At 71.6% G+C, this 112,962-nt stretch carries 101 protein-coding genes, 7 tRNA genes and 2 pseudogenes (2 of these 110 running past the window's edge); 39 read left to right on the plus strand and 71 right to left on the minus strand.

Annotated features, from left to right (window positions below; translation table 11 throughout):
- The 4 genes from ACTWQI_RS04260 to pgsA all read right to left on the minus strand — a co-directional run.
- Positions 1-479, minus strand: the 5' portion of a protein-coding gene (locus ACTWQI_RS04260; RefSeq protein WP_443267569.1) for a hypothetical protein. The gene continues 64 nt to the left of window position 1, outside the view; only the first 479 of its 543 coding nucleotides appear in the window; the start codon lies at positions 477-479; its stop codon lies off the left edge, out of view.
- Between the two features lie 111 nt (positions 480-590).
- Positions 591-1,751: a glycosyltransferase family 4 protein gene (locus tag ACTWQI_RS04265; RefSeq protein WP_443267571.1), complete on the minus strand. Its 1,161-nt coding sequence runs from the start codon at positions 1,749-1,751 to the stop codon at positions 591-593.
- Positions 1,752-1,766: 15 nt separating this feature from the next.
- The gene (locus ACTWQI_RS04270) at positions 1,767-2,699 is read right to left on the minus strand and encodes a phosphatidylinositol mannoside acyltransferase (RefSeq protein WP_443267910.1); all 933 of its coding nucleotides are present in this window, start codon (positions 2,697-2,699) and stop codon (positions 1,767-1,769) included.
- A complete protein-coding gene (pgsA, locus tag ACTWQI_RS04275) occupies positions 2,699-3,358 on the minus strand; it encodes a phosphatidylinositol phosphate synthase (protein WP_443267913.1) in 660 nt (219 codons plus the stop codon). Before pgsA ends, ACTWQI_RS04270 begins: the two co-directional genes overlap by 1 nt.
- A 188-nt stretch (positions 3,359-3,546) precedes the next feature.
- On the opposite strand from pgsA, the gene ACTWQI_RS04280 reads away from it, so the two are divergent.
- Positions 3,547-5,757, plus strand: a complete 2,211-nt coding sequence (locus tag ACTWQI_RS04280) for an elongation factor G-like protein EF-G2 (RefSeq protein WP_443267573.1) — start codon at positions 3,547-3,549, stop codon at positions 5,755-5,757.
- A 309-nt stretch (positions 5,758-6,066) separates the two neighbouring features.
- Positions 6,067-7,722, plus strand: a complete 1,656-nt coding sequence (locus tag ACTWQI_RS04285; protein ID WP_443267575.1) for a hypothetical protein — start codon at positions 6,067-6,069, stop codon at positions 7,720-7,722.
- 84 nt (positions 7,723-7,806) lie between these two features.
- Here ACTWQI_RS04285 and ACTWQI_RS04290 read toward each other — a convergent pair whose 3' ends face one another.
- From ACTWQI_RS04290 to ACTWQI_RS04305, 4 genes are all read right to left on the minus strand, one after another.
- The gene (locus ACTWQI_RS04290) at positions 7,807-8,364 is read right to left on the minus strand and encodes an HIT family protein (RefSeq protein ID WP_443267576.1); all 558 of its coding nucleotides are present in this window, start codon (positions 8,362-8,364) and stop codon (positions 7,807-7,809) included.
- Between the two features lie 68 nt (positions 8,365-8,432).
- Entirely contained in the window at positions 8,433-10,427 is a 1,995-nt protein-coding gene (gene thrS, locus ACTWQI_RS04295; RefSeq protein WP_443267579.1) for a threonine--tRNA ligase, read from the minus strand.
- A gap of 171 nt (positions 10,428-10,598) precedes the next feature.
- Positions 10,599-11,879: a hypothetical protein gene (locus ACTWQI_RS04300; RefSeq protein WP_443267581.1), complete on the minus strand. Its 1,281-nt coding sequence runs from the start codon at positions 11,877-11,879 to the stop codon at positions 10,599-10,601.
- A complete protein-coding gene (locus ACTWQI_RS04305) occupies positions 11,879-12,457 on the minus strand; it encodes a DUF4365 domain-containing protein (RefSeq protein ID WP_443267583.1) in 579 nt (192 codons plus the stop codon). The genes ACTWQI_RS04300 and ACTWQI_RS04305 overlap by 1 nt, the downstream gene beginning before the upstream one ends.
- A gap of 174 nt (positions 12,458-12,631) precedes the next feature.
- Here ACTWQI_RS04305 and ACTWQI_RS04310 point away from each other — a divergent pair, with 174 nt between their 5' ends.
- Complete coding sequence (locus ACTWQI_RS04310) at positions 12,632-13,357, plus strand: 3'-5' exonuclease (RefSeq protein ID WP_443267584.1); 726 nt, start codon at positions 12,632-12,634, stop codon at positions 13,355-13,357.
- 375 nt (positions 13,358-13,732) lie between these two features.
- Here the strand turns inward: ACTWQI_RS04310 and ACTWQI_RS04315 are convergent.
- Both ACTWQI_RS04315 and ACTWQI_RS04320 read right to left on the minus strand, forming a co-directional pair.
- Positions 13,733-13,804 (minus strand) — tRNA-Val (locus tag ACTWQI_RS04315).
- Between the two features lie 66 nt (positions 13,805-13,870).
- Positions 13,871-14,320 carry an SRPBCC family protein gene (locus ACTWQI_RS04320; protein WP_443267586.1) on the minus strand — a complete coding sequence of 150 codons (450 nt, stop codon included), beginning with the start codon at positions 14,318-14,320 and terminating at the stop codon, positions 13,871-13,873.
- 103 nt (positions 14,321-14,423) lie between these two features.
- Between ACTWQI_RS04320 and ACTWQI_RS04325 the strand changes: the two genes are divergently transcribed.
- Positions 14,424-17,459, plus strand: coding sequence for an SCO7613 C-terminal domain-containing membrane protein (locus ACTWQI_RS04325; RefSeq protein ID WP_443267588.1), 3,036 nt, complete (start codon positions 14,424-14,426; stop codon positions 17,457-17,459).
- A gap of 262 nt (positions 17,460-17,721) precedes the next feature.
- Here the strand turns inward: ACTWQI_RS04325 and ACTWQI_RS04330 are convergent.
- Both ACTWQI_RS04330 and ACTWQI_RS04335 read right to left on the minus strand, forming a co-directional pair.
- Positions 17,722-17,793, minus strand: a tRNA-Val gene (locus ACTWQI_RS04330).
- A 78-nt stretch (positions 17,794-17,871) separates the two neighbouring features.
- Positions 17,872-18,357 (minus strand): TIGR02611 family protein, encoded by a 486-nt coding sequence (locus tag ACTWQI_RS04335; protein WP_443267589.1) that lies wholly within the window; start codon positions 18,355-18,357, stop codon positions 17,872-17,874.
- Between the two features lie 189 nt (positions 18,358-18,546).
- Here ACTWQI_RS04335 and ACTWQI_RS04340 point away from each other — a divergent pair, with 189 nt between their 5' ends.
- Together ACTWQI_RS04340 and ACTWQI_RS04345 are read left to right on the plus strand one after the other, a co-directional pair.
- Positions 18,547-18,960 carry an SsgA family sporulation/cell division regulator gene (locus ACTWQI_RS04340; protein WP_237321832.1) on the plus strand — a complete coding sequence of 138 codons (414 nt, stop codon included), beginning with the start codon at positions 18,547-18,549 and terminating at the stop codon, positions 18,958-18,960.
- 248 nt (positions 18,961-19,208) lie between these two features.
- Entirely contained in the window at positions 19,209-19,790 is a 582-nt protein-coding gene (locus ACTWQI_RS04345) for a CGNR zinc finger domain-containing protein (RefSeq protein WP_443267591.1), read from the plus strand.
- A gap of 4 nt (positions 19,791-19,794) precedes the next feature.
- Here ACTWQI_RS04345 and ACTWQI_RS04350 read toward each other — a convergent pair whose 3' ends face one another.
- Positions 19,795-19,980: a hypothetical protein gene (locus ACTWQI_RS04350; protein WP_443267592.1), complete on the minus strand. Its 186-nt coding sequence runs from the start codon at positions 19,978-19,980 to the stop codon at positions 19,795-19,797.
- A gap of 164 nt (positions 19,981-20,144) precedes the next feature.
- Between ACTWQI_RS04350 and ACTWQI_RS04355 the strand changes: the two genes are divergently transcribed.
- Entirely contained in the window at positions 20,145-20,660 is a 516-nt protein-coding gene (locus ACTWQI_RS04355) for a DsbA family protein (protein WP_443267594.1), read from the plus strand.
- Between the two features lie 46 nt (positions 20,661-20,706).
- Here the strand turns inward: ACTWQI_RS04355 and ACTWQI_RS04360 are convergent, their stop codons facing one another.
- The 3 genes from ACTWQI_RS04360 to ACTWQI_RS04370 form a co-directional block, all read right to left on the minus strand.
- Positions 20,707-21,555, minus strand: a complete 849-nt coding sequence (locus tag ACTWQI_RS04360; protein ID WP_443267596.1) for a GNAT family N-acetyltransferase — start codon at positions 21,553-21,555, stop codon at positions 20,707-20,709.
- 62 nt (positions 21,556-21,617) lie between these two features.
- Positions 21,618-22,442, minus strand: coding sequence for an aminotransferase class IV (locus ACTWQI_RS04365; RefSeq protein WP_443267598.1), 825 nt, complete (start codon positions 22,440-22,442; stop codon positions 21,618-21,620).
- The gene (locus tag ACTWQI_RS04370) at positions 22,439-23,497 is read right to left on the minus strand and encodes a chorismate-binding protein (RefSeq protein ID WP_443267599.1); all 1,059 of its coding nucleotides are present in this window, start codon (positions 23,495-23,497) and stop codon (positions 22,439-22,441) included. The genes ACTWQI_RS04365 and ACTWQI_RS04370 overlap by 4 nt, the downstream gene beginning before the upstream one ends.
- A 181-nt stretch (positions 23,498-23,678) precedes the next feature.
- Between ACTWQI_RS04370 and ACTWQI_RS04375 the strand changes: the two genes are divergently transcribed.
- The 5 genes from ACTWQI_RS04375 to ACTWQI_RS04395 all read left to right on the plus strand — a co-directional run bounded on the left by ACTWQI_RS04375 (position 23,679) and on the right by ACTWQI_RS04395 (position 24,148).
- Positions 23,679-23,751 (plus strand) — tRNA-Gly (locus ACTWQI_RS04375).
- A 32-nt stretch (positions 23,752-23,783) separates the two neighbouring features.
- Positions 23,784-23,857 (plus strand) — tRNA-Cys (locus ACTWQI_RS04380).
- Position 23,858: 1 nt separating this feature from the next.
- Positions 23,859-23,930: transfer RNA gene (locus tag ACTWQI_RS04385), tRNA-Val, on the plus strand.
- Between the two features lie 63 nt (positions 23,931-23,993).
- Positions 23,994-24,065: transfer RNA gene (locus ACTWQI_RS04390), tRNA-Val, on the plus strand.
- Positions 24,066-24,076: 11 nt separating this feature from the next.
- Positions 24,077-24,148 (plus strand) — tRNA-Val (locus ACTWQI_RS04395).
- A gap of 53 nt (positions 24,149-24,201) precedes the next feature.
- On the opposite strand, the gene ACTWQI_RS04400 is transcribed toward ACTWQI_RS04395, so the two are convergent.
- Positions 24,202-24,474, minus strand: coding sequence for a TFIIB-type zinc ribbon-containing protein (locus ACTWQI_RS04400; protein WP_443267601.1), 273 nt, complete (start codon positions 24,472-24,474; stop codon positions 24,202-24,204).
- Between the two features lie 66 nt (positions 24,475-24,540).
- Positions 24,541-25,494 carry a phosphotransferase family protein gene (locus ACTWQI_RS04405; protein ID WP_443267603.1) on the minus strand — a complete coding sequence of 318 codons (954 nt, stop codon included), beginning with the start codon at positions 25,492-25,494 and terminating at the stop codon, positions 24,541-24,543.
- A 1,234-nt stretch (positions 25,495-26,728) separates the two neighbouring features.
- On the opposite strand from ACTWQI_RS04405, the gene ACTWQI_RS04410 reads away from it, so the two are divergent.
- Positions 26,729-27,955, plus strand: a complete 1,227-nt coding sequence (locus ACTWQI_RS04410; protein ID WP_443267605.1) for a protein kinase domain-containing protein — start codon at positions 26,729-26,731, stop codon at positions 27,953-27,955.
- A 15-nt stretch (positions 27,956-27,970) separates the two neighbouring features.
- On the opposite strand, the gene ACTWQI_RS04415 is transcribed toward ACTWQI_RS04410, so the two are convergent.
- The 5 genes and pseudogenes from ACTWQI_RS04415 to ACTWQI_RS04435 form a co-directional block, all read right to left on the minus strand.
- On the minus strand, positions 27,971-28,783 hold the full coding sequence (locus ACTWQI_RS04415) for a TrmH family RNA methyltransferase (protein WP_443267608.1): 813 nt from the start codon (positions 28,781-28,783) through the stop codon (positions 27,971-27,973).
- Positions 28,784-28,837: 54 nt separating this feature from the next.
- The gene (gene cobA / locus ACTWQI_RS04420) at positions 28,838-30,082 is read right to left on the minus strand and encodes a uroporphyrinogen-III C-methyltransferase (RefSeq protein ID WP_443267610.1); all 1,245 of its coding nucleotides are present in this window, start codon (positions 30,080-30,082) and stop codon (positions 28,838-28,840) included.
- Positions 30,083-30,451: 369 nt separating this feature from the next.
- On the minus strand, positions 30,452-34,075 hold the full coding sequence (gene cobT / locus ACTWQI_RS04425; RefSeq protein WP_443267612.1) for a nicotinate-nucleotide--dimethylbenzimidazole phosphoribosyltransferase: 3,624 nt from the start codon (positions 34,073-34,075) through the stop codon (positions 30,452-30,454).
- A gap of 382 nt (positions 34,076-34,457) precedes the next feature.
- Positions 34,458-35,712, minus strand: a pseudogene (gene cbiE / locus ACTWQI_RS04430) (precorrin-6y C5,15-methyltransferase (decarboxylating) subunit CbiE).
- A 253-nt stretch (positions 35,713-35,965) separates the two neighbouring features.
- Complete coding sequence (locus tag ACTWQI_RS04435) at positions 35,966-36,604, minus strand: GNAT family N-acetyltransferase (RefSeq protein ID WP_443267614.1); 639 nt, start codon at positions 36,602-36,604, stop codon at positions 35,966-35,968.
- 198 nt (positions 36,605-36,802) lie between these two features.
- On the opposite strand from ACTWQI_RS04435, the gene ACTWQI_RS04440 reads away from it, so the two are divergent.
- Positions 36,803-37,171, plus strand: a complete 369-nt coding sequence (locus ACTWQI_RS04440) for a hypothetical protein (RefSeq protein ID WP_443267915.1) — start codon at positions 36,803-36,805, stop codon at positions 37,169-37,171.
- Positions 37,164-37,631, plus strand: coding sequence for a hypothetical protein (locus ACTWQI_RS04445; RefSeq protein WP_443267615.1), 468 nt, complete (start codon positions 37,164-37,166; stop codon positions 37,629-37,631). The genes ACTWQI_RS04440 and ACTWQI_RS04445 overlap by 8 nt, the downstream gene beginning before the upstream one ends.
- Positions 37,632-37,746: 115 nt before the next feature.
- On the opposite strand, the gene ACTWQI_RS04450 is transcribed toward ACTWQI_RS04445, so the two are convergent.
- The 3 genes from ACTWQI_RS04450 to ACTWQI_RS04460 all read right to left on the minus strand — a co-directional run bounded on the left by ACTWQI_RS04450 (position 37,747) and on the right by ACTWQI_RS04460 (position 40,262).
- Positions 37,747-38,277, minus strand: coding sequence for a GNAT family N-acetyltransferase (locus ACTWQI_RS04450; protein WP_443267617.1), 531 nt, complete (start codon positions 38,275-38,277; stop codon positions 37,747-37,749).
- Positions 38,278-38,395: 118 nt separating this feature from the next.
- On the minus strand, positions 38,396-38,995 hold the full coding sequence (locus ACTWQI_RS04455; protein WP_443267619.1) for a sigma-70 family RNA polymerase sigma factor: 600 nt from the start codon (positions 38,993-38,995) through the stop codon (positions 38,396-38,398).
- A 121-nt stretch (positions 38,996-39,116) separates the two neighbouring features.
- Positions 39,117-40,262, minus strand: a complete 1,146-nt coding sequence (locus tag ACTWQI_RS04460; RefSeq protein WP_443267620.1) for a glycerophosphodiester phosphodiesterase — start codon at positions 40,260-40,262, stop codon at positions 39,117-39,119.
- Positions 40,263-40,540: 278 nt separating this feature from the next.
- Here ACTWQI_RS04460 and ACTWQI_RS04465 point away from each other — a divergent pair, with 278 nt between their 5' ends.
- Positions 40,541-41,209: a lysophospholipid acyltransferase family protein gene (locus ACTWQI_RS04465; protein WP_443267622.1), complete on the plus strand. Its 669-nt coding sequence runs from the start codon at positions 40,541-40,543 to the stop codon at positions 41,207-41,209.
- Positions 41,210-41,315: 106 nt separating this feature from the next.
- Here ACTWQI_RS04465 and ACTWQI_RS04470 read toward each other — a convergent pair whose 3' ends face one another.
- From ACTWQI_RS04470 to ACTWQI_RS04485, 4 genes are all read right to left on the minus strand, one after another.
- A complete protein-coding gene (locus ACTWQI_RS04470) occupies positions 41,316-42,914 on the minus strand; it encodes an MFS transporter (protein WP_443267917.1) in 1,599 nt (532 codons plus the stop codon).
- Positions 42,915-42,958: 44 nt separating this feature from the next.
- The gene (locus ACTWQI_RS04475) at positions 42,959-43,510 is read right to left on the minus strand and encodes a TetR/AcrR family transcriptional regulator (RefSeq protein WP_443267623.1); all 552 of its coding nucleotides are present in this window, start codon (positions 43,508-43,510) and stop codon (positions 42,959-42,961) included.
- Between the two features lie 103 nt (positions 43,511-43,613).
- Entirely contained in the window at positions 43,614-45,053 is a 1,440-nt protein-coding gene (argH, locus tag ACTWQI_RS04480; protein ID WP_443267625.1) for an argininosuccinate lyase, read from the minus strand.
- A 116-nt stretch (positions 45,054-45,169) separates the two neighbouring features.
- Positions 45,170-46,363, minus strand: coding sequence for an argininosuccinate synthase (locus ACTWQI_RS04485; RefSeq protein WP_443267626.1), 1,194 nt, complete (start codon positions 46,361-46,363; stop codon positions 45,170-45,172).
- 644 nt (positions 46,364-47,007) lie between these two features.
- On the opposite strand from ACTWQI_RS04485, the gene ACTWQI_RS04490 reads away from it, so the two are divergent.
- From ACTWQI_RS04490 to ACTWQI_RS04525, 8 genes are all read left to right on the plus strand, one after another.
- Positions 47,008-47,118 (plus strand): keywimysin-related RiPP, encoded by a 111-nt coding sequence (locus tag ACTWQI_RS04490; protein ID WP_443267628.1) that lies wholly within the window; start codon positions 47,008-47,010, stop codon positions 47,116-47,118.
- A gap of 154 nt (positions 47,119-47,272) precedes the next feature.
- Positions 47,273-49,102, plus strand: a complete 1,830-nt coding sequence (locus ACTWQI_RS04495; RefSeq protein WP_443267630.1) for a lasso peptide isopeptide bond-forming cyclase — start codon at positions 47,273-47,275, stop codon at positions 49,100-49,102.
- Positions 49,103-49,113: 11 nt separating this feature from the next.
- Positions 49,114-49,425 carry a lasso peptide biosynthesis PqqD family chaperone gene (locus tag ACTWQI_RS04500; RefSeq protein ID WP_443267632.1) on the plus strand — a complete coding sequence of 104 codons (312 nt, stop codon included), beginning with the start codon at positions 49,114-49,116 and terminating at the stop codon, positions 49,423-49,425.
- 5 nt (positions 49,426-49,430) lie between these two features.
- Positions 49,431-49,847, plus strand: coding sequence for a lasso peptide biosynthesis B2 protein (locus ACTWQI_RS04505; protein ID WP_443267634.1), 417 nt, complete (start codon positions 49,431-49,433; stop codon positions 49,845-49,847).
- A gap of 23 nt (positions 49,848-49,870) precedes the next feature.
- Complete coding sequence (locus tag ACTWQI_RS04510) at positions 49,871-51,691, plus strand: ABC transporter ATP-binding protein (protein WP_443267637.1); 1,821 nt, start codon at positions 49,871-49,873, stop codon at positions 51,689-51,691.
- A gap of 274 nt (positions 51,692-51,965) precedes the next feature.
- Complete coding sequence (locus tag ACTWQI_RS04515) at positions 51,966-53,294, plus strand: ferredoxin reductase family protein (protein ID WP_443267639.1); 1,329 nt, start codon at positions 51,966-51,968, stop codon at positions 53,292-53,294.
- Positions 53,295-53,305: 11 nt separating this feature from the next.
- Positions 53,306-53,890 (plus strand): FMN-binding protein, encoded by a 585-nt coding sequence (locus tag ACTWQI_RS04520; protein WP_443267641.1) that lies wholly within the window; start codon positions 53,306-53,308, stop codon positions 53,888-53,890.
- A gap of 31 nt (positions 53,891-53,921) precedes the next feature.
- Entirely contained in the window at positions 53,922-54,653 is a 732-nt protein-coding gene (locus ACTWQI_RS04525) for an FAD:protein FMN transferase (RefSeq protein ID WP_443267918.1), read from the plus strand.
- 35 nt (positions 54,654-54,688) lie between these two features.
- Here the strand turns inward: ACTWQI_RS04525 and ACTWQI_RS04530 are convergent, their stop codons facing one another.
- From ACTWQI_RS04530 to argC, 5 genes are read right to left on the minus strand one after another with little or no spacing between them, the layout of a single operon-like run.
- Entirely contained in the window at positions 54,689-55,285 is a 597-nt protein-coding gene (locus ACTWQI_RS04530) for an arginine repressor (RefSeq protein WP_443267920.1), read from the minus strand.
- A gap of 5 nt (positions 55,286-55,290) precedes the next feature.
- Positions 55,291-56,484: an acetylornithine transaminase gene (locus ACTWQI_RS04535; RefSeq protein ID WP_443267642.1), complete on the minus strand. Its 1,194-nt coding sequence runs from the start codon at positions 56,482-56,484 to the stop codon at positions 55,291-55,293.
- Positions 56,481-57,386: an acetylglutamate kinase gene (argB, locus tag ACTWQI_RS04540; RefSeq protein ID WP_443267644.1), complete on the minus strand. Its 906-nt coding sequence runs from the start codon at positions 57,384-57,386 to the stop codon at positions 56,481-56,483. Before argB ends, ACTWQI_RS04535 begins: the two co-directional genes overlap by 4 nt.
- Positions 57,383-58,534 carry a bifunctional glutamate N-acetyltransferase/amino-acid acetyltransferase ArgJ gene (gene argJ, locus ACTWQI_RS04545; RefSeq protein WP_443267646.1) on the minus strand — a complete coding sequence of 384 codons (1,152 nt, stop codon included), beginning with the start codon at positions 58,532-58,534 and terminating at the stop codon, positions 57,383-57,385. The genes argB and argJ overlap by 4 nt, the downstream gene beginning before the upstream one ends.
- Positions 58,531-59,559: an N-acetyl-gamma-glutamyl-phosphate reductase gene (gene argC, locus ACTWQI_RS04550; RefSeq protein WP_443267648.1), complete on the minus strand. Its 1,029-nt coding sequence runs from the start codon at positions 59,557-59,559 to the stop codon at positions 58,531-58,533. The genes argJ and argC overlap by 4 nt, the downstream gene beginning before the upstream one ends.
- 222 nt (positions 59,560-59,781) lie before the next feature.
- Between argC and ACTWQI_RS04555 the strand changes: the two genes are divergently transcribed.
- Positions 59,782-60,495 (plus strand): maleylpyruvate isomerase family mycothiol-dependent enzyme, encoded by a 714-nt coding sequence (locus ACTWQI_RS04555; RefSeq protein ID WP_443267650.1) that lies wholly within the window; start codon positions 59,782-59,784, stop codon positions 60,493-60,495.
- A 51-nt stretch (positions 60,496-60,546) separates the two neighbouring features.
- On the opposite strand, the gene ACTWQI_RS04560 is transcribed toward ACTWQI_RS04555, so the two are convergent.
- The gene (locus ACTWQI_RS04560; protein ID WP_443267651.1) at positions 60,547-60,864 is read right to left on the minus strand and encodes a DUF4326 domain-containing protein; all 318 of its coding nucleotides are present in this window, start codon (positions 60,862-60,864) and stop codon (positions 60,547-60,549) included.
- Positions 60,865-60,963: 99 nt separating this feature from the next.
- Here ACTWQI_RS04560 and ACTWQI_RS04565 point away from each other — a divergent pair, with 99 nt between their 5' ends.
- The 4 genes from ACTWQI_RS04565 to ACTWQI_RS04580 all read left to right on the plus strand — a co-directional run bounded on the left by ACTWQI_RS04565 (position 60,964) and on the right by ACTWQI_RS04580 (position 63,514).
- Positions 60,964-61,302: an ArsR/SmtB family transcription factor gene (locus ACTWQI_RS04565; protein WP_443267653.1), complete on the plus strand. Its 339-nt coding sequence runs from the start codon at positions 60,964-60,966 to the stop codon at positions 61,300-61,302.
- Positions 61,299-62,198 (plus strand): SRPBCC family protein, encoded by a 900-nt coding sequence (locus ACTWQI_RS04570; protein ID WP_443267655.1) that lies wholly within the window; start codon positions 61,299-61,301, stop codon positions 62,196-62,198. Before ACTWQI_RS04565 ends, ACTWQI_RS04570 begins: the two co-directional genes overlap by 4 nt.
- A gap of 139 nt (positions 62,199-62,337) precedes the next feature.
- A complete protein-coding gene (locus tag ACTWQI_RS04575) occupies positions 62,338-63,156 on the plus strand; it encodes an alpha/beta fold hydrolase (protein ID WP_443267657.1) in 819 nt (272 codons plus the stop codon).
- Positions 63,157-63,307: 151 nt separating this feature from the next.
- Positions 63,308-63,514, plus strand: coding sequence for a DUF1918 domain-containing protein (locus ACTWQI_RS04580; RefSeq protein ID WP_443267659.1), 207 nt, complete (start codon positions 63,308-63,310; stop codon positions 63,512-63,514).
- A 12-nt stretch (positions 63,515-63,526) separates the two neighbouring features.
- Here the strand turns inward: ACTWQI_RS04580 and ACTWQI_RS04585 are convergent, their stop codons facing one another.
- Positions 63,527-64,777 (minus strand): glycoside hydrolase family 10 protein, encoded by a 1,251-nt coding sequence (locus ACTWQI_RS04585; protein WP_443267660.1) that lies wholly within the window; start codon positions 64,775-64,777, stop codon positions 63,527-63,529.
- A gap of 181 nt (positions 64,778-64,958) precedes the next feature.
- Between ACTWQI_RS04585 and ACTWQI_RS04590 the strand changes: the two genes are divergently transcribed.
- Positions 64,959-65,831 carry a 3-hydroxybutyryl-CoA dehydrogenase gene (locus ACTWQI_RS04590; RefSeq protein ID WP_443267661.1) on the plus strand — a complete coding sequence of 291 codons (873 nt, stop codon included), beginning with the start codon at positions 64,959-64,961 and terminating at the stop codon, positions 65,829-65,831.
- A 279-nt stretch (positions 65,832-66,110) separates the two neighbouring features.
- On the opposite strand, the gene ACTWQI_RS04595 is transcribed toward ACTWQI_RS04590, so the two are convergent.
- The 10 genes from ACTWQI_RS04595 to infC form a co-directional block, all read right to left on the minus strand.
- Positions 66,111-66,641 carry an NUDIX domain-containing protein gene (locus tag ACTWQI_RS04595; protein ID WP_443267663.1) on the minus strand — a complete coding sequence of 177 codons (531 nt, stop codon included), beginning with the start codon at positions 66,639-66,641 and terminating at the stop codon, positions 66,111-66,113.
- 69 nt (positions 66,642-66,710) lie between these two features.
- On the minus strand, positions 66,711-68,048 hold the full coding sequence (locus ACTWQI_RS04600) for a transcriptional regulator (RefSeq protein WP_443267666.1): 1,338 nt from the start codon (positions 68,046-68,048) through the stop codon (positions 66,711-66,713).
- A 163-nt stretch (positions 68,049-68,211) separates the two neighbouring features.
- Positions 68,212-69,489, minus strand: coding sequence for a PP2C family protein-serine/threonine phosphatase (locus ACTWQI_RS04605; protein ID WP_443267667.1), 1,278 nt, complete (start codon positions 69,487-69,489; stop codon positions 68,212-68,214).
- A gap of 336 nt (positions 69,490-69,825) precedes the next feature.
- Positions 69,826-72,375 (minus strand): phenylalanine--tRNA ligase subunit beta, encoded by a 2,550-nt coding sequence (pheT, locus tag ACTWQI_RS04610; protein ID WP_443267668.1) that lies wholly within the window; start codon positions 72,373-72,375, stop codon positions 69,826-69,828.
- Positions 72,375-73,523 carry a phenylalanine--tRNA ligase subunit alpha gene (pheS, locus tag ACTWQI_RS04615; RefSeq protein ID WP_443267669.1) on the minus strand — a complete coding sequence of 383 codons (1,149 nt, stop codon included), beginning with the start codon at positions 73,521-73,523 and terminating at the stop codon, positions 72,375-72,377. Before pheS ends, pheT begins: the two co-directional genes overlap by 1 nt.
- A 127-nt stretch (positions 73,524-73,650) precedes the next feature.
- Positions 73,651-74,817 (minus strand): sensor histidine kinase, encoded by a 1,167-nt coding sequence (locus ACTWQI_RS04620; RefSeq protein WP_443267671.1) that lies wholly within the window; start codon positions 74,815-74,817, stop codon positions 73,651-73,653.
- A gap of 37 nt (positions 74,818-74,854) precedes the next feature.
- Positions 74,855-75,712, minus strand: a complete 858-nt coding sequence (locus tag ACTWQI_RS04625) for a TrmH family RNA methyltransferase (RefSeq protein WP_443267672.1) — start codon at positions 75,710-75,712, stop codon at positions 74,855-74,857.
- 145 nt (positions 75,713-75,857) lie between these two features.
- The gene (gene rplT / locus ACTWQI_RS04630) at positions 75,858-76,241 is read right to left on the minus strand and encodes a 50S ribosomal protein L20 (RefSeq protein ID WP_443267674.1); all 384 of its coding nucleotides are present in this window, start codon (positions 76,239-76,241) and stop codon (positions 75,858-75,860) included.
- A 98-nt stretch (positions 76,242-76,339) separates the two neighbouring features.
- Positions 76,340-76,534: a 50S ribosomal protein L35 gene (gene rpmI, locus ACTWQI_RS04635; protein WP_443267676.1), complete on the minus strand. Its 195-nt coding sequence runs from the start codon at positions 76,532-76,534 to the stop codon at positions 76,340-76,342.
- 119 nt (positions 76,535-76,653) lie between these two features.
- Positions 76,654-77,298, minus strand: a complete 645-nt coding sequence (gene infC / locus ACTWQI_RS04640; RefSeq protein ID WP_443267922.1) for a translation initiation factor IF-3 — start codon at positions 77,296-77,298, stop codon at positions 76,654-76,656.
- A gap of 382 nt (positions 77,299-77,680) precedes the next feature.
- Here infC and ACTWQI_RS04645 point away from each other — a divergent pair, with 382 nt between their 5' ends.
- Positions 77,681-78,070: a DUF1844 domain-containing protein gene (locus ACTWQI_RS04645; RefSeq protein WP_443267677.1), complete on the plus strand. Its 390-nt coding sequence runs from the start codon at positions 77,681-77,683 to the stop codon at positions 78,068-78,070.
- A gap of 33 nt (positions 78,071-78,103) precedes the next feature.
- Here the strand turns inward: ACTWQI_RS04645 and ACTWQI_RS04650 are convergent, their stop codons facing one another.
- The 4 genes from ACTWQI_RS04650 to ACTWQI_RS04665 form a co-directional block, all read right to left on the minus strand.
- A complete protein-coding gene (locus tag ACTWQI_RS04650; RefSeq protein WP_443267679.1) occupies positions 78,104-78,973 on the minus strand; it encodes an aquaporin in 870 nt (289 codons plus the stop codon).
- Positions 78,974-79,030: 57 nt separating this feature from the next.
- The gene (locus ACTWQI_RS04655; protein WP_443267681.1) at positions 79,031-79,771 is read right to left on the minus strand and encodes an SseB family protein; all 741 of its coding nucleotides are present in this window, start codon (positions 79,769-79,771) and stop codon (positions 79,031-79,033) included.
- A gap of 134 nt (positions 79,772-79,905) precedes the next feature.
- Positions 79,906-81,096, minus strand: coding sequence for a type VII secretion-associated serine protease mycosin (gene mycP / locus ACTWQI_RS04660; protein ID WP_443267682.1), 1,191 nt, complete (start codon positions 81,094-81,096; stop codon positions 79,906-79,908).
- Entirely contained in the window at positions 81,093-81,851 is a 759-nt protein-coding gene (locus ACTWQI_RS04665; RefSeq protein WP_443267684.1) for a hypothetical protein, read from the minus strand. Before ACTWQI_RS04665 ends, mycP begins: the two co-directional genes overlap by 4 nt.
- Before the next feature lie 1,204 nt (positions 81,852-83,055).
- Here ACTWQI_RS04665 and ACTWQI_RS04670 point away from each other — a divergent pair.
- Entirely contained in the window at positions 83,056-84,264 is a 1,209-nt protein-coding gene (locus ACTWQI_RS04670; protein WP_443267685.1) for an amino acid deaminase/aldolase, read from the plus strand.
- Between the two features lie 10 nt (positions 84,265-84,274).
- On the opposite strand, the gene ACTWQI_RS04675 is transcribed toward ACTWQI_RS04670, so the two are convergent.
- The 4 genes from ACTWQI_RS04675 to ACTWQI_RS04690 form a co-directional block, all read right to left on the minus strand.
- Entirely contained in the window at positions 84,275-85,297 is a 1,023-nt protein-coding gene (locus ACTWQI_RS04675; protein WP_443267923.1) for a DUF2510 domain-containing protein, read from the minus strand.
- Positions 85,298-85,435: 138 nt separating this feature from the next.
- Positions 85,436-86,224, minus strand: coding sequence for a 3-oxoacyl-ACP reductase (locus tag ACTWQI_RS04680; protein ID WP_443267687.1), 789 nt, complete (start codon positions 86,222-86,224; stop codon positions 85,436-85,438).
- Positions 86,221-87,591: an aldehyde dehydrogenase family protein gene (locus tag ACTWQI_RS04685; RefSeq protein WP_443267689.1), complete on the minus strand. Its 1,371-nt coding sequence runs from the start codon at positions 87,589-87,591 to the stop codon at positions 86,221-86,223. The genes ACTWQI_RS04680 and ACTWQI_RS04685 overlap by 4 nt, the downstream gene beginning before the upstream one ends.
- 120 nt (positions 87,592-87,711) lie before the next feature.
- Entirely contained in the window at positions 87,712-89,079 is a 1,368-nt protein-coding gene (locus ACTWQI_RS04690) for a glutamine synthetase family protein (RefSeq protein ID WP_443267691.1), read from the minus strand.
- 72 nt (positions 89,080-89,151) lie between these two features.
- Between ACTWQI_RS04690 and ACTWQI_RS04695 the strand changes: the two genes are divergently transcribed.
- The 4 genes from ACTWQI_RS04695 to ACTWQI_RS04710 all read left to right on the plus strand — a co-directional run bounded on the left by ACTWQI_RS04695 (position 89,152) and on the right by ACTWQI_RS04710 (position 94,392).
- Positions 89,152-89,916 carry a FadR/GntR family transcriptional regulator gene (locus tag ACTWQI_RS04695; protein WP_443267692.1) on the plus strand — a complete coding sequence of 255 codons (765 nt, stop codon included), beginning with the start codon at positions 89,152-89,154 and terminating at the stop codon, positions 89,914-89,916.
- 138 nt (positions 89,917-90,054) lie between these two features.
- Positions 90,055-91,530: an ethanolamine permease gene (gene eat / locus ACTWQI_RS04700; protein ID WP_443267694.1), complete on the plus strand. Its 1,476-nt coding sequence runs from the start codon at positions 90,055-90,057 to the stop codon at positions 91,528-91,530.
- A gap of 28 nt (positions 91,531-91,558) precedes the next feature.
- On the plus strand, positions 91,559-92,266 hold the full coding sequence (locus ACTWQI_RS04705; RefSeq protein WP_443267695.1) for a gamma-glutamyl-gamma-aminobutyrate hydrolase family protein: 708 nt from the start codon (positions 91,559-91,561) through the stop codon (positions 92,264-92,266).
- Positions 92,267-92,454: 188 nt separating this feature from the next.
- On the plus strand, positions 92,455-94,392 hold the full coding sequence (locus ACTWQI_RS04710) for a glycoside hydrolase family 5 protein (protein ID WP_443267697.1): 1,938 nt from the start codon (positions 92,455-92,457) through the stop codon (positions 94,390-94,392).
- A gap of 65 nt (positions 94,393-94,457) precedes the next feature.
- On the opposite strand, the pseudogene ACTWQI_RS04715 reads toward ACTWQI_RS04710, so the two are convergent.
- Positions 94,458-95,168: pseudogene (locus tag ACTWQI_RS04715) on the minus strand (helical backbone metal receptor); the annotation flags it as partial.
- Between the two features lie 105 nt (positions 95,169-95,273).
- On the opposite strand from ACTWQI_RS04715, the gene ACTWQI_RS04720 reads away from it, so the two are divergent.
- Both ACTWQI_RS04720 and ACTWQI_RS04725 read left to right on the plus strand, forming a co-directional pair.
- Entirely contained in the window at positions 95,274-96,179 is a 906-nt protein-coding gene (locus ACTWQI_RS04720; protein ID WP_443267924.1) for a 5'-3' exonuclease, read from the plus strand.
- Positions 96,180-96,249: 70 nt separating this feature from the next.
- Positions 96,250-97,116 carry a siderophore-interacting protein gene (locus ACTWQI_RS04725; protein WP_443267700.1) on the plus strand — a complete coding sequence of 289 codons (867 nt, stop codon included), beginning with the start codon at positions 96,250-96,252 and terminating at the stop codon, positions 97,114-97,116.
- A 124-nt stretch (positions 97,117-97,240) separates the two neighbouring features.
- On the opposite strand, the gene ACTWQI_RS04730 is transcribed toward ACTWQI_RS04725, so the two are convergent.
- From ACTWQI_RS04730 to ACTWQI_RS04780, 11 genes are all read right to left on the minus strand, one after another.
- On the minus strand, positions 97,241-100,066 hold the full coding sequence (locus tag ACTWQI_RS04730) for a DEAD/DEAH box helicase (RefSeq protein ID WP_443267701.1): 2,826 nt from the start codon (positions 100,064-100,066) through the stop codon (positions 97,241-97,243).
- A gap of 230 nt (positions 100,067-100,296) precedes the next feature.
- Positions 100,297-101,253 (minus strand): twin-arginine translocase subunit TatC, encoded by a 957-nt coding sequence (tatC, locus tag ACTWQI_RS04735; protein WP_443267703.1) that lies wholly within the window; start codon positions 101,251-101,253, stop codon positions 100,297-100,299.
- Between the two features lie 41 nt (positions 101,254-101,294).
- The gene (gene tatA, locus ACTWQI_RS04740; protein WP_443267704.1) at positions 101,295-101,585 is read right to left on the minus strand and encodes a Sec-independent protein translocase subunit TatA; all 291 of its coding nucleotides are present in this window, start codon (positions 101,583-101,585) and stop codon (positions 101,295-101,297) included.
- Positions 101,586-101,828: 243 nt separating this feature from the next.
- Complete coding sequence (locus ACTWQI_RS04745; RefSeq protein ID WP_443267706.1) at positions 101,829-102,032, minus strand: hypothetical protein; 204 nt, start codon at positions 102,030-102,032, stop codon at positions 101,829-101,831.
- A 43-nt stretch (positions 102,033-102,075) separates the two neighbouring features.
- A complete protein-coding gene (locus ACTWQI_RS04750; protein ID WP_443267707.1) occupies positions 102,076-102,312 on the minus strand; it encodes a hypothetical protein in 237 nt (78 codons plus the stop codon).
- A 14-nt stretch (positions 102,313-102,326) separates the two neighbouring features.
- Entirely contained in the window at positions 102,327-103,289 is a 963-nt protein-coding gene (locus ACTWQI_RS04755; protein WP_443267709.1) for a helix-turn-helix transcriptional regulator, read from the minus strand.
- A 16-nt stretch (positions 103,290-103,305) separates the two neighbouring features.
- The gene (locus tag ACTWQI_RS04760) at positions 103,306-104,286 is read right to left on the minus strand and encodes a helix-turn-helix transcriptional regulator (RefSeq protein ID WP_443267711.1); all 981 of its coding nucleotides are present in this window, start codon (positions 104,284-104,286) and stop codon (positions 103,306-103,308) included.
- A 120-nt stretch (positions 104,287-104,406) separates the two neighbouring features.
- Positions 104,407-104,778, minus strand: coding sequence for an FKBP-type peptidyl-prolyl cis-trans isomerase (locus ACTWQI_RS04765; protein WP_443267713.1), 372 nt, complete (start codon positions 104,776-104,778; stop codon positions 104,407-104,409).
- Positions 104,779-104,844: 66 nt separating this feature from the next.
- On the minus strand, positions 104,845-105,861 hold the full coding sequence (locus ACTWQI_RS04770; RefSeq protein WP_443267714.1) for an FKBP-type peptidyl-prolyl cis-trans isomerase: 1,017 nt from the start codon (positions 105,859-105,861) through the stop codon (positions 104,845-104,847).
- 151 nt (positions 105,862-106,012) lie between these two features.
- On the minus strand, positions 106,013-107,374 hold the full coding sequence (pafA, locus tag ACTWQI_RS04775) for a Pup--protein ligase (protein WP_443267715.1): 1,362 nt from the start codon (positions 107,372-107,374) through the stop codon (positions 106,013-106,015).
- 9 nt (positions 107,375-107,383) lie between these two features.
- Positions 107,384-108,643, minus strand: coding sequence for an MFS transporter (locus ACTWQI_RS04780; RefSeq protein WP_443267717.1), 1,260 nt, complete (start codon positions 108,641-108,643; stop codon positions 107,384-107,386).
- A 795-nt stretch (positions 108,644-109,438) separates the two neighbouring features.
- Between ACTWQI_RS04780 and ACTWQI_RS04785 the strand changes: the two genes are divergently transcribed.
- The gene (locus tag ACTWQI_RS04785; protein ID WP_443267926.1) at positions 109,439-110,452 is read left to right on the plus strand and encodes a LacI family DNA-binding transcriptional regulator; all 1,014 of its coding nucleotides are present in this window, start codon (positions 109,439-109,441) and stop codon (positions 110,450-110,452) included.
- A gap of 93 nt (positions 110,453-110,545) precedes the next feature.
- Here ACTWQI_RS04785 and prcA read toward each other — a convergent pair whose 3' ends face one another.
- From prcA to dop, 4 genes are all read right to left on the minus strand, one after another.
- Positions 110,546-111,337, minus strand: coding sequence for a proteasome subunit alpha (gene prcA, locus ACTWQI_RS04790; protein WP_443267719.1), 792 nt, complete (start codon positions 111,335-111,337; stop codon positions 110,546-110,548).
- A gap of 41 nt (positions 111,338-111,378) precedes the next feature.
- Positions 111,379-112,224 (minus strand): proteasome subunit beta, encoded by an 846-nt coding sequence (gene prcB / locus ACTWQI_RS04795; protein ID WP_443267721.1) that lies wholly within the window; start codon positions 112,222-112,224, stop codon positions 111,379-111,381.
- 110 nt (positions 112,225-112,334) lie between these two features.
- The gene (locus ACTWQI_RS04800; protein ID WP_443267723.1) at positions 112,335-112,553 is read right to left on the minus strand and encodes a ubiquitin-like protein Pup; all 219 of its coding nucleotides are present in this window, start codon (positions 112,551-112,553) and stop codon (positions 112,335-112,337) included.
- 131 nt (positions 112,554-112,684) lie between these two features.
- Positions 112,685-112,962: the final stretch of a depupylase/deamidase Dop gene (dop, locus tag ACTWQI_RS04805; RefSeq protein ID WP_443267725.1), read on the minus strand. The gene runs 1,234 nt beyond the window's last position; 278 of the gene's 1,512 nt are visible here — the last part of the coding sequence; its start codon lies off the right edge, out of view — the gene reads right to left on this strand; its stop codon occupies positions 112,685-112,687.

Below are 112,962 nucleotides of genomic sequence, written 5' to 3' on the forward strand. Positions count from 1 at the left end.
GGCGCGTGTCCGGCGAGCCGGAACCAGCGCACCTTCCGGTGGCGCCGCAAGGCCCGCGCCGCCCGCACCGTGTCGTTGTGGAACCGCCGCGCCATCGGAACGCGGCGTACGGCCGCCCCCAGCTCCGCCACCGCGTCCTCGCCGCCCGGCGCCTCCCGCACCGCCTCGACCTGAGGAGCTTCGGCGAACACGGCCCTCAGCGCCTGGCTGAGCTCGCTCTCCGCGACCTCCCGTTGCTCCTCCTCCGCCTGGCGCGCTGCGTGCGCCGCCTCGTACAGCACGATGGACGCGGCCGGGTCGAGAACACCGGAGGTGGCCAGCTCCTGGGCGACCGAGGCGCGCCGCAGCAGCTGCGCGTCGAGCGCGGCCCGGGCGGCGTCGATACGAGCGTGCAGCCGGTCGAGGCGCCCGGCCGTCCAGCTCAGGTACAGGGCGATCGCGACGAGGGCCACCGCGATCCAGATGAGTGTCGAGGTCACGGGCGGCAAGGCTACCGTCGCTTGCCGTGGATACCGCCCGGGGCCCTCGCACGCCGTGCAGGTTGCGGACGGTTCGGCACCAGCCCAGTCGGCGAACCGGTCCGGAAGGCCTCAGTCCCGGACCAGACCGAGGCGGGCCAGCACGCCGGTGCGCTCGTCGGCGGCCACCGAGGCCGCACCGTCGGTCACGGTCTCGTAGACGGCGAGGATGTCCGCCCCGACCGTCGACCAGTCGAAGCGCCGTACATGCCGGTTGCCCCGCTGACGCAGTTCCGCTCGCCGGTCCGGGTCGCCGAGCAACCGCACCACGGCCGCCGCCAACGCATTGGCGTCCCCGCAGCCGAACAGCTCCCCGGCCTCTCCCCCGTCCAGCACCTGGGCGAAGGCGTCCAGGTCGCTGGCGACCACCGGGGCCCCCGCCGACATCGCCTCGACCAGGATGATGCCGAAGGACTCACCCCCGGTGTTGGGCGCCACGTAGACGTCCACACTGCGCAGCAGCCGGGCCTTGTCCTCGTCGCTGACCATGCCGAGGAACTCGACGCGCTCGCGCATCTCGGCCGGCAGTCCGGCGACGGCCTCCTTCTCGTCGCCGCGCCCGGCGACCAGCAGCCGGGCCTCCGGGTGTTTCGCGAGGATCGCGGGGAGCGCCTTCATCAGCACGGGCAGCCCCTTGCGCGGTTCGTCGATGCGCCCGATGAAGCCGATGGTGCTGCCCTGCCACTCCGGCTTGGGCTCCGCCACGGCGAAGAAGCCGACGTCCACGCCGTTGGGGATGACCACCGCGTCACCGCCGAGGTGTTCCACCAGAGTGCGCCGCGCGTATTCGCTGACCGCGATCCGCGCACTGAGCTTCTCCAGCGCGGCCTGCAGAATCGCGTACGCGGCGATCATCGCGCGGGAGCGCGGGTTGGAGGTGTGGAACGTCGCGACGATCGGGCCCTGAGCGGCCCAGCAGGAGAGCAGGGCGAGGGACGGTGAGGTCGGCTCGTGGATGTGCAGCACGTCGAAGTCGCCGTCATGCAGCCAGCGCCATACCCGGGTGGCGGACAGGAAGCCGAAGTTGAGCCGGGCGACCGAGCCGTTGTACGGCACCGGCACGGCCCTGCCCGCCGAGACGACATACGGCGGCAGCGGCGTGTCGTCGTCCGCCGGGGCCAGTACGGACACCTGGTGGCCTCGCCGGATCAGATGCTCGGCCAGGTCCCGGATGTGGAACTGGACGCCTCCGGGGACGTCCCACGAGTACGGGCAGACGATCCCGATCCGCACGGCTTCTCCGTTCCTTCAGCTCTCGGCCGAACCGCCGTCGAGGTCGTCGGGGCGCGGCTCGAGGTCCTTCAGCCACAGCCGCTGCAGCATGTGCCAGTCCTGCGGGTGGTCCGCGATGCCCGCCCCGAAGACGTCCGCGAGCGTCTGGGTCATCGCTGCGGTCTTCTCGGCCCGGGTGCCGGTCCGAGGGACCTCGATCGGCGGATGGATCCGCCCCCGCATGACCGGCGAATCGTCGTACCAGAGGGTGACCGGGAGCAGCAGAGCGCCGGTCTGCTGGGCGAGCAGGGACGGGCCTGCGGGCATCCGCGCGGTTTCGCCGAAGAAGGACACCTCGACGCCGGAGGCCGACAGATCGCGGTCGGCGACCAGGCAGACCAGGCCGCCGTCACGCAGTCGGCGCGCCAGCGTGGCGAAGGCGGTGCCGCCGGTGTGCGGGAGGACCTCCATGCCCAGGCCCTCGCGGTAGGCGACGAACCGGTCGTAGAGCGTTTCGGGCTTGAGCCGCTGGGCGACCGTGGTGAACGGCACGCCGAGCTTGGTGGTGACCCAGGCCCCGGCGAGATCCCAGTTCGCGAGGTGAGGGAGGGCGAGTATCACTCCACTGCCCTGCGCCAGGCCCTTCTCCAGCAGGTGGATGTCCTTGATGTCGCAGCCGCCCGCGATCCGCTCCGCGCTCCACGCCGGCAACCGGAAGGACTCCATCCAGTAGCGCAGGTAGGACCGCATGCCCGCGCGGGACAGCTCCCGCAGGCGCTCCGGCGAGGCGTCGGGCACCACCCGTGCCAGATTGGCCTCCAGCTGCAGCACGCCCTTGCCGCGCTGTCGCCACGTGATGTCGGCGATCTGCTGCCCGAGCCGTACCGCGAGAGGCTCGGGCAGGTGCTTGACCGTGCTCCAGCCGAGCCCGTACAGCCCGTCGCTGATCTGGTGCGCGATCCGGTGCATCATGTCGCCTCGCTCCCCTGCGCCGTGGCGGCATCCGCATCGGCCGCCTCCCGGCGTACGGTGACCATACGCTGGCCGAGCGTCACCAGACTCCCGACGGCGACGATCCACAGGGCGATCGGCAGGAGGATGTCGATGTGCGGAACGCCGAACTTGTGCAGCCCGGCGAGGCCCGCCGCGACCAACGAAATGACCAGCCGCTCGGCCCGTTCCACCAGTCCGTTCACCTTCACCGGCAGTCCGATGCTCTCACCCCGGGCCTTGGTGTACGACACCACCTGGCCGCTGGCCAGGCAGAAGATGGTGACCGCACAGAGCACCACGCTGTCGCCGCCGCCCGCGTACCAGAGGGCCAGACCGCCGAAGATCGCCGCGTCCGCCACCCGGTCGAGCGTGGAGTCGAGGAACGCGCCCCACCGGCTCGACCGGCCCAACTGCCGGGCCATGTTCCCGTCCACCAGGTCCGAGAACACGAACAGGGTGATCACCACGGTGCCCCAGAACAGCTCGCCCTGGGGGAAGAAGATCAGCGCACCCGCCGTGACACCGGCGGTCCCGGCCAGGGTGACCGCGTCGGGACTCACCCCGAGGCGCAGCAGCAGAGCGGCGAACGGTGTGAGGACACGCGTGAAGAACGCACGCGCGTACTTGTTCAGCATGGCCTTCCCGGAGTCTGTGGCGGTGCCGGGCGGCCCTTGCAGCCGCCGGCGCCGACCCATCGTAGTCAGGACAGAGTCGCCCGCGGGGCGGGCACCCGTGGCGTCGCGGAGTACGACGTATGGACGCAGTGTGACAGGGGTGGAAAGCTCGAAGGACCGCAACAGGTGCAGACCGGGAGGCGAGGCACATGGGCGACAGGAATAATGCACACCCCGGGGCCGCCGGCAGGGCAGCGACGGCCGACCGGCCCTCATCCCTGCGGAACGTGGTGCTGGTCGGCCACACCGGATCGGGAAAGACCACCCTGGTAGAAGCGCTCGCTCTCGCGGCGGGTGCAGTGAACCGGGCCGGCCGGGTCGAGGACGGGACGGCCCTCTCCGACTACGACGAGATCGAACACCGGCAGCAACGCTCGGTACAGCTCTCCCTCGTTCCGGTGGAATGGGGCGGAGTCAAAGTGAATCTCCTGGACACCCCCGGATACGCCGACTTCGTCGGGGAGTTGAGGGCCGGTCTGCGAGCAGCGGATGCGGCCCTCTTCGTCGTCTCGGCGGCGGACGGCGTGGACGGCTCGACGCGGATGGTCTGGGAGGAGTGCGCCGCGGTGGGCATGCCGCGCGCGATCGTGGTGACGCATCTGGAGTCCGCGCGCGCCTCCTTCGAGGAGATGACGGCGATCTGCCAGCGGGTCTTCGGGGGCGACGACCCGGACGCGGTACTTCCGCTCTATCTGCCGCTGCACGGCGACGAAGGCCCGGACGGGCACGCTCCGGTCGCCGGTCTCATCGGGCTGCTCTCCCAGCGGATCTTCGACTACTCCTCGGGGGCACGGGTGGAGAGGGAGCCCGAGGGCGAGCACCTTCCGCTGATCGAGGAGGCCCGTAACCGGCTCATCGAGGGAATCATCGCCGAGAGCGAGGACGAGACCCTCATGGACCGCTACCTCGGCGGCGAGGACGTCGACATCAAGACCCTGATCGAGGACCTGGAACGGGCCGTCGCGCGGGGCACGTTCCACCCGGTGCTGGCCGCCGCACCCGCGGCCGAGGGCAGCAAACAGGGTCTCGGCACCGTGGAGTTGCTGGATCTGATCAGCGGCGGCTTCCCGACCCCGCTCGAGCGGGAGATGCCGACGGTCACCACCCCGAAGGGGGCGCCACGACCACCGTTGACCTGCGACCCCGACGGGCCGCTGGCCGCCGAGGTGGTCAAGACCTCCTCGGACCCGTATGTCGGCCGGATCAGCCTGGTGCGGGTGTTCTCCGGGACACTGCACCCCGACGAGACGGTGCACGTCTCGGGACACGGGCTGGAGGACCGGGGCCACGAGGACCACGACGTCGACGAGCGGATCGGCGCGCTGTCCGCTCCGTTCGGCAAGCAGCAGCGGGTGCTGCCCAAGGCCATCGCGGGCGACCTGGCCTGTGTGGCCAAGCTGACCCGCGCGGAGACCGGCGACACGCTGTCCGCCAAGGACGATCCGCTGCTGATGGAGCCGTGGGTGATGCCCGACCCGCTACTGCCGATGGCGATCCAGGCGCACAGCAAGGCGGACGAGGACAAGCTCTCGCAGGGCCTGTCCCGGCTGGTGGCCGAGGACCCGACGATGCGGCTCGAGCAGAACCAGGACACCCATCAGGTGGTGCTGTGGTGTCTGGGCGAGGCGCATGTGGACGTGGTGCTGGAGCGGCTCCGCAGCCGTTACGGCGTGCAGGTCGACGCCGTACCGCACAAGGTGTCGCTGCGCGAGACCTTCGGTGAGAAGGCCGCGGCGCGCGGACGGCATGTGAAACAGTCCGGCGGGCACGGGCAGTTCGCGATCTGCGACATCGAGGTGGAGCCGCTGCCCGGCGGCTCCGGGATCGAGTTCGTCGACAAGGTCGTCGGCGGGGCGGTGCCCCGGCAGTTCATCCCCTCGGTCGAGAAGGGGGTCCGGGCGCAGGCCGCCAAGGGCGTCTCCACCGGGAATCCACTGGTCGACGTGCGGGTGACGCTGCTCGACGGCAAGGCACACTCGGTGGACTCCTCCGACGCCGCGTTCCAGACGGCGGGCGCGCTGGCCCTGCGCGAGGCGGCGGCCAAGTGCCTGATCCATCTGCTGGAGCCGTACGCAGAGGTGCAGGTGCTGGTCTCGGACGAGTACGTCGGGCCGGTCATGAGCGATCTGTCCGGGCGGCGCGGCAGGGTCGTCGGCACCGAACAGGCCGGGCCGGGGCGCACGCTCGTACGAGCCGAGGTCCCGGAAATCGAGATCGGCCGGTACGCGGTGGACCTGCGGTCTCTGTCGCACGGCACGGGGCGGTTCAACCGCCACTATGTCCGGCACGAGCCCATGCCCCCGCAGATCGCGGCAAAGGTCCGCGAACAGGCCCAGTCTGGGGGCACGCCCCCTCGCTAGCGCTGGGGGACCCCCACCCTGGGGGCACCTCCCAGCGGTAGCTGGGGGAGGTAGTCCCCCTGAGCCCCAAGGGCCCGGGGGTGCCCCCAGGGGGAGCGTAGTTCCGCCACCGCCCGCCGCAACTGCCGTGCGGCGGGCGGTTCTACGCCGATACGCTGAGATGCACGTCGGAAGGTGTGCCCTTCGCCGGTTGCCGAGAGCGATGATCGGGAAGGGGTGGATGGGGTACGCCGCAGCTAGCGCTGGGGGTACCCGCACCCAGCGGTGGCTGGGGGGACAGCGGATGCTTCAGCGGGGTTGGGGGCGGTAGTGACACACGGCGGTTTCGACTTCAGTCCTGGGGCGCAGGTACCGCTCTCCGGCTCGGCCGGCCAGACTGCGGCGACCAACGCCCTCGCCTCGGCCGCGTACCGTGACAGCCCCGTCGCCGACCTGCTCAAGGCGAACAGCGAGTGGCACACCTCGAAGGTCACGGCACCGAAGCTGTCACTGTTCGAGCCCAATCTCGGCGAGGCCTTCGCCCGTGCCGTACAGGAGCGGATGCTGGGCGGCGCCCGTATGCCGCTGATCCAGTCCTTCGGCACGGAACCCCAGGCCGTGGTCGAACACTGCCTGGCCGCCAGCCGCATCCGCAAGGAGCGCGATGTCCGGCTGACCGTGGTGACGGTGCTCTTCGGGCTGCTGTTCCTGCCCGGACTGCTGCTCTGGCTGGCCGGCTTCCAGCTGCGGCGTACGCTCGCGGGCGCCGCGAACCGGCGGGCGGGCGCGCTCGGTACGGCCGTGCTCGTCGCGCTGGGCGGCCTGGCAGTGCTGTTCCTCGTCAAGCTGCCATTCGACGGGTTCTGGGGGATCTATCTGCGCGCCATGGTGGTCGCCCCGGTCGTCGGCTGGCTGCTGGCGAAGCGGATCTGCGAGCGGACGGCGAAGGACCTCCGGGACCGCTGGGAGGGGTTGCTCTCGGGCGGCGGCATCGGCGCGAAGATCCCCGAGGCGGTGCCGCAGAACCCGAACGAGACCAGCGCCGAGCGGCTGCGGCAGGGCCTGGCCCGGCTCACCGCCGAGCAGCACAGCAACCTCGTCTTCTACGCCGGGCCCAAGGGAATCCTGGGCATGGGCACCCGCTGGGGCAGCTGGCATCTGGCGGAGGAGCTGGTTCCCGCGGACCCCGACAAGGAGATCAACCCCTTCCGCAGCTGGGACATCATCCGGGCGGTGCACGACCAGTTGCGGATGCTGGAGCGCGGCCCGCTGCACACCGGAGGTTTCCCCACCCCGTCGGTACGGCACTGGGTGGTATCGCCCATCGGTGAGGGCGCGGACGCCGTGTCCAGGCCGCAGGGCACCGATACGGAGGCCTTCCAGATCAGGCCGCACGAGATCCAGCGGATCTGCAACGAGCAGCAGTTCGGCAGCGGAAACCGGCACTATCTGGGCGTGCAGTTCGTCCTGTGGGACGGCCAGCTGGTGATCACGCTGCTGGTCACGGTCACGGTGCTGCACCACACGCTGCGCATCGAGGTGACCGGCCACGCGCTCGGCCCCGTCCACTCGTTGTTCACCAGCAAGCCCGTCGCCAAGACCAAGGTGGTCTCCAAGAGCGTGAAGTTCTGGGAGACCAAGGAGGTGCACCTCCCGCTCGTCGACGCCAAGGAGGTGGTGCGGCTCGCGGCGCGCGCTCCCTTCACCTGGTTCCCGCCGATCCTGGACTACCTCGGCGGACGGCTGATCCTGCCCGAGCCGTTCGGCCTCCGGCACGCCTGGGCGGCGCAGCCCTGGCGCCACCGCTTCATGGCGGACGATGCGCTGCGCGCGGCCACGCCGGTCCTCCGGGTGGTGCACACGGCCGCGCTCCGCGTACTGGAGGAGAACGGCGTGGACATCGACCAGTTCAACGTCCGCTCCACCTTCCTCAGCAGCACCGTCCAGGGCGCCGAGCCGCGTACGGCGGACGTGTATCTCGCGTAGCGCCCGGCTCCCTGCCGTCAGGGGGCGCCGTCGGCTGGGGGTCGCCCTGGGGTAGGAGCCCCCCGGCCCGGCGAGCGAGCCTGATCAGGAGGGCCAGGCGTCGGCCAGCATGCGGCGGGTGTCCGCGAGAAGCTGCGGCAGCACCTTGGTGTGGCCGACGACCGGCATGAAGTTGGTGTCGCCGCCCCAGCGTGGCACGACGTGCTGGTGCAGGTGGGCGGCGATACCGGCACCCGCCGCCGCGCCCTGGTTCACACCGATGTTGAAGCCGTGCGCCCCGGCCGCCGTGCGCAGCGCGGTCATCGCCCGTTTGGTGAACTCGGCGAGCTCCGCCGTCTCCGGCCCGTTCAGGTCGGTGTAGTCCGCGACGTGCCGGAAGGGGACGATCATCAAGTGCCCGCCGTTGTACGGGTAGAGATTCAGCACCGCGTACACGCGTTCACCGCGCGCGACGATGAGCCCGTCCTCGTCGGACTTGGCCGGTATGGCGCAGAACGGGCAGCCGTCTCCGGCCCCGGGACCCGTGGGCTTGTTCTCACCCTGGATGTAGGCCATCCGGTGCGGGGTCCACAGGCGCTGGAACGCATCCGGCGTCCCCACTCCGATCTGCTGCTCCGGCTCACTGGTCATGCAGTGCAGCATATGACTTCGCCCGTGCGCAGCGTGTCGCCGGGGCGGCCGACAGCCGACCACCCCGGCCCCGGCCCGCGTCAGACCTGGATCCGCTCCTCCACCGCCTTGACGATCTCGGCCACAGCCTCGTCGACCGGCACGCCGTTCTTCTGCTCCCCGCTGCGGTACCGGAAGGAGACCGCGCCCTTGGAGACGTCGTCGTCGCCCGCGATCAGCATGTACGGGATCTTCGCCTTCTGAGCGTTGCGGATCTTCTTCTGCATCCGGTCGGCGGAGGCGTCGACCTCGACGCGGATGCCGTGGACCTTCAACTTGGCGGCGACCTCCTGCAGGTACGGCACATGGTCGTCGCCGATCGGGATGCCGACCGCCTGGACGGGGGCGAGCCAGGCCGGGAAGGCACCGGCGTAGTGCTCCAGCAGCACCGCGAAGAACCGCTCGATGCTCCCGAACAGCGCGCGGTGGATCATGACCGGGCGCTGCCGGGAGCCGTCCGCCGCGGTGTACTCCAGGTCGAAGCGCTCCGGCAGGTTGAAGTCCACCTGGATGGTCGACATCTGCCAGGTACGGCCGATCGCGTCCTTCGCCTGCACCGAGATCTTCGGGCCGTAGAACGCCGCGCCGCCCGGGTCCATGACCAGGTCGAGGCCCTGCTTCTCAGCCGCCTGGCGCAGGATCTCGGTGGCCTCCGCCCACACCTCGTCCGAGCCGATGAACTTCTCCGGGTCCTTGGTGGACAGCTCCAGGTAGAAGTCGTGCAGCCCGTAGTCGCGCAGCAGGTTCAGCACGAAGGTGAGCAGCGAGTCGAGCTCGTCCGCCATCTGTTCGCGGGTGCAGTAAATGTGCGCGTCGTCCTGGGTGAAGCCGCGGGCCCGGGTCAGGCCGTGCACCACACCTGACTTCTCGTAGCGGTAGACCGTCCCGAACTCGAAGAGGCGCAGCGGCAGTTCACGGTACGAGCGGCCCCGCGCATCGAAGATCAGGTTGTGCATGGGGCAGTTCATGGGCTTCAGGTAGTAGTCGGTGCCCTCGTCGAGCTGCATGGGCGGGTACATGCCCTCGGAGTACCAGTCCAGGTGGCCCGACTTCTCGAACAGCTTCCCCTTGGTGGCGTGCGGGGTGTAGACGAACTCGTAGCCCGACTCCTCGTGCCGCTTGCGCGAGTAGTCCTCCATGACCCGGCGGACGATGCCGCCCTTGGGGTGGAAGACGGCGAGGCCGGAGCCGATGTCCTCCGGGATGGAGAACAGGTCGAGCTCGGAGCCGAGCTTGCGGTGGTCGCGCTTCTCGGCCTCGGCCAGGAAGTCCAGATACGCCTTGAGCTCGTCCTTGGACGGCCAGGCGGTGCCGTAGATCCGCTGCAGCTGCTTGTTCTTCTCGCTGCCGCGCCAGTAGGCGGCGGCCGAGCGCATCAGCTTGAAGGCGGGGATGTTCCGGGTGGTGGGCAGGTGGGGACCGCGGCAGAGGTCCTTCCAGCACAGGTCGCCGGTCTTGGCGTCCACGTTGTCGTAGATGGTCAGCTCACCCGCGCCGACCTCGGCGGACGCGCCCTCGGCGGCGTCCGCGGCCGAGCCCTTGAGGCCGATCAGCTCCAGCTTGTACGGCTCGCCGACCAGCTCCTCCCGCGCGGCGTCGTCCGACACCGCGCGCCGCGAGAAGCGCTGACCACGCTTGACGATCTCCTGCATCTTCTTCTCGATGCGCTTGAGGTCGTCCGGGGTGAACGGGTTCTCGACGTCGAAGTCGTAGTAGAAGCCGTCCTTGATGGGCGGGCCGATGCCGAGTTTTGCCTCGGGGAAGATCTCCTGCACGGCCTGGGCCATCACATGCGCGGTCGAGTGGCGCAGGATGTTGAGCCCGTCGTCCGAGGTGATCGGGACGGGCTCGAGGAGATCGCCGTCGGCGACCTCGTACGCCAGGTCCTTGAGCGCTTCGACACCGCCTGCGGGCCGCACGCGCGCGGCGACGACGCTGCGGTCGCCGCCCAGCAGGTCCACCGCCGTAGTGCCCGTGGTCACCACGCGCTCTTCCCGCTCGGAATCGCGTTGGATGATCACACGGACGTCTGGCACCGGTCTCTCCTGACTCATGGGGTCGTGCGACAGCGGGCGCTGCGCGCCTGAATCGTACCGAGGTGGACGGGCCCACCGCGAAACAGTTGCCCGCGCGGGGGCGGCCGCCGCCCGGAAGCGCCGGTCCCGCCGTCGCGGGCCCGGGCTGGTCCTCTCCCGGCTCAGGCCGACCTAGACCTCGTCGTCCGTTCCACAGGCCTCCTCGAAGAAGTCGAGGTTCTCCTGCAGCGACTTCATCAGCCGGTCCCGCTCGGCCTCGTCCACCTGCACCGGGACGACCCCCGAGGCGCCGGTGAGGCGGCGGAAGCCGCCGCGGCTCTCCAGCCTGCCGCTGACCCGGATCGGCAGGCCGACCAGGTGGGCATGCCCGGCGATGCGGTAGGCGTCCTCGTCGAGCGCGATCCGCACCTGCGGCACGTCCGCGCCGGCCAGCACCCGCAGCCGTACAGTGCCGGGGCCGCCGGGGGCCGAGCGGCGCATGCGGACCACCGCACCCGTGACCCGTACCGGCACGGACGGTTCGTCGCGCACATATCGCGCGCCCGCCTCCCGTAACGCCGGGAGATCCCCGGGCGAGAACTCCACCGGCTCGGGCCGGGTCGCGAAGCCGTCCGGAGCACCGGCAGCGGGCGACCACTCCAGGGCAACCCGGATCCCCTCCGAGCCCCGTACCAGCGCCACGAGCGCCTCGGTCAGCTCCTGGCACACCCCCAGCTCGACGGCCGCGTCGAAGGCCTCCATGCCGCCGGTGGCGCGCTGGAAGTCGGCGGCGTCGCGGGCGGCGTGCAGGGCCCGCAGCAGGGTGGTGACGGCCGGGCGGCCGCTGTCGACCGGGACGAACACGGTCAACTGGCCGCCGCCCGGCTCGGGACCGACGAGCACCTGCTCCAGCGCGGCCTCGGCATGCTTCCGGTGCCGGTTGCCGTAGTAGCCGGCGCGGCCTCGCGCGGCGAGGGCACCGGCCAGCAGCATCGCCCGCGCCCCGGCCCGCAGCCGCTCCCGGGCCGGCCAGGAAGCCGCGCCGGTCTCGGTCACCGGCACGTCCCGCCACCAGCGGATCTCGTCGCTGGGAACGGCGAGACCGACGAGCACGTCACGGGCCGAGGGCGCTGCGCTGCGGGTCAGTGCGGTGAGGGCCTCGGCCAGCAGGTCTCCGCTGTCGGGGAAGGCGCGGCTCTGCGGCACGAGAAGGCTGGTGCCGGCGGTGCGGCCGGGCGGGGTCCAGCGCGCGTAGCGCTCCGCGGCTCCCCCGCGCCGCTGCCAGCCATGCCGGGCCAGCAGAGCGCCCAGGACGGCGGGATCGACGCTCTCGGGGTCGAGACGGGCGGGTGCGAGGGCACCCGGCTCGAATGCACCGGCGGCCTCGAGGCCGCCGGTGCAGGAGTCCGTCCCCGGCGGTCTCCCGGACTCGCCCGGGTGCGGCCGTACGGTCTTGTCGAAGGGCCGGTTCATCACGGTCTCCCTCCCACCCCGACACGGGTCATGATCTCGCTGAGGGCTCGGTCGTCGAAGATCCGCGTGGTCGGGATCCGCACGGTGGTCCTGTGCCTGCCGGTTACGGGGTGGCCGGCCAGGTTGGTCCAGTAACAGCAGTGCCGCAGTTCGAGGCGGTCGTGGGCGGCGCGCAGCCAGTCCTCGCGGTCCCGCGGAACCAGCATCACGACAAGGATCTTGTGCACCGATACCGGAGTGCGTGCGAGCTTCACCAGGTGCTCGTTGTCGAGCGTGAACGAGAACGCCGGTCCCCGTGGGTGAGGGGCTATCTGATAGGTGCACTTGAGCTGCACCTTGATCGTCACCTCGTCGTCGACCGCGTGGCCAGGGGCACTGTGACTGACGTGCCAGTCGATGCCGTTGTCCGGGAAGGGCTGGGCGAGTGAGCAGCCGGCAGCCGCCGCGACCGCATGGAGATAGCCCACCTGGAGGGTTTCCATACAGGCGGTGATGGCGAGTCCGCCGCGCAGCGGTGCGATCCGCTCCGGCAGCAGGCCCTGCCCGGGCGTGGCCGGGTCGGGCTGGGCGAGCGCCATGTCCGAAGTGCCTTTCAGGCCTTGCGAATATGTCCCCGTGACCGTGGCCCTTGAAAATGCGACGGCCCGTCATCTGTGTTGTCTCCGCCCTGCGTACGGGGCAAACGGCCCGGGTATCACCAGGTCGGGCAGAGGGCGGTATCCATCTGCCGGTCTCGCGCGAGGAGTTGTGACATGCCGTGCTGGTTCGAGGGGCCGCTCGCCGCATTCGACACCGAGACCACGGGAGTCGATGTCGAGCAGGACCGCATCGTTTCCGCCGCCCTGGTGGTGCAGAGTGCTCCGGAGGCGGCGCCGCGCGTCACCCGCTGGCTGGTCAATCCGGGTGTGCCGGTGCCGGAGGCGGCCACCGTCATACACGGACTGACAGAGGATCACCTACAGCGGAACGGCCGCTGGCCGTCACCGGTCATGGAGGAGGTGGCGCGGGCTCTCACGGCGCAGTCCGTGGCGGGCACGCCGCTCGTCGTGATGAACGCGCCCTTCGATCTGACCTTGCTCGACCGGGAGTTGCGGCGGCACCGTGCGAAGTCCCTTGCGGACTACTTCGGTTGCTCATCGCTGTGCGTGCTCGATCCGCACGTCCTGGACCGGCACCTGGACCGCTACCGGAAGGGCCGGCGCACGCTCTCCGACCTGTGCACACACTACGGGGTGCTGCTGGCGGAGGCGCACGACGCCGCGGCGGACGCCATGGCCGCCCTCGACGTCGTACGGAAACTGGGCCGCCGGTTCGCCGCTCGCCTGGAGTCGATGAGCGCCGCCGAGCTGCACACCCGTCAGGCCGTGTGGCACGCGGCCCAGGCCCGGGGGCTCCAGGCGTGGTTCGCCCGCAACGGTTCGACCGAGGCGGTCGACCCTGCCTGGCCCCTGCGTCCCGAATTGCCGGCCGCTGCCTGACCCGGGGTGTCACGCGAGGCGAGGCCGAGCAAACACGACGAGGGCGACCCAGTCCGTGCTCTTCACGAACACAGGTCACGGGGGTGCGGGTGGCGAAGCCCCCGCAACGCGAGGCGAAGCCGAGCAAACACGACGAGGGCGACCCAGTCCGTGCTCTTCACGAACACAGGTCACGGGGGTGCGGGTGGCGAAGCCCCCGCAACGCGAGGCGAAGCCGAGCAAACACGACGAGGGCGACCCGGTCCGTGCTCTTCACGGACACAGGTCACGGGGGTGCGGGTGGCGAAGCCCCCGCAACGCGAGGCGAAGCCGAGCAAACACGACGAGGGCGACCCGGTCCGTGCTCTTCACGGACACAGGTCGCCCTTGCACTCGTGGGCGATACTGGGATCGAACCAGTGACCTCTTCGGTGTGAACGAAGCGCTCTCCCGCTGAGCTAATCGCCCCCGGTGCGCCGGGGGCAGGCCCCGTGGCGGCACGGGCTGAACAATACCGTGCCCTGAAGAGTTCGTTCAAACGACATCCGCGAGCCGACGACGCAGGCCCCGGTGGCCCGCTCGCATCATCAGCGCATGATTGGCCACGAAGAGGGGACGGCCGGGCAGGGCGAGGGCCCGCATCAGGCTCCTTCGGACCTCCACCTCCTGCTCGAAGAGGGCGCGCGCGCCGCCGTTGTGGGCCCCTACGGTCCACCGGGCCCAGCCCTCCAGGTCGCCGGTCATCCCGATCTCCAGCACCCCGGCCGCAGGGTCGCGCAGGGTCGCGCGTGCGGTGATCACCATGTCGTACGGCAGGAGGGAACGGAATCGGGCGGTGCCGGTCGTGTCGTCGATCGGGTGAGCCTCCCGGACCTGTGGCCACCAGTGCGGGTACTCCTCGGCGTGCTCCAGGACCTCGTACACGGCGGCGGGCGCGGCGTCGAGGGTCCAGACGCTGCGGAAGCGGTAGCGATGCCAGTCCATCGGCCCAGTGTCGGGCCTGTGGGCGCTCCGTCGCCGTACTCAACAGAAACTTGAGTACGGCTACTCATGTCCTCGTGCTGTGCCGCGGGCCACACTCCGGGGCATGGACAAGGTGCCACCGGTTGAGGAACTGCGGCAGATCGACTGGGCACTCGGCCGGGTCGAGGCCGAACGTACCCGGCTCCTCGCACGCCGGGCCCAACTGCTCGCCGAGATGCGGCAGACCGCCCCTGGCCCGGCACCAACGACGGGGGCCCCGCACGCCGCGCTTCATACCGCCCCGGCCCGTTCGGGCCGGGAGACGAGCCCGCCGACCGTGCAGAACGTGCTGCTGGCCCTCGGTGGCATCCTGCTGGCGGTCGCGGCGACCGCCTTCACCGTCGTCAGCTGGGGGCACTTGGGCATCGGCGGCCGGGCGGCCGTCCTGGGCGCGCTCACGCTCACCGCCCTGTCGGTGCCTGCGCTGCTGCTGCGCCGCTCGCTGGCCGCGACCGCGGAGGTCGTGGCGTGCCTGGGTCTCGTCCTGCTGGCGCTGGACGCGTATGCGATCCACCGGGTGGCGGTTCCGGAGGCGGACGGCGCGGGCTATGCAGGGGTGGCGAGCGCGGTCATGGCGGCGATCTGGACGGCGTACGGGCGGTGGCTGCGCGCTCCCGGAGGTGGTGGCGGTTCGCGCTCCGCCTCGCGGTCCTCCGACACGGCAACGGTGGGCATCGGTGCGCCCATGACCGGGTTGCGGCTGCCGCTGCCCATCGCGGTGTCGCTGGCCCAACTGCCCCTGTTTCTCTGGGCCGTGTCGGTCGGGGCGGGCCCCTTCGGCTTCGGCTGCGTACTCTTCGGCACGGCGGCTGCCGACCTGGCACTGGCGCTGCGGCGGCCGTACGCCACGGGTGTCCGCAGCACGGCGGCCGTGAGCGCGGCGGTCACGGGCGCCTCGAGCCTGCTGCTCGCAGCCACGCTGTCGGTCACCGCGGACGCGCCGGGCGATGCGGCCCGCGCGGCCGCCCTGCTGCTGGCTGCCGCGGCCGTTGGGGTCACCGCCTCCTGGCGGATGCCGGTCCCGGCCACACCGGCGGGTCCTGGCCGAGCGGGCGAAGCAGCGGCGCCGGGCACCACCGGCGTCCTCAGTGGCGGCTCGGATGCCCACCGCCCAGACGGCGAACCGGGCTGGGTGGGCGCTACCTCCCGGGTGGACCGAAGCGCCGGTGTACCCACCGAGCCGGGCACTGATCACCTCGGCCGCCCGGGCCGCGCCATGTCGCCGGGGGCGCCTTCGTCCGCCGCGCACCATGATCCTGCTCCGCAGGCCGCAGCACGACGATGGCCGGGGCACGGTCTCGTCAGCGCGGCGTGGCCCGCCGCGGCGGCGGGACTTGCAGTGGTCGCGGCGCTCGGCGGAGTGCTGCGGACGGGGCTGTCCGGGCAGTGGACGGTCGTCGGCTATCTGCTGTGCGGCTCGCTCGTCCTGGCGGCCGCCCGCGCCACGGCGGGTCGGACTGCGGTGGCCGCAGGGCTGGCTGCCGCAGCAGGCGTGGTGCATGCGGGTGCGGTGCTCTGGAGCCTGCCCGCCGTGGCCGCCGCTCTGCTCGGCCCGGTGGGCTGGGCGAGTGCCGTGTGGTCGGGTGCGCCGCAAGGGTCACGCGACGCTCTGGGCCCGGGCCTCTCCTGGCCGGGTACCTCCGCCGCCCCCGTGGTCCTGGCGGTCGTCGCCACAGCCGTGCTGGCTGTGCACCGTCACGCTACGGGCCGGCCGTGGCGGTCGGCGCTGTCCGCGGGTTCGGTCGCCGTCTGCTGCGCCCTGGGCGTTGTCCTGCCCGTGGCCCTCGGCCTCCCGTACCCGGTCGCCGTAGCGCTGCTCGTGGCACAGGCCGGAGTCCTGCTCGTGGCCTCGGCGACGCTGACGTCCATCCCGGGCGCTCATGGCACCGCTGATACGCCCGCCGCCGCGACCTCCCGCACGTCGGCCCATGTCCCGGGCAGGCCGAGCACCGACGCGGCGCGCCCCGACCCCGGGAGCACAGATGGGCCCGGCACGCGGCGTCCGGACTCGGCGTCACCCGACGCGTCGGTGCTCTCCCCGGAGGACGGCTCCGGACCCGCCTCGCTCACGGCGCTGGTCTGCGCCGTCGCCTTGGCCCTCACGGCCGCCTTCTGGGGCCTGGCCGAGCAGGCCGTGACGCTCGGGGTGCTCGGCGCCCTGCTCGTCGCCTTCACCGCGGCTGCGGTGACCCGGGAGCGCATACGGCAGTCGGTGACAGCCGGCACAGCCGGAGTGACCGCCGTCGCCCTCACCGTCGCGCTGTGCGCCGCCGCCGGGCTCGCCGCCCATCTCACGTCGTTCGCCGTCCTCGCCGTCGCGGCCGCCGCGGCACTCCTCGCCGCCCGGCTGCGAGCCCTCCCGGCGGGTCTCCCCGTCGAGTGCACCGGCTACGCCGCCACGGCCCTCGCCGTCGGCCTGTCCCTCGGCAACGGGCCCGCGCTCGCCTCGGTCCTGGCCCTGGCCGGAGTCCTCGCGACGGGCACGGCGCTGCGTCGGGACCGCCGGGCCGCCGCTCGTGCGGCCGTGGCGCTGTTCGTGCTCGCGACGTGGGTCCGCCTGGCCGCATCGGGCGTCAGCGTGCCGGAGGCGTACACCCTGCCGGTCAGTGCGGCGGCGCTGTTCATCGGTCTGCGCAGGCGCCGTCAGGCCCCTCCCCCTGGGGGCACCGCCCGGGCCGCTAGGCCCAGGGGGACTACCTCCCCCAGCTACCGCTGGGAGGGGGCCCCAGGGGGTGGCCCCACTGCGTCGTCCTGGGCGGCGTACGGCCCGGGCCTCTCCGTGACGCTGCTGCCGAGCCTGCTGGCCGCCTGGGGCGACACGCACTGGCTGCGCCCGCTGCTGCTCGGGACCGGCACCCTGGCGCTCACCCTGCTCGGCGCACGGCTCAGGCTGAAGGCCCCCCTGCTGCTCGGTGGAGCGGTGCTGACGCTGGTCACTCTGCACGAGCTGGCTCCGTACATCGCCCAGGTCGTGGACGCGCTCCCCCGATGGCTGCCGCCGGCCCTCGCAGGCCTGATGCTGCTCGGCGTCGGCGCGACGTACGAGCAGCGGCTGCGGGACGCCCGAAGGCTTCGCGATGCCCTCGGCCGAATGGGCTGACCTGCCGCCGGAACCGGCGGAGAACCAGTCGCTCGGCGGCGGCTGTGGCAACCCGGCGATCGGGGGTGCGGGTGGCGAAGCCCCCGCAACGCGAGGCGAAGCCGAGCAAACACGACGAGGGCGACCCGGTCCGTGCTCTTCACGGACACAGGTCACGGGGGTGCGGGTGGCGAAGCCCCCGTAACGCGAGGCGAAGCCGAGCAAACACGACGAGGGCGACCCGGTCCGTGCTCTTCACGGGCACAGGTCGCCCTCGCACTCGTGGGCGATACTGGGATCGAACCAGTGACCTCTTCGGTGTGAACGAAGCGCTCTCCCGCTGAGCTAATCGCCCGGGAGCAGGGCACACATTACCGCATGTCAGCGCGTGCCCCCGACCACCCGCTCGCGCCTTCCACGGGCCAACCGCCCGTCATCGGCCGACCTCCCACGGCATCACGAAGCCGTACTTCCAGAGATAGACGGCCAGCCCTCCGGCGATGATCGTCAGGCCGATCGAGACCAGGATGATGTTCCGCCGCCGCACGCGCGGATCGAGGGCCCTGTGCGCCGCCTCGGTCACTTTCCGTTTCGTCCAGAGCAGCACCAGCTGCGCCCAGACGAACTCGGTCGCCCAGATCGCCATGCCACCGAAGATCACCAGCCAGCCCGGGCCGGGCAACGGCAGCAGGACCACGCCCGTCGCCACGACGGCCAGTCCGATCAGGAAAATCCCCACCTGCCAGCCCGCATGCAGCGGCTTGGACGCCTGGATGAACTCCGGCGCCCGGGAACCGAGCAGCCCGCCGACAGCAGTCGCACCGCTCCCTTGCGCCCCCGCCCCAGCCCTGCCGTCCCCCGCAGCGCCGGCGGCTGCCCCGGCGGCGGCCTTCCGTCGCTCGTCACTCTCCGCATTCATACGGCCAAAGTACCCGACCGTGAAGCGTCACCGGAATGCGCGCCACGGATGACTGTCATCTCCGCCGTACGGGGTACCTGAAGGGCCTCAAAACGGTCAGAGGGGTTTACAACGACACCGTAGGTGGCATGTCGATTTCGCCGACGTGCGAATCCCCGAGCGCACACTGAGCGAAAGGCCTTGGCGCTTATGAACACCACGGTCAGCTGCGAGCTGCACCTGCGCCTCGTTGTGTCGAGCGAATCTTCCCTGCCTGTCCCCGCAGGCCTGCGGTATGACACGGCCGATCCCTACGCCGTTCACGCCACCTTCCACACCGGAGCCGAGGAGACCGTCGAGTGGGTGTTCGCCCGCGACCTCCTCGCCGAGGGACTGCACCGCCCCACCGGCACCGGAGACGTCCGGGTATGGCCGTCCCGCAGTCACGGCCAGGGCGTCGTGTGCATCGCCCTGAGCTCCCCTGAGGGCGAGGCACTGCTGGAGGCGCCGGCGCGGGCACTGGAATCGTTTCTCAAGCGGACGGACGCGGCGGTGCCGCCCGGCACCGAACACCGCCACTTCGATCTCGACAGAGAGCTCTCCCACATCCTGGCCGAGAGCTGAGCCACCCGACACGAGAGGCAGCGCAGGGACAGACCACCCACCACCGCTCACAGACCGTAGCCGTCCGACTCGGGGAGACGGCACGAGCCCTGACCATCGCACAGCGCAGACACCGGCGCCCTTGCCGCGGACGGCACCGCGACGAAGGCGCCGGTGCGTTGTGAGCGCTAGAGTCGGCCAGCATCCACCGGATCCCGCTTCGGCGGCATCCGGTGCCAGCCGCCCGACCACAGGCCAGGGAGCGAGTCGTGCTGATCAACCACGACACCCGGTTTGCGCTCGACACCGTCGTCGACCTGGTGAACACCGCGCCGGAGGGCGACCCGGAATCCCCGGGGCCGGGAGCAGCGCCGGACGCCCTTCCCGATGTCACGGCTCTGCAGGCCTTCGTCAAGCGTCACAACATCAGCGACGTGGGGGTGCTCGACGAGCGGGACCTGGCGGCCGTGCGGTCCGTACGCGACCGCTTCGCGGAGGTCTTCGCCGCACGCGACCCGCGCGGAACCGCCGAGCTGATCAATGCGATGGTCGCGGCGGCCGGCACCACGCCGCGGCTGACGGACCACGACGGCTACGACTGGCATGTGCACTACTTCGCGCCCGGAGCCTCCCTCGCCGACCACCTCGCGGCAGACGGTGGCATGGCCCTCGCCTTTCTCGTCGTCGCCGGAGAGCAGGAGCGGCTGCGGCGCTGCGAGGCGCCGGACTGTCGGCGCGCGTTCGTCGATCTCTCGCGGAACCGCTCGCGCCGCTACTGCGACAGCCGTACGTGCGGCAACCGGCTCCATGTCGCGGCATACCGCGCCCGGCGACGCGAAGCCGCGGGGTGACGTCTCACCACCGGTAGAGGTCGTAGAGCGCCGCGAACAGCAGCACGGTGCCGATCACGGCGAGGAACAGCATCAGCGGCGGCTGCGAGAGCGCGAACAGACAGCCGCGCGATTCGGCGCCGGGGTTCCCCGCCGGAGCGGAGGCGGACGGGGGGGTGTCGTCGCCCGGGGACATGCGGTCGTCGTTCATCTCGCGTCGATCATGACGCAGCCGCCCCCCGCCCCACCCTCAACACGCCAGTATTGAGAGGGAGTTCGTCATATTCCCACGGATCGAGGATCGCCTGGAGGGACTGCGAGTCCTTCAAGGGTCCCGGTTCGGGCGCGGGCCGCGGGGCTGGAAGACTGGTCACCATGAGCAACACCACCCCCGGCCGCCCCGTCCTCGACGTCTGGTGCGAGCTGCAGTGCCCCGACTGCCGCGCCGCCCTGCGGGACCTCCGCACCCTGCGCTCCCGTTACGGGGACGCGCTTGAGCTGCGCTTGCGGCACTTCCCGCTGGAGAAGCACCGGCACGCGTACGCCGCGGCCCAGGCTGCCGAGGAGGCGGCCGAGCAGGGCAAGGGCTGGCCGTACGTCGAGGCGGTCCTGGACCGTACGGAGGAGCTGGCCGAGCGGGGTGAACCGCTGCTCGTCGAGGTGGCCGGGGAACTCGGCCTGGACGCCGAGGAGATGGACACCGCGCTCATCGACGGCCGGCACATGCTGGTCGTGGACGCGGACCAGGCCGAGGGCAAGGCGATCGGGGTGACGGGCACGCCCACCTATGTGATCGGCGGCGAGCGGCTGGACGGCGGGAAGAGCCAGGAGGGGCTCCTGGCGCGGATCGAGGAGATCGCCGACCGCCTGCTGGCGGACCAAGCGGACTGATCGGTCCGAGCGCACTGGTCGGACGGACTTGCCTCGCCGCCGCGGCTCAGATCAGCGGCTTGGACAGGTGGTACCGGATGGTCTGGTACCCCAACGACTCGTAGAGCCGCAGGGCGGGCGTGTTGCCCGCGAAGACATTGAGGCCGAGCCGGTCGCCCCCGGCAGCCCGGCATTCGCGCTCGGCGACGAGCATCAGCGAGCGGCCGTGTCCACGCCCGCGGTGCTCCTCCCTGACCTCGACGTCGAGGACGAAGCCGTCGAGGGCGCCGAGACCGTCGGGCAGGCTCTTGGCCAGGGATATCCAGACCGTGCCCACATCGACGCCGTCGTGGGACAGGACGCGCAGGATGGCGCCCGGGGTGCGGAGGCCGTCCGGCAACAGTGCCGCGTGGTCGGCCTCGGACGTGGCCCAGGCCTGGTCCTCGGGGACACCCCGGTCGATCCAGTCCTGCGCGTAGGCCTTCTTGCCGGCGTCGTGCCAGGCCGTGAACTCCTGCTCGCTCATGGGCCGGACCTCGCTGCCGTCGGGCAGCGAGGGCGGCTGCTCCGGCACCCACTTGATCATGTTCCGGTTGCGCTCGGTGTAACCCAGCGCTGCCGCAAGCTGCAGAGCGGCGACCGCGGCCGCCGGAATGGACACGTCGATGCGACGGCAGCCCCAGCCGCGCAGCACTTCCTCGGCGGCGAGAGCTGCGACGGTCCCGCGGCCGCGCCGCCGGTCCGGCTCGTCGATCCGCACGTCCCGGATCCGGCCCACGGCCGGGCCGAACTGGGCGTCCGTACCGATCAGGACCGTGCCCACCGGGCGGCTGTTGACGCACACCTCGTAGTGGCGGGAGCGTTGTCCGTCCGCACCGCGCTGTTCCGGCCCTGTGGGCCGCAGAGTCGTCGTCACCAGAGGTGTTGTACCGGTTTCGGCCGCCCGGCGTCATCTGTTTTCGCAGGGTGTACGGGTGCTCAGCTCGGATCGAAGTCGGCGGCCGAGCGCTCGTCGAAGATCCGCATGGCCTTGGCGGTGACCGGCCCGGGCGCGCCCGGCAGCTCGCGCTCGTCGACCCGGTGCACGGCCTGGACATCGCGGAGCGAGGAGGTCAGAAAGACCTCCTCGGCCTGCTCCAGCACGTCCAGTGGCAGGTCGGCCTCCTGTGCCCCCGCCCAGTCCACCACCAGGGCGCGGGTGATCCCGGCGAGGCAGCCCGACGAGAGAGGCGGGGTGTAGAGCTTGCCGTCGAGGACGACGAAGACATTGGACCCGGTGCCCTCACACAGCTGCCCGACCGTATTGGCGAGCACGGCCTCGGAGGCACCGTGCTCGCGTGCGCGGGCGAGTGCGATGACGTTCTCCCCGTACGAGGTGGTCTTGAGGCCGGCGAGCGCGCCGCGCTCGTTGCGGGTCCACGGCACCGTCACGATCGCCGTGCTGTCGGCGCGACGGGTGGACTCGCCGAGCGCCACCACCAGCGTGGGCCGCTCGGTTCCCCGGTCGGAGCCGAGCGGAGAGAGCCCGCCGGTGTAGGTGATGCGCAGCCGGCCGTACGGCATCGGGTTGGCCTCCAGCACCGCGTCGCAGGCCCGGCGCACCTCGTCGAGGTCGGGCTCCGGCAGACCGAGTCCGCGCGCGGAGCGCGCCAGCCGCTCGAGGTGCCGGGTGACGGCGAAGCCCCGGCCGTCGACCGCCTTGATCGTCTCGAAGACGCCGTCGCCGACCGTCAATCCGTGGTCGAACACCGAGACCCGCGCCGCGTCGGCGTCGCGCAGCGCGCCATTGAGCCAGATTGTCACCGCAGGGTCCTTCCCGTCGCCGCGTATGCCCCCGACGCTACCCCGAGCAGCCGGGACGCCTTGAGCTCTGTCTCGTCCCACTCGCGCTCCGGATCGGAGCCCCAGGTGATACCGGCGCCGGTGCCGAAGCGCAGTACGGGTCCGCCGGCCACGCCGCGGTCGACCCAGAACGTACGGATGCCCACCGCCAGCTCGCCGATGCCGCGGTCCGCGTCGACCCAGCCGACGCCCCCGCAGTACGGCCCGCGCGGCGCGGTCTCCAACGCCTCGATGATGCGCAGCGCGCTCGACTTGGGGGCACCGGTGACCGAGCCGGGAGGGAACGTTCCGGCGAGCAGCTCCGCCCAGCCCGCGCCCTCGGCCAGCTCTCCGCGCACGGTGGAGACGAGGTGCACAAGACCGGGGTGCTGTTCGACCGCGCAAAGCGACGGCACGCTCACCGACCCGGCGGCACAGACCCGCCCGAGGTCGTTGCGGACCAGGTCGACGATCATCACGTTCTCGGCCCGGTCCTTCTCCAGAAGGTCCGCTGCCGTCCGCCCGGTGCCCTTGATCGGCCCGGACTCGACGATCCGTCCGTCGCGGCGCAGGAACAGCTCGGGTGAGGCGGTGGCGATCTCGACGCCGTGCGCGGGCAGCCGGACCGTGCCGGCGTACGGGGCCGGGTTGCCGCGGGCGAGCAGCGCGGTCAGCGCGTCGACGTCCGCGCGGCCGGGGTCGGGCAGGGGCGCCGACAGAATCCGGCAGAGATTCGCCTGGTACACCTCGCCGGCGGCGATGTGCTCGCGTATCCGCCGGACACCCGCCGTGTACGCGGCGCGGTCCAGCGATGACGTCCAGTGGTCCGGGGCGGGGCCGCGCCAGGCCCCCGGCTCGGGAGCGGGGACGGGCGCGCGCCGTACCTCCGCGAACCGCGCGCAGACCAGCCGGCCTTCGAAGTCGGCGACGACCGCCCAGAAGCCCGCGGAGTCCAGGGCGGCCGGGTCGCTGGTGACATCGCGCAGGTCAGCGGCGAGGCGTCTGCCGAAGCGGGCGAGCGGGACGAGGTCGTGCACGGCTGCGAGTCTATGGCGGGCGCGGCACGGAGCCGCCCCGGGACGGGCGTGCACCGCAGCACGCTGGGGAAACGGAATTTGAGCTGGCTCAGGAATCCGCTAGAGTTCAACTCGTCGCCGGGACGTAGCAGCGCCCCGGAGGCGCAAGGCAGCACCCCGGCGGAGTCCGGGGGAGGCACCTGCGGACGTGGCTCAGTTGGTAGAGCATCACCTTGCCAAGGTGAGGGTCGCGAGTTCGAATCTCGTCGTCCGCTCGACGTGGGGGATCATCCCGAGCCCCCGCACTGGTGGAGTGGCCGAGAGGCGAGGCAACGGCCTGCAAAGCCGTCTACACGGGTTCAAATCCCGTCTCCACCTCCACGGACGATTAGCTCAGCGGGAGAGCGCTTCCCTGACACGGAAGAGGTCACTGGTTCAATCCCAGTATCGTCCACTGGGGTCCGCGAGGGCCCTCCCCTGGGGGCTCTCGTGAGAGGCTTCCGCGTGGGGGACTCCGGCGCGATTAGCTCAGCGGGAGAGCGCTTCCCTGACACGGAAGAGGTCACTGGTTCAATCCCAGTATCGCGCACGCAGCACCGCGGACGATTAGCTCAGCGGGAGAGCGCTTCCCTGACACGGAAGAGGTCACTGGTTCAATCCCAGTATCGTCCACACCGATCGACCGAGGGCCGGACACCCGGCCCTCGGTCGTTTTCGTACCTCGGTCAGGAGGAGAAGAGCATCCGTCCGAAGCTCTTGTGACCGTGGCGGTGCCCGTGATGGCCGTGGTGCGGGGCGCCCCAGGCGGGGGCTGCGGGGTACGCCTGCGGGCCGGGCGGGGGCGGCGGCGCCTGCTGCGACCACTGGGCTTCGAGCCGGGTCAGCGACTCCAGCTCCCCATAGTCGAGGAAGATGCCCCGGCAGCCGCTGCACTGCTCGATCTGGACGCCATTCCGGTTGTAGGTGTGCATGGGCGCATGGCACTTGGGACACTGCATGGTTCAGCTCCTCGCCGGTGATGTCGCGATCACCGGGAAATTCTCCCCGGCGACGTGGAGTTCAGCCTACGGCCCGGCTTCGGATCCGAGCCGGACGATGCGTGAGCAGGCGTCCACCAGTGCCTGGTCGACGTCGTCGGGGGCACGGCGCTCCCGGGCCGCCCGGACGAGCGCGAGGGCGGCCGACTGGACCGTCAGTGCCCGGGCGGGAATGTCGAGTTCCGGCCAGGGATCGTCCGCGGAGCGCAGACCGGCGCCGCCGCCGGCACAGTAGGCGCGGAGGAACCGCTGCCAGACGGCCGGGGCGAGCAGGCCCGCGGCATACCAGGCGGCGGGGCGGGCGAGATCCCAGGCCGCGTTCCCGAGGCCGAGATCGTCGACGTCGATCAGGAGCCAGGGGCCGTCGGGGGCGGGATGCCGGACGAGTTGGCCCAAGTGCAGATCGCCGTGGCACAGGTGGTCGCGCCGGGGCGGCGCGGCCTCGCCCCTCGCCCAGGGCGGCAGGCCCGCCCAGGCACCCAGCACGGTCCCGGCGGCGGCACTCTCAGCACCGACCGCGCGCAGCCGCGCGACGGCCCGCGCGACCTTCGCGGGGCCCCGCATGGACGGCAGCGGCTCCGGCAGTTCACCGGGGGACACATCGTGCAGCCGAGCGAGCAGCGCGGCAGCCTCCTCCCACGGCGCGGCCCGGGCATCGTCCACCGCCACGGGCGCGCCCGCCGGCCACAGGGTCGCGGCGCGCCCGTCGTGCAGCACCTCGAGCAGACCGCCCGTACGGGATACGGGCAGCGGCGGCAACAGGATGCTCCTCAGCCGTGGATGCGCGGCGACACGGAGGCGGACGGCGAGGGCTGCCGGGTCGCAGTCGGCGGCATGCGCCTTGCAGATGACGGCTCCGATCCGTACGACGGTGCCGTCCGGCCGGTCGGCCAGTACGAGTGCCTCGTCGGCGGTGCCGCTCCGCGCTGTGGGACCGCCGCGCCCCAGCGCGGCGAGCTGCTCGGTGAGTGTCCCCGGCATGACATCCCCCTGTGTGTCGGCGCCGCCCCTGTGCGTCGGGCCGCGCCTCGTCCCGGATCGTACGACAGAGGCGGCTCACGACCGCCTTCTGCCGGGTGGTCGCCCCCACCGACCCGTAGCTTCGGGTGCCCGAAGCCGAGGCACACCATGGCGGTCCCACCGCGCGGGGGGGGGCAGCTCTGCGCCTCGGGCGGCACCCAAGGCCGGCGATGCGGGAACGGCCCGGATGGGCTGCCCCCGGGGCACTTCCCCATGGTCGTCCCCCTGAGTCCAACGGCCCGGGGGCGCCCAGGCGGAGGTAGGCAATCGTGAAGCATCAGGGCGGTACGAACGAGGCGAAGTTGGACGCGGCCGCGGCGCAGAGCACATCGGTGCCCCCAGGGGGAGGGCGTCGGCAGTCGCGGGGCATGCCCGGGAAACGCGCGATGCCCGGACAGTCCTCTCGACTGTCCGGGCATTCGTGCCGTCCGCCACGCCCCCGTCCCCACGGGGTGCCGACCGGAAGTGCCGAACCCGGGCCGCTCTCCCGGGCAGGGCGCCACTCAGCGCCCCGGCGTTCCGACCACGGACGACGCCTGGGTGATGACGGCCTCCCGGCCGCCGAAGACGACCGCGAGCAGCGCCGCCAGGCGTGCCCCTGTGCCTCTGCTCCGCCTCACTCCTCGCATCTGGAGCGGCGAGCGTCCGACCTGGGGGGACGAGTTCCACGCCCGCCGCTTGATCTCAACACTAGGGGCGGGCCGGAGCCCGGTCGTCATGCCGTCGTAGCGATCTGCGGACCTCCTTGAGAATGACGTCGGACCGGTGCGGATACTCCTCTGGGTGGAGATCCGCTGTTCCGTGTGAGGGTCTTCCCCCAGGGGCCCCTCAGAGTGACTTCACTCACTTCCGTCACTCCCCTACCCGCCCCCGGGTCTCGCCCCTTCGACCGTCCGCCCAGCCACCACCTCGTACCTCCGCATCTGTTCCCCGGCGTTCACGACCGTCTGCGCCCGATCACCTTCAGGGCTCAATCCCCCTTCTGCAACGGACGGTTGAAATCTGGCACCGAGTCGACAGAGCGTCACTTACGGCTCCCTCCGCCCGTACTTCCAGGCCCCCACCCGGCACTGACAATCCGTCGGCCGACGCTCGCGCGGCCTATGAGCGCACAAGGCCGTCAATCCGTAAGCTGTCCCACGTCAGACGGATGGGCAGCGGAGTGGGGCCTCCCCACCGGAGGCAGAGGACGGACATGGCGATGATGCGGCTCCGGCGCGAGGACCCGCGTGTCGTCGGCTCGTTCAGGCTTCACCGGCGCCTGGGCGCCGGTGGCATGGGAGTGGTCTACCTCGGCTCGGACCGGCGCGGACAGCGGGTCGCTCTGAAGGTGATCCGGCCCGACCTGGCGGAGGATCAGGAATTCCGTTCGCGCTTCGCGCGCGAGGTGTCGGCGGCCCGGCGGATCCGCGGCGGCTGTACGGCCCGGCTGGTCGCCGCCGACCTGGAAGCCGACCGCCCGTGGTTCGCCACCCAGTACGTGCCCGGGCCCTCCTTGCACGACAAAGTGACCGAGGAGGGACCGCTCTCGGCGGCCCGTACGGCGTCGATCGGCGCAGCGCTGTCAGAGGGCCTGGTGGCCGTGCACGAGGCGGGGGTGGTGCACCGTGACCTCAAGCCGTCGAACATCCTCCTCTCCCCCAAGGGCCCACGGATCATCGACTTCGGCATCGCCTGGGCCACCGGGGCCAGCACGCTGACGCACGTCGGGACGGCGGTCGGCTCGCCCGGCTTCCTTGCGCCCGAGCAGGTGCGGGGCGCCGCCGTGACACCGGCCACGGACGTCTTCGCGCTGGGCGCCACCCTCGCCTACTGCGCGACCGCCGACTCGCCCTTCGGCCACGGCAGTTCGGAGGTCATGCTCTACCGCGTGGTGCACGAGGAGCCACAGCTGCACGGCGTGCCCGACGCGCTCGCCCCGCTGATCCAGGCCTGCCTCGCCAAGAACCCGGAGGAGCGACCGAGCACCTTGCAGCTGTCCATGCGGCTCAAGGAGATCGCGGCGCGCGAGGCACACGGCCTGTCCGAGAGCCGTCCTCCGTCCCCGCGCCGCCCCGCGGACCGGCCGACGGGCAAGCCCACCGACGAGTACACCCGGCAGCGCACGCAGCGGCGCGCGGCGGGCGCGCCCGCGCCCCGGTCGCAGACGGCGCGCGCGTCCGCCCCCCGCTCGGGGGCGCGTCCCGCTCCGCGCCCACCCGCCACCCGCCATGGCACGCGCGCCACCAGCCGTACGGGCACCGCTCCCCGTCCGACCTCGGCCGGGCGCCGTCCCGGTGTGAACCGTCGGCTGCTGCGCCAGCGACTGATCGTGTTCGTCACGGTGACCCTGCTCGTCGCGCTGGGCATCGCGGCGGCACAGGGCTGCCAGGGACCGGTTCGCGGACTGTTGCAGCACGGCTCCCAGTCCGCCGCCCCCTGAGCGCTCGGTGAAGAGTTACGGGCGGCCCGTCGCAACGGCGTAGAACGCGACCGCGGCCGCCGCCCCCACATTGAGCGAATCGACGCCGTGCGCCATGGGGATGCGCACCCACTCGTCGGCCGCGACCAGCGCCTGGGTGGACAGCCCGTCGCCCTCCGCGCCCAGCATCAGCGCGACCCGTTCCAGCCGGTGCGGGGCCACCTCGTCGATGGCGCTGGCCTTCTCGTCCGGCGTCAGCGCGAGCAGTTCGAACCCGGCCTCGCGCACCGACTCCAGGCCGCGCGGCCAGGTCTCCAGCCGGGCGTACGGCACGGAGAAGACCGCACCCATCGAGACCTTCACCGAGCGCCGGTACAGCGGATCGGCGCAGTCGGGCGAGAGCAGCACCGCATCCATGCCCAGCGCGGCGGCGCTCCTGAAGATGGCGCCGATATTGGTGTGGTCGTTCACCGACTCCATCACCACGACCCGGCGCGCGTCCGCGAGCAGCTCCTCGGCCGTCGGCAGCGGCTTGCGCCGCATGGAGGCCAGCGCTCCACGGTGCACGTGATAGCCGGTCACCTGCTCGGCCAGTTCCGGGCTCACGGCGTAGACCGGCGCGGGAACCTCGTCGATCACATCGCGCATCACATCGATCCACTTGGCCGACAGCAGCATCGAGCGCATCTCGTACCCGGCGTGCCTGGCGCGCCGGATCACCTTCTCGCCCTCCGCGATGAACAGCCCTTCCGCGGGCTCCCGCTTGCGCCGGAGCTCGACGTCCGTCAGGCCGGTGTAGTCGCGCAGCCGCGGGTCGCCCGGGTCCTCGACCGTGATGAGATCTGCCACAGGGTGATACTGCCTTGTCCTGGATGCGGTGCCAACGGGCCGGAGAGAGAATTGTTACCCGCGGTTACGCGACGCGAGGGCGACGACCTCGCCGATGACCACCACTGCCGGCGGGCGCACCCCCTCGGCCCGTACCGTCTCCCCGACGGTCGCCAGCGTCGCGTCGACCCGGCGCTGGGCCGCCGTGGTGCCCTCCTGGACGATCGCCACCGGGGTGTCGGCCGCCCGGCCGTGCTCGATCAGTGCCTGGGCGATGGCGGCGATCCGCTCCACGGCCATCAGCAGCACCAACGTCCCCCGGAGCTCGGCCAGCGCCGCCCAGTCGACGAGCGACCGCGGGTCGTCCGGGGCCACATGGCCGCTCACCACGGTGAACTCATGCGCTACGCCGCGGTGCGTGACGGGGATCCCGACCGCGCCGGGCACGCTGATCGAGCTGGAGATCCCGGGCACGACCGTGCACGGAATGCCCGCTTCCGCCAGCGCTTCGGCCTCCTCCATCCCCCTACCGAAGACGAACGGGTCGCCGCCCTTCAGCCGTACGACCGCCTTGCCCGCCTTGGCGTGCTCGATGAGCGCGTTGTTGATGGCCTCCTGGGCCATGAACCGGCCGTACGGGATCTTCGCCGCGTCGATCACCTCGACATGCGGGGGAAGTTCGTCGAGCAGATCGCGCGGGGCCAGCCGGTCGGCGATCACCACGTCCGCCTCCGCCAGCAGCCGCCGGCCGCGCACCGTGATGAGATCCGGGTCGCCGGGGCCGCCGCCGACCAGGGCGACGCCGGGCCTGCGGGCGCGGTGCCGCGGCGCTGCAATCGTCCCGTCGCGCAGCCCTTCCACCACGGCGTCCCGCACGGCGGCCGAACGCCGCGGGTCGCGGCCGGTGAGGACCGCGACGGTCACGCCCTCGCTGCGCCCGGTGGCCGGCGTCCAGGCGGTCGCCGCCTCCGCGTCGTCGCTGCGCACACACCAGACGCGGCGTGCCTCGGCCTCGGCGGAGGCGGCGGCATTCGCGTCCGGGTCGTCGGTGGTGATCACCGCGTACCAGGCGTCGGCCAGGTCGCCCTCGCGATACCGGCGGCGCTCCCAGCGCAACTCACCGGCCTCCGCCATGGCCTCGACGGACGGGGTGGCCGACGGCGAGATCAGCAGGACGTCCGCCCCCGCGGCCAGCAGCCCGGGCAGCCTCCGCTGCGCGACCTCCCCGGCGCCGAGGACGACGACTCGCCGCCCGGCGAGGCGCAGTCCGACGGGGTAGGCGGGATGCGATGGCGCTGCGCTGGCGGCGTTCTCGGTCATGGCAGTGCGGAACCTCCGTGGGAGAGGCGGAACGGTGCCGCTGCGGCGCTGAAGCGGCGGGGTGGCCGGCGACGGCCTCGCCGCCCACCCTACGGGGCGCGGCCCCGGCTCTGCGTGCCGGGACACATGGAACACCCCTGGTGGGGCTGCCCCACCCCGGCCTCCGGCCGGGATCCGTGCCCACCCACCACCCGTTCTGTGAGTGCCCACAGTTGCGGCACCCCACGTGCCCGTACGCCCTGAGCACTCCGCACCCTCAGGCGGTGCGGGGGCAGCCAGGACTGGGGGCACGCGGGAGAAGGTGGGCCAACCCACCGGCTCACCCGCACCCGCCCCCAGCCCGGCGCGGAGCGGCCAGCCCGGCGAGGGCTAGCCCTTTTCCGTGACGCCCGCCGAGTCGAACGTCGCCACCTCGTGCATCGCACGGGCGGCGCTCTGCACCAAGGGCAGGGCAAGGAGTGCGCCCGTGCCTTCGCCCAGGCGGAGATCCAGGTCGACCAAGGGGCGCAGACCGAGTTTGGTGAGGGCGGCGACATGGCCCGGCTCCGCGCTGCGGTGTCCGGCGACGCACGCCGCGAGGACCTCCGGTGCGATCGCCCGGGCCACGAGGGCCGCGGCACCCGCGCTGACGCCGTCCAGGATCACGGGCGTGCGCAACGACGCACCGCCCAGCAGCAGCCCGACGATCGCCGCGTGCTCGAGGCCGCCGATCGCGGCGAGCACGCCGATCGGATCGGCGGGGTCCGGCTGGTGCAGCTCCAGCGCACGTCGCACGACCTCGACCTTGCGCGCGTGCATCTCGTCGTTGATCCCGGTCCCGCGTCCGGTGACCTCGCCCGGGTCCGCCCCCGTGAAGACGGAGATCAGCGCCGCGGAGACCGTCGTGTTCGCGATGCCCATCTCACCGGTGAGCAGGGCCTTGTTGCCCGCGGCGACGAGGTCCCGCGCCGTGTCGATGCCGACCTCGATCGCGCGCAGCACATCCTCCTGCGAGAGGGCGGGCCCGGTGGTGAAATCACTGGTGCCGTGCCGGACCTTGCGCGGCAGCAGACCCGGCGTGCTGGGCAGTTCACCCGCGACACCGACGTCCACGACGCACACCTCGGCGCCGACTTGGGCGGCGAAGGCGTTGCAGACTGCGCCGCCGCCCAGGAAGTTGGCGACCATCTGCGCGGTGACCTCCTGCGGCCACGGGGTCACGCCCTGGGCGTGGACACCGTGGTCCCCCGCGAAGATCGCCACCGCGGCGGGCTCCGGGATCGGCGGCGGGCACTGCCGTGACAGTCCGCTCAGCTGGGCGGAGATGATCTCCAACATGCCGAGGGCCCCGGCCGGCTTGGTCATCCGCTTCTGCCGCTCCCAGGCCTCGCCGAGCGCCTTCGCGTCCAGCGGCCGGATGCCCTGGAGCGTCTCGGCGAGCAGGTCGTGCGGCTCCTCCCCGGGAAGGGCGCGGCGCCCGTACGTCTCCTCGTGGACGACCCATGACAGCGGACGTCGCTTCGACCACCCGGCCTGCATCAGCTCGGGCTCGTCCGGGAATTCGTCGACGTACCCGACGCACAGATACGCGACGACCTCCAGATGCTCGGGCAGGCCCAGGGCCCGGACCATTTCCCGCTCGTCGAAGAAGCTCACCCAGCCCACGCCCAGACCCTCCGCGCGCGCGGCGAGCCACAGGTTCTCCACGGCCAGCGCCGAGGAGTACGGCGCCATCTGCGGCTGGGTGTGCCGGCCGAGGGTGTGCCGGCCGCCGCGGGTGGGGTCGGCGGTGACGACGATGTTCACCGGAGTGTCGAGGATCGCCTCGATCTTCAGCTCCTTGAACTGCTTGGCCCGTCCCTTCGGAAGGGACTTGGCGTACGCCTCGCGCTGACGCGTGGCCAGTTCATGCATCGTCCGCCGGGTCTCGGCGGAGCGGATGACCACGAAGTCCCACGGCTGGGAGTGGCCGACGCTGGGTGCGGTGTGGGCGGCTTCGAGGACCCGGCGCAGCACCTCGTGCGGGATCGGGTCGGTGCGGAAGCCGTTGCGGATGTCGCGGCGTTCGCGCATGACCCGCAGTACGGCGTCGCGCTCGGCCTCCGCGTACCCCGCGGCGGGTACGTCGAGGGGGTCGTCGGTGGGGCTCTCCGGCTCGGTCGCGACAGCGCCCGGCTCCTCGGCGGTCTCCGCGCCTGAGGCGGCGGCTACCGAATCCGCGTCAAGCGATTCCGGACCCTCTCCTCCCTGGGCTCGTTGCTCGGTGGGCATCCCGGGCGCGGGCTTCGAGGCGACGAGCTGGTCGGCCAGTACGGCGCGCGGCCGACGGGCGGGCTCCCTCGGCTCGGCGGTGTCCCCTGCTCCCCCGGAGACGTGCGGTCCTCCGGAGCTCTCCGGGCCGACGGAGACCTCCGGTCCACCGGGGGCCCCGGAATCCGCGATCTCCGCCCCGGAGACGGCTGCCGCGTCGCCTTCCTGCGCGGGCTCCGGCCAGACGTTCGCGGCCTCGGCAGGGGCGTCCGCCGGTTGCCGCGAGCCGGCTGGCGCATCGGCCTCCGATACGGGGGCGCTCTCGGACTGCGCGGGCTCCCCCGGCTGCTGCGGCCGGTGCTGCCCTGCCTCCGCGGGCCCCGCGGCAGCCACCACCTCGGCGGCATTCGGCGGCGCCTGCCGCGCATCCTCGGCGGGCGCGGTGGCGCTCGACTCGAACGGTGTGGCCCCGGCGGACGAGTCGGGCTGCGACGGCTGCGCGGGCACGGATGGAGGCACAGAGGCTGGGGCCTCTGCCGGTTCCGACTGCGCTGCGGGCGTTCCCGGCGTACCGGACCCGGCAACGGAGGTCCCGCCGGCCTCACCCACCCGTTCGTCCCGACCCGCACCGGAGGGCGCCGCAGCCTCGGACGGGATGGCCCCGGATCCGGCCCCAGGCCCGGACCCCGCCGCGGGACCGGATCCCGATCCGGCCTCCGGCCCCTGCGCCGAAACAGCTTCCCCGCCGTGCAGCGAGCCCTCGGCCGAGGAGCGGCCGACCGTTTCTGCCGAGCTCTCCACCGAAGCGTTCACCCGGACCGGCTCGGCCACCTGCGCGGGCTGCGGCGGCCGGATGTCCCAGGCGCCACCACCCTGCGCAGGGATCTCAGCGAGCTGCGGACCGGGCAGCGCCGCGGAGGCGGCCTGTTCCGCGTACGCCGGCACGGCCGCCGGGGCCTCCTCGCGCGGTGGCGGCACGTCCAGGTACTCGGGCCCGGTGGTGGCCGCCCCGGCCTGCCGCGGGGCGGGTGCGACACCGGACGCAGGCGCGGAGGGCGCGCCCGCCGGACCGCGGTCGGCGAGGGATCGCACGACGCCGCCGGTCTGCTCGGGCACCGGAGGCCCGAGGTGCAGCGGGCGCCGGGGAGGCGTCTGAGCCGCGGGAGCGGGTGCCGACTGAGAGGCCACTGGCTGATGGGCGGCAGGAGGCGAAATCCGTACGGCGCCGTAGTCGACCGACCCGGTGTCGCGGCCGCCCGACTCGTGTGTCCCGCCGTGCTGTATGTCGGGCTCGTACGCCATGTCAGGCTCGTACGCCGCCGAATCCGCCGGCGGGCGGGCCTGCGGGGGGATGTGCGCGTGGGGGTGGGGATGGAGGTGCGGGGGCACGGGCGCGGCCGGGTGCGCCTGGTCGGGCGCCTGGACCTGCCCGTACGACTCCCCGGGCGGCTGTGGCGGCGGCTGCGGCTGGACCGGCCCGGGCATCTGCGGATGAGGGTGCAGGGGGGCCTGCGGCTCCGGCTGCGCCAGGGGTTGATCGCTCCAGGCGCCCTGAGCACGTGGCATCAACAACTGGTCGTCGTCCTCGGCACCGTTCTCCGCCGGGCCGTGGAAGCCATACGCTCCCGGCACCGGGACGGTGCCCGGCTGCTCCGACGGGCCGGTGCCTGCGGGGGTGGCGGGAACCGCGTACTGCGGTGTCTCCGGCTGTCCGCCTGCGTTCTCCGGCAGTCCCTCGCCCGGGACCTGGCCGGTGTCAGTCATGCGTACCCCTCGCCCATTGGTAGTGCTCCTTCCAACCGCTCGTCCGGCGCTCCCGGCCGCGGCGCAGTGACCGCCCTGTAGCAACAACGAGCGTGTGCGCCGCGCGGCACGTCGAGCGTCCCCCAACCGTCATACCGCTCACCCACAAAACGGGGGCGCGTTCAGGACATTGGCGAACGAAGCGCCGAACCCCGCACGGCAGTACAACAGTCCGCCAGCCTACCTGCCGCAGCTGCGGCAGAGGTCACGGGGCGAACGGCGGAAAGGTTCCGCGGCGAAGGCCGGACGACGACGGAAGCTTCTCGAGAAAGACCGGCCCCGCACCGGAGAAAGGCCGGACATGAGGCGGTGTTCCCCACATGCCGGGCGGCCCCCGAGCGCCTCAAGGCCTGGACAGTCGCTGTCCACTCAGCAGAAAGGCCACGGCACGTTCACGTTCTGCCCACGCCGACGCCACGGAGGTTTCCAACTCCACCGACTGGATCAGTGCACACTCCACGGCGTAACCGCCGTCGGAGAGGACCCTGCCGATGGCCTCCGCGGTGTCCCGCGTCGGCGCGTGCGCAACGATGCGCTCCGGGCGTCGGGCGGCGCAGGCGGCCACCACCGGAGGTCCGCCACCACCCGACCCGGACCACGTCCGGCTCTGGCAGGTTCTCGAGGATCTGCGGGGCGGTGCCGTGGACCACCTGCAGCTGGACGCCGAACCGGCGGGCCACGGCCGTGGCGCGTCCGCACGCGTCGGGGTCCCGGTCCACGGCGATGACGGCGGCACCGAACCGCGCGGCCTCGGCGGCGGCCGCACCGCTCCCGGCGCCGATGTCCCAGACGAGATCGCCCACGCGCGGCCCGAGCCGGGCGAGTTGGGCTGCCCGGAGGTGGGGCGACTCACCTTCGCCGAGCTCGGCCGCGCCGTATTCATGGCCGGAAAGTCCCCAGCCGCGCACCGCGGGCTGCTGCGCCGGGTCGCGTCCGGCGATCCAGCCGGTACCCGGGAAGGAGGCGCCCGGGACGGGGTTCTGGAAGGAGTTCTGCAGTCCGCCGATGGAGATCACGACGTTGGGGTCGCGCCAGGTGTGGTCGGCGACCTTGTCGGAGGTCAGGACGGTCACCTGCTCCCGGCCGGTGCCCAGTTCCTCGCAGATGACGAAGGTGCGGTGCACTCGGCCGAGCAGGAGGGCGAGTTCGGCGGGTCCTGCGCCCGGCGAGGTGAGGACGGCGACCTTGCTGTGCGCGCGGCAGACGTTCACGGCGCGCCGCAGGTCACGGCTGTGGGCGACGACCACCTGGGCGTCGTCCCAGGGCATCCCGGCGCGCGCGAAGGCCTGGGCGACCGAGGAGACCGCAGGCACCACCTCGACCTCCAGGCCGTACTCGGGTGCGCGCAGGATCCGTACGACGCCGAAGAAGCCCGGGTCGCCGTCGGCGAGGACGACCGCGGTGCCACGGTGGCCGGCGATCCGGCGGGCGGCCAGGTCGAGACTGCCCAGCCTGATCCGCTCGGCGGCGGGCGGCACTTCGGGCAGCGCGAGGTGGTGGGCGGCGCCGGCGACGAGGGTGGCCGCGCCCAGGGCGGAGCGGGCTGAGGCGGTCAGCGGCGAGCCGTCCCAGCCGATCACCGTGACCCGGTCGGCCATCGTCGTCAGTCTCCTGAGCACATCGCAGGTAGGGGCCCGGGGTGGCGGGCGGTGCGGGCGGACAGGGTACGGGATCGCCCCCGGAGGAACAGTACCCCGGCAGGTGCGGGGCGCCGATCCCAGCCCCGGTCGGCGAGCCGGGTCCTCAGGCACGGGGCGGGTGCTGGAGTGGACAACCGCGCCTGGATGGGCGCGGAGTGGGCGTGGGGGCACCCCCACCGGTAGCTGGGGGACGGCCCGGGGGCGCGCCAGGTCAGCCCCACGTGGGATTCGCGGCATAGCCGTCGCCGTCCGCCGCCTGCCCGGCGAGGTCCTCGAGGTCCTCCGGCAGCAGGCTCCACACGATGAGGTCGGTACGGATGTCGGTCCAGCCGCCGTCCTCCGTACGGGACCGGGCTATCCAGGCATTGCGAAGCACGCCTTCGCTGATGCAGCCGACCTTCTGCGCGACCTGCTGGGAGGCGGTGTTGTCGGCCGCGGTGCGCAGCTCCAGGCGCTCGAACTTCTGGTCCTTGAAGAGCCACTGGGCGACCGCGGCGACCGACTCGGTGGCGTATCCCTCGCCGCGGGCCCAGGGAGCGGTGACGTATCCGACCTCCGCGGACCGGCAGCGCCAGTCGGTGTTCCGCAGGTGCACGATGCCGACGAGCCGCTGGGTGAGCAGTTCGGTGACGGCGAAGACGATGCCGCGGCCCTCGGCGCGCTCTGCCGGAGCGAGCCGGGTGGCCCACTCAGTGGCGTCGTCGAGGGTGTACGGCTGGGCCACGGAGGTCCAGGCGGTGACGAGTTCGTCGTTCATCATGTCCGCGAGCGCGGGCACGTCCCCTTCCTCGAACGGGCGCAGCACCAGCCGCTCCGTACTGATCGAGATGTCTGGGAAGGTGGATGTCATGCGCCGCTCCGTAACGAGGATTGGGGTGCCCAGAATGCAGCATGGGCCTGCGGAAAGGCAGCACGGGGTCACCCTCGGTCGCGGCCGGACGGCCAGGATGCCGCGGGGGGCTGCTCGCTCCGGGATCAATCGGGAGCATTAGAGTCGTGCCATGCTTGTCGACCCTTCCTCGCCGTGCAGCACCCCGGTGACCTCCCGGTGATCGACGGACTGACGATCGCGGTGGGTGCGGCTGCCCTGGCGCTCGGCGCGTGGTGCGGCTTCGCCGCCTACCGGGACCAGCCGACCAAGGACTGGCACTTCATCGGCATGGCCGTGGTGACGGTCCTCGTGCTCGTGCAGCTGGTCGTGGGCATCGTGCAGCTGGCCCGTGGGGAGAAGCCGCACGACGGCACGGGCATCTTCGTCGCCTACCTGCTGGGCGCCGCGGCGGCCGTCCCGGCAGCCGGCTTCCTGTCTCTGGCGGAGCGGACGCGCTGGGGATCGGTGACCGTAGCAGCGGGGGCCGTGGTGCTGGCCGTGCTGGAGGTGCGGCTGTTCGACATCTGGGGAGGCAGCGGTGTCTGAATCACCCTCACTTGATGCGGTTTCGCCTGGAACGGGCGATACCGAACTCCGGTCCGGGACGGCGGCCCGCTCCGGACGGCTCGGCGAGGGCCCGGGGCGGCTGTTGGTGCTGCTGTACGGGGTGTTCACCGTCGGTGCCGCGTCCCGCTCCATCGCCCAGATGATCACGAAGTTCGATCAGGCTCCGCTCGCATACGTGCTGTCGGCGGTCGCCGCGGTCGTCTATACGTTCATCCTCGTCTCGCTGGTCCGCGGCGGCGAGACCGCACGTCGGCTCGCGATGGGCTGCTGCGCCGCCGAGCTGGTCGGCGTGCTGACGGTCGGCACGTGGACGCTGATCGAACCGTCCGCCTTCCCGGACGAGACGGTGTGGTCCGACTACGGCATGGGCTATCTCTTCCTGCCCCTGGTGCTGCCGGTGACCGGGCTGTTCTGGCTGCGCAGAGCCCGTCGGGCGTAGTCGCTCGACGGGCTCTGTGCGGCGGACCCGGGCTGTGCATCGCGGGCTCTGTGCCGCAGGCGCCGGGGCTGCCGGCCGGTAACCCGCGCGCCCCGGGATCACCTGCGCGTGCCGCTCAGGCGCTGGCGGCGTATTCGCCCCTGCTCCGTCCCGGTGGTGCCCCCAGCGCCGACGCCGACTTCTCCAGAGTGATCAGGCTCAGTCGGCGCGACACCTGCTCCGTGGCGACCGGCGCATAGCCGTACTTGCGGTAGAGCCGCAGATTGCCCTCGCTGCGGTGGCCCGTGAACAGCTGGTAGCGCTTGGCCGCCAGCTCCTCCGCCAGCCGGGCCTCGATCGCACTCAACAGCCGGCCGCCGAGACCGTGCCGCTGCATCCGAGGATGGACGATCAGCTTGGCGAGGCGAGCCGTACCGTCCTCGTCGACGGTGCCCCGCACCGAACCGACGACCTCCTCGCCGAGCCGGGCCACGAGCACCGGCCCCTGGCTCAGCTCGGCGCGGAGGTCGTCCAGCGTCTGGGTGAGTGGTTCGAGGGTGTAGTCGCCGTAGATCTCCGCCTCTCGCTGGTAGCAGAGGTACTGCAGTTTGAGGATCTGCTCGGCGTCGTGCTCGGTTGCCGCAGAGATGGTCACGCTCGCGCCCATGCGCATGCCTCCCCTAGTCGGTGCGCCCGGGCGCGATGAGGGTTTTGGGGGTGCGCCCGGCCCGTATGGCTGACCGGAGCCGCCGCGGGTGCACGCCGCCTCCAGTGGCGCCGGTCGGCTAACGCTCCCTTCCCCAGAGTTGAGGAGCCGCAACCTCCGCCAGGAGCATTCTGCGCAAACATCCAAGGCAACGGGAACGAACAGGCCCCAAACTGCCTTGTGAGATTCCCAACTCACCTGCGACTTCGCGGTACGTCGGGTCCGCGGGCGAGAGCAACGCACCCAGTAGCCGGGGACAGCGGCCGGGGAGCCGGGCCACGGCGCTCCGCAAGGCGCGGCGCGTCTCCGCGACCAGGACGCGCTCCTCGACACCCGGCGACGGATCGCCGAGCCGATCGGCGAACGGGAGGGCGTCCACCCCGGCAAGCCCGTCCGCGGCGGACGCGCCGAACGCACCAGCCGCGGCGGAGAAGTCGGCGTCCTCGTACGGCACCTCGCGCCGCGCACGGCGGCGGGCGCTGCGCACTTCCGTGCGCACGGCTGCCCGCAGCCACGCCGCCGGGGCGGGCGGCGGACCGGCTTCGCGGGTTCGCTCCAGCAGCCGTAGCCAGACGCTCTGCTCGAGGTCGGCGGGCTCCACGCCGGTGCCGTACGCCTCCGCTTGGGCCTCGGCGGCCAGCAGCGGCCGCAGTGCGGTGAGAAGGTCGCTCGCTGTCACAACGGCCCGGACATCGCATACGCGGCGTGCGGTTTCGCGGGGCGCCCGAACTCACCCGTCCGTGTGGTGATGCCGCCCCCGGCGTCCGGAGCCTGCCGACTCCGGACGCCGGATGCCCGGGTCAGTCCCCGAGGAAGTCCGCGCGCGCGAGCAGTGCCGTGTCGGGCTGGTCGGAGAAGATGCCGTCGATGCCCGTCGCGAAGTACGTCTTGAACGCGCCGAACGCGTCACCATAGGCCGCCGGGTCGGTCCCGCGGCGGAAGTCGGCGGGCAGGAAGCTGTTCTCGTTCCGCATCGTGTACGGGTGCAGGATCAGGCCGGCCCGGTGGGCGTCCTTGACCAGAGTCGTCGGCTTGCCCAGCTTTCCGCTCTCGTCCTGCGGGATGATCAGGCTCAGCACCGGGCCGATACCTTGCGCGAAGCCCGCCATCCACCGGAGTCCCTCAGGCTTGATGAGGTCGGCGACCGTACGCGGGTCCCCGGACTCGACGAAGTCCCAGGGCCGGTCGTCCGGGGTCCAGAGCAGCACGACGCGCGGCGAGGACACCAGCTTGCTCATTCGCAGCATGCTGGTCGGCTCGAAGGACTGCAGGAAGACGGGCGAGTCCTTCCGGTGCCGGTTGTACTTGCGGAGCAGCTTGGCCAGCGGCTCCTCCAGGCCCAGACCGAGCTTGCGGAAGTAGGTGGGGTGCTTGGTCTCCACGTGGAGCCAGACCGGGCGGCCGCGACGCCGCCCCTGCGCGTCCGCCCAGCGCAGGACCTCCTCGAAGGTCGGCACCGCCCAGCGGCCGTCGTAGAGGGTGTTCTCCTGCCGGAGGGCGGGGATGCGCTCCTTGGCGCGCAGCGTCTTCAGCTCGGCGAGGGTGAAGTCCTCCGTGAACCATCCGGTGAGGGATACGCCGTCAACCGTTTTGGTGGTCTTGCGGGCCGCGAACTCCGGGCGTATCGCGACATCCGTCGTGCCGGTGATGTCGTTCTCGTGCCGGCAGACGAGGTGCCCGTCCTTGGTCGGCACCAGGTCCTGCTCGATGACGTCCGCCCCCATGTCGAGAGCCAACTGGTACGAGCCGAGGGTGTGCTCGGGGCGGTAACCGCTCGCGCCCCGGTGAGCGATGACCGTCGGAACCGGCAGGGGCCCCTGGCCCTCGTCCCCGCTCCGGTCGGCAGCCGCCGCCGTGCCCGCCCCACCCACAGCCGCCGCTCCCGCGCCGAGGGCCGCCGCCCCCAGGAGGGCGCGCCGCCGCGGAAGCTGCTCCTGCTTCGCCATGAACACTCCTCGATGTGATGTGCCGCACCTGTCGAAATCGCGTGCCGCACCCGAACAACAGGGCGATCGTAGGGGGCAACACCTTGTATGAGGGGGACATTGGACGGAACGCGGCGGAAACCCACGTCAACACCAGGTATCGGAGACGTGACCGAGGTGCACAGCGGTGCAACCCGCGAGTATCGTCCTCACCTGCACACTCATGCGGTGCAGACCGCCCTTCCAACGGTCATTCACCGCGGATGTGCCCCAGCCGACCATCACGACCGGAGGGCCAGTTGTCCCGCATCCTGCTCAAGGCGATTCTCGGATTGCTCATGCGCGTCCTGTACCGCCCGAAGGTCGAGGGCATGGAGAACATCGCGGCGACGGGCCCGGTGATCCTCGCCGGCAACCACGTCACCTTCATCGACTCGATGTTCCTGGGGCTGGTCGTCAAGCGGCAGGTCTTCTTCATCGGGAAGGACGAGTACGTCAAGGGCAGCGGCGTCAAGGGCCGGCTGATGGCGTGGTTCTTCACCGCGTCCGGCATGATCCCGGTCGACCGCGACGGCGGCCACGGCGGCGTGGCGGCGCTGATGACCGGCCGCCGGGTGCTGGATGAGGGCAAGGTCTTCGGGATCTACCCCGAGGGCACCCGCTCCCCCGACGGCCGCCTGTACCGCGGCCGTACGGGCGTGTCCCGGCTGGCGCTGATGACCGGGGCGCCGGTGGTCCCGTTCGCGATGATCGGCACCGACAAGGTGCAGCCGGGCGGCAAGGGCCGCCCGCGGATCAGCCCGGTCACCATCCGCTTCGGCGAACCGCTGGACTTCTCGCGCTACGAGGGCATGGACCGCGACCGCTATGTGCTGCGCGCCGTGACCGACGAGGTCATGAGCCGGGTCATGATGCTGTCGGGTCAGGAGTACGTGGACATGTACGCCACCAAGGCGAAGGCGGCATAAGGGCCTTGGCCAGGGTGCCGGGGGCGGACCGCGGGCGGACGAGTCGTCGCCCACGGCCCGCCCCGCTTGCCGCGTCCCCGGGGGATGACGCCGCGCGCCCTGCTGTTCAGTGGGTGTTCGCGTCAGCACCGGCACCATGAGCGGCGGTCCGGTGGGGGCCGGCCCGGTGAGCGTCGGCGTCATGAGCGCCGGTCCCACCGTCCAGCCGCTGGCCGCGCAACAGGAAGCAGGCCCCGGCGGCGGTCGCCAGGAGTACCGCCGCGCCCACCCCGGACGCCAGCCGCAGCCCGTCCACGAACGCCTCCTGCGCCGAGGAGAGCAGAGCCGCGCCCACGCCGTCCGGCAGACCCGCCGCCCCCTCCGCGGCACCGCTGAGCGACTCGTGTGCCGCTGCCGCCACGGCGTCCGGCACGCCCGCCGGAGTCGTGAAGTCGCGGTAGACACCCGTGACGACGGAGCCGAGGAGGGCGATGCCGAGGGCGGCACCGAGTTCGTACGCTGTCTCGGAGACGCCCGCGGCCGCGCCCGCCTGCTCCCCGTCGACGCTGGAGAGGATCACGTCCGCCGTGACGGTGAAGGAGAGACCCGCGCCGATGCCGACGACGAGCAGGACGGCGCCGAGCACGGGATACCCGGTCCCCGCCCCCAGCAAGGTCAGCGCGGCGAGGGCGAGGCCCACGGCGGCGAGTCCGCCCGTGACCACCAGCCGCACCGACCAGCGCCGGGCGGCCGCTCCTGCCACGAGCCCGGCCGCGACCGCTCCGACGGCGGCGGGCAGTTCGGCGAGGCCGGCCTCCAGCGGCTTGCGCAGCTGAACGAGTTGCAGGAACTGCGACAGGAAGAAGACCAGGCCGGACAGTCCCAGGATGGTGAGCAGGTCGGCCATGACGGCCGCGGAGAACCCGCGGTGCCGGAAGAGCCGGACGTCCAGCAGGGGCGCGCGCAGGGTGAGCTGGCGCCGGACGAAGCCGGCCAGGGCCAAGGCTCCTACGGCGCCCGCCACGGCCGAGTCCCCGCCCATGCCGTGCGCAGCCAGCTCCTTGACGCCGTATACGACGCCGATCACGCCGATGAGCGACAGTCCGACACTGGGCAGATCCCAGGGGCCCGGGGCGGGGTTCCGCGACTCCGGCAGCAGTTTGCCGCCCACGGCGACGAGCACCGCCATGACGGGCAGATTGATCAGGAAGACCGAGCCCCACCAGAAGTGCTCCAGCAGGAAGCCGCCGGCGACCGGCCCGACCGCGGCGCCCGCCGACGCCATCGCACCCCAGATGCCGACAGCGAGGCTGCGCTCCCTGGAGTCGGGGAAGAGGTTGCGGATGAGGGCGAGGGTGGAGGGCATCAGCGTCGCGCCTGCGACCCCCATCAGCGCCCGCGCGAGGATCATCATGCCGGGACTGGAGGCGTACGCAGCCGGGAGGGACAGCGCACCGAAGGCGACCGCGCCGCTCAGCAGCAACTTCTTGCGGCCGATACGGTCGCCGAGGCTGCCCATGGACACCAGCAGTCCGGCGATGACGAAGGAGTAGACGTCACCGATCCACAGGAGCTCGGTGCCGGAGGGCCGCAGGTCCTGGCTGAGGAACGGCGTGGCCAGACCGAGGACGGTGGCGTCGACGCCCACCAGCAGGACGGCGAGGACGAGGACGGCGAGCGCGAGCCAGCGTCCCGGCGCGCCCTGCTCCACGTGAACCCGGGCCAAGCCCGCGTCCGGCCTCCCGTCCGGACGTATGACGGTCTTGCTGCTCACTGCTCTGATCTCCGCATCATTCCGCCGAGCAGGAGCTCGACGACCATGTACGGGGCGTCCTTCTGCGCCACCCGCCCGTCTTGAACGGTCCAGGCGGAGGCGGCGATCAGGGCGTAGAGGGCCTCGGTGAGCCAGCCGGGGCTGAGGTCGATGCGGAACAGACCCTGCTCCTGACCACGCCGGAACAGCGCGCTGACCTGCTGGTCGATGCGCTCCCAGCCCTCGTCCATCGCCCCGGACTCATAGAGCTGGTTCTCGCCGTAGAGGAAGGCCAGGAAGCCGGATACGGGCATGGCCTCGGCGATGAGCCGGCGCACCGCGTCGACGGGGTTCCCCTCGTCGATCCGCGCGGCCTCCAGCCGCTCCTCCACCAGTTCGATGCCGAACACACCGAGCGCCTCGACCAGGGCGTCCCGCCCGGCGAAGTGCCGGTGCAAGGTGGCCCGGCTGATGCCGGCGGCCCTGGCGATCTCGTCCATGGAGGCCGTGGCCTTCCGCGTCAGGAGGGCCGCAGCCTCCCGCAGCACATGTTCACGATCAACAGCCATGAGACGACCATACCCCGAATGAGACACCTACGTCTCATTCGAAACACGAGCGTATCCAAGTCGGCCCGACGGTGGCCAGGCCGAAGTGCTCGTGTCGGGGTGGTCAGCCTTTGGCGGCGGCCCAAGCCTGCTGCTGCGCCAGGTCGGCCTTCAGCTCGGCCAGTTGGGCGGCCACGGCCGAGGGAGCCGTACCGCCGCGACCGCTGCGCGAGGCGAGGGCGCCGGGGACGCTCAGCACCGAACGGACCTCCGGGGTGAGGTGCGGGGAGATCGCAGCGAATTGATCATCCGTCAGCTCGTGCAGCTCGATGCCGTGCGCCTCGCACTCCTTGACGCATTCACCGGCGACCTCGTGCGCGACACGGAACGGCACGCCCTGCTTGACCAGCCACTCGGCGATGTCGGTGGCGAGGGAGAAGCCCGCCGGGGCCAGTTCCTCCAGGCGCTCCCGGTTGACCGTGAGGGTCGCCATCATGCCGGTGAACGCGGGGAGCAGGACCTCGAGCGTGTCGCAGGAGTCGAAGACCGGCTCCTTGTCCTCCTGGAGGTCGCGGTTGTACGCGAGCGGGAGGGCCTTGAGCGTCGCGAGCAGTCCGGTCAGATTGCCGATCAGACGCCCCGACTTGCCCCGCGCCAGCTCCGCGATGTCCGGGTTCTTCTTCTGCGGCATGATCGACGAGCCGGTGGAGAAGGCGTCGTGGAGGGTCAGGTAGGAGAACTCCTTCGTGTTCCAGATGATGACCTCCTCGGCGATCCGGGACAGGTCGATGCCGATCATCGCCGTGATGAAGGCGAACTCGGCGACGAAGTCGCGGGAGGCCGTGCCGTCGATGGAGTTGCCGGACGAGCCGCGCTCGAAGCCGAGGTCGGCGGCGACGGCCTCCGGGTCCAGGCCCAGCGAGGAGCCGGCGAGCGCCCCGGAGCCGTACGGCGAGACGGCCGTGCGCTCGTCCCACTGCTGCAGTCGCTCCGCGTCCCGGCTCAGTGCCTGGACGTGGGCGAGGACATGGTGCGCGAAGAGCACGGGCTGGGCGTGCTGGAGGTGCGTACGGCCCGGCATGGCGACGTCCGGGTGTGCCTCGGCGAGGCCGATCAGCGCCTCCTGGAGGTTCGCGATGAGGCCGCCGATGATCCGGGCGTGGTCCCGCAGATACATCCGGAAAAGGGTCGCGACCTGGTCGTTCCGGGACCGGCCGGCCCGCAGTTTGCCGCCGAGGTCGGGGCCGAGGCGCTCCAGCAGCCCGCGCTCCAGGGCGGTGTGCACGTCCTCGTCGGCGACGGTGCCGGTGAAGGTCCCGTCGGCGACGTCGGCCTCGAGCCGGTCGAGGCCGGTGAGCATCCGTTCCTCTTCGTCGGCGGTCAGCAGACCGGCCTTGTGGAGCACGCGCGCGTGGGCCCGGGAACCGGCGATGTCATAGGGCGCGAGCCGCCAGTCGAAGTGGACGGACGCCGACAGTGCGGCGAGCGCGTCCGATGGCCCGTCGGCGAACCGGCCGCCCCACAGCCGGACGTCGCCGGAGTTGCCGGTGGTGCCGTTGCTCACTGCTCTGCTCCTCGTGGGTGTGCGACCTCCCCCTAGGCCCATGCGGGCCCGGGGGGACCCCCACCCACCGGCGACGGGGAGGCGGTGGTGGTACGGGACGTTACCGCGGTCGGGCCTCAGGCCAGGTCACGCTTGGCCGCGATCTTCGACGACATCCCGAAGATCTCGATGAAGCCCTTCGACAGCGACTGGTCGAAGGTGTCGCCGGTGTCGTACGTGGCGAGGTTGAAGTCGTACAGCGACGCCTCGGACCGCCGGCCGGTGACGACGGCCCGGCCGCCGTGCAGGGTCATCCGGATGTCGCCGGAGACGTGCTGGTTGGCCTCGTCGATAAAGCCGTCCAGGGCACGCTTGAGCGGGGAGAACCACAGGCCGTCGTAGACCAGCTCGCCCCACCGCTGCTCGACCTGCCGCTTGTACCGGGCCAGCTCGCGCTCGACGGTGACGCTCTCCAGCTCCTGGTGGGCGGTGATCAGCGCGATCGCTCCGGGGGCCTCGTAGACCTCGCGGGACTTGATGCCGACGAGCCGGTCCTCGACCATGTCGATCCGGCCGACGCCCTGGGCGCCGGCCCGCTCGTTAAGCTGCTGGATCGCCTGCAGGACGGTGACGGGCTTGCCGTCGATGGCGACAGGGACGCCCTGCTTGAAGGTGATGATCACCTCGTCGGCGTCGCGCGGCGTCGCCGGGTTCTGCGTGTACTCGTAGACGTCCTCGATCGGCCCGTTCCAGATGTCCTCCAGGAAGCCGGTCTCCACGGCCCGCCCGAAGACGTTCTGGTCGATGGAGTACGGGGACTTCTTGGTGGTCGCGATGGGCAGGCCCTTGTCCTCGCAGAAGGCGATGGCCTTGTCCCGGGTCATGGCGTAGTCACGGACCGGAGCGATGCACTTCAGGTCGGGGGCGAGGGAGGAGATACCGGCCTCGAACCGCACCTGGTCGTTGCCCTTGCCGGTGCAGCCGTGGGCGACGGTGGTGGCGCCGTGTTTCTTGGCGGCGGCGACGAGGTGCTTGACGATCGTCGGCCGGGAGAGCGCCGAGACCAGCGGGTAGCGGTCCATGTAGAGGGCATTTGCCTTGATCGCCGGGAGGCAGTACTCGTCGGCGAACTCATCCTTGGCGTCAGCCACCTCGGCCTCGACGGCACCGCAGGCGAGCGCGCGCTTGCGGATGACGTCCAGGTCCTCGCCGCCCTGGCCGACGTCCGCGGCAACGGCGATGACCTCGGCGCCCGTCTCCTCGGCGATCCAGCCGATGGCGACGGAGGTGTCCAGGCCGCCCGAGTAGGCGAGTACGACGCGCTCGGTCACGGGTCTCTCCTTACGGTGCATACGCTGATGGGTATAAGTATGCAGAGCCCCGTATGTTTCGTCAATGCCGGAGCGCGAGGAAGCACGGGACCGTTCTGCAGCGCCGGGACGGGCGCCGCGGCCCGGCGGAGCTGTGGGCGGGCACCGGGCCGCGGCGCCCCTCCGCGCGTCGGGCTCCCCGGTCGAGCCGGGCGCTGGGGGCTCTCCCCCAGCTAACGCCGGGACCCCCGCCCAGCGGTGCGGGGGAGTACATCTCCATGCGCTCGGAGCACGCCTTCGCGGCGACCCGCGGCGACCCGGGCCGGTTCTCCGCTTCGCAGGCACACCAACTCAGCGAACTACGGCCCTGACGGCCTGTTAACTGGACTACGGAATGGAACCGCCCCTGCACGCGAAGGGGTTCAATCGCCCGACTGTCATTGAATGCCCAATGAATTCGATTGCGCACGCGGAGGAACAAGAGCACGTCAACGCCGCCGCACCGCAAACTATTGAATCGGCAACCGTTGCAATCGGAGCGTCAAAGTCTAGGGTGGATAGTGGCATTGATGATGCCAGCGAGGCATTGCAGTACGGACTCATTGCAGCATGGACTCCTTGAACTGTCCACAAATCTCTTGGGTAGTTGAAAGGAGGTGTAACGAATGCGCGCGTACGAGCGTCCTACGCTGACTGCGGCCGGTTCTTTCCGCAAGACTGGCCTGGGCACTAACAGGGGGCCGGAAAGGGTGGTTCGCCTCAGGTTCAGCCTGTGAGTGCCAGCCATTCCCGAGCGTGACCGGCCTGGGATCTGGTCGGTCCTGGCTGGTCGGCTCCGGGAGCATTCCAGAGGGCGGCGGGTTACCGTTTGATTCCTGCCGCCCCAGACCTTGCACCACTCCCCGTCGCGGCGTCCAGGAAAGGCACCGCATGGTCTGTCTTCCTGATTCTGACGAGGTTCCGGGCTGGTTTGTCGTTCTTCCGGACTGTGCTTCGGCGGCCCCGGTGGGCGCCGCGCTCCGCAGCCGGGCAGAGCAGGAGGTCCGTCACCCGTCCGGTCGGCCTTGGCTGCTCGGCCGTTGGTCTCCGAATGCCGTGGCCGTCGGTGAGGCGGGCCGGACGAAGATCGTGGTCGTCGGTGACCACGCGGTCACCTCCGGCCGGCTCACCACGGCGGCCGGCCGGACGCACACGGTCGCCGACCTCGACGGGTTGGCCGGGTCCATGGTCGGAAGTTGTCACCTGGCCGCTTCGGTCGCCGGGTGCGTGCGGGTCCAGGGGAGCATCACCGGCCTTCGACGGGTGTTCCACGCCAGGATCGGTGACGCCACGGTGGCCGCCGACCGGGCCGACGTGCTGGCCGACCTCCTCGACGCGGAGGTCGACGAGCAGCGGTTGGCGGTCCGTCTGCTGAATCCGTTCGCGCCGCACCCGCTGTCAGGCGAGCCGGTGTGGCGCGAAGTGAGCGCCCTGTCAACCGGCCACTACCTGGTGCTCGACGGCGACGGCCGGCGACGGCCGGTCAAGTGGTGGACACCTCCGGAGCCCGTGATCCCGATGGCCAAGGGCGCGTCGGCGTTGCGGGATGCGTTGTCGGCCGCGGTCGAGGCCCGTGTTCGGGGCCGAGACCTGGTGAGCTGTGATCTGGGTGGGTTGGATTCGACCTCGGTGTGCTCTCTGGCCGCCCGCAGCAGGGCGAAGGTCATCGCCTACACCACCGACGGCCGCGACCCCATGGGCGACGACGTGACCTGGGCTCGCCGGACAGTTACCGGATTGGGCAACGTCGAGCACCACGTCAACGCCGGGGACCGGTTGCCGATGGTGTATGAGGGCCTGCGAGACGTGGACGACCACTTTGACGAGCCGTGCCCGGCCACTGTCGATCGCAGGCAGTTGCTGATCATCCCACGGTTGGCTGCGGCACGCGGCTCGCAGCTGCACCTGACCGGCTTCGGCGGGGACGAGTTGCTCGCCGGCTCGCCGGCGCACCTGCACGCGCTGCTGCGTACGCACCCCAGGACCGCGTTGCAGCGCGTGCGGGGTTTCGCCGCCCAGCGCCCGTGGTCGTACCGGGAAACTGTTCGGCAGTTGTGGGACAACAGCCTCTACCGGGCATGGCTCGCCCGGGTCGGCAACCAGCTCACTGCCGTACCGCCCCCATTGGAGACACCCACACTGGACTGGGGGACGCCGCCGCGGCTGCCCCCGTGGGCGACGCCGGACGCGGTCGAGGCAGTCCGCGAGCTGATCCACACCGCGGCCCGTACCACCGAACCGCTGGCTGAGAAGCGCGGACAGCACGTCGAGCTGGAAGCAATGCGGAGTACTTCCCTCATGGTCCGGCAGTTGGGTCAGATGGCCGCTCGAGTTGGGCTCACGCTCGCTGCCCCTTACTACGACGACCGGGTGATCGAAGCGGGCCTGGCAGTGCGGCCGGAGGACAGAATCACGCCCTGGCAGTACAAACCGCTCATCATCGAAGCGATGCGCGGCATCGTTCCCGACGAGAGCCTGACCCGCCACACCAAGGACGAGGGTTCCTATGAAGTGGAGGCAGGGCTGCGGGAAAACCGTGCCGAGTTGCTGGCCCTGTGCGAGGACTCCCGGCTGGCCCGGCTGGGCCTGATCGACCCGAACGTGCTGCGCGAAGTTTGCAGCCGACCGCTGCCTCCGACCCTGCCATTCGACGCGCTGTATCAGACTGCGGCGTGCGAGGTGTGGCTACGTACGCTCGAAACTGCGACCGCTCCCGGCTGATGGAGAAGGCGATGACACTCAAGCTGCGTGACGGCGTGTTCACGGCCGAAACCGAGTACGGGATCGCGCTGCTCGATGAGGACGGCGACCAGTATTGGACCCTCAATCCCACCGCCGCCATCGTCCTGCGAACGCTGTTGGACGGCGGAACCGTCGCCGGGGCTGTACAGGCGCTCACCGAGGAGTACGCGGTGGACATCGACAGCGCGAATCGGGACGTCCAGGAGCTCGTTGGCGAATTGCGCTCGGCGGGCCTGCTCGAAGAGAACACCGGGCGCCCACCGGTTCGGCGCCGCGTACCCGGCCGGCGGCCGGAGAAGTAGAGCCAATGACCACGCCGGAAGCTATCTTCCACCGCCCGCGCTCGGTGCCCCTTCGGCGCCGGATCCTGGTCCGGCTGGTGGTGGGAGCAGCGCGGCTCCTGGCCACCCAGCGCCCCCGGCGAATCCGGACCGTGTTGGACTGGCTTCGTCGGGGCGCCCGTCCGGCCACCTTCGACCAGGCTCAGGCGGCTCGGGACACCGTGGTCGCGGTCAGCTTGGCGTGCGGGGGACGGGAGGGATGCCTGCCCCGATCCCTGGCCACGACCCTGCTGTGCCGCCTGCACGGCCAGTGGCCCACCTGGTGCGTCGGGGTGCGGCGCCTGGCCCCGTTCGGCGCGCACGCCTGGGTGGAGGCCGAGGGAAGAAAGGTCGGTGAGGAGTATCCACCGGACTACCTCCGGACGTTCTTCACCGTTCCCTGAACACCAGGACCCGAGGCCAGGACATGCCGCGCCAGCACCCTCCCCTCGAGAACCGGGCCACGCTCCGGGACATCGCGCGCGTCGTCGGTTCCCGCCGCCGGTTGGTCCTGTTCGCCTGCGGGTTGACCGTCACCGGGTCGGCACTGGCCCTGGCACAGCCCCTGCTGGTCAAGCGGGTCATCGAAGCGGCCGACACCGGATCGGTCGGCGTGGCGCTGATCGCCCTGCTGATCGGGCTGTTCATCGGCCAGGCGGTCGTCGAGGCGGGCGCGCGCTACGTACTCGCCCGGACCAGCGAGAGCATCGTGCTCGGGCTCCGGCTCAGCCTCATCGGCCGTCTGCTGCGGCTGCGCATGCCCGTGTACGACAGGCAGCGCACAGGTGATCTGATCTCCCGGGCGGGAACCGACGGCAACGAGGTGCGCCGGCTCGTGGCCGAGTCGTTCACGGATGCGGTCACCGGTGTGGTCGGCGTGATCGGCGCCGTGGCGCTGATGATCTGGCTCGATCCGATGCTGTTCCTGATCGTCTTCGCGCTGGTGCTGGCGGGCGGCCTGGCGGTCTCGTCCGCGCTGCGCGGGATCCGGAGGGCCTCGCTGCGGCGACAACGGTCCGTCGGCGCCATGGCCTCGGACCTGGAGCGCGCCCTGAGCGCGACCCGCACGGTACGGGCCAGCCGGGCGGAGCAGCGCGAGAGCGAGCGCATCGCGGGCCAGGCACGCGCCGCCTACGCCGCGAGCGTGCACATGGCGAAGCTGGACGCGGTGGTTCAACCAGCGAGCCAACTCGCGGTCGACGGGTCCTTCCTGGTGGTCCTGCTCGTCGGCGGCCTGCGGGTCGCCCAGGGCACCACCTCGGTCGCCGACCTGGTGGCCTTTCTGCTGTACATGACCTACCTGGTGGTGCCGATCGGCTCGGTCTTCCAGGCGATGAGCGCGCTGCAGCAGGGCAGCGGCGCCCTGCACCGCATCAACGAGGCCCTGGCCCTGCCGCGCGAGCCGAGCAGCACCACCGGAACCGGAACTCCGCTAGCACCGCCCGAGCCACCCGCGTCGACGGTGGTACGGGCGTCGGAGCCGACACCGCCTTCGCCCACAGCCCCGCCCGCCCTGGAGTTCCGCGACGTCTGGTTCGGCTACCACGCGGACCGGCCGGTGCTGCACGGCGTGTCCTTCCAAGTGCCGCGGCACGGACGGACCGCGCTGATCGGCCGGTCCGGGGCCGGCAAGTCCACAATCTTCGCCCTCATCGAACGGTTCTACGATCCCGACCGGGGCGAGATCATGCTCGGCGGCGACGATCTGCGGACCATGAGCCGCACGGACTCGCGGGCGAGAATGGGGTTGGTCGAGCAGGACTCCCCCGCGCTGTACGGCACCTTGCGCGACAACCTCCTCTACGCCGCCCCAGATGCCGACCAGGAGGAGCTGCACCGGGCCCTGGAGCTGGCGAATCTCACGGAGTTGGTGGCCAGGCTTCCGGACGGGCTCGAGACCGACGTCGGTGAGCACGGCGTCCTGGTCTCCGGCGGCGAACGCCAGCGTGTCGCCATCGCCCGGGCCCTGCTGACCCGGCCGGAACTCCTGCTGCTCGACGAACCGACCTCGCAGCTCGACCCGATCAGTGAGGCGGCTCTGCGCCGCTCGATCCGGCAGATCTCCACCGAATGCACGCTGCTGGTCATCGCGCACCGGTTCTCGACCATCCGCGACGCAGACCTGATCATCGTCCTCGAGGGCGGTGAGGTCGTCGCTCGGGGGAACCACGGCGAGCTGATGGACACCAGCGCCCACTACCGGCTCCTGTCGCGTGCCCAGCAGACCGGAGAGCTGTTTCCCGTGTGACCACGGCCCCTTGACAGGCTCCTTTGGTGAGCCTCCCGGTGACCGGTCGAGACCGCCCCTGGGGGCTGGTCGAGCCCGCCATCCAGGCCGTCGATGCCATCGCCGGATCCGGAATGAGCATCCCGCGCCCCCGATCCGTATCAGAAACCGAGCCCGGGCTGCCGTGCGCCCCGGGCCGCGGCGCACCGGGGAGGCAGGACCGTTGGCGACGACACAGACGATTCAGACGATTCGACAAAGCGGCCGGGCCGCCAGGCGCAGGGCGGAGCGCCGAATGCGCCCGCGCCGCTCGCCCGCCGCGCCCGTGCTCGTACTGCTCTGGGCCGGAGCCGCCGCAGCGGTGGGCCTGTGGTGGTACACCACCGAGGCCGTCACGGCCACCAGCGACTGGCTCGTCGGCGCGGGTCGCATCACCGGACTGCTGGCCGGATACGCCACGGCCGTGGTCATCGCCCTGATGGCCCGGGTGCCCGCCCTGGAACGCCGGATCGGCTCCGACCGGGTCACCCGCTGGCACGCGATGGCCGGTCGCTACACGGTCTTCCTGGTCCTCGCCCATCTGTCGCTGATCCTCTGGGGCTACGCCGCACAGGCCGGGACCGGCGTGGTGGCGCAGGCCGTCACCGTGGTCCTCGACTACCCCGACATGATCGAGGCGTCGGTCGGTACAGCGCTGCTGCTGGTCATCGCGGCCGTCTCGGCCTCGGTCGTGCGCCACCGGATGCGGTACGAGATCTGGTACTACCTCCACCTGCTGACCTACGCGGCCGCGTACCTCGCCTTCTGGCACCAGCTGTCGACCGGCGCGGAGTTCGCCGCCGTACCCGCCGCCCGCACCGCCTGGTACGCGCTGTACGGCACCGTGACGATCCTGGTGTTGTGGTACCGGGTCATCACCCCCGTGCGCCTCAATCTCCGGCATCGCCTCACGGTCCAGGAGACCGTGCGGGAGGCGCCGGACGTCGTCTCGGTGATCATCCGCGGGCGCCGGCTCGACCGGCTGGGCGCCCAGGCCGGGCAGTTCTTCCGCTGGCGGTTCCTGGCCCCGGGCCTGAGGTGGACCTCGAACCCCTACTCCCTGTCGGCCACCCCGCGTTCCGGCCTGCTGCGCATCACCGTCAAGGCCGCCGGGGACCACAGCGCGGCCCTTGCCCGGCTGCGGCCCGGCACCCGGGTGTGGGCTGAGGGTCCGTACGGCGCCCTCACCGCGGCGCGCAGACAGCGCGGACGCAACACCAAAGTGCTGCTGCTGGCCGGCGGAGCCGGGATCACCCCGCTGCGGGCGCTCTTCGAGTCGATCCCCGCACGCCCGGGCGACCTCACCCTGCTGTACCGGGCCCACAGCCAGGAGGATCTGGCGCTGTGGCGGGAGCTCGAGGCCATCGCCCGGGCACGCGGCGCACGGCTGTTGTACGCGGTCAACGGACCGGACGGGGCCCGACCCGAGATCAGCGCGGAGACCCTGGGCCGGATGCTGCCCGACATCGGCCGGCACGACGTGTACCTGTGCGGTCCGCCCGGCCTGGCCGAGGAGTCCTACACCGCGCTGCGCGAGGCCGGAGTCCCGGCCCGCCGTATCCACCACGAGTCCTTCGCATTGTGAGCTGCGAGCCCATGAAGAAGCATCCGATCCGGCACATTCTGCTGGCCACTGCGTCCACCGTCTCCGGCGTCGTCCTGTTGCTGGCCCTCAAGTCCCCGGGGCTGCCGGGCACTTCGACCGAGGCGCGGGCCCCCGTGGCGGAGGTGACGGCGCCGGCACCGCTGCCGCCCACATCCGCCCCGTCGGATCCCCAGGCACCGGAAGAGCAGCAGAACCCGGGGACGTCCCAGGAGTCCGAGGAGCCCCCGGAACCCGCGCAGCCCCCGGACACCCCGAAGGCACCCAAGGCACCGAAGGCGCCGTCGCGGGATGCGGCGGTCGCACGGACGGTCACCGGCGACGCCGTCCAGACCGATTACGGGCCGGTGCAAGTCCGGATCACGCTCTCCGGAGGCCGGATCACCGCGGCGTCCGCCGTACAAGCGCCCTCGTCCACCCCGCGGTCCCAGGAGATCACCTCGTCCGCCGTCCCCCGGCTCGACCGGGCGGCGGTGTCGGCGCAGAGCGCCGAGATCGACGCCGTGTCCGGCGCCACGTACACCAGTGAGGGCTACATCGGCTCCCTGCAGAGCGCGTTGGACAAGGCCGGTGTCTGACCCTCGGCGGCTGTGCCGGATCGAGCACGCGATGGGCACGGTCTTCTCGTTCGACGTCCGTGGCGAAGCCGCCGGCCAGGCGGACGCCGCGGTGGAGGCGGCCGCGGCCTGGCTGCACCGGGTGGACGAGCTGTTCTCCACCTACAAGCCGGAGAGCGAGCTGAGCAGACTGGCCCGCGGCGAGCTGACGGTGGCCGAGTGCGATCCCTTGATCGCGGAGGTGCTGGCGCTGTGCGAGGCCGCCGAGGCGCGCAGCCACGGCTGGTTCAGCAGCCGGTACGCCGGCACGCTGGACCCCACCGGACTGGTCAAGGGGTGGGCTGTGGAACGCGCCTCGCTGCTGCTGGCCGCCGCCGGGGTTCGCGACACCTGCATCAACGGCGGCGGAGACATCCAGGTGAGCGGCCGCCGTGAGCCCGGTCGGCCCTGGCGGATCGGGATCAGCGACCCGCTCCACCCGGGCCGGTTCGTGGCCGTCGTCGAAGGAGCCGGACAGTTCGCCGTGGCCACCTCCGGCACCGCGGAGCGGGGCTGCCATGTGGTGGACCCGAACTCCGGCGCTCCGCCGCGGAACGGGCTCGCCTCGGTCACCGTGCTGACCCGCGGGCTGACCGCGGCGGACGCCTGGGCCACGGCGGCCTTCGCCCGGGGGTCCGCGGCCCGCGACTGGCTCGAAGCGCTACCGGACGTCGAGGCCTTCGCCGTCACATCGGACGGGGACACCTGGTGCACCGCGGGCTTCCGGCAGTTCGCCCACGTGTGATGACGGGGGGCACGGGCCCGTCGGCCGTACGCTGCTCAGCGCGCCTTCTGCGCCAGCTGCAGCAGATGGTCCGCGAGGGCCTGACCGCCGTCCGGGGCGCGGCTGATGAGCAACAGCGTGTCGTCCCCGGCGATGGTGCCGAGGATGTCGTGCAGTTCCGCCTGGTCGATGGCCGAGGCGAGGAACTGGGCCGCCCCCGGCGGCGTACGCAGGACGACCAGGTTGGCCGAGGCCTCGGCGGAGATGAGGAGCTCCGCCGAGAGCCGCCGCATGCGCTCCTCCTTGGCCGACTCCCCCAGCGGCGCCTGCGGGGTACGGAAGCCGCCCTCGGACGGCACCGCGTAGATCAGCTCCCCGCCCGTATTACGGATCTTCACCGCGCCCAGCTCGTCCAGGTCACGGGAGAGGGTGGCCTGCGTGACGGAGAGCCCGTCGTCGGCGAGGAGCTTGGCGAGCTGGCTCTGTGAGCGCACGGGCTGCCGGTTCAGGATGTCGACGATCCGTCGGTGGCGTGCGGTACGGGTGTGCGGAACGGACGGCCCGCCGTGTTCCGGCCCACCGTGCTCCGGTCCGCCGTGCTCCGGTCCGCCGTGCTCCGGTCCGCCGTTCCCGCTCCCGTGCACCTCGGTCATCGTCGTCATTCTCCGGATCGTCGTTCCCCGTGAGCGGCGTCGAGGACGGCCGGGAGCTCCCGGAGGAACGCATCCACCTCGTCGTCGCCGACGATCAGCGGCGGGGCGAGCCGCACCACGTCGGGCGTGACAGCGTTCACCAGGAATCCGGCTTCCTGAGCCGCCCGCTGCACATGTGGTGCAGCGGACTCGGTGAGCACGATACCCAGCAGCAGCCCGGCGCCGCGTACCCGGCCGACGAGCGGGTGTCCGAGCGCCTCGATGGCCGAGCGCAGCCGCTCCCCCGTCCGCTTCACCCGGTCCAGGATTCCGTCGGACCGCATGGTGTCGAGGACGGCGAGGGCAGCGGCGCAGGCGACCGGATTGCCGCCGAAGGTGGAACCGTGCTGACCGAGTGTCAGCAGATCCGCGGCGTCACCGAAGGCGAGGGTGGCGCCGATCGGCAGTCCGCCGCCGAGGCCCTTGGCGAGGGTGACGACATCGGGCTCGACGCCCTGGGCCTGGTATTCGAACCAGTGACCCGTGCGGCCGATCCCGGTCTGGATCTCGTCCAGGACGAGCAGGGTGCCGGTGGCCCGGGTGATCTCGCGGGCCTGAGCCAGATAGCCCTTGGGCGGCACGACCACCCCGTTCTCGCCCTGGATCGGCTCGACGATCAGCAGCGCGGTGTCGGAGGTGACGGCGGCACGCAACGCCTCGGCGTCGCCGTACGGCACGTGCGTGACGTCGCCGGGCAACGGCAGGAAGGGGTCCTGTTTGCCCGGCTGGCCGGTGAGGGCGAGCGCTCCCATGGTGCGGCCGTGGAAGCCGCCCAGGGTGGCGACCATGTGCGTACGACCCGTCCGCCGCCCGATCTTGAAGGCCGCCTCGACCGCCTCCGCCCCGGAGTTGGAGAAGTAGACCCTGCCCGGTCGGCCGCAGAGCTGGAGGAGCCGCTCGGCGAGGACGACCGGCGGCTCGGCGACGAAGAGATTGGAGACATGTCCGAGGGTCGCGATCTGGTCGGACACGGCCTGGACGACGGCAGGGTGGGCGTGGCCGAGGGCGTTGACGGCGATACCGCCGACGAAGTCGGTGTACGCCGTTCCGTCGGCGTCCCAGACGGTGGAGCCCTCGCCGCGGACCAGCGGCAGCCGTGGGGTGCCGTAGTTGTCCATCAGAGCGTCCTGCCAGCGCCGCGTCAGCTCCTGATTGGTCACGCTTCCCCCTGTGCCGGTGGGTCGGGCACGACCATCGTGCCGATGCCCTCGTCGGTGAAGATCTCCAGCAGGATCGAGTGCTGCACACGTCCGTCGATGACGCGAGCGGTGTTGACCCCGTTGCGCACGGCGTGCAGGCAGCCCTCCATCTTGGGGACCATGCCGCTGGCGAGCTCGGGCAGCAGTTTCTCCAGCTCCTTGGCGGTGAGCCGGCTGATCACGTCGTCGCTGTTCGGCCAGTCCTCGTAGAGACCCTCGACGTCGGTGAGGACCATGAGCGTCTCCGCGCCGAGCGCGGCGGCGAGCGCGGCGGCCGCGGTGTCCGCGTTGATGTTGTAGACGTGGCCGTCGTCCGCGCTGCGGGCGATGGAGGAGACGACGGGGATCCGGCCATCGTCCAGCAGTGCCTGGATGGCGCCCGCGTCGACCTCGGTGATCTCGCCGACCCGGCCGATGTCCACGGTCTCGCCGTCGATCTCGGCGTAGCGCTTGGTGGCGGTCATGGTGTGCGCGTCCTCGCCGGTCATGCCGACGGCGAGCGGGCCGTGCTGGTTGAGCAGGCCGACGAGCTCGCGCTGCACCTGCCCGGCGAGCACCATCCGTACGACGTCCATCGCCTCGGGCGTGGTGACGCGCAACCCGGCCTTGAACTCCGAGACCAGGCCCAGCTTGTCGAGGTGGGCGCTGATCTGCGGGCCGCCGCCGTGCACGACGACGGGCTTGAGGCCGGCGTGCCGCAGGAAGACCACGTCCTGGGCGAAGGCGGCCTTCAACTCCTCGTCGATCATGGCGTTGCCGCCGAATTTGATGACCACGGTCTTGCCGTGGTGGCGCGTGAGCCAGGGCAGCGCCTCGATGAGGGTCTGTGCCTTGGGCAGGGCGGTGTGCTTACGAGTACTCATGAGGAGTAGGCACTGTTCTCGTGGACGTAGTCGGCGGTGAGGTCGTTGGTCCAGATGACCGCGGAGTCGCTGCCCGCGGCCAGGTCGGCGGTGATCCGGACCTCGCGGTAGCGCATGTCGACCAGGTCCCGGTCCTCACCGACGGAGCCGTTCCGGCAGACCCAGACGTCGTTGATGGCCACATTGAGGCGGTCCGGCTCGAAGGGGGCGGAGGTGGTGCCGATCGCGGAGAGCACCCGGCCCCAGTTGGGGTCCTCGCCGTGGAGGGCGCACTTGAGGAGGTTGTTGCGGGCGATGGAGCGGCCGACCTCGACGGCGTCGTCCTCGCTCGCGGCGCCCACGACCTCGATGCGGATGTCCTTGGAGGCACCCTCCGCGTCACCGATCAGCTGGCGGGCGAGGTCGTCGCAGACCGCGCGGACCGCCTCGGCGAACTCCTCGTACGCGGGGGTGACGGCGGAGGCGCCGGAGGCGAGCAGCAACACGCTGTCGTTGGTGGACATGCAGCCGTCGGAGTCGATCCGGTCGAAGGTGGTACGGGTCGCGGCGCGCAGCGCCTTGTCCAGGTCCGGGGAGTCGACGTCGGCATCGGTGGTGAGGACGACCAGCATGGTGGCCAGTCCCGGGGCGAGCATTCCCGCGCCCTTGGCCATGCCGCCCACGGTCCAGCCCTCGCCCTCGACGACGGCCGTCTTGTGCACGGAGTCGGTGGTCTTGATGGCGATGGCGGCCTTCTCACCGCCGTGTGCGGACAGTTCGGAGGCCGCCTTCTCGACTCCCGGCAGCAGCTTGTCCATCGGGAGGCGGATGCCGATCAGGCCGGTCGAGGCCACGGCGACCTCGGCCGCGCTCTCGCCGAGCGCGTCGGCGACCTTCTCCGCCGTGGCGTGGGTGTCCTGGAAGCCGAGCGGTCCGGTGCAGGCGTTGGCGCCACCGGAGTTGAGGACCACGGCGGCGACCTGGCCGCCCCGCAGGACCTGTTCGGACCACAGGACGGGGGCGGCCTTGACCCGGTTGGAGGTGAAGACGCCCGCGGCGCCGCGGCGCGGTCCGTTGTTGACGACGAGCGCGAGATCGGGGTTTCCGCTCTCTTTGATGCCCGCTGCGATGCCGGAGGCCGTGAAGCCCTTTGCCGCTGTGACACTCAAGGCGCGACTCCGATCGTGGAAAGGCCGGTGTCCTCAGGAAGTCCGAGGGCGATGTTCATGCTCTGCACCGCGCCGCCCGCGGTGCCCTTCGTGAGGTTGTCGATGGCGCTGATCGCGACGATGCGGCCCGCCGCCTCGTCGTACGCGACCTGCAGGTGCGCGGCGTTGGAGCCGCAGACGGCGGCCGTGGACGGCCACCGGCCCTCCGGCAGCAGATGCGTGAACGGCTCGGCGGCGAATGCCTTCTCGTACGCCTCGCGCACCCCGTCCGCCGCGGTCCCCGGCTTGGCCTTCACGGTGCACGTGGCGAGGATGCCGCGAGGCATCGGCGCGAGGGTCGGGGTGAAGGAGACGGTGACGGGCTCGCCTGCCGCCGCCGAGAGGTTCTGCACCATCTCGGGGGTGTGGCGGTGTCCGCCGCCGACACCGTACGGGCTCATGGAGCCCATGACCTCGCTGCCCAGCAGATGTGGCTTGGGCGTCTTGCCCGCGCCCGACGTACCCGAGGCGGCGACGATCACGGCCTCCGGTTCGGCGAGCCCGGCCACGTACGCCGGGAAGAGCGCAAGGGAGACCGCGGTCGGATAGCAGCCGGGGACCGCGATGCGCTTGGTCCCCCGCAGCGCGGTGCGGGCACCGGGCAGCTCGGGCAGGCCGTACGGCCAGCTGCCCGCGTGCGGGGACCCGTAGAACTTCTCCCAGTCGCCCGCGTCCTTCAGCCGGAAATCGGCGCCGCAGTCGACGACCAGGACGGTCTCGCCCAGCTCCTGGGCGGCAGCGGCGGACTGCCCGTGCGGCAGTGCGAGGAAGACCACGTCGTGGCCCGCCAGCGCTTCCGTGGTGGTCGGCTCGAGCTCACGGTCGGCGAGCGGAAACAGGTGGGGCTGGAGTGCGCCCAACCGCTGGCCGGCATTGGAGTTGGCGGTCAGTGCGCCGATCTCGACCCCGGGGTGCCCGAGCAGCAGGCGCAGCAGTTCCCCGCCCGCATAGCCGCTCGCTCCGGCCACTGCCGCCCGTATCGCCATCGTGAAACCCTCCTCCTCGATGGCATGACTATACGGAATGCCACAGCTTTATGCAATCACTCCTATGGGTGACAGGCGGCTCGGGCGCGACGCCACAGAACGGGCACGCCGCTGCCGTCCATCGCTTGCGGAGCCCGACAAGCCACGGCAAGATCACGCGAGGCATTCAACAGAATGTTGATCCGTCGGATCGAGGACTGCCCGGCCTACCAGGGAGACCCGGTGAAACACATATCCGCATCGCATGAGTCCTTCGCGGAGATCGCCGCCGCCGCGGCCCGGCTGCTGACCGGGCTCGAGAAACTGACCGACGCCGACGTGTCCGCGCCGTCCCGGCTGCCCGGCTGGACAAAGGGGCACGTGCTCAGCCATCTCGCGCGCCAGGCACCGGCGCTGGAGCGGCTGCTGGAGTGGGCCCGTACGGGAGTGGAGAACCCGCAGTACGCCGACCGGGCGGCGCGGGATGCGGAGATCGAGGCGGGGGCGTGCCGGCCTGCCGCCGAACTGGTCGCCGACATCGCCGAGACCGCCGCGCGCTTCCAGCGAACCATCGAGAGCCTCCCGGGCCCCGCCTGGAGGGCCACCATCCAGCCCTTCACCGGTGAAGTCTGCACCCCTGAACGGATTCTGGTGATCCGGCTGCGCGAGCTGGAGGTCCACCACACCGACCTGGACATCGGCTACGGATTCTCCGACATCCCGCAGCCCGCGCTCGGGATCGTCCTGGACGACGTCACCGGGTATCTCGCACCGGCGGACGAAACCCCTCACTTCGTCCTGCGCGACGAGAACGGCGAGGTGATCCACCGGTTCGGCACCGGCGGCCCGACCGTGAGCGGTCCGCGCGCCGCCGTGCTCGCCTGGCTCACCGGCCGGTCGGCAGGCGAGGGGCTCACCTCGACCGCCCCTCTGCCCGTACTGCCCGGCTGGATCTGACCGCGGGGCGAGAGCAGGCCACCGACGCGAGGACGCCAGGGCCGCGCGCCGTCACTCGTCGTCGAGGGAGTCGGCCAGCTCCGCGATGACCTGGGCGTGGCAGGGCTCGGGCACACACCAGCAGCCGAGCCGACGACCGCGCAGCCCCGGCAACAGGGCGAGAAGGTCGGGACGGCCCAGGAGCCAGGCCCGGTACTTCTCCACCACCGCTTCCCGGGTGCCGTCCGGGCCGGGCCGGAAGGGGCTGGCGAGCGGGGACCCGTCGAGGGCCCATCCGCCGCGATGCATGGGACGGCCGACGTAGACGACGTCCGCGAAGTCGGGATCGTCTCGGTGGCCATGGAGATTGACGACCGTCGTCTTGCTCATGTCTCTCATCCTCGCTGACTCGTCGCCCCTGCACGGATGACAGCGCCCCTGGCATGTATGCCTTGGCAGCTATATAGCCGTCCAGATATATTCATTCCTGTGTCCATACCCTTCGACGTGCTCGCCGAGCCGACCCGGCGGCGGATTCTGGATCTGCTGCTGGAGCGGCCCCGCCTGGTCGGCGAACTCACCGACCACCTGGGGCTGAGCCAGCCCGGCACCTCCAAGCACTTGCGCGTGCTGCGCGAGGCCGGTCTGGTCCGGGTCCGCCGGGACGCCCAGCGCCGGTGGTACGAGCTCCGCCCCGAACCTCTGGCGGAGGTGGACGCCTGGCTCGCCCCGTACCGACGGCTGTGGGAGGAGCGGCTCGACGCCCTCGAACGGCACCTCGACGCCCTGCCTGACGCACCCGGCAGCAACCGGAAGGACGAGTCATGAGCAAGGCGAAACTGACCACGGTGGAAGGCCGCCCCGTCCTGCGCATCGAGCGGCGGCTCGCCCACCCGCCCAAGAAGGTCTGGCGGGCCGTCACCGAGCCGGAGCACCTCAGCCGGTGGTATCCGTTCACCGTCACCGAGCTGGACCTGCGCCTCGGCGGGAAGATCCGTTTCGACGACGGGCAGGGCTCGACCCTGGAGGCCGTCGTCACCGAGCTCGAGCCTCAGCGGCGCTTCGCCTTCAGCACCAATGCCCCGGCGGGGACCAGCCGCGAGAGCGACGATCTCGTGCGATTCGAGTTGCAGCCCCTGGATGCGGGCTGCCTGCTGGTCTTCACGCACGTCTTCGACGACCGCTACGGCGCGGCCAGCTACGCCAGCGGCTGGCAGGTATGCCTCGATGCGCTGGAGGCGGTGGTCGACGACCGGCCCGTCGAGGCCGGCTATCCCGTCGCCGAGATGCACGACGCGTACGTCGAGAGGTTCGGCCTGGACAGCGGAACCGTGTCGGAGACCGCGGACGGGTGGCTGGTCCGTTTCGAGCGCCAGCTGACCCGGCCCGTCGAGACGGTGTGGGCGGTGCTGGGTGGCCAGACGCCCCCTCGCGGTCCCCAGGTCGGCGGACCCGTGCCGCAGGCCTTCACCAGCGACGAGGTGGCATCCGGAACGGTCACGTCCGTCAAGGCACCGGCGCTGCTGGAGTACGAGTGGCAGTCCCGTGGGCGCGCGGCGGGCCGGGTCCGCTGGGAGCTATCCAGCGGCACGGGCCACGGCGCCCGGCTCGTCCTCACCCAGACCGGGCCGAATGAGCTCGCCGCCGAGCGCTCCAGGGCACTGAAGGTGTGGAAGGCCCGGATCGCCGCCCTCGCCGAGCAATTGCGCGGCCTGCCGCGCTGACCGGGACCCCCACTGGCCTCCGTCGCGGACGCGGCTCCGGGATCTCCGCACTCCGCGTGCCATCGGGTCTCGTCCACCGCGAGCATGGTGGGAGGTGATGCCCCTGCGATGCCGGAGCCGAACTGGGAAGGCGGCCGTGATGAGCACCATCGACGTCGGCGGCGCCACGCTGTACTACGAGCGGCGTGGGCACGGGCCCCCGGTGCTGTGCATCTCCGGGGTCACCGGCGACGCCGGTCACTGGACCCGGTCGGCGGAAGCGCTCGCGGACGAGTTCACGATGGTGTCGTACGACCGTCGGGGCAACTCGCGCAGCCCGCGCCCCGAGAAGTGGATCTCGACGTCCGTCGGCGAGCAGGCCGACGACGCCGCGGGGTTGCTGCGCGGGCTCGATCTCGCTCCGGCCGTGGTGCTCGGCGCGAGCGGCGGAGGGGTCATCCTCACCAACCTCGTGCTGCGCCACCCCGACGTGGTGCGCGGAGCGATCATCCACGAGCCGCCGTTCATCTCCGAGAGCTCCGACCCCGATGCGGTGGGCAGGCAGTTGAGGGCCGTGTTCGAGGGGGGCCTGGCCAAGGGCGGGCTGCCAGGTGCGATGGAGGCCCTCCTCTACTGGGCCTGGGGCGCGGAGGGCCTCGCCGCCGTCGACCCGGAGGTGCGGAGCCGCCTGCTGTCCAACGGGGAGGTCTTCTTCGGCAGGGAACTCGAAGCCTTCATCGAGTACCTGCCCGCACCGGAAGAACTCGCCGGTGTGCAGGTCCCATGCATCGTCGCGGCCGGCGCCGAGAACCGCGAGCCCACGGCGCCTTACCACCACGGATACGAAGAGTCGCAGTGGCTCGCCGCCCAGATGCACACGGAACTCGTCGAGCTGCCGGGCAAGCACGCGCCCTACTTCACGCACCCGGCCGAGCTGGCCGAGGCCCTGCGCCCCCTGCTGCGCAGGCTCACCGGCTGACCCGGAGGCGACGGGCCCCGTCACCCGGCGGGTGCGCCCCTGAACGGCCGCGCGCACGGGCGCACCGGGCGGCTCGGGCCATAGACTTGACCGCACGGAGCGCCGCACTCTGGTGAGAGGCGCAGTACCCCCGAGCGGGAGGTCACCGCAGATGGAAGCCAAAGAAGGCGACACGCTGCTCGTGCACGGCAGGACCGTCGGACAGCACGATCGCAAGGCCAAGATCATCAAGGTCATGGGGGACCATGGCGAGCCGCCGTACAAGGTGCGCTTCGAGGACGACGGCCATGAGGCTGTGGTGTCCCCCGGCCCCGACTCCGTCGTTCGGCACCCGGGCGAAAAGATCCCGGGCAAGTAGGACACGACGACCTCAGCGCGGCGGGCGCACCGGCGTCGGATAGTGGTCGGCGACTACTCGGGCCATCGCCCCGATCGGGTCGTCGGCCACTTCCCTTCCCGAGAAGAAGACGTTGCCGCGCACCTGCAGCCAGTTCTTGTCGAACGTGAGATGGCGGGACAGCTCGGCCGGGTCCTGCCAGGGGTCGGGCTGCGCCGGGTCACCCGCCTTGTAGAGCGCCTCGCCGATGAAGAGATCCACCCCGGTACCGTCGACGACGCGTGACCACCAGGGCACGAGCTTGGCGTAGTCCGCCGCCTCGAATCCGATGTGCCAGTAGACCTGCGGGACGACGTAGTCGATCCAGCACTTGCGCACCCAGCCGCGGGTGTCCGCGTACAGGTCGTCGTAGGTCTGCACACCGGCCCGGGTCTCGGAGCCCTCGGGGTCGGTGGCACGGTTCCGCCAGACGGCGAAGGGGCTGATCCCGAAGCGCAGCCGGGGCTTGATCCTCTTGATCCGGTCGGCCGTTTCGCGCACCAGACGGTCGGTGTTGTCGCGCCGCCATGCGGCCCGGTCCGGGAAGCCCGTGCCGTACCGCTCCCAGGCCGCGTCGTCGTCGAAGACCTCTCCCGGTCGCGGATAGGGGTAGAAGTAGTCGTCCCAGTGCACGGCGTCGATGGCGTAGCCCTGCGCGGCGTGGAGCATCGCGTCCTGGACGAACCGCCGGACCTCCGGCAGCCCCGGGTTGTAGTACAGCCTGCCGCCGTAGGGGACGACCCACTCCGGGTGCAGCCGCGCGGGGTGGGCGGGGACCAGCCGCGAGGGGTCGGCGTGGTTGGCTATCCGGTACGGGTTGAACCAGGCGTGCAACTCCAGGCCGCGCCGGTGGGCCTCGCGCACCGCGAAGCCGAGCGGGTCCCAGCCCGGATCTCCGCCCTGCTCACCGGTCAGGTACTCGGCCCAGGGCTCGTACGGCGAAGGCCACAGCGCGTCGGCCGTCGGCCTCACCTGAAAGATCACGACGTTGAGCCGCCGCCGGACCGCCGTGTCGAGGAAGCCGATCAGCTCCTCCTGCTGCTGTGCCGCGGGAAGCCCCGGCCGGGAGGGCCAGTCCCGGTTGGCGACGGTCGCCAGCCACATGCCGCGGAACTCCCGTCGCGGGCGCCGGATGACACCCAGCTCGCCGCCCGGGTCATAGGCCATCGTGTCTCCTGCCGTCAGCAGTCCGGACAGCGCTCCCGCCGTCCCGGCCGCGAAGGATCTTCGTGTGATGTGCCACATATGTCGCCCCCTGTCGGCCCCTGGCCCTACGGCCAGTAAATGCCCGCCCCCGCCTCGATCGGCACCCCGGGGCGCGGAGTAACGTCTGGGGCGTCAGGGCAGGCGTGCCCGGTTCCCGACGCCGAACGGCGGGGACCGTTCGCCCGCCCGACGGCCGAAGAAGACCAGCGAAAGGCACGATGTGACGGACACGAAGGCCGACGTGGCACGCGTCGGAGTGGTGGGCTGCGGCCAGATGGGCGCGGGAATCGCGGAGGTGTGCGCCCGTTCCGGCCTGGAGGTCCTGGTCGCGGAGACCACCGGCGAAGCCCTGGAGATCGGCCGGACCCGTCTGACCACCTCGCTCGACAGGGCGGCGGCCCGCGGAAAGATCACCAAGGAGGAGCGGGACGCCACGCTGGAGCAGCTGAGCTTCACCACCGACCTCGGAGAGTTCTCCGACCGCGATCTGGTCATCGAGGCCGTCGTCGAGAACGAGCAGGTCAAGACCGAGATCTTCCAGGTCCTTGACCAGGTGGTCGCCCGGCGGGACGCGATACTCGCCTCCAACACCTCCTCCATTCCGCTGGTCAAGCTGGCCGTCGCCACCTCCCGCCCCGACCAGGTCATCGGCATCCACTTCTTCAACCCGGCCCCCGTCCAGCGGCTCGTCGAGCTGATCCCGGCGCTGACCACGGGTGACGAGACGATCAGGCGCGCCGAGAAGCTCGTCGCCGATGTGCTCGGCAAGCACGCGATCCGCGCCCAGGACCGCTCGGGCTTCGTCGTCAACGCCCTCCTCATCCCGTATCTGCTCTCGGCGATCCGGATGTTCGAGTCGGGCATCGCCAGCCGTGAGGACATCGACAACGGGATGGAGCTGGGCTGCGCCCACCCCATGGGACCACTGAAGCTGTCGGACCTGATCGGTCTGGACACCGTGGCCTCCGTGGCCGAATCGATGTACGAGGAGTTCAAGGAGCCGCTGTACGCCGCTCCCCCGCTGTTGCAGCGGATGGTCGAAGCCGGCCGGCTCGGCCGCAAGACGGGGTCGGGCTTCTATCCGTACGAGTAGTCCCGGGCAGGCGTACTCCCCGCTTTTCCGCCGCGCTCACCGGGCCGTTCACAGACGCCGCCCCGTTCGCCATGGTCGTGCGAACGGGGCGGTGGGCCGCCGGGCCGGGGGAAGAGCGCTGGCGGCCCGGTTCCCGAGGTGGCTCCCTTCTCACTCGCGGTGACGATTCAACCGCGGTACGGGGCGGGGCGGCAGCGTGTGCGGCCGGACGGTTCGGGTCCGCGATTCACACGGGGTGCGCGCCCCAACGTCCGCGCATACGCCCGTCGCCGGTCGGGCCTAGCCGAGCCGGATGTGGTGCAGGAGGAGCAGCGCCGCGGCCATGTTCGCGGCGGGAACCTCACCGCGCGCCACCATGTCGGGGATCAGCTTGAGCGGGACCCATGCGCGCCGGTCGGACTCGAAGTCGTCCTCGGGGTGACCGACGTAGCCCGCTTCGTCGGCCCAGTAGATGTGATGCCGGGCATCGGTGAGCCCGTTGGACGGCTCGACCGACAGCAGATGGCGCAGCGGGCCGGGGCGCCAGCCCGTCTCCTCCTCCATCTCACGGGCCGCGGCCGCCGCGATGTCCTCGCCCTCCTCGACGACCCCTGCCGCGAGCTCCCAGCCCCAGGCGTCGGTGATGAAGCGGTGCCGCCACAGCAGGAGGACTTCGTTCGCCTCGTTGACAGCAGTGGCCGCTGCGACGGGCCGCAGCCGGATCACGAAGTGGTCGAGGTGTCGGCCGTCGGGGAGCTCGACGTCGGCGAGATTGACCCGGAACCAGCGGTTCTCGTACACGGTCCGCTCCTTGAGATTTTTCCACCGCACGCGTCCGCCAGCCTCCGCCGTGTAGATGGCACCTCGGCAACGTCCCGACAGGAGAGGGTTCGAATGAGCTCACAGCGGAACGCGCAGCGCTCCGTCGATCAGTTCGGCGGCGTCGGCCGTCGCCGCGCACCTGCTGGCGACCAGGTGGTCCCGTACGGCTCGGAGCCGGTCCCGCAACCGCTGTGACTCCATCCCGCGGGCCGTTTCGGTCATCTCCATCGCGGTGACCACGGCCTGGTCGGCGTCTCCCTGGCGCAGTTCGATGTGGGTGAGCATGGCCAGCCGGTGCACCCGGCCCCGGTCGTGGGCGGGGGTGCCGACGGCGGCCGTCGCGTGCTCACGTGCCCCGCCCAGGTCACCGAGGCTCAGCAGCGCCTCGGCCACCTGCACGTTGACCAGACCCGGCTGTACGTAACCGGTCTCCGCGGGCTCCTGGCCGCGCCGGATGCGTTCCGCGGAGACCTCCGCCCGTCGGATGCAGGACAGGGCGCTCGTCCCGTCGCCCAGCCTCGCGTACGCCTTGGCCTGCATCGCGTAGAGGTCGGCGGCGAGGGCCGGAGTGATGTGCGGGCCCGCGGCCCGGAGCGCCGACTCGGCGAAGGCCACGGCCTGCCGGTACTCGCGCATGAAGAGCGACTGGTTGACCAGCAGCGCGATGACATAGCCGCCCAGGCCGCGGTCACCGCTGGCCTTGGCGAGCCGCAGCGCCTGGTGGAAGTAGCGCTGCGCCAGGCCGTGGGCGTCCGAGTCGTACGCGCAGATGCCCGCGACGGCCACCAGCCCGCCGGTCGCGCGATGGAGCTGGCGGCCGGTCTCGTCGGTGTAGCTCCCGCGCAGCAGCGGCGCCGTCTCGGAGTTGAGGAACCGTACGATGCGGGCCCTGGTCGCGATGCCGCCCGTCTTGCGGTACATCTGCTCGTAGTGGGCGCGGGCGGCCCGCAGCATCTCGATGTCGGCCATGCTGACGTGGGTCTGCCCGTGCCGGGAGACATCGGCGTCCTCCGGTGGGTTCTCCCACTCCCACACCGGAATGACCGCCGGCGTCCCGGTGAGTGCGGGTGCGCCCACGACATGCGGACGTTGCTGCTCGTCGGACCGCCAGAGGGCGGTCGCCCGCTCGACGAAACCGCAGAGCGGCGTGCTCGCGGCGTGGCCGGCACCGGGAGTGCCGAGGCCTATGTCGTCGTGGGTGAGCGAACGGTGCAGCCGCTCGCCGAGGACTTCGCAAATCAGGTCGGGCACCTGGCCGCGCGGACGCTGGCCCTTGAGCCAACGGGTCACGGCGGTGTGCTCGTAGCGAAGGTGCAGGCCCCGGGCGCGGCCCGCCTCGTTGACGTGTGCGGCCAACCCGGCGTGGGAGATGCCGGCTTCGTCGAGAACGGCGTCGAGCAGAGTGTTGGGCTCCATGCTGCCCTCCCGGAGTGCTCGGTGCGGCACAGCGTAATGGGGCGCGGCGCACACGGGGTGTGAACGGAACGCACTGGTCCGGTGTTGCGGTCTCAAGCGCGTGGCCGGATCCGCTGCAGTCGTGCACCCGCGCGCCGGTACGCGGTCGACGGAGCGCCCGTACTCAGTCGACGGCCGAATGGACGGTCCGCGCATCCACGCGGTGCCGGGCGGCCGACTGGGCGGGCAGCCGCTGGCGGTCGTTGCGCAGCACCATCAGCGCGATGTCGTCCGTGAGCCGGCCTCCGGTGTGGCGCAGCAGCGCCGCCTCCACGCCGTCGACCACGGTACGGGGGACGATTCCGGTGCTCGCACCGCCGACCGCCGCGGCGGCCACCTCCTGGCGCAGCGGGAAGAACTCCCCCGCAGAGTCGCGCGCTTCCTCGGCGCCATCGGTGTGGAGCAGCAGCGCCTGACCGGGCCGCAGCGGTACGCAGCCGACTTCGGGCAGCTCCGCGGGCAGCGGAAAGGCGCCCAGCGGCGGCAGCGGATCGGCGTCAGCCGCCGGCCTGACCCGCACCCTTGGCGGGGTGTCCGTGCCCTCCCCGGCCAGGAGGTACGGCCACGGGTGCCCGCAGTTGAGGGCCACCACATCCCCGTACTCCCGGACCTCCAGCAGCAGTACGGTCACGAAGTCCTCAGCCGTCGGATGGTCCGGCGCTCCTTCCTGCCGCTCCGGGGATCGCCCCTCACCCGCCGCCGGGTACGGGAACCGCGAACACTCCCGCAGATGCCGGTGCATGGCCCGATCCAGCCGCCGCAGCACTCCGGCGAGCTCAGGTTCGTCGTGCGCCGCGTCCCGGAAGCTGCCGAGCAGGGCTGCGACGGTCCCGACGGCCGCGAGTCCATGGCCGCGCACATCTCCGATGATGATCCGGACGCCATGGCCCGTGGCCAGCGCCTCGTAGAGATCGCCGCCCACGCAGGCCCCGCGGGTCGCGGAAAGATGACGGGCGGCCACGGTCAGCCCGTCGAGCTGCTGCGGCAGGGGGCGCAACAGCACCTGCTGCGTGGCCACGGCGATCTCCCGGGTGTGTTCCAGCTCGCGGAGCAACCGCAGCCGACGGCCTGTGGTCAGATAGCCCGCCACGACGACGGCGAGGATGGCGCAGCAGGTGCCGACCCGGGTGTCGAGGTCCTGATGGCGCTCGACGGCGCTGAGCGGTACCAGGGCGAAGATCGCACAGAGCCCGCCGAGCAGTACGCACTGGCGCCGGCCGCTCCCGGCGCAGGCGATGGCGGGAGCCGCGGCGAGGAGCTGGACCAGGTGGGTTCCGGACGGGCGGAACAGTTCCCAGGCGACGACACCCAGGACCCAGAGGCCGGGGAGGGCGAAGACGAACCAGCGCCAGGCTCGAGAGGCGCCGGTGCGCGCGCCGCCCCACGCCCTCTCACCGATCATGCCGGGGCCTCCCCTGTCGGGCTTCGCGGCGGTCGGCAGGGTCCTAGGTCGCTGATGCGCGGCGGCCTTGACGACCGGATCGATTCTGGCGACAGTCCGCACCCGTATGACCACTCACCGTCGAGATGTCACACGATCGGGGGACTTCATTCTCGCCCAGCTACCTCTGAGGGTGCCCCCAGAGGTGCCCCTCAGCCGCGGTCGGCCGACCAGACTCCGCTGGGGCGAGGGGCCGGGGGCCGAAGGGAAGGCCCGGACCTCGGCACCCACCGCAGCATGGGGCCCGCCCGGTCCACCCGGGCGGGCCCCATGGTCGTCAGTGCGGGCCGCAGGCTGCTACGCCCCGCGCAGGACCGCTCCAGTGCGCTCGGTGGCGGACGCGACGGCCGCGTCGCGGGCCGTAGAGGCCTCCTCCACGGTCAGCGTCCGGTCCGGCGCGCGGAAGCGCAGGGCGTACGCCAGGGACTTCCGGCCCTCGCCGATCTGCTCGCCGGTGAAGACGTCGAACAGCCGCAGCGACTCGAGCAGTTCGCCTGCCCCCTCCCGCAGGGCGGCCTCGACGTCGGCCGCCGGAACCGAAGCGTCCACGACGAGCGCGACGTCCTGCGTCGCCACCGGGAAGGTGGCGACGGACGGGGCCTGGACGGGGCCCTGACCCGCCTGCTCCAGCCTGCTCAGGTCCAGCTCCATCCCGCACGTGCGCTCCGGCAGGCCCAGCGTCTTGACCACGCGCGGGTGCAGCTCGCCGGCGAAACCGACGCGCTGCTCCGCTCCGTCGATCACCACATGCAGCCCGGCGCATCGGCCCGGGTGCCACGGTCCGTACTGGTCCTGACGGATGATCAGCTCTGCTCCGGCCTCGCGGGCGACCGTACGGGCCGCCTCGACCGCGTCGGCCCAGTCGGCCGGACGGCCCTCGCCCCACCAGCCGGCCTGCTCGCGAGAGCCCGCGAGGACGACGGCGATGTGCCGCGGTTGCGCGGGCAGTGCCGCGTTCAGCTCCGCGATCTCCTCGTCCGTCGGCCGGCGGTCGACCGGCAGGATCGCCGCCCTGCCCTGCTTCTCGGCGGCCCGGAAGACCAGACCGGTCTCGAAGAGCGCGAGGTCGTGCACGCCGCGCCCATGATTGCGGCGCAGCGCGCCGAGCAGCCCGGGGAGCAGCGCGGTACGCAGCGCCGGCTCCTCGTCCGACAGCGGGTTGACGAGCTTGACCACGCTGCGGCAGGTGTCCTCCGCGTCGAGGCCGAGCTGGTCGAAGATCGCCTCGCTGATGAACGGGTAGTTCAGCGCCTCGACGTAGCCGGCGCCGGCGAGCGCCCGGCCGACCCGGCGGTGGAGTCGCTGACGGTCGGTCAGGCCGCGGCCGGCGGGCAGCCGGGGAAGCGTCGACGGCAGGTTCTCGTAGCCCTCGAGTCGGATGACCTCCTCGGCGAGGTCGTTCGGGTCGCGGAGGTCGGGCCGCCAGCTGGGCACGGTGACGACCAGCTCGTCCTGGCCGGCCACATCGCAGCCGACCTGCTGCAGCCGGCGTACGACGGTCTCGCGACCGTAGTCGACACCCGCAACGCGGTCCGGGTGGTCCGCGTGCATCGCGACCGTGCGCGAACCGGTCGGCGTCACGACCTCGGTGACCCCGGCCTCGGCGGTGCCGCCCGCGAGCAGCACCAGCAGGTCGACGGTCCGCTGTGCGGCCGCCGCGGCGGCCTCCGGGTCGACGCCGCGCTCGAAGCGCTTCGACGCCTCCGAGGACAGCTTGTGGCGCCGGGAGGTGCGGGCGATCGCGATCGGATCGAAGTGCGCGGCCTCGATGACGATGTCGGTGGTGCCCTTGCCGGCCTTCTCGGCAGCCGAGGTCAGGAGGCTGGTCTCCGGGGCGATGGCGGCGTCGGCGATCTCGGTGTCGGCACCGCCCATGACGCCCGCGAGTCCGATGGGCCCGGAGTTGTCGGTGATCACCAGGTCATCGGCGTCGAGCGCCCGGTGGGCCCCGTCAAGGGTGGTGAACTTCTCGCCCTGGATCGCGCGCCGCACGCCGATCGGTCCGTCGAGCCGGGACCGGTCGTAGGCGTGCAGTGGCTGGCCCAGCTCGAGCATCACGTAGTTGGTGATGTCGACGGCGAGCGAGATCGGGCGCATTCCGGCCTTCTGCAGCCGTCGCTGCAGCCAGATCGGGGAGCGCGCCTCGGGGTCGATGTCGGTGACCGTGCGGGCGGTGAACCGGTCGCAGCCCTGGGTGTCCTCGACCTTGACCCGGTAGCCGTACTCGTTGGGCGTGGGCACGTCGAGCAGCGCCGGGTCGCGCAGCGGCAGGCCGTACGCGATGGCGGCCTCGCGCGCGACACCGCGCATCGACAGGCAGTAGCCCCGGTCGGGAGTGACGGCGATGTCGAGGACCTCGTCGACCAGCTCCAGCAGCTCGATGGCGTCGCTGCCGACCTCATGCCCCGGCGGGAGCACGATGATGCCGTCGTGGTCGTCGCCCATGCCCAGCTCGCGCTCCGAGCAGATCATGCCTTCGGAGGTCTTGCCGTACGTCTTCCGTGCGGAGATCTGGAAGTCGCCGGGCAGCACGGCGCCCGGGAGGGCCACGACGACCTTGTCGCCGACGCGGAAGTTCAGCGCGCCGCAGATGATGTTCTGCGGCTCGCCCGTCTTGTTCGCCATGCCGACGTCCACCTGGCAGTAGCGGATCGGCTTCTTGAACTCCGTCAGCTCCTCGATGGCCAGGACCGTGCCGACCACCAAGGGGCCCTTGAGGCCGGTGCCGAGCTGCTCGACGGTCTCGACCTCGAGCCCTGCGGCAATGAGCTTGGCCTGTACGTCACGACCGGTCTCACCGGCCGGCAGGTCGACGTACTCCCGCAGCCAGGAAAGCGGGACCCGCATCAGATCTCCATCCCGAAAGGCCGGGTGAACCGGACGTCACCCTCGACCATGTCTCGCATGTCCTCGACGTTGTGGCGGAACATCAGCATCCGTTCGATGCCGAACCCGAAGGCGAATCCGCTGTACTTGTCCGGGTCGATGCCCGCGGCGATCAGCACCCGGGGGTTGACCATGCCGCAGCCGCCCAGCTCGATCCAACCCTCGCTGCCACACGTGCGGCACGGGCGGTCCGGGTTGCCGACCGATTCACCGCGGCACACGTAGCACTGCATGTCCATCTCGGCGGAAGGCTCGGTGAACGGGAAGAAGTTCGGCCGCAGCCGGGTGCTCATGCCCTCCCCGAACAGGGCCTGGACCATGTGATCCAGCGTGCCCTTGAGGTCGGCCATGGTCAGGCCCTCGTCGACGGCGAGCAGTTCGACCTGGTGGAAGACCGGCGTGTGGGTGGCGTCCAGCTCGTCCGTACGGAAGACCCGGCCGGGGCAGATCACGTAGATGGGCGGTTCGCGGTCGAGCATCGAGCGGACCTGCACCGGGGAGGTGTGCGTACGGAGCACGATCCCGGAGTCCTCGGGCACCTCTGCCCCCGCGGCGGAACCGCCGCCGGCAGCGGTCTGCACGAAGAAGGTGTCCTGCATGGCGCGTGCCGGGTGGTCGGGCGGGAAGTTCAACGCGTCGAAGTTGAACCACTCGGCCTCGACCTCGGGCCCCTCGGCGACCTCGTAGCCCATCGCGACGAAGACGTCCTCGATCCGCTCCATCAGGGTGGTCAGCGGGTGCCGGGCGCCAGCCGGCGTGCGGTCGTACGGCAGTGTGACGTCCACCGCCTCCTCCACCAGCACACGCTCGTCGCGCTCCGCCTCCAGCTCCTCCTTGCGCGCCTTGAGGGCGCGGCCGACCTCGGCGCGGGCGCCGCCGACGCGCTTGCCCGCGTCGGCCTTGGCATGCGGCGGGAGGGCGCCGATCTCGCGGTTGGCGAGGGCGAGCGGCGAGCGGTCGCCGGCGTGCGCGACCTTGGCCTCGTGCAGGGCCTCGAGATCGCCGGCGGCGGCGATGGCGGCGAGCGCCTCGTCGCGCATGCGGGCGATCTCTTCCGGTTTCAGTACCTCGACCTCGACAGGGTCGTACGACTTATTGGGTGCCGACATCTCTTCCCGTGTTTCCGATAGCTGCTGGCGCGGCCCACGCTCGGTGGCAGGGCGGCCGAGGGGCCGCCGGAGGTGCCAAAACTCGAGTCTACGGGGCGCGGGGGGCCTCAGGAGCCCGCGGGCACAGTCAGGCCAGGAAGGCCGGGGCGCCCACGGGCAACGTAAATCGGAACTGGGCGCCGCCGCCGGGGGCGCGGCCGACCTCGATCGTCCCGCCGTGCGCCTCGACGATGCCCTTGACGATGTACAGGCCCAGGCCGGTGCCGCCGCGTTTGCTGCCCCGCCAGAAGCGGGTGAAGACGCGGTCCATCGACTCCTCGGGGATACCGGGGCCTTCGTCCTTCACGGTGACGGCCGTTCCTTCTTCCGTAGCGGGCGATACGGCGGGTGCCCCCGCGCGAGCGCGCCGGGTGGGGGCCGGTGCCACTTCAATGGTGACCTTTCCCTCGCCGTGCCGCACCGCATTTTCCAGCAGATTGCCCAGCACCTGGTCGATCTTGTCGGGGTCGGCCCAGAGATCCGGGAGCGGATCGACGACATCGACCTCGAAACGCTCGGGGCGCTGGCCGGTGCCGGTCAGCGCGGCCACGTGGCGCCGGACGGCGGCCACCATGTTCACGGGCTGCCGACGCACTTCCAGGCGGCCGGAGTCGATCCGGGAGATGTCGAGCAGCTCCGCGATGAGCCGGGTGACGCGATTGGCGTCGGAGTCGACGGTCTCCAGCATCAGCTTCTTCTGGTCGTCCGTGAACCGCTCCCACTTGGCCAGCAGGGTGGCCGTGAATCCCTTGACCGAGGTGAGCGGGGACCGCAGTTCGTGTGCGACGGTGGCGATCAGCTCGGCGTGGCTGCGCTCGGTGCGGCGCCGGGCCTCGGTGCCGCGCAGCGAGATGACCAGCCGGTAGACCGGCCCGCCGGCGCGGCGGCGTACGTAGCGCGCGGTGACCATGACCTCGCGGCCGCCGGGAAGGAGCAGGTTCCGCTCGGGCTGGCCGACCCGGATGGCGAGGCCCCCGTAGGGATCGGTGACCGTCCACCAACGGCGGCCCTCGAGGTCCACCAGCGGCAGCGCGCGCTCCACCGGGAGACCGATCATCTCGTCGGAGCGGCGGGCGGTGATGCGGGCGGCCGCGGCGTTGAAGCAGACGACGCGGCCCGTTTCATCGGCGACGACGAGACCGTCGGGCAAGTCGTCGGAGTCCATGCCGAGATCTCGCAGGTCCGGGCGCCAATCGGCGAGGGAGCCGGAGGCGCCGGCGCCCTCCGTGCAATGATCCGAAGTCCTCACGTCCATACCCGCACCCCCCTCTCTTCCCCGGCCCGCAACCCTACTAGCTCGACGTCACGGAGCGGCACCCTCCGGGAGCACGCTGCGCACGAGCGGATGCGTAGAGGCATACGGCGGCGGCGGTCGCGAGATTCAGGCTCTCGGCCCTGCCGTGCAGGGGGACGCGCACCACCTCGTCCGCGAGCGCGCGGGTCTCCTCCGGCAGGCCCCACGCCTCGTTGCCGAAGATCCAGACGGTGGGACGGCCGAGGACCCCCTCGTCGAGCTCGGTGTCCAGGTCCCGTTCGCCGGATCCGTCGGCGGCGACGATCCTCGAGCCCGCTGCGCGCAGGCCCCGTACGGCCTGCTCGACGGGCACGCCGACGGCGACGGGGAGGTGGAAGACGCTGCCGACGGAGGCCCGTACGGTCTTGGGGTTATACAGGTCGACGGAGGCGTCGGTCAGGACGACGGCGTCGGCTCCGGCGGCGTCGGCACAGCGCAGCACGGTGCCCGCGTTGCCGGGGTCGCGGACATGGGCGAGGACGGCGACGAGCCGGGGGCGAGCCTTGATGATCTCCTCGAACGGCCGGTCCAGGAAGCCGCAGACACCGACCAGTCCCTGGGGGGTGACGGTCTGCGAGATCCCGGCGACCACCTCGTCCGCCGCGGGGTGGATTCGTGCTCCGGTGGCACGCGCGGCCGCGACGATGTCGGCGTACCGCTCCATCGCCTCGGCGGTCGCGAACAGCTCGATCAAGGTGGGTCGTCCGCCATCGCCGCGGTGTTCGACCGCCTCGCGCACGGCCTGCGGGCCCTCGGCGATGAACCGGCGCTCCTTCACGCGGAAGTTGCGCCGGGCCAGCCGTCGGGCGGCGACGACGCGAGGGGATCGTGGGGAGATCAGCTCGGGAGCCGCCATGAATCACCTTCGGGGTTCGGGAGTTGGGCGACGCATCCGGGCCGCGAGGCGCGCCTGCGGGTCCGCCGCCGTCCGGCGGCCCGGACACCAGCGGACCCGCAGGCCCCTCGGGCCTGCGGGTCCGCTCACGCTGCTGGGTGCCTGCTCAGGCGGCCTTGGGGGCGTTGACGTCGGTCGGCAGCGCCTTCTGGGCCACCTCGACGAGCGCCGCGAAGGCGGTGGCGTCGTTCACCGCGAGCTCGGCCAGGATCTTGCGGTCCACCTCGACGTTGGCGGCCTTCAGCCCCTGGATGAAGCGGTTGTAGGTGATGCCGTTGGCGCGGGCGGCGGCGTTGATCCGCTGGATCCACAGCTGGCGGAAGTCGCCCTTGCGCTTCTTGCGGTCGTTGTAGTTGTAGACGAGAGAGTGGGTGACCTGCTCCTTCGCCTTGCGGTACAGGCGGGAGCGCTGGCCGCGGTAGCCGCTGGCCTGCTCGAGGATCGCCCGGCGCTTCTTGTGGGCGTTGACTGCCCGCTTGACGCGTGCCACTTGTTAACTCCTTGTGCGGGGCCGCGGTTGCCTCACCCGGCCCGGTCGAATAGGTCCTGGTCTGCAGACGTTCGCCCCGGGTCGACGGGGCGTTCACGTCACTTGCCGAGAAGCTTCTTGATCTTCTTGGCGTCGGCCGGGGCCATCTCGGCATTGCCGGTGAGGCGACGTGTCACGCGGGACGACTTGTGCTCGAGCAGGTGGCGCTTGCCGGCGCGCTCGCGCAGCACCTTGCCGGAGCCGGTGACCTTGAAGCGCTTGCTGGCACCGCTGTGCGTCTTGTTCTTCGGCATAGCGCCGTTCTCTCCTCGTCGGTGGCGCTCCCCCCGGCCGGTGAACCGGCAGGCGCGAGCGTCAGTTGTTTCGGTTGGTGTCCGGGGCGGTGACCCCGGCGATCCCGGATAACCCGGGATCACGCCTCGGAAGGCTCCTCGGCGGGCCGCTCCGTGGAGTGGTGCCCCGGAGACTGGTCCATGTGGGCAACGCCCTGGCGCTCCGCCTTGCGGGCGGCGGCCGCCTCGCGGGCTTCGGCCATCGCCTCGGTCTTCTTCTTGTGCGGACCGAGAACCATGATCATGTTTCGGCCGTCCTGCTTCGGGTTGGACTCCACGAAGCCGAGCTCCTGGACGTCCTCCGCCAGTCGCTGGAGCAGCCGGTAGCCCAGCTCGGGGCGGGACTGCTCACGGCCACGGAACATGATCGTGATCTTGACCTTGTCGCCCTGCTTGAGGAACCGGACTACGTGACCCTTCTTGGTGTCGTAGTCGTGCGGGTCGATCTTCGGCCGGAGCTTCATCTCCTTGATGACCGTGTGCGCCTGGTTCTTGCGCGCCTCACGCGCCTTCATGGCCGACTCGTACTTGAACTTCCCGTAGTCCATGAGCTTGCACACGGGCGGACGGGCGGTCGCCGCGACCTCGACCAGGTCGAGGTCGTACTCCTGCGCAAGCTCCAGTGCCTTGGCAAGCGGCACGATGCCGACCTGCTCGCCACTGGGACCGACAAGTCGCACCTCGGGGACTCGGATCCGGTCGTTGATGCGGGGCTCGGCGCTGATGGGGCCTCCTCGGTTGCACCACGCGAATGTCTGGCGGACAGCCGCGTTACGTTGTCTGTCGTCGACCCCGCCCGCAGGACGCGAAAAACGCCCCGAACGGCCACAGGCGGGGCTCCTCACAACCGGGAACACCGCCGCGTTGTTCCGCGGGGCGCATCGAGCGGCTTCGCATCGCCCTTACGGGACGATGGGCACCGCCTGACCGGTGACCCGCCAGCCCGAGGGCCGGCCAGGTGGGAGATCGGAGCCTCCACTTGCGGGCCGGGCACTGGCGTGTCCGGCCGGTCGTTCACCAAGCATACCAGCGTCCAGGGCGCCACCACTCGCCGGTGCGTGGGCCATAGGCTGAGGTCAACCGTCCAGCCGAAAGTGAACCGGAGTTATGAGCGACGCCACCCCCGCCCCACAGCAGCCGACGCCGGACCCCGAGGGGCAGGCCCCCGACTTCGACACCATGACCCGCGACATCGCGGAGGTGCCCGCCGTCGAGGTGATCACCACGGTCGCCGTGCACCTGATGAGCGCTGCCGCGGTCAACCTCGGCCTCGCCGAGGACGGCCCGGAGCACAAGGACCTGGACGAGGCGCGCAAGCTGATCACCGCGCTGGCCGGCCTGGTCACGGCGAGCGCGACGGAGGTCGGCTCGTATCACGCGGCGCCGCTGCGGGACGGGTTGAAGTCGCTGCAGCTGGCCTTCCGTGAGGCGTCCGCGGTGCCGGACGAGCCGGGCCAGGGCCCGGGCGAGAAGTTCACCGGTCCGGTGTTCGGCTGACCCCACCGGCTGCACGGCCCGCCCGGCCCCATCTCATTCCCGGATGTCGTCGGGCTTCCTGGATTCGCGGATGCCGGCGGGTTCCGCGGATTCCTGGGCGTCGTGGGGGTTCCCGGGCTCCGTGATGCCACCGGGATTCCCGGGCTCCGGGATGTCGGCTGCAGCCCCGGGTTCCTCGACGGCCACGGCGGGGTGGGTGACGGCGCTCGCCAGCGCGGCGAGCACCCCGCCGACGAGCGGGGCGACCAGGAAGAGCCAGAGCTGCGTCATCGGTGCCGAACCGCTGAACAGCGCGGGGGCCAGGCTGCGCGCCGGGTTCACCGCCGCGCCGGTGAGCGGGATGCCGATCAAGGTCACGACGGCCAGGGCCAAGCCGTACGCCACTCCGCCGAAGCCGAACAGCGCCACCCCGCGGGTCACCGCCAGGAAGACGTAGACCAGCAGGAAGGTCAGCACGAGCTCGGTGACGAGGGCGCCGAAGATGTTGATCCCGACGGCCGAGCGGTAGCCGTAGCCGTTGGTGCCGAATGCGCCCGTCGTCTCGAGTCCCGGCACCTGCTTGGCGACTAGGAAGAGCAGCGCAGCACCCACGACGGCACCGGCCAGTTGCGCCACGCAGTACTCCACCGCGGTACGGACCGTGATGCGCCTGGCCATCAGCACACCGAGGGTCACCGCCGGGTTGAGGTGGCACCCCGAGATCGGGCCGAGCGCATAGGCGAGCGCAACCAGCACGAACCCGAAGGCCAGGGCGATGCCGACGGTACCGACGTACTCGGCGCCGAGGACGGCCGAACCGACCGCGAAGAACACAAGCAACAGGGTCCCGAGGAATTCGGCCCCGACGGTGCGGGTGTCGAACGCCGGCGCGCCGATGGTGCGCTGGGTCGTCGTCTCCGCCATCACGCCTCCTGAGCAAAGATCACAAAGTTTCTCTGCATTGTGGGGCGTATCGGGGCATTACGTATGCCGTTCGAAGAGCGGCTCGCCGGGGATCACCGCATTCGGAGGCAGCAGCGCCAGGTCGAGGCCGCGTACCAGTCGCGCCCTGAGCACCTCGTGGGCGGCCAGGGCGGTGGCCACCCGCCGTGCCACCTCGGGGGCCGTCGACCCGGCCGCGAGGCCGAGTGCGAGTGTGCCGTCGGCGTCGCCGCCCGGGGCGAGGTGGGCCCGCAGGACCCCGGGCTCATCCGCCAGCACCTCCCGTACGGCGTCGGCGACGGCCGGATCGGCCAGCGGGTCCGTGCTCTCCCGGCCCTCGGCGAGGGCCAGCAGCGCGCGCCCGGTGAGCTGGTACGGCACGGGACCGGCCAGATCGAGGACCACGGTGTCCGCCTGCTCGTGGGCGGCGGCCTGCAGGACCTGGTGCAGCGGTACGGGCACGGGCCGGGCCTGGGGATCCCAGCGCGCCAGCGACTCGGTGGAGGTGAACGCGGGCAGCGCACGCCTGCCGTCGGGGCCCTCGAGGGTGGGTACCGCCATGTCGCTGGTCTTGTCCCGGCGCAGCCCCTCCGGTCCGGTCTCCACTTCGCCGAGGACTGCGACCACCGGTACCAGCAGCCGGGCGCCGGGCAGCGCGGAGAGCACCTGCGGCTCGGCGGCGCGGTCGTCGGCGTAGGCGGCGAGTGCCGCCGCCAGCCGGGGGTCGGCGGAGCCGTCGTCGTCGGAGAAGCCGGGGTCAGGGATGTTCTTGAGCGCCACGGCACGAGGCTATCGGCATGTGCCGCGTCCGGATCCTCCCCCTGGGGACACCTTCCGGGCCGCCAGGCCCAGGGGGACTATCGCTGGGGACCCCCATGCTCCCGGTGACCGGTGGGTGGTCGCCCCCGGCCAGGTCAGCCGAGGGGTGTGGGCGGGCGCCGGCCACCGCGCCAGAGGGCGAGGGCCGATACCAGGAGCACGGCGCCCGCCGTCCCCACCGCGGCCGCCAGCCAGCCAACGCCGCCGTCCCCGGACCCCTCCTCGTCGGGGCCTGCGCCGAAGTAGCGCTGCTCGTACGCCGCCGGGGTGGGCCGCTGGGGGCGGGGCTTCAGCTTGGCGCCCGCCTCGATCGCCGCCGCCGGGTCGACCATCCCAGCGCCCCGCTCGTCGCTGTGCCCGCCCTTGGGGCTGTTCCGCGCGGTGTCGGCGAGGAGTTTCTTGATCTGGACGGGGCTCAGGTCGGGGTGGGCGGAGCGGACGAGGGCGACGGCGCCGGAGACGAAGGCGGCGGCGGCACTGGTGCCCCAGCCCTCGTAGTAGCGGCGGTCGGGGTCGGCGATGACGACATCGACGCCGGGTGCACACACGGTGGCGTACCAGCGGCGGGTGGAGAAGGGGGCGCGGGAGCCGTAGCGGTCGACGGCGGTCACGGCGATCACGCCGGGGTAGGCGGCGGGATAGGAGATACGGTCGCCGTCCTCCCCGCCGTTGCCCGCGGAGGCGACCACGACTGCGCCCTTGCTCAGGGCGTACTGGACGGCGGCGTCCTCCTGTGGCTCCGGGTGGGCCGACTCGCTGTCGTCGCCCAGGGAGAGGTTGATCACGTCGGCGCCGTGGTCGGCGGCCCAGCGGATCCCCTCCGCGAGTGCGCCCCCGCGCGCCCCGCGGGCCTTCTTCCTGGCCGGGTCGCCGTCCTCGAGGATTACCCGGACCGGAAGGATCTTCGCCTCCGGGGCGACGCCGAGCACGCCGTCCCCGCGGCCCGGCCCGTGGCCGTGCCCGGCGATGATGCCGGCCATGGCGGTCCCGTGCCGGGCCCAGGAGCGATCGCCCCGGCCCGCCCCGAACCCGATCAGGTCCTTTCCGGCGACGACCTGGCCTGCGAGGTCCGGATGCTGGTCGTCGACCCCGGTGTCCAGGACCGCGACGGTGACGCCACCGCCCTTGGTGGTCTGCCAGGCCGTCTGGGCGCGGAGGGCGTCCAGGGCCCATTCCTGGGCCTGTATCTCGTCGGCGTGCGCGGGGGCCGTGGTCAGCAGCGCGATCACGACCGTGGCCGCGGCCATGGCGACCGCCCGGATGCTCCGGGGCCCGCCGGTGGTCATGTGGGCTCCTTCACGGCCTCGGCGGCGGCTTTGCGGAAGCCGCGTTCTATGCGGTCCACGACGCCGCGTGCGTCGTGGCCCAGACCGGCCTGGCCCGGAGTCGACGTCGCACCGGCCGCTGCGGCCTCCTCCGCCGGCGCCGGAGCGTCGACGGCCCGCCCGTCCGCGAAGCCCGTCACGGCGTAGACGACGGCCGGGGCGTCGGTGAGCACCCGGACCGTCCAGGTCGCGCGCTGCGGGTCGCCGAAGCCCTCCGCTGCGGTGCCCTTGGCGGCGTACGGCCGGGGCATCAGGTCGCTGCGCCGGTCGAGGTTCTCCTTGGCGAACCGCTGCCGCAGGGTCCGCATGCCGTCCGCGTCGGCCTTGGTGACCACCAGCCCGACGGTGGTCACGCTGCTCGTGGTCGCGTCGACGTAGGTGGCGCGGAGCAGTCGCTTGCAGCCCGTCGGCGACAGCACCCTGGCCAGCAGCGGGTCGAAGGCCCCCTTGCAGCCGCTGTCCGGTGCCACGGCTATCCGGGTCCACACGCGGTCTGCGCCGCCCGGCCCCGCGTCGGCACCGCGCAACCTGCGGGGGAAGAGCCGGTCCACGGGAACGCTGTGCCACAGCTCGCCCGCCGCGCGGAAGGCGGCACCGGCCCCCGGCTCGTCGTCGGTCTCTCCGGTGAGCCAGCTCCCGGCGGCGGCTCCGCCGAGGAGTCCGACCCCGAGCACGAGACAGGCCACGACGGCGGCCAGGCGGACCGCGGGCCGCATCCGCGTGGCAGGGAAACCGGCTGCCGGCCACCAGGGGCGGCCCGTCGGCGGGGCGGGCCACGGCGCCGGCTGGGCAGCAGCATGCGCTCCGGTGGTTCCGGACCAGGACATGACCGGAGGACGCGGCGCCCCGAAGGCCGACGCGGGAGTCCCGGCGGTTGTCGGAGCCTGTGCCGTGTGTGGCCGCCCGCCTTCCGGGGGCCCCGACACGCTCCACGGAGGAGTCGGCGCGGTGTCCCCGCCGGAGGCGGGGCTGTCGTTGAGCACCGCGGCGGACTCCGCGGGTGATGCGTACGGCGTACGGGGCCCCTCGAAGGCGGGATCGGCCGCGCCCGCGCCGCCCCTTCTCCCGTTGGGCCGGGAGCCTCTTCCGTTGGGCCAGGAGCTTCTTCCGTTGCGCTGGGAGCCGCCAACGGCGGGCGGCACCTCGGGCGGAAGCGGTTGCCGCCAGGGCGCGCCGGGCACCCCCTCACGGGCGTGCAGCCCGGCAGGATGGGCCGACCCGTTTCCGGGGTCGGTCTGCGGGGCCCTGGCCCCGGCAGGCGCGCCGGACTGCCCGGAGGCGACGCCGTGGCTCGCCGTCGCTCCCCCGACCGCGGGCGACGGGGGTGTCGCGGGCGGCGGCGGGACCGGCATGGCACTCCGAGCCCCGGCAGCGGCGCCGTCCTGGTGGGGCTGCCCGGGCGGATACGACGGGCGAGGAGGCACGGTCGACGGGGCGGCACCACCCGTAGCGGAAGGGCCCGGGGGCACGGTTCCCGGGACCGTCGCACCCGGGACGGACGCCCCGGAGGCCATCGTGGGCGGAGGCGACGTGACGTGTGGGGCGGGGCCTGGAGACGAGGCGGCCCGCGGAGGCGGCGGTCCGGCGGGAGCCGTGGCGGGGCCCCCGGCCGCTTCCGGCGCGGCCGTACCAGGTGGGGCAGAAGACGCGCCGGCGGAGCGAGACGAGCGGGGCGAGGCTGTGCCCGGCGCTTCGGCGCTCATCCGGCCCCCCTCGCTCATGACTCCGCGTGCCGCCGATCGCCTTTCGGGGCAAGTCAGTTCATAACTGGACATCACGCCGTCGCCCCAGCAGGGCCACGGCGTTCGCGTCACTCTACGGGCTGGTGACGCCCGGGCTCCAACCCGCCTGGAATCTTGGCCGGTTTGCCCCAACCGTGCCTCTACCCAGCGGTAATGGCGTTCTGGCAAGGTGGTCCGCATGTCCGCCCCCCATGCCGACCGCGCCCGCTACGACCGGGCCACCGCGCACCTCGACGCCCCCCTCGCCATCGTCGACCTCCCCGCCTTCGACGACAACGCCGACGATCTCCTGCGGCGTGCCCGAGGCAAGCCGATCCGGGTGGCGAGCAAGTCCGTACGGTGCCGTGCGCTGCTGGAACGCGTGCTGGAGCGCGACGGGTTCGCAGGCATCATGTCCTTCACACTCGCCGAGTCGCTGTGGCTGGCCCGATCGGGGTTCGACGACGTACTGCTGGCGTACCCGTCGGCCGACCGGGCCGGCTTCGCCGAGCTCGCCGGCGACCCGAAGCTCGCCGCGGCGGTGACGGTGATGGTGGACGACACCGCTCAGCTCGATCTGATCGACGCGTCCCGGGGCGGGCCCGGCGGCTCCGAGGAGATCCGCGTCTGCCTGGAGTTGGACACCTCGCTGCACCTGCTGGGCGGCCTGGTGCGGGTCGGTCCGCGCCGCTCCCCGCTGCGGACCCCGGCCGGGCTCGCCGACCTGGCGCGGGCGATAGCCCACCGTCCCGGCTTCCGGCTGGTCGGCCTCATGGCGTACGAGGGCCACATCGCCGGTGTCGGGGACGCGATCGCGGGCCGCCCGCTGCGGTCCCGCGCGATCCGGCTGATGCAGTCGGCCGCGAAGAAGGAGCTGGTGGCGCGGCGCGCCGAGACCGTGCACGCGGTCCGGGCCGTGGCGCCGGACCTGGAGTTCGTCAACGGGGGTGGCACGGGCAGCGTGCAGCACACCGCGGCCGAGGACTCCGTGACGGAGATCGCCGCGGGCTCAGGCCTTTTCGTACCGAGGCTGTTCGACCACTACACCTCCTTCCGCGGACGTCCCGCCGCGCTCTTCGCCCAGCCAGTGGTCCGCCGCCCCGGCGTCGGCGTGGTCACGGTGCTCGGCGGGGGCTACCCGGCGTCGGGGGCGGCGGGCGCCGACCGGCTGCCGCAGCCGTACCTTCCGGAGGGGCTGCGGTACAACCCCCTGGAGGGAGCGGGGGAAGTGCAGACGCCGCTCCTGGGCTCGGCGGCGGACGATCTGCTGATCGGCGACAAGGTGTGGTTCCGGCACGCGAAGGCCGGTGAACTGTGCGAGCGCTTCGATGAGTTGCAGCTCGTCGACGGCGACCGGGTGGTGGCGACGGTGCCCACCTACCGCGGGGAGGGCTGCACGTTCCTCTGACGTCGGCAGCTCAGGCAGCGCCTCCCGTGCCGCCCCCGCCCTCGAGAGGCGCGATCCCCCGGGTGATCTTGTCCATGTCGGTGAGCGGTGGGGCCTTGTCGCTCACGTCGAAGCCGAAGCGGACGAGTACGAGCGACCGGGGGTCGTCCGGCGCCGGGAAGACGAGGGACTGCACGTACCCGTCATCGCCCTTCCTCGTGGCCACCTTCCAGCGCACCAGGTAGCCCTTCTGCCCGGCCACGGTGACGGCCGCGGACTTGAGCTGCCGGTGCGAGGTGATGCCGCCGTACATCTGCTTGCCGCTCTGCGGGTCCCTGCCGTAGGAGTCCTCGGCGTTCTTGGCGATGTCCTCCTTGGCGACGCCCTCGGCCGTCTTGGCGTCGTAGCCGACGGCGGTGCGGGAGAAGACGCCGCCGCGCACGCAGTTCGTCGCCTTGTCGCCGGGGCACGGGTACGGGCCTATGGTGACGGCCGCGCCGCCGGAACCGCTCCGGCCGGCCCGCCAGCCGTCGAGCACCGGCACGGTGATGCCGTTGACCACGTCGGGCGCACTGTCCGTCGCACCGCTCGGTCCCGGGTCCGGGGTGGCGTCCCCGCCGCCTCGTCCCCCTGCGCTGCCGCCGTCGGGGGGCGACTGCTGCTGCGAGCTCGTGCTCGGGTTCGGCCCGGCCTGGTCGGAGCCGTCGTCATCGCCGCCGCCCAGCAGCATGACGCCTCCGACGATGGCGGCGACCAGTACCGTGGCACCCCCGGCGATCGCGATCGTCCGACCGCGCGAGCGGCCTCCGGTCGGCGGCGACCCGAATCCGGAGAGCGGCGGGCCGGACGGCTCCATGAGCCCGAAATCGGGCAGCGGCGGGCTGGGCGGCTGATAGCTGCCGAGCCCGGGCTGCCCCGGCGGGGCGTCGGAGAGGGCCAGAGCCTGCGCCTCACGGGTGTAATCGGTCCACGTGGACCCGTCCCACCAGCGCTCGAGCGCGGGGCCGGGTCCTGTGTGCCCGGGATCTGGGTACCAGCCGGGCGGGGTCGTCATGCTCACGCGGTCACCTTAAAGGGAGCCTCGTACTCCGTGCACCGGGTTCCGCAGGTCGGGCGGCCAGGGCTTCCTGGGTGGGACGTGGCCGCCCGCGCGACGGTTCCGATGCTCCTGGAGGCGGTCCTGACGGCGGTCCTAGAGGGGGGTGACGTACGCGCCCGCGATACCGCCGTCGACCAGGAATTCGGCGGCGTTGACGAACGATGCGTCATCGCTGGCGAGGAACGCCACGGCGGCGGCGATCTCCTCGGCCTCGGCGAACCGGCCGACGGGCACGTGCACCAGACGGCGCGCGGCCCGCTCCGGGTCCTTGGCGAACAGCTCCTTGAGAAGGGGGGTGTTGACCGGCCCCGGGCACAGCGCGTTGACCCGGATGCCCTCCCGCGCGAACTGCACGCCCAGCTCACGGGACATGGCGAGCACCCCGCCCTTGGAGGCCGTGTAGCTGATCTGCGAGGTGGCGGCGCCCATCTTCGCGACGAAGGACGCGGTGTTGATGATCGAGCCCTTGCCCTGCCGCTGCATATAGGGGATGACGTGCTTGCAGCAGAGGTAGACGGAGGTGAGGTTGACCTCCTGGACGCGCTTCCAGGCGTCCAACCCAGTGGTGAGGATGGAGTCGTCGTCGGGCGGCGAGATGCCCGCGTTGTTGAAGGCGATGTCGACCGAGCCGTACGTGTCGTAGGCGGTCTTGAAGAGCGCCTCGACCTGGTCGGAATCGGTGACGTCGACCTGGACGAAGAGCCCGCCGACCTCGGCGGCCGCCGCCTTCCCCGCGGTCTCGTCCACGTCGGCGCAGACGACGTTCGCGCCCTCGGAGGCGAGGCGGCGGGCGCTGGCGAGTCCGATGCCGCTGCCCGCTCCGGTGATGACGGCGGTACGGCCGACCAGGCGGCGGCACACTGGGGTCGTCTGCTCGGTCACTTGCTCTCCTCGGTGCTGATGAACACGTTCTTGGTCTCGGTGAAGGCGGTGAGCGCGCCGGGGCCGAGTTCCCGGCCGAGTCCGGACTCGCCGAAGCCCCCGAAGGGGGCCCAGTAGCGCACGCTGCTATGGGAGTTGACGGAGAGGTTCCCGGCGGCCACGGCGCGGGAGACACGGATCGCGCGGCCCACGTCGCGGGTCCAGAGCGAGCCGGAGAGGCCGTACCGAGTGGCGCCCGCGAGACGTACGGCGTCGGCCTCGTCGTCGAAGGGAAGGACGACCGCGACCGGGCCGAAGATCTCGTCCACGGCCGTGGGGTCGTCGGGCGAGGACGGGGTGAGGACGGTCGCGGGGTACCAGAAACCCTTGCCCGCCGGGGCCGCACCGCGGATCGCGGCCGGGGCGTCCTCGGGGACGTAGGACCGCACCCGCTCACGCTGGGCCGCCGAGATCAGCGGGCCCATCTGGGTGGCGGGGTCGGCGGGGTCACCCACCCGATAGGCGTGGACGGCCGGTTCCAGGAGTTCCATGAAACGGTCGTACACGCTGCGCTGGACGAGGATGCGGGTGCGGGCGCAGCAGTCCTGGCCGGTGTTGTCGAGGAAGGAGCCGGGGGCGGCAGCGGCCGCGTGCTCGATGTCGGCGTCGGCGAAGACGATGTTGGGGCTCTTGCCGCCCAGTTCGAGCGTCACGCGTTTCACGCTGGCCGCGCAGCTGGCCATGATCTGCTTGCCGACGGCGGTGGAGCCGGTGAAGACGACCTTGGCGACGTCCGGGTGCTCCACGAGGGCGTTGCCCGCGACCGGCCCCTCGCCGGGCAGCACCTGGAACAGGCCCTCCGGGAGCCCTGCCTCGAGGCCGAGTTCGGCCAGCCGCAGGGCGGTGAGGGGCGTCGTCTCGGCAGGCTTCAGGACGACGGCGTTGCCCGCCGCGAGGGCCGGCGCCATGCCCCAGGCGGCGATCGGCATCGGGAAGTTCCAGGGCGCGATGACGGCGACGACGCCGAGTGGCTCGTGGAAGGTGACGTTCAAGCCGCCGGCGACCGGGATCTGACTGCCATTCAGCCGCTCCACTCCCCCGGCGGCGTAGTCGAGGAGATCGCGGACGTTGCCGGCCTCCCAGCGGGCGTTGCCGATCGGGTGGCCCGCCTCGCGCACCTCCAGCCGGGCGAGCTCTTCGAGGTGGTCGTCCACGGTGGCGGCGAACCGGCGCAGTTGCCGGGCCCGGTCGCCGGGGGCCAGCTCGGCCCAGCTCCGCTGGGCCTTGGTGGCGCGCGCCACGGCGGCGTCGACGTCCCCAGGGGTCGCGGCCGGGATCGTGGCGACGAGTTCCTCAGTCGCCGGGTTGAGTACGTGAAGCTCGTGCAAGGTTTCTCCTGTGGTCGCTACGCCGCCCGCCGCCCAGGGTTGCGGTCTCGAACGCGGCTGCACGCCGGTGGTCCCGTGTGCCCACCCGTTCCGCCCCGCGGAACGAATGCCCACAACGGGTTACATCCGCTCGAAGGAGCGGAACCGCTCCCAGTCCGTGACGGCGGTGTCGTAGGCCTCCTGCTCGATGCGGGCCATGTTCAGGTAGTGCTCGACCACCTCTTCACCGAAGGCGGCCCGGGCGATCGGGCTGGCGGCCCACAGCTCCGCGGCCTCGCGCAGCGTGGCCGGGACGTGCGCGGCGTCGCCGTTGTAGGCGTTGCCCGTACAGGCCTCGGGCAGCTCGAGTTCCTGCTCCAGGCCGTGGAGACCGGCCGCGACCATGGCGGCCACCGCGAGATACGGGTTGACGTCGCCGCCCGGAAGGCGGTTCTCCAGGCGGTGGGAGCGGCCGTGGCCGATGACGCGCAGGGCGCAGGTGCGGTTGTCGGGCCCCCAGGCGACGGCCGTCGGCGCGAAGGAGCCGGGCCGGAACCGCTTGTACGAGTTGATGTTCGGCGCGTAGAAGAGGGTGAGGTCGCGCATGGCGGCGAGCTGTCCGGCGAGGAAGTGCCGCATGGTCTTCGACATGCCGTACGGGCCCTCGTCGTCGGCGAGTACGGGCTCGCCGAACTCGTCGCGCAGCGAGAGATGGACGTGGCAGGAGTTGCCCTCACGCTCGTCGTACTTCGCCATGAAGGTGAGCGCCATGCCCTCCTGGGCGGCGATCTCCTTGGCCCCCGTCTTGTAGACGGAGTGCTGGTCGCAGGTGGTGAGGGCGTCGGCGTAGCGGAACGCGATCTCGTGCTGACCGAGGTTGCACTCCCCCTTCGCCGACTCCACCACCATCCCCGCCGTGCCCATCTCGTTGCGGATCCGCCGCAGCAGGGGCTCCACGCGGCCGGTGCCGAGAACGGAGTAGTCGACGTTGTAGAGGTTGGCGGGATGCAGGTCGCGGTAACCGCGGCCCCAGGCGTCCTCGTAGGTGTCCTTGAAGACCATGAACTCCAGTTCCGTGCCCGCGTACGCGGTCCAGCCGTGCTCGGCCAGCCGGTCGAGCTGGCGGCGCAGCACCTGGCGGGGCGAGGCAGCGACCGGTGACCCGTCGTGCCAGGCCAGATCGGCGGTGATCAGGGCAGTGCCGGGATTCCACGGGGTGCGGCGCAGGGTGGCGGTGTCGCCGTGCATGGCGAAGTCGCCGTATCCGCGCTCCCAGGACGACATGGCGTAGCCGTCGACAGTGTTCATGTCGGCGTCCACGGCGAGGAGGTAGTTGCAGCCCTCCGTGCCGTGGTCCAGGACCTCGTCGAGGAAGAAACGCGCGGCGAACCGCTTGCCCTGGAGCCTGCCTTGCATATCGGTGAAGGCCAGGACGACAGTGTCGATCTCCCCGGCGTCGACCAGCCTTCTCAGCTCGTCCACGGAGAGCGGGGGTGTGCGGTCTGCCACGGGAAGGCCTCCTGTCGGTGCACCGGGACGCTTTAAGGTAGTCATGCAGACCATTGATTGGGAAGGGGTCCGATGGGCGACATCCGTGGAGCCGAGGCCGGGGCCGGGGCCGCGGACCGGCTGGCGCCTGTGCTGCGACCGGTCCGCGCGGGCAACGGCTTCGAGGAGGCACTGCAGCAGATACTCCAGGTGCTGCGCCTCGGACTTGTGCCGTACGGTGAGCGGCTTCCCGCGGAGCGCGAACTGGCCGAACGACTCGGGGTCAGCCGGGTGACGCTGCGCGAGGTGCTGAAGGTGCTCCAGGACCAGGGCCTGGTGGAGAGCCGGCGTGGGCGGTACGGCGGGACGTTCGTCCTGCGGCCCGCCGAGGCACCGGGCGGCGGCACGGGCGACGCCGGGGACGAACTGCGACGGCGAATCGCGGCGGTCGACGTCGAGGACACGCTGCGCTTCCGTGAGGTCCTCGAGGTGGGTGCCGCCGGCCTCTGCGCGGGGCACGGCCTGTCGGAGGAGGAGGCGAACCGGCTGCGCGCGGCTCTGGCGGCGACGCACGACGCTCCCCTGGCCGACTACCGGCGGCGGGACACTCTGCTGCACCTGACCATCGCCGAGCTGTCGGGCTCCCCCACCCTCGCCGCCCAGTACGCGGCCGTCCGGGCGACCGTGAACGACCTGCTGGACTGCATTCCGCTGCTGGTCCGCAATCTCGAGCACTCGCAACAGCAGCACACCGCGCTGGTGGAGGCGGTGCTGAAGGCGGACGCGGACGCTGCGCGCGAGGCGATGCGCGAGCACTGCGCAGGCACGGCGGCGCTGCTGCGCGGCTTCCTGGCCTGAGCCGGTGCGTGGCCTCTTGTTCACCGCCGTTTAACGCACGGGTCTTGCGCTCCACCGCCCCGCACCGCAATGGTATGGCGCCAGCCCATTGGGGTGCGCACCGCGCGGCCCCTCCGGCACTCCAGGCAGGAGCTACCCATGGCCGATGGAACCGATTCCACCACCGCAGCGCCCCAGTCACCTCCCGGCGCCGCGGTCGCCGCACCCGAGGACGCCTACCTCGAACGCCGTGAGCTGCGCCGCGGCAGCGCCGGCTGGCTGCTGCTGACCGGGCTCGGCGTGGCGTATGTCGTCTCCGGCGACTTCTCCGGCTGGAACGTCGGCCTGGCGAAGGGCGGATTCGGCGGACTCGCCCTCGCGGCCGTCCTCATGGGCCTGATGTACACCTGCCTGGTCTTCGCTCTGGCGGAGTTGGCCGCGATCCTGCCGACGGCGGGCGGCGGCTACGGCTTCGCGCGGCGCGCACTCGGCACCTGGGGCGGCTTCCTCACCGGCACTGCGATCCTGATCGAGTACGTCCTCGCACCGGCCGCGATTGTGATCTTCATCGGTGACTACGTCGAGTCATTGCGGCTCTTCGGCCTGGAATCCGGCTGGCCGGTCTACCTCGCCTGCTTCGCGATCTTCGTCGGCATCCATCTGTGGGGCGTGGGCGAGGCGCTGCGCTTCAGCTTCGTCGTCACCGGCGTCGCGGTCGCCGCGCTGCTGATCTTCGCCGTCGGAGCCATCACTGAGTTCGACGCGAGCGGGCTTGACGACATCCCGGTCGACAAGGACGCCTTCGGCGCCGGCTCCTGGCTGCCGTTCGGCGTGCTCGGCATCTGGGCGGCGTTCCCCTTCGGCATGTGGTTCTTCCTGGGCGTGGAGGGCGTGCCCCTGGCGGCAGAGGAGACCAAGGACCCGGCGCGCTCACTGCCCAAGGCGATGGCGGTCTCCATGGGCATCCTGCTGCTGCTCGCACTGATCACCTTCCTCGCCGCGACCGGAGTCCGCGGCTCGGCAGCAGTGCAGTCGGCGGGCAATCCCCTGGTCGTGGCACTCGAGGGCGGCGGGAAACCGACCGCGCTCAGCCGCTTCGTCAACTACGCCGGTCTGGCAGGGCTGGTCGCCTCCTTCTTCTCCCTCATCTACGCCGGCTCGCGTCAGCTGTTCGCGCTGTCCCGGGCCGGCTATCTCCCCCGCTTCCTCTCCCTCACCAGTCGCCGGAAGGCCCCCTACCTGGGGCTGCTGGTTCCCGGAGCCATCGGCTTCTCGTTGGCCGCCGCGACCGGCGACGGCGCCCGGATGCTGAACGTCGCCGTCTTCGGCGCCACCATCTCGTACGCCCTGATGTCCCTGTCCCACATCGTGCTGCGGCGCCGCGAGCCCGAGTTGGCGCGCCCCTACCGCACCCCTGGCGGAATCCTCACCTCCGCCGTGGCGTTCGTGCTGTCGTGTTCGGCGCTGGTGGCCACCTTCCTGGTGGACAAGGACGCGGCGTTCATTGCGCTCGGGGTCTACGTTGTCGCCCTGGCCTACTTCGCCCTCTACTCTCGGCACCGCCTGGTCGCCGCCGCCCCCGAGGAGGAGTTCGCGGCACTGGCCGCGGCCGAGGCCGAACTGACACGGAACTGAGCCGAGACGCAACCGACCGGAGGAGCCCGTGCCCAAGCCGCTCATCGGCATCAGCACCTACCTGGAGTCATCGGTGCGCTGGGGGGTATGGCACCAGCCCGCGGCCCTGCTGCCCGCCGGGTACCACCGGCTGGTGCAGCGCGCCGGCGGGCTGGCGGCCATGCTTCCGCCGGACGACCCGGCGGCGGCCGGGACGGCAGTGGCCCGGCTCGACGGGATGGTCATCGCGGGCGGCCCCGATGTGGAGCCGGTACGGTACGGTGCCGCGCCGCACCCGGAGACGGGGCCGCCCGCCCGGGAGCGCGACGCCTGGGAACTGGCCCTGATCGAGGCGGCGCTGGCGGCGGGCAAGCCGCTGCTGGGCATCTGTCGGGGCATGCAGCTGCTCAACGTCGCCCTGGGCGGCACTCTCGTGCAGCATCTGCCGGAGGCCATCGGCAACGACGATCACTGTGGCGCGCCGGGGGTGTTCGCGCGGCACGGGGTGAAGCCGGTGCCGGGGACCCGGCTGGGCGAGGTGCTGCCGGAGACGGTGTCCGTGCCGACCTACCACCACCAGGCGGTGGACCGCCTCGGTCGCGGGCTGCTGGCGTGCGCGTACGCGGAGGACGGCACGCTGGAGGCGGTGGAACTGACGGACGGCGACGGCTTCGTCCTGGCAGTCCAGTGGCACCCGGAGGCGGGTGAGGACCTGCGGGTCATGGAGGCGCTGGTGGCGGCCGCCCGGTCGTTGTGACCGCCCGAGCCACCTCCTGAGCACACCTCGCGCCACTGCCAGACCGCCCCGCGACGACGGCGTGCCTGACCCTTCTGTTCAATCTTCTTCTGTTCATCCTCGGCCGAACCCGGCATCATGGCGCATGCATGTCAACTTTGTCGGGGTGGGGCGAACAGCAGAAACAGGGTGCCGTGAACAGATCCCTCATGAGGTCAGCGTTGGCTGCAGCGGTTCTGGGCGTACTGGCGGGTGCCTCGGCGACGCCCCATGCGGTGGCCGGGCCGTCCGCGGCCCCCCAGCCACGCACCGCCCGGGAAGCAGCCGTCGAACTCCCCGCCGTCCCGACCGCGCAGGCCTGGAAACCGCCCCTGAGCACCCGGGGACGCTACATCGTCGACGCCGACGGCAACCGGTTCAAGCTGAAGTCGGGTAACTGGCACGGCGCGAGCGGCACCTGGACCGGCTCGGGCGACCCGGACGACCCGGCCAACAACCACGCGGGCGAGAAGTCCGACCGTATCCCGCTGGGCCTGGACCGGGCCCCGGTCTCCGAGATCCTCGACGGATTCCGCGAGCTCGGCCTGAACAGCATCCGGCTCCCCTTCTCCAACGAGATGGTGCACGACCAGCGCCCGGTCGCCGACGCCTCGGTCGCGGCCAATCCGGCGCTGCGCGGCAAGACCCCGCTCCAGGTTTACGACGTAGCGGTCAAGGCGCTCACCGACGCCGGATTCGCGGTGATCCTCAACAACCACACCAACACCTCGCGCTGGTGCTGCGGTGTGGACGGCAACGAGCGCTGGAACTCGAGCCAGAGTACGCAGACCTGGGAGAGCGACTGGCTCTTCATGGTGCGCCGGTACAAGGACAACCCGCGCGTGGTCGGTGCCGACCTCTACAACGAAGTGCGCCGCTCCGTCTGGGACGACCCGAACTGGGGTCTCGGCGACAATCACGACTGGTTCGCCGCTTCCCAACGGTTGGGCGACCGCATCCTGCAGGAGGCGAATCCGGACCTGCTGATCATCGTCGAAGGGATCAACTGGACGGGCATTCCCGTGGACGGTTTCGCCCACGAACGGCCCATCCTGGAGCCGGTCCAGCGGCTCTCGCACACCTTGGTGAGATCCGGCAAGCTCGTGTACGCGGCCCACTTCTATGACTACACGGGCCCCAACCACAGCGGTGCCACCGGCACGGGCGAGACCTCCGACCCCCGCTACCGCGACTTCAGCCGCGCCGAGCTGTACGACGTGCTGCGCCGGCAGGCCTTCTACGTGTCATCCGAGAAGGACAAGCACTTCACCGCCCCGGTGTGGATCGGCGAGTTCGGGATCGGCGGACGCAACGAGACGGGAGTCAAGCAGCGAGCGTGGTTCCACAACTTCGTCGACTATCTCATCGACACCGACGCCGACTTCGCGTACTGGCCGCTCGTCGGCTGGCACGAGAACGGGAAGGGCAACGGATGGGCCCTGTTGCACTGGGACTCGGCGGGCCGCCGGGTGGGGCTGTTCGACGGTGACGACTGGCGTGCCGACGCCTGGACCAGGCTGATCAAGGCGGACGGCAGGACCGGCGAGGTCACCCCGGCCGACCGGTGGTCGATGCTGAGCCCGGACCACGGGGACTTCGTCCAGTCCCTGCGCATGCGCGCCCTGCCCGACTGGGACTCCGGTGCCCGTAAAGCGGCGTGCCCCGATGGACAGCGGCTCGTGGGGCTGAGCCACACCGGAAACCGGGGACTGTGCACCGACGCCGGCGCCCGCGGCCTGTGGGATTCGAGCGGGAAGCATGAGGTGGTCCGCGACGAGCGTCACGTCGAACCGGGCGGCGACTGGGCGTCGGGATACACCAAGCTCCAGTGCCCGGCCGGCCACTTCCTGATCGGCTACAGCGTGCGCGGGTCCGCGGTCTCCGCCGCCCTGTGCGCCGCGGCCGGCCAGGCTCTGGGGACGAGCGGGGGCACGGTGTGGTTCGACCGGGGCGACAACCGTCCGCCGGACGCCAAGGGCGGCGACTTCGCCCAAGGCCACTACAAGGGCCAGTGCGGAGACGACGAGTACGCCGCCGGCATCGCCTACACGGGCCGGGTGGGATCGTCGAAGTCCCCCGACGCCCTGCTGTGCCGGAAGCTGCGCTGAGCCGACTGGTCCGCTAGATCGCCTTCGCTCACCCCATCGCACGCCGCGCGGGCTGTTCCGCCGCGAGCTGCTCGCAGCGCCGCGCCGAGCACCGCGGGCGCCGTCGCCAACGACGGCCCGTACCAGGTGAGATGCCGGCCACTGACGAGCGCGGACGACAACTCCGGGAACGCTTCGGGGCCGTCGTCCGCGGTGAAGGCGTACGGCTCGTCGGGCAGCACGGCGAGATCCGCGCCTGCCGTGTTGAGCTCGTCGAGCGGAATCCTCGGGTAGCGGTCGACGTGGCCCGCGTAGACGTTGTCGATGCCGAGCCGCACCAGCAGATCGCCGGCGAAGGTGTCCCTGCCGAGCACCCGCCACGGCCGACGCCAGATGGGCACGATCGCCGGCCGCCGCTCCGCGGGCGTCCGCAGCTCCCGCCAGACCGCCTCGGCCTCGTCGAGCCAGCCCGGCCGGTCCAGCCCGCAGCCCCGCACCAGGACCCGGTCCAGCTCGGCGAACGCCTGCTCCAGCGACCGGACTTCGGTCACCAGGACGGTCAGCCCGGCAGCCGAGAGAGCGGCCAGATCGGGCTCGCGATTCTCCTCCTCGTTCGCGATCACGAGATCGGGGCGGAGCGCTACGATCGCGGGCACGTCCGGGTTCTTGGTGCCCTTGACCCGTACGACGTCGAGGTCCGGCGGATGGCTGCACCAGTCCGTCGCGCCGACGAGCAGCCCCGGCGCGGTGACGGCCACGGCCTCAGTGAGCGAGGGCACGAGCGATACGACGCGCATGGGGCCACCCTACGCACCGGCCCCCCGACTGCCGTGCGCGGCCGCGGCCCGCAGGCCACGGCTGTCGGTCCGGTGCGGCATCATCGGGGTGTGACCCGACGCCTGATGCTCCTCGACACCGCCTCCCTCTACTTCCGCGCCTACTTCGGCGTGCCGGACTCGGTCAGAGCCCCGGACGGCACGCCGGTGAACGCGGTGCGCGGACTGCTGGACTTCATCGCCCGGCTCGTCCAGGACCATCGACCCGACGACCTCGTCGCCTGCATGGACGCCGACTGGCGCCCCCACTGGCGGGTCGATCTGATCCCCACCTACAAGGCGCACCGGGTCGCGGAAGTGGTTCCGGAAGGCTCGGATGTCGAGGAGGTGCCCGACACGCTGTCCCCGCAGGTACCGGTGATCGAGGCGGTGCTGGACGCAGTCGGCATCGCCCGCGTGGGCGTGTCCGCGTACGAGGCGGACGACGTGATCGGCACGCTGACGGGGCGAGCCACGGGGCCGGTGGACATCGTCACCGGCGACCGCGATCTCTTCCAGCTGGTCGACGACGCGCGCGGGGTGCGGGTGCTGTACCCGGTCAAGGGCGTCGGCACGCTCCAGCCCGTCGAGGAGGCCTGGCTGCGGGAGAAGTACGGCGTGGACGGGCCTGGTTACGCGGAGCTGGCGCTGCTGCGGGGCGATCCGAGCGACGGCCTGCCCGGCGTCCCGGGTATCGGCGAGAAGACCGCCGCCAAGCTCCTCGCGGAGTTCGGCGACCTGGCCGGGATCATGGCTGCCCTGGACGACCCGAGGGCCAGGCTGACCCCCGCGCTGCGCAAGCGGCTCGACGAGGCGCGGGCCTACATCGCGCTCGCACCGAAGGTCGTACGGGTCGCCGCGGACGTGCCGCTGCCGGACTTCGATCCGGCGCTGCCACGCACCCCGCGGGATCCCGAAGGCCTGCTGGCGCTCGCCGAGCGGTGGGGACTGGGCGGTTCGCTCCAGCGGCTGCTGACCACCCTGCAGGGATGAGCCTGTTAGGTTAGGTATACCTCAGTCGATGGAACCGGTCTCATCGGCGCAGGCTCACGGGGAGGCGTCCATGGCAGACCGTCCGGCTCGCAGGAAACCGCAGCTCAACCGGGCGACGGTGGTACGGACGGGGCGGCTGACGCCGCACATGGTGCGTGTGGTGCTGGGCGGCGAGAGCCTCGCCGGCCTGGCCGTCGGCGAGTACACCGACCACTACATCAAGCTGCTGTTCCCGGTCGAGGGAGTGGCCTATCCCGAGCCGTTCGACCTCGAGGTGATCCGCCGCGACCTGCCGCGGGAGCAGTGGCCCAGGACGCGTACCTACACCGTGCGCCGCTGGGACCCCGAGGCGCGCGAGCTGACCGTGGACTTCGTGATCCACGGGGACGAGGGCCTCGCCGGACCCTGGGCCGCGCGCGTACAGCCCGGCGAGCAGGTTCTCTTCTCGGGCCCGGGCGGTGCGTATGCCCCCGACCCGGCCGCGGACTGGCACCTCCTCGCGGGGGACGAGAGCGCCCTGCCGGCGATCGCCGCGTCGTTGGAGCGCATCCCGGACGGAGTTCCGGTGCACGCCTTCGTGGAGGTTGCTGGACCGGAGGAGCAGCAGGAGCTCGCGGCCCCGCCCGGTGCCAAAGTGGTCTGGCTGCACCGGGGCGCTGCCCGGGTCGGCGACGCGCTCGTGGCCGCTGTCCGCGAGCTGGACTTCCCGAAGGGCGAGGTCCATGCGTTCGTGCACGGCGAGGCGGGCTTCGTGAAGGAGCTGCGCCGCCATCTGCGCATCGAGCGGGAGGTGCCCCGCGAGCGGCTGTCGATCTCCGGCTACTGGCGGCGCGGCCATGACGAGGACGGCTGGCAGGCCTCCAAGCGCGAGTGGAACCAGCAGGTGGAAGCGGAACAAGAAGCCCCGGCAGCCACCTCCGCCCTCGGCCTGCGATGACCTCCTGAACCGATCGCCGTCCTGAACCGACCGCCGCGCTGCTCGGAGCGCGAGCCGGACGGTCTGCCGCCGCACGACCCGCAGCGCCCGGCGCGCCTGCCCGGCGAAGGGGGCCGGAAGTGGCTCAGCCCACCGAGGAGTAGGCGACCACGCCGCGCAGCATTCCGTCCACCGCGCGCCGGGCGTTCCTGCGTACCGGGCTTCCGTCCGGCGCGGCCTCCGCGATCTGGCCGAGCACGTCGATGACTTGCTTGCACCAGCGCACGAAGTCGCCCGCGGGCATGTCCGACTCGGTCAGCACCGCGTCCAGGCCGTGCCCGGACGCCCAGCGGTACGCCGCCCAGGCGAACCCCAGATCCGGCTCGCGCTGGCCGACGCCCTCCGTCTGGTTGATCCGGTGCTCCTCCTCCTTGGCGTCCAACCGCCCCCAGATGTGCACCATGTCGCCGAGTGCCTGCTTCGCGCTGCCGCCCGGCAGCTTGGGCGGCAACGCGTCGTCGGCGGTCCTGGCCTCGTACACCAGCGCCGATGCGCAGGCCGCCAACTCGGCCGGCTTCAGGCCGTCCCAGACGCCCTCGCGCAGGCACTCGGAGGCCAGCAGGTCCAGCTCGCCGTAGAGCCTCGCCAGCCGCCGTCCGTCCTCCGTGACCTCGTCGCCGCGCAGATAGCCGAGGTCGGACAGCAGGGCGTACACCCGGTCGAAGGTGCGGGCGATGGTGTTGGTCCGGCCCTCGATGCGCCGCTCGAGCTGCTTGGTGTCACGCCGCAGCCGCTGGTAGCGCTCGGCCCAGCGGGCGTGGTCCTCGCGTTCGTCGCAGCCATGGCAGGGGTGCGCCCGTATCTCGGCGCGCAGCCGGGCGATCTCGTGGTCGTCGGCCGCCGCGGAGCGCTCCCTGCGGTGCCGCTCAGGCGCGATGTGCCCGGCCTTGGTCCGCAGCGCGGAGGCGAGATCGCGACGGGACTGCGGGCTGCGTGGATTGAAGGACTTGGGGATGCGCATCCGCTCCAGCGCCTCGACCGGCACCGGGAAGTCGACCGTGGCGAGCCGCTTGACCTGGCGCTCGGCGGTGAGGACCAGTGGCCGCGGCCCGTCGTGGTGCTCGAAGCCGCGGTGGACGTTGGCGCGTCCGGCGGGCAGACCTGGGTCCAGGACCAGCGCCAGACCGGCGTACTTGCCCGTCGGAACGTGGATGATGTCCCCGGGCTTGAGCTTCTCGAGCGCGACAGCGGCGGCCGCCCGGCGCTGTGCGGCCCCCTGCTTGGCCAGCTCGGTCTCGCGGTCCTTCAGCGACCGACGCAGCGCCGCGTACTCCTCGAAGTCGCCCAAGTGGCAGCTCATCGCGGCGCGGTAGCCCTCGAGCCCCTCCTCGTTCTTCTGCACCTGACGCGAGATGCCGACCACCGAACGGTCGGCCTGGAACTGCGCGAACGACGTCTCCAGCAGCTCGCGGGAGCGGTGCCGCCCGAACTGCGAGACCAGGTTGACCGCCATGTTGTACGACGGCTTGAAGGAGGAGCGCAGCGGGTACGTGCGCGTGCCGGCGAGTCCGGCCAGCGCGGTCGGGTCCATGGCACGCTGCCACAGCACCACCGCGTGGCCCTCGACGTCGATGCCGCGCCGCCCGGCCCGGCCCGTGAGCTGGGTGTACTCGCCGGGCGTGATGTCCGCGTGCTGCTCGCCGTTCCACTTGACCAGCTTCTCCAACACCACTGACCGCGCAGGCATGTTGATGCCCAGCGCAAGGGTCTCGGTGGCGAACACCGCCTTGACCAGACCGCGGACGAACAGCTCCTCGACGATCTCCTTGAACGTCGGCAGCATGCCGGCGTGATGCGCGGCGACGCCCCGCTCCAGGCCCTCGAGCCACTCGAAGTAGCCCAGCACATGAAGGTCTTCGTCGGGGATCGCGGCGGTGCGCTCCTCGACCAGGGTCCGCACCTTCCGGCGCGCCCCGTCGTCGTTCAGCCGCAGCCCCGCGGCCAGGCACTGCTCCACGGCGGCCTCGCAGCCCGCCCGGCTGAAGATGAAGGTGATGGCAGGCAGCAGGCCCTCGGCGTCGAGCCGGTCGATGACTTCGACCCGGCTGGGCGTCCAGATCCTGCTGCGCTGCCGGCGCTCGCGCTCCCGGTCCGCCTCCCGCCCGTTCTTCCGGCGGCGGTCCCGGCCGTTGAACGTCCGGGTGTTCTCCATCCGCGCCAGCCGTACGAGGTCGGGGTTCACCTCGCGTCTGCCGCCGCCGGGCCGGCCGTCCCTGGCGTCCTTCTCCTCGAAGAGGTCGTACATCCGCCGGCCGGCGAGGACGTGCTGCCAGAGCGGGACGGGCCGGTGCTCGGCGACGATCACCTCGGTGTCGCCCCGCACGGTGTCGAGCCAGTCGCCGAACTCCTCGGCGTTCGACACCGTCGCGGAGAGGGAGACCAGGGTCACCGACTCCGGGAGGTGGATGATGACCTCTTCCCAGACGGCGCCGCGGAAGCGGTCGGACAGGTAGTGCACCTCGTCCATGACCACATAGCCGAGGCCGGCCAGCGCCTGCGAGCCCGCGTAGAGCATGTTGCGCAGCACCTCGGTGGTCATGACGATCACCGGGGCCTCGGAGTTGATGCTGTTGTCGCCGGTCAGCAGGCCGACCCGGCGGGGGCCGTAACGCTTGACGAGGTCGTTGTACTTCTGGTTCGACAGGGCCTTGATCGGCGTGGTGTAGAAGCACTTACGGTGCTGGGCGAGCGCCAGGTGGACGGCGAACTCGCCCACGATGGTCTTGCCGGAGCCGGTGGGCGCGGCGACGAGGACGCCCTTTCCGGCCTCCAGTGCCCGGCACGCCTCGATCTGGAAGGGGTCCAGCTCGAAGTCGTACATCTCGCGGAAGGGGGCGAGCGCGGTGGCCTCTTCGACCGCCCGGACGCGGGCGGCGGCGTAGCGCTCAGCAGGGGACATGGACTCGGTCATCGTGTCTACGAGCCTACCGGCCGTCTCTGACAGTGGTCGCGATCTTTACGGTGCCCGCCGACCGCCCTCCGGTGCGCCCTGCCTCGGGGCCGGGACCTGCACGGATGCGGGACCGAGCGCCACGGTGAGCGGGAGCGGGCCGAGCGGTTCGCCGTCGGCGCAACCGGTGATCCCGGCCGCCTCCGCAGTGCTCCGGGCGCCCGCGCAGCACGGATCACACCCCGCCGGCGTCAGGTCACGTCGTCGAAGCCGTCGCGGCGCCGCTCCGGTTCGGAGGGTTCCTCGGGCAGCATCCGCGATGCGGCGACCGGATCGATGGCACCCACCGCCTCCGGAGTGTGGTCGAGAACGGACGCCTCGTCGTCGTCGAGCTCCGCGTCGGGGTCCTTACGCCTGCGGCGGCGGTCGTTGGCGAGTGCGATGCCGACGGCGGCGTAGTAGAGCAGCACGATCGGTGCGGCGAGCGCCAGCATCGTCATCGGGTCGCCCGTCGGGGTGGCCACCGCCGAGAAGATCGTGATGCACATGATCATCCAACGCCACCAGCCGAGCATCCGGCGACCGGAGACGACCCCGCCGAAGTTCAGCAGGACGAGCAGCAGCGGCAGCTCGAAGGCCAAGCCGAAGACGATGACCAGGCGAGTGATGATGTCGAGATAGTCGTCGAGCCTGACCAGGTTGCTGATGCCCAGACCGTCCGGGGTCAGCCCGATGAGCGCCGCGGCGCTGGTCGGCAGGATCAGATAGGCGAAGTAGCCGCCGCCGAGGAAGAGCGGGATGCCGGCGCCGACGAAGCTGAGCGCGTACTTCTTCTCGTTCTTGTGCAGGCCGGGTGCGAGGAAGGCCCAGAGCTGGTACAGCCAGACCGGGCACGCGAGGACCACTCCGGTCATCAGCGCGACCTTGATCATGACGGTGAACGCGCCCAACAGCCCGTCGATGGTGAGCTGAGCGCAGTTGGCGCCCTTCTCGGCGATCTCCTGGAAGCTCGCGGTGCAACCGACCGAGTCCCGGATCGGAGCGGTGAGGAAGGCCGCGATCGGCTCGTAGAAGACCGCGGCGGCGATGGTGATGACGACGACCGCCACCACCGACTTCACCAGTCGATTGCGCAGCTCCCGCAGATGCTCGGCAAGCGGCATCCGCCCCTCTGGGTCCTTCTCCTGTTGGCGGGCAGACTTCAGCAACCCACGTCCTCGTCTCGTCTGGCAGCTTCGTCAGCCGGGAGTCAGCTCTGCGTAGTCCGGTTCGGCTCGGTCACCGGACGGGAGCTCGTCACATCGCCGGGCGCGGCCTGGATCGTCCGCTGGGCGGGCTGCTGCGGAGCGCTGGAATCGGCAGCGGAGGCACTGCCCGCCGCGGGCTCGTCGTCCTTCTTCATCGCCTTCGCCTCGCTCTTGAGGATGCGAGCGGACTTGCCGAGCGAACGGGCCATGTCGGGAAGCTTCTTGGCACCGAACAGCAGCAGGATGACAGCGACGATCAGGACGATCTCAAGGGGCCTAAGATTGCCGATCATGTGTGACTACCTTCTCACCGAGGCGGCATGGGGTGGGGCTTGTCCGACTTGCCGGACATGTATCCGTTATCCGTCCGACTGTCGCGCTGGCAGCGATCGTAACCCGCAGGGGTAAACGCTGAGCAATCCCCCTACGTACTCCCGGTTGCGGCCCTCGCCTCGCTCTTCGGGCCACTGCTGCAGCGTACCGTCCAGGCGTACGGAACTGGGGCCCGGATCTGGTCTCGCCAGGCTTCGCCAGCTTCAGTCGCGGTCCAGCGTCCGGGCCTTGGCCGCGAGCGGCACCGCGGCTTGCTCGAGGTCCTGGGCGGCGCGGGTGATCCGCTCCGAGCTCTCCCCCACCTGCCGCGCCAACCGCCGTACTTCCAGGGCGACGCGGACCGCGAGAGGTGCGAGGACGGCGATTCCGCAGAAGCCGAGGGCGACGGCGAGCATGGGCCAGAACATGGGGGTGAGCCTAGTGGAGCGCCCGGTGTGCCGCGCGAGGGCCTCACGTCGTGTGCAGCCGCAGCGTCCGTACCCCGCCGCCGGTCAGCAGTTCCACGATGCGGTCCCCCGCCGGCTTGCGCACGGTCGCGCCGCAGTCCGGGCAGGTGAAGGAGTAGAAGGTGGTCTCCCGGCGCGCCCCGATAGCCAGCCGGATGGCCTCAGAGGACAGTTCGAACCGGCCCCGGCAGTCGGGGCAGGCGGCCTTGAACATCACCGTGCCGTGCACTGCGGGCGCCATGCGTGTCCGTCCCTTCACTCACCGTAGGCCGCGAGGGCTTCGCGGGCCGCCTGCCGTGCGCTGTCCGCGAGGTCCTGCGGAGAGACGATGCGACCGTCCTGGCCCAGCCGCAAGGCCAGGCGGCGCAGCGAGGACGGATCGGGGGTGCGAAGGGTGATCCGGAGTCCTCCGTCCGGCAGCTCCTCGGCGCGGTCGTGCGGGTAGTACTCGGCCACCCAGCGGCCGGCCGGCCCGACCTCGACGACGACTTCCGGATCCTCGGCCGCGGGATGGACCAGCCCCTCGGACAGATCGCGCAGCTCGACCGGCGGCGGATCGGCCGGCTCGTCGAGCAACTTGATCTCGGCGACCCGGTCGAGCCGGAAGGTGCGCCGGGCCTCGGACAGCCGGCACCAGGCCTCGACGTACGTATGGCCGACGGCGAAGAGACGGATCGGGTCGACCTCACGCTCGGTGAGCTCGTCCCGCGCCGGGGAGTAGTAACGCAGCCACAGCCGCCGCCGTTCCGAGATGGCGCGGTCGACGTCGGCGAAGACGCCGCCCTCGGACTCGAAGGTCACCGAGAGCCGCGAGCTCGCGCCCGCGGCCTCGCCCGCCGCCGCCTCGAGCTTGGCGGTGGCCCGCAGCAGCGCCTGACCGTCGCTCTCCCGCAGACCCGGGAGGGTGGCGACGGCACGGGCCGCCACCAGCAGGGCGGTGGACTCGTCAGCGGCCAGTCGCAGCGGCTCGCCCGTACTGCTGCCGACGGCGTCCGGGTTGTGCCACCAGATGCGGTCGCCGTCCGTGTCGATGTCGAGGAGGTCGCCGCCGCGGAAGCTGGTGCCGCACATCGGGAGCACTTCGAGATCGGCGATCAGCTCGTCCTCGCTGATGCCGAAGGCGCGGGCGACGTCCGCGACGCGGGCCCCGGGGCGCTCGCGAAGATAGGTGACCAGCGAGAGCATCCGGCGGGTCTGGTCGATCGCGTTGGAAGCCATGAGGTCGTTGGTCCTCTCAGCCCTTGGCCACGGCGCGCAGCCGGTCCAGGACGTCGGCCCGCAGCTCCGTCGGCTCCAGTACGACCACATCGGGGCCGAACTCCACCAGCCAGGCGTCGAGTCCGTGCCCGTACGGGATCTCCAGCTCGTCCCAGCCGGCCCCGGCCGCGCGGGTGCTCATCGCCCTGGCCCGCAGCGGGTAGCCGGCCCCGGCCCGCAGCCGGATACGGGCGGTCCCGGTCGCGGTCTCCCCCGCCCAGCTCTCGACGGTCTCCCGGACCGTGACGTGGTCGGGGACGGGGGCGGTGAAGGCGGTGGCCCGGGAACGCACCCGCCCGGTGATCCGGGAGAGCCGGAAGACCCGCTCGGCCTGCCGGTCGCGGTCCCATCCCGCGAGGTACCAGTGGCCGCGCCAGCACTCGAGCGTCCAGGGTTCGACATGGCGGGGCTCGGGGCGGGCGGCGCTGGCTTTGCGGTAGTCGAAGACGACGGGGCGCCGGTCGCGGCAGGCGAGCATCAACGGCTCGAAGGCGCTCTCGTGAACGGGGATCCGCGGCTCCAGGGCGCTGTGCCCCTCCTGGTACGGGTCGTCGGCGAGCGGCATGCCGGCGGCGCGCAGCTTCTGCAGGGCGCCGCTGGCGGCTCCGGCGAGCCGGGCCTGCTGCCAGACCTTGGCGGCGAGGCCGAGGGCGGCGGCCTCTTCGGCGTCGAGAGCCACGGGCGGGAGGCGGTTGCTGTCGCGGCGGGCGAGATAGCCGGTGTCGCCGTCCAGGTTCTCGACCGTCTCGATGACCAGGCCGAGTTCGCGGAGGTCGTCCTTGTCGCGCTCGAACATGCGGTTGAAGGCGTCGTCGTTCGCGGCCGCGGCGTTCCCCGGCCCGAAGGTCTCCACGTAGGCCTCGATGGAGGCGCGCAGTTCGCGCTTGCTGAGCGGTCGTCGGGTCCCGAGCAGGCACAGCGCCAGGTTCATCAGCCGCTCGGCCTTGGCAATGGCCATCGACGCCCTTTCTCGTTGTCCTTCCGCACCGACGACCGTACCGGTCCCGGGACCGGCGACCAAAGCGAAGCCGGAAGCCTCGGGCCGCCGATACCGGCATGCGTGTGGGCAGTCGGGGCGTCAGACCGAGACGAGGTCGCAGACGAAGATCAGCGTCTCGCCGGGCTTGATCCGGCCGCCGGCACCCTTGTCGCCGTAGGCGAGGTGCGGCGGGATGGTCAGCTGGCGGCGCCCGCCGACCTTCATGCCCTGCACACCCCGGTCCCATCCGGGGATGACCTGGCCGACGCCGAGCTGGAAGCGGAGCGGGGTGCCGCGGTTCCAGCTGGCGTCGAACTCCTCGCCGCTGCTGAAGGCCACGCCCACGTAGTGCACGGAGACCGTGTCGCCGGCCTTGGCGACCGGACCGTCACCCTCCCAGATGTCCTCGATCTCGAGATCGGCCGGGGGCTCGCCGCCCGGGAAGTCGATCTCGGGCTTCTCGATGCTCACTGCGGTGCTCCTAGAGACGGATCCAGTCGGAAACGGTGCCAGTCTTGCAGAAGACGATCACGAACCTCACACCGTGCCGAGGATGTCGACCGAGAAGACGAGGGTGTTCTTGCCGAGCTCGTGCTGCGGTGTGCCGCCGTAGCCCAGCGCCGGCGGGATGACCAGCAGCACGCGGTCGCCGATGTTCTTGCCGACGAGCGCCTGGTCCCAGCCCTTGACCACGGACCCGGTGCCGATTTGGAACGCGGTGGCGCCGCCGTGATCCCAGGAGGAGTCGAACTTCTTTCCGTCCTCCCACTTCACGCCCGTGTACTGGGCGATCAGGCCGTCACCGGCCTTCACCTTGGGTCCCTTGCCCTTGATCAGGACCTGCTGCTGGAGGTCCTTGGGGGCCTTCTCGCCCTTGGGGACGGTGATCACTGCGGCCTTCTGCGACTTGGCCTCGACCGTGGGCAGCCCGGCCTTCGTGGCGGCCTGTTCGCCCTTGGCCTCGGCCTTCTTGTCCACCGCCGCGGCCCCGGCGATGTCGATGACCCACACCAGGCCGTCGTCTGGCTTGACACCCGCCTGAGGGTTCAGCTGCTCACCGAGTACGGCCTTGGCGGTGCCCTCGACCTCGACGCGGCTGCCGACCTTCTGACCAACGAGGGAGTCGAGCACCTTGGCCGGCAGGGCCTGGTTCGGCTGCCCCAACTCATGGACCACCTGGGTCCGGGGCGCCTTCGGGTCGGTGCCGGGCCGCTTCTCCCAGGTGCTGCCGAGGTTCTGCCCGCCCTTCATGGTCTCCCCGGCGAAGTCGAAGCGCACCAGGTCGCCCTTCTTCACCTCGGCGCCCTTGCCCGCCGTGACCGTCTTCACCACGAGCTTGTCGGGCGCCTTGGCATCTTTCGGCACCGAGATCTCGGGCTTCGCGCCGGCCTTGCCCTCCACCGTGACGACCGCGGCATCCGACGAGCCACCGTCATCGGATCCACACGCGGCGGTGATCAGTAGAACGGGTACGGCCAGCGCCGCGGCGAGGCGGCGGGTGGTCTTGGTGTACGAACGGGGGTGTGGGGGGAGTCCCCCGAGGAAATTCAGCATCAGTCCAACTCGGGCTCGTGAGGTCTGTGGGCAGTCCCGCCACTCTACGACCTTGAGCCGCATGGGCCACGGTGCACGACACAGCCGGGTGACAGCGATGCGCGCCGGAGCCAGGGCTCCGGCGCGCATCGCTGTCTGCGCCACATCCCGGTCACATCCCGGCGATCAGCTTCTCCACGCGATCGTCGACCGACCGGAAGGGGTCTTTGCACAGCACGGTGCGCTGCGCCTGATCGTTGAGCTTGAGGTGCACCCAGTCGACGGTGAAGTCGCGGCGCTGTTCCTGCGCGCGGCGGATGAAGTCGCCGCGGAGCCGGGCCCGGGTGGTCTGCGGCGGCACCGACTTGCCCTCGAAGATCTTCAAGTCGTTGCAGACCCGGGCGGCTTGGCCGCGCTTCTCCAGCAGGTAGTAGAGCCCGCGCCGACGGTGGATGTCGTGGTACGCGAGGTCTATCTGGGCGACCCGCGGGTGCGACATGGTGATGTTGTTCTTGGCGCGGTACCGCTCGAGCAGCTTGTACTTCATCACCCAGTCGATCTCGGTGCCGATCCGGTCGAGCTCCTGGGTGCGGATGGCGTCGAGCGTGCGCCCCCAGAGCTCGAGCACCCGCTCGACGGTGCCCGTGACGATGCCGCGCCGCTCGCAGAAGTCCACGGCCTTCTCGTAGTACTCCTGCTGCACCTCGAGGGCCGAGGCCTCACGCCCGCTGGCGAGGCGCACCTTCCGCTGCCCGGTGATGTCATGGCTGACCTCGCGGATGGCCCGGATCGGGTTCTCCAGGGTGAGGTCGCGCATGACGGTGCCCGCCTCGATCATGCGCAGAACGAGGTCGGTGGCACCGACCTTGAGCAGCATGGTCGTCTCGGACATGTTGGAGTCGCCGACGATGACGTGCAGTCGGCGGTAGCGCTCGGCGTCGGCGTGCGGTTCGTCACGGGTGTTGATGATGGGCCGGGAACGGGTGGTCGCGGAGCTGACGCCCTCCCAGATGTGCTCGGCGCGCTGACTGACGCAGTAGACGGCGCCGCGCGGAGTCTGCAGCACCTTGCCCGCACCGCACAGCAGCTGCCGGGTGACCAGGAACGGGATGAGGATGTCCGCGAGCCGGGAGAACTCGCCGTGCCGCGCCACGAGGTAGTTCTCGTGGCAGCCGTACGAATTGCCCGCCGAGTCGGTGTTGTTCTTGAAGAGATAGACGTCGCCCGCGATTCCCTCCTCGTGCAGGCGGCGTTCGGCGTCGACGAGCAGGCCTTCGAGGATGCGCTCGCCCGCCTTGTCGTGGGTGACCAGCTCGATCACGTTGTCGCACTCGGGCGTTGCGTATTCCGGGTGTGAGCCCACGTCGAGATAGAGGCGGGCGCCGTTGCGCAGAAACACATTGCTGCTGCGGCCCCAGGAGACGACACGGCGGAAGAGGTACCGCGCCACTTCGTCAGGCGACAGCCGACGCTGTCCCCTGAACGTGCACGTGACGCCGTACTCGTTCTCCAACCCGAAGATGCGGCGGTCCATGCCTGAACATTACGCCTGATGGCCTGCGCTGAAACCGGGTTCGGGGGCACCGTTTCGATCATTTTCTGCCGTCGCCTCACCATCCCTCGTACGCCTGGGAACTGCGAGGACGCGCCGGGTGGCGAGGAGCACCAGCAGCGCGGTGAGCCCACCGGCCCCGGCGACGGCGTAGCCGGCGGGTGCGCCACGGAGCTCGAGGGCGGGGCCGGCGGCCGCCGTTCCGACCGAGGCCCCGACGGTGAACGTGGTGACGATCCAGGAGAACGCCTCGGTGACGGTGCCGCTCGGCGCGTGCCGGTCGACCACGATGAAGGCACAGGCGACGGCCGGGGCGAGGAAGACACCGGACACCACTGCAAGGACCGTCATGGCGGGGACGGCCGGCACCAGAGTGAGGGGCAGATAGCCGAGTGCCAGCAGGCCCACGAGTACCCGCAGCTGCTGCTCGGGGGAACCGGGCCAGTGCCGCGCCCCGTACATCACCCCGCCGATCAGTGCGCCGAAGCCGAGAGCCGCCATCAGTACGCCGTACACCGTGTCACCGCCGTGGCCGTCGGCGTAGGCGACAGCGGCGACCGTGATCGAGCCGAGGGCGACCCCGACGAAGAAGAACGAGCCGAGCAGCGCCAGGAGCCCGGACGAGCGGAGCGCGCCGAGCCAGTGCGACTCCCGCGGCGCGGAACGCCAGCCCCGGGAAGGCCGGGAGACGACCACGGACAGCGCGCCCAGGACCCCGACCGCGTTGATGATCAGCAGGGCGGCGGCCTCGGACCAGACGGCCACGAGCAGCGTGACGAGCAGGGGGCCGAGCGTGAACATCACCTCCTGCGACACGGCGTCCAGCGCGTACGCGGCGTGCACCCGGTCCTCGCGCCCCAGGACGCTCGGCCACAGGGCCCGCAGGCCGCCTTCGAGCGGCGGCGTGAACAAGCCGGCCACCAGCACGGCGGCGTACGCGACCGGCAGCGGCTCGAGTCCGACGGCCGCCAGCAGCGCCATGCCGAGCGCGGAGAGCAGTGCGGCGGGGAACATCACCCGCGGCTGGCCATGGAGGTCCACGGCCCGGCCGAGCAGCGGCTGGCCGGCTGCGTTCGCCAGTCCGTAGACGGCCGTCAGGACGCCGGCGAGGGTGTAGCTGCCGCCTTCGGCGCGGGTGAAGAGCACGATGGCGACGTGTCCGGTGATGTTCGGCAGCCGCCCTACCAGGGTCCCGGCCAGCAACCGCGCCGCGTGCCGCGTCCGTAGCAACTCCGCGTAGTGCGCGGCCATCGGCTGCCCCTTCACTTCAGGTCGAGTTTTACGTATAACTGGTGGCGTCATACGTACCATGACGGGGATCCGCGAGTCCACCGGTATACCTGCGGTTGGGCATCACGATCACCGATGGCGGAGGAACACGTGAGGCGCGCCAACAACCCCGTCGCCCCGCGGCGGACGCCCCCCGGCGGCACGGCCGGGGAAGCCGCCGACGGCCCGGGCCGCGGCGAGACCCCATACCCGGCGGCGGCCACCGGCTCGGCTGCCGGACCGGATCCGGACAGCCCGGCGTCTCCGGGCCGTTCCGCGCACCAGCCCGCCGGCACCGGCGGCAGCGAGGCCGCGTCCCCCCGTACGCCCCACAGGCGGGCGACACCCCGCGCCGACGCCGCGGCGGAAGCCGCGCGACACGGCGGTAAGGCAGGCCACGGGGGCGAACCCGGCACCGGCCCCGCAGCGTCGAGGGGCGCCCACAGCTCCGGGGCGGGGCGGCCCGGCGACAGAGCAGGGCCGGCGGAGCACCCCTCCCCGGGGGCGGCCGACGTCGCACGCCGCACGGCGGCGGGCGGCGCCACGGACCATGGCGGCGCGGCACGGGCCGGCGGCGCGCCGCAACAGCCCGGTGACCCCGCGAGGCGCGAGGGGCATCCCGCCCCGCAGCCGGCTGATGCGCGCGCCACGCGCCGCACGGCGGCGGGCGGCGCCACGGACCATGGCGGCGCGGCACGGGCCGGGGGCGGACCGCGACGGCCGGGCACGGGCGCCGCAGGCGGGGACGTCGTCCCGCCCGGCCCGGCGGGCACCCGGGTGACGAGCCGGGACGTCGCCCGCTCGGCGGGGGTCTCGCAGGCCACAGTGTCGCTCGTGCTCGGCGAGAAGTGGCGGGGCCGGGTCTCGGAGCGGACAGCCGATACGGTGCGCTCGGCCGCCCGGGAGCTCGGTTACCGGCCCAATCTCGCCGCCCGCAATCTCCGGCTGGGACGGACCCGTACCGCCCTGCTCGTGGTCCCCGCCCTCACCAACGAGTTCTTCGCCCGGGTCTACACCGGCGCGGCCCGGGTCGCCGCCGAGAACGGCTTCGGAGTGGTGCTCTATCCGTCCCCCGAGGGCGTGGGGCCGGCGCGCGACCCCTTCGACTCCGCCCGTGCCGCCCTCGACGGCGTGATCGCCTCGTCGATGGCGGCCGACGCGCTGGCGGACGTACGGGGCGGCGGGGGGTTGCCACTGGTGATGCTGGACAGCGATCCGGCCGACACCGAAGCCGCGGCGACGGTGAATCTCGACATCGCCGAGGGCATGCGGCGCGTCACGCGCCACCTGCTGTCGCTGGGTCACCGCCACTTCACCCACCTCGCGTCCGCAGTGGACTCCTGGACCTTCCGGGTACGCGCCCGCGCGCTGGCCGAGGAGCTGGCAGCCGTCCCGCACGCGGTGCTCCACACCGAGCCCTCCGCGCTCGACGTGGACGAGGCTCGGCGCCGTGCGGAGCGGGCACTGTCCCGCCCAGGGGCCAGACCCACGGCGCTGATCTGCGACGACGACATCCTGGCGGCGGGGGCCTGCAAGGCGGTACGGCGGCTGGGACTGCGCGTCCCGGAGGACGTGTCGGTGACCGGGTTCGACGACCTCGCCCTGGCGAGGGCGGTGGAGCCGGAGCTGACCACTGTGCACCTTCCGGCGGAACAGGTGGGGGAACGCGGCATGGCGGCGCTGCTGGCCGTGCTCGACGGGCGTCCCGCCGAGAGCCGGGCCGTCCCGGTGGAGCTCATGATCCGGGGCTCGACGGCCCCGCCCCGTCGTCAGGCTCGTTCCGCGGACTGAGCCCGCCGACGGGCGACACCGGCCACGCGCCGCACGCCCCGGTCGGCGATGGATGCCGACCGGGACGCGTAAGCGATACGGGGAAGGACCGGACTACTCCTCCGACGAGGCGCCGGAACCGGAGTCCGAACCGGTGTCGTCGTCAGAGGTCTCCGAGGTGTCCGTGGCCGCCGAGTCCGACGAACTCTCCGGCTCCAGCAGGCGGGACAGCTGGCGGCCCAGCACCCGCTTGAACTTCCGCTTCTGCGGCCGAGTGCGATCCAGGACCGCCACCTCCAGCTGCTCGGCCGTCAGCGTGCGCTCGCTGCCGTTGCTGTCCCGGGTCAGGGACTCGACGGCCAGCTTGAGCGCCTCCGCCAGGGTCATCCCGTCGCGGTGCCGCTGATCGAGGAAGCTGCTGATCTGGTCGGAGTTACCGCCGACCGCGACCGAGCCGTGCTCGTCGACGATGGAGCCGTCATGCGGCAGCCGGTAGATCTGGTCGTCCTCGGGGCCGTCGCCGGCCTCGGCGACGATCAGCTCCACCTCGTACGGCTTCTCACCGACGCTGGAGAAGATGGTGCCCAGCGTCTGCGCATAGACGTTGGCCAGGCCGCGGGCGGTCACATCGGCGCGGTCGTAGGTGTAACCCCGCAGGTCGGAGTAGCGCACACCACCGATGCGCAGGTTCTCGAACTCGTTGTACTTGCCGACCGCCGCGAAGGCGATCCGGTCGTAGATCTCGCTGACCTTGTGCAGCGCACGGGACGGGTTCTCGGCGACGAAGACGATGCCGTCGGTGTACTGCAGCACGACGACGCTGCGGCCGCGCGCGATGCCCTTGCGGGCGTACTCGGCCCGGTCCGCCATGGCCTGCTGGGGTGAGACATAGAACGGCGTCGACACCGGCTATCCGTCCCTTTCTGTCAGTGACTGTCTCGTCTCGGTCAGAGCAGCGCAGCCCGGGGGCCGTCCGGCTCCTCGAGCCGCCGCTCGTGAATGGACCGGGCGATCTCGGAGGCCTCGGCCTCCGACAGCTTCCGGAAGCCCTCCTCGGTGATGGCCGTGGCGATCGGATAGATCCGGCGCGCCATGTCGGGGCCGCCGGTCGCCGAGTCATCGTCGGCCGCGTCGTACAGGGCCTGGACGATCAGGGTGAGTGCCTGCTGTTCGGTGAGGTCCTCGCGGTAGAGCTTCTTGAGCGCCCCCCGGGCGAAGAGCGCGCCCGAGCCGGTGGCCGCGAAGCCCCGCTCCTCCGAGCGCCCGCCCGTGACGTCGTAGGAGAAGATCCGGCCCTTCCCACGGTCGACGTCCCAGCCGGCGAAGAGCGGGACGACCGCGAGCCCCTGCAGCGCCATGCCGAGGTTGCTACGGATCATGGTGGAAAGCCGGTTCGCCTTGCCCTCCAGGGAGAGTTGGGCACCTTCGACCTTCTCGAAGTGCTCGAGCTCCAGTTGGAAGAGCTTGACCATCTCCACGGCGAGACCCGCCGTACCGGCGATGCCCACCGCCGAGTACTCGTCGGCCGGGAAGACCTTCTCGATGTCCCGCTGAGCGATGATGTTGCCCATCGTCGCGCGGCGGTCGCCTCCCAGCACCACGCCACCGGGGAACGTCGCCGCGACGATCGTCGTGCCGTGCGGCGCCTCAATGGCACCCTGCACCGGCGGCAGGTGGCGGTTCCCCGGGAGCAGCTCCGGGGAGTGCTCGGACAGGAAGTCCATGAACGACGAGGAACCGGGCGTCAGGAAGGCAGCCGGCAGACGCCCTGTGCTGCGAGTGTTGGCTTCCACACGTTTCCTTCCACGAGATCTTGAATCTGCACGGACCTTACCCGGCACCGGGAAAGTCATCCGTCCCGCGTCCCCTTGTCGTGAGGACGCGGGACGGACAGGGCAGGCTGCTACTGACCGCCCTTCTGTACGAAAGAACGCACGAAGTCCTCGGCATTCTCCTCGAGGACGTCGTCGATCTCGTCCAGGACGGAGTCCACATCGTCCGAGAGCTTCTCCTGCCGTTCCTTGAGGTCCTCGGAGACCTGCGCATCCTGCGCGGTCTCCTCGACCTCCTCGGTGGTGCGCGAAGCCCTCTGCTGCCCGCCGCCGCTGTCCTTGGTCGCCATGTCCCTCACCCCGCTCGTTTCGTCGTACAAGATCAGACCCTACAAGCCGGGTCCGACATCGGCCCCGCACTTGGCTCAACGTTCGGGAGCCACCCCGATGATTCCCGGATCAGCGCCTTTTCAGCCGCGGCTCAGCCCCCGGACAGCACGCGGACCAGGTCCTCCGCCGTGCGGCAGCGGTCCAGCAGCTCCTTGACGTGGTTGCGGGTGCCGCGCAGTGGCTCCAACGTGGGTACCCGTTGCAGTGAGTCACGACCCGGGAGATCGAAGATCACCGAGTCCCAGGAGGCGGCGGCCACGTCGTCCGCGTACTGCTCCAGGCAGCGACCGCGGAAGTAGGCCCTGGTGTCCTCCGGCGGCTTCGTACGGGCTCGGTGAACCGCATCCTCGTCCACCAGCCGCTGCATCC

It is taken from the genome of Streptomyces sp. KR80, assembly GCF_052245555.1.
In the GTDB taxonomy this organism is placed as follows: Bacteria; Actinomycetota; Actinomycetes; order Streptomycetales; family Streptomycetaceae; genus Streptomyces.

What these genes read in the sequence shown, in the direction of transcription:
- ACTWQI_RS04320 (WP_443267586.1), bottom strand. Translation starts at nt 14,320, where the DNA reads ATGGACTGGCATCGCTACCGCTTCCGCAGCGTCTGGACCCTCGACGCC.
- ACTWQI_RS04600 (WP_443267666.1), bottom strand. Translation starts at nt 68,048, where the DNA reads ATGGAGCCCAACACTCTGCTCGACGCCGTTCTCGACGAAGCCGGCATC.
- ACTWQI_RS04750 (WP_443267707.1), bottom strand. Translation starts at nt 102,312, where the DNA reads ATGGCGCCCGCAGTGCACGGCACGGTGATGTTCAAGGCCGCCTGCCCC.
- ACTWQI_RS04355 (WP_443267594.1), top strand. Translation starts at nt 20,145, where the DNA reads ATGAGCAACACCACCCCCGGCCGCCCCGTCCTCGACGTCTGGTGCGAG.
- ACTWQI_RS04400 (WP_443267601.1), bottom strand. Translation starts at nt 24,474, where the DNA reads ATGCAGTGTCCCAAGTGCCATGCGCCCATGCACACCTACAACCGGAAT.
- ACTWQI_RS04710 (WP_443267697.1), top strand. Translation starts at nt 92,455, where the DNA reads ATGAGGTCAGCGTTGGCTGCAGCGGTTCTGGGCGTACTGGCGGGTGCC.
- ACTWQI_RS04570 (WP_443267655.1), top strand. Translation starts at nt 61,299, where the DNA reads ATGAGCAAGGCGAAACTGACCACGGTGGAAGGCCGCCCCGTCCTGCGC.
- ACTWQI_RS04490 (WP_443267628.1), top strand. Translation starts at nt 47,008, where the DNA reads ATGCGCGCGTACGAGCGTCCTACGCTGACTGCGGCCGGTTCTTTCCGC.
- ACTWQI_RS04270 (WP_443267910.1), bottom strand. Translation starts at nt 2,699, where the DNA reads ATGCACCGGATCGCGCACCAGATCAGCGACGGGCTGTACGGGCTCGGC.
- tatA (WP_443267704.1), bottom strand. Translation starts at nt 101,585, where the DNA reads ATGATCGGCAATCTTAGGCCCCTTGAGATCGTCCTGATCGTCGCTGTC.
- rpmI (WP_443267676.1), bottom strand. Translation starts at nt 76,534, where the DNA reads ATGCCGAAGAACAAGACGCACAGCGGTGCCAGCAAGCGCTTCAAGGTC.
- ACTWQI_RS04510 (WP_443267637.1), top strand. Translation starts at nt 49,871, where the DNA reads ATGCCGCGCCAGCACCCTCCCCTCGAGAACCGGGCCACGCTCCGGGAC.
- ACTWQI_RS04625 (WP_443267672.1), bottom strand. Translation starts at nt 75,712, where the DNA reads ATGGCGGCTCCCGAGCTGATCTCCCCACGATCCCCTCGCGTCGTCGCC.
- ACTWQI_RS04310 (WP_443267584.1), top strand. Translation starts at nt 12,632, where the DNA reads ATGCCGTGCTGGTTCGAGGGGCCGCTCGCCGCATTCGACACCGAGACC.
- ACTWQI_RS04525 (WP_443267918.1), top strand. Translation starts at nt 53,922, where the DNA reads ATGGGCACGGTCTTCTCGTTCGACGTCCGTGGCGAAGCCGCCGGCCAG.
- ACTWQI_RS04720 (WP_443267924.1), top strand. Translation starts at nt 95,274, where the DNA reads ATGCTCCTCGACACCGCCTCCCTCTACTTCCGCGCCTACTTCGGCGTG.
- ACTWQI_RS04475 (WP_443267623.1), bottom strand. Translation starts at nt 43,510, where the DNA reads ATGGCTGTTGATCGTGAACATGTGCTGCGGGAGGCTGCGGCCCTCCTG.
- ACTWQI_RS04500 (WP_443267632.1), top strand. Translation starts at nt 49,114, where the DNA reads ATGACACTCAAGCTGCGTGACGGCGTGTTCACGGCCGAAACCGAGTAC.
- ACTWQI_RS04280 (WP_443267573.1), top strand. Translation starts at nt 3,547, where the DNA reads ATGGGCGACAGGAATAATGCACACCCCGGGGCCGCCGGCAGGGCAGCG.
- cobA (WP_443267610.1), bottom strand. Translation starts at nt 30,082, where the DNA reads ATGACCGAGAACGCCGCCAGCGCAGCGCCATCGCATCCCGCCTACCCC.
- ACTWQI_RS04405 (WP_443267603.1), bottom strand. Translation starts at nt 25,494, where the DNA reads ATGCCGGGGACACTCACCGAGCAGCTCGCCGCGCTGGGGCGCGGCGGT.
- ACTWQI_RS04670 (WP_443267685.1), top strand. Translation starts at nt 83,056, where the DNA reads ATGTCCGCCCCCCATGCCGACCGCGCCCGCTACGACCGGGCCACCGCG.
- ACTWQI_RS04770 (WP_443267714.1), bottom strand. Translation starts at nt 105,861, where the DNA reads ATGCTGAATTTCCTCGGGGGACTCCCCCCACACCCCCGTTCGTACACC.
- ACTWQI_RS04800 (WP_443267723.1), bottom strand. Translation starts at nt 112,553, where the DNA reads ATGGCGACCAAGGACAGCGGCGGCGGGCAGCAGAGGGCTTCGCGCACC.
- ACTWQI_RS04665 (WP_443267684.1), bottom strand. Translation starts at nt 81,851, where the DNA reads ATGCGGCCCGCGGTCCGCCTGGCCGCCGTCGTGGCCTGTCTCGTGCTC.
- ACTWQI_RS04435 (WP_443267614.1), bottom strand. Translation starts at nt 36,604, where the DNA reads ATGACATCCACCTTCCCAGACATCTCGATCAGTACGGAGCGGCTGGTG.
- ACTWQI_RS04300 (WP_443267581.1), bottom strand. Translation starts at nt 11,879, where the DNA reads ATGAACCGGCCCTTCGACAAGACCGTACGGCCGCACCCGGGCGAGTCC.
- ACTWQI_RS04495 (WP_443267630.1), top strand. Translation starts at nt 47,273, where the DNA reads ATGGTCTGTCTTCCTGATTCTGACGAGGTTCCGGGCTGGTTTGTCGTT.
- ACTWQI_RS04695 (WP_443267692.1), top strand. Translation starts at nt 89,152, where the DNA reads ATGGGCGACATCCGTGGAGCCGAGGCCGGGGCCGGGGCCGCGGACCGG.
- ACTWQI_RS04745 (WP_443267706.1), bottom strand. Translation starts at nt 102,032, where the DNA reads ATGTTCTGGCCCATGCTCGCCGTCGCCCTCGGCTTCTGCGGAATCGCC.
- ACTWQI_RS04505 (WP_443267634.1), top strand. Translation starts at nt 49,431, where the DNA reads ATGACCACGCCGGAAGCTATCTTCCACCGCCCGCGCTCGGTGCCCCTT.
- ACTWQI_RS04560 (WP_443267651.1), bottom strand. Translation starts at nt 60,864, where the DNA reads ATGAGCAAGACGACGGTCGTCAATCTCCATGGCCACCGAGACGATCCC.
- ACTWQI_RS04585 (WP_443267660.1), bottom strand. Translation starts at nt 64,777, where the DNA reads ATGTGGCACATCACACGAAGATCCTTCGCGGCCGGGACGGCGGGAGCG.
- ACTWQI_RS04650 (WP_443267679.1), bottom strand. Translation starts at nt 78,973, where the DNA reads ATGGCGGAGACGACGACCCAGCGCACCATCGGCGCGCCGGCGTTCGAC.
- ACTWQI_RS04730 (WP_443267701.1), bottom strand. Translation starts at nt 100,066, where the DNA reads ATGACCGAGTCCATGTCCCCTGCTGAGCGCTACGCCGCCGCCCGCGTC.
- ACTWQI_RS04460 (WP_443267620.1), bottom strand. Translation starts at nt 40,262, where the DNA reads ATGGCGAAGCAGGAGCAGCTTCCGCGGCGGCGCGCCCTCCTGGGGGCG.
- ACTWQI_RS04580 (WP_443267659.1), top strand. Translation starts at nt 63,308, where the DNA reads ATGGAAGCCAAAGAAGGCGACACGCTGCTCGTGCACGGCAGGACCGTC.
- ACTWQI_RS04410 (WP_443267605.1), top strand. Translation starts at nt 26,729, where the DNA reads ATGGCGATGATGCGGCTCCGGCGCGAGGACCCGCGTGTCGTCGGCTCG.
- ACTWQI_RS04675 (WP_443267923.1), bottom strand. Translation starts at nt 85,297, where the DNA reads ATGACGACCCCGCCCGGCTGGTACCCAGATCCCGGGCACACAGGACCC.
- ACTWQI_RS04290 (WP_443267576.1), bottom strand. Translation starts at nt 8,364, where the DNA reads ATGCTGCACTGCATGACCAGTGAGCCGGAGCAGCAGATCGGAGTGGGG.
- ACTWQI_RS04335 (WP_443267589.1), bottom strand. Translation starts at nt 18,357, where the DNA reads ATGAATGCGGAGAGTGACGAGCGACGGAAGGCCGCCGCCGGGGCAGCC.
- ACTWQI_RS04755 (WP_443267709.1), bottom strand. Translation starts at nt 103,289, where the DNA reads ATGGCTTCCAACGCGATCGACCAGACCCGCCGGATGCTCTCGCTGGTC.
- ACTWQI_RS04305 (WP_443267583.1), bottom strand. Translation starts at nt 12,457, where the DNA reads ATGGCGCTCGCCCAGCCCGACCCGGCCACGCCCGGGCAGGGCCTGCTG.
- pheS (WP_443267669.1), bottom strand. Translation starts at nt 73,523, where the DNA reads ATGTCGGCACCCAATAAGTCGTACGACCCTGTCGAGGTCGAGGTACTG.
- ACTWQI_RS04645 (WP_443267677.1), top strand. Translation starts at nt 77,681, where the DNA reads ATGAGCGACGCCACCCCCGCCCCACAGCAGCCGACGCCGGACCCCGAG.
- ACTWQI_RS04725 (WP_443267700.1), top strand. Translation starts at nt 96,250, where the DNA reads ATGGCAGACCGTCCGGCTCGCAGGAAACCGCAGCTCAACCGGGCGACG.
- ACTWQI_RS04760 (WP_443267711.1), bottom strand. Translation starts at nt 104,286, where the DNA reads ATGGCCATTGCCAAGGCCGAGCGGCTGATGAACCTGGCGCTGTGCCTG.
- ACTWQI_RS04530 (WP_443267920.1), bottom strand. Translation starts at nt 55,285, where the DNA reads ATGACCGAGGTGCACGGGAGCGGGAACGGCGGACCGGAGCACGGCGGA.
- ACTWQI_RS04780 (WP_443267717.1), bottom strand. Translation starts at nt 108,643, where the DNA reads ATGGCCGCGCACTACGCGGAGTTGCTACGGACGCGGCACGCGGCGCGG.
- ACTWQI_RS04325 (WP_443267588.1), top strand. Translation starts at nt 14,424, where the DNA reads ATGGACAAGGTGCCACCGGTTGAGGAACTGCGGCAGATCGACTGGGCA.
- mycP (WP_443267682.1), bottom strand. Translation starts at nt 81,096, where the DNA reads ATGACCACCGGCGGGCCCCGGAGCATCCGGGCGGTCGCCATGGCCGCG.
- argC (WP_443267648.1), bottom strand. Translation starts at nt 59,559, where the DNA reads ATGGCGATACGGGCGGCAGTGGCCGGAGCGAGCGGCTATGCGGGCGGG.
- ACTWQI_RS04575 (WP_443267657.1), top strand. Translation starts at nt 62,338, where the DNA reads ATGAGCACCATCGACGTCGGCGGCGCCACGCTGTACTACGAGCGGCGT.
- ACTWQI_RS04605 (WP_443267667.1), bottom strand. Translation starts at nt 69,489, where the DNA reads ATGATCGGTGAGAGGGCGTGGGGCGGCGCGCGCACCGGCGCCTCTCGA.
- ACTWQI_RS04450 (WP_443267617.1), bottom strand. Translation starts at nt 38,277, where the DNA reads ATGGGCGCGAGCGTGACCATCTCTGCGGCAACCGAGCACGACGCCGAG.
- ACTWQI_RS04340 (WP_237321832.1), top strand. Translation starts at nt 18,547, where the DNA reads ATGAACACCACGGTCAGCTGCGAGCTGCACCTGCGCCTCGTTGTGTCG.
- ACTWQI_RS04520 (WP_443267641.1), top strand. Translation starts at nt 53,306, where the DNA reads ATGAAGAAGCATCCGATCCGGCACATTCTGCTGGCCACTGCGTCCACC.
- cobT (WP_443267612.1), bottom strand. Translation starts at nt 34,075, where the DNA reads ATGACTGACACCGGCCAGGTCCCGGGCGAGGGACTGCCGGAGAACGCA.
- ACTWQI_RS04350 (WP_443267592.1), bottom strand. Translation starts at nt 19,980, where the DNA reads ATGAACGACGACCGCATGTCCCCGGGCGACGACACCCCCCCGTCCGCC.
- ACTWQI_RS04620 (WP_443267671.1), bottom strand. Translation starts at nt 74,817, where the DNA reads ATGGACGTGAGGACTTCGGATCATTGCACGGAGGGCGCCGGCGCCTCC.
- pheT (WP_443267668.1), bottom strand. Translation starts at nt 72,375, where the DNA reads ATGCGGGTCCCGCTTTCCTGGCTGCGGGAGTACGTCGACCTGCCGGCC.
- pgsA (WP_443267913.1), bottom strand. Translation starts at nt 3,358, where the DNA reads ATGCTGAACAAGTACGCGCGTGCGTTCTTCACGCGTGTCCTCACACCG.
- pafA (WP_443267715.1), bottom strand. Translation starts at nt 107,374, where the DNA reads ATGGACCGCCGCATCTTCGGGTTGGAGAACGAGTACGGCGTCACGTGC.
- ACTWQI_RS04515 (WP_443267639.1), top strand. Translation starts at nt 51,966, where the DNA reads ATGCGCCCGCGCCGCTCGCCCGCCGCGCCCGTGCTCGTACTGCTCTGG.
- argB (WP_443267644.1), bottom strand. Translation starts at nt 57,386, where the DNA reads ATGAGTACTCGTAAGCACACCGCCCTGCCCAAGGCACAGACCCTCATC.
- eat (WP_443267694.1), top strand. Translation starts at nt 90,055, where the DNA reads ATGGCCGATGGAACCGATTCCACCACCGCAGCGCCCCAGTCACCTCCC.